83 protein-coding genes and 1 other RNA gene are annotated in these 87,727 nt (G+C 56.3%); 46 read left to right on the plus strand and 38 right to left on the minus strand.

Going from position 1 to position 87,727, the window contains the following annotated elements; all coding sequences use genetic code 11:
* Positions 1-458: 458 nt before the first annotated feature.
* Positions 459-1,019, minus strand: coding sequence for a glycine zipper family protein (locus KHU29_RS15335; protein ID WP_246542100.1), 561 nt, complete (start codon positions 1,017-1,019; stop codon positions 459-461).
* 11 nt (positions 1,020-1,030) lie between these two features.
* Positions 1,031-1,372, minus strand: coding sequence for a hypothetical protein (locus KHU29_RS15340; RefSeq protein ID WP_211453642.1), 342 nt, complete (start codon positions 1,370-1,372; stop codon positions 1,031-1,033).
* 390 nt (positions 1,373-1,762) lie between these two features.
* Here KHU29_RS15340 and KHU29_RS15345 point away from each other — a divergent pair, with 390 nt between their 5' ends.
* Complete coding sequence (locus KHU29_RS15345; protein ID WP_211453643.1) at positions 1,763-2,986, plus strand: CaiB/BaiF CoA transferase family protein; 1,224 nt, start codon at positions 1,763-1,765, stop codon at positions 2,984-2,986.
* Positions 2,987-3,022: 36 nt separating this feature from the next.
* On the opposite strand, the gene KHU29_RS15350 is transcribed toward KHU29_RS15345, so the two are convergent.
* From KHU29_RS15350 to KHU29_RS15375, 6 genes are all read right to left on the minus strand, one after another.
* Positions 3,023-4,321, minus strand: coding sequence for an ATP-binding protein (locus tag KHU29_RS15350; RefSeq protein ID WP_246542102.1), 1,299 nt, complete (start codon positions 4,319-4,321; stop codon positions 3,023-3,025).
* Positions 4,322-4,359: 38 nt separating this feature from the next.
* A complete protein-coding gene (locus KHU29_RS15355) occupies positions 4,360-5,022 on the minus strand; it encodes a response regulator (protein ID WP_211453645.1) in 663 nt (220 codons plus the stop codon).
* 80 nt (positions 5,023-5,102) lie between these two features.
* Complete coding sequence (locus KHU29_RS15360; protein WP_211453646.1) at positions 5,103-5,699, minus strand: undecaprenyl-diphosphatase; 597 nt, start codon at positions 5,697-5,699, stop codon at positions 5,103-5,105.
* Between the two features lie 291 nt (positions 5,700-5,990).
* Complete coding sequence (locus KHU29_RS15365) at positions 5,991-7,124, minus strand: porin (protein WP_211453647.1); 1,134 nt, start codon at positions 7,122-7,124, stop codon at positions 5,991-5,993.
* A 210-nt stretch (positions 7,125-7,334) separates the two neighbouring features.
* Positions 7,335-8,780: a sensor histidine kinase gene (locus KHU29_RS15370; protein WP_246542104.1), complete on the minus strand. Its 1,446-nt coding sequence runs from the start codon at positions 8,778-8,780 to the stop codon at positions 7,335-7,337.
* Positions 8,770-9,444 (minus strand): response regulator, encoded by a 675-nt coding sequence (locus tag KHU29_RS15375; protein WP_211453648.1) that lies wholly within the window; start codon positions 9,442-9,444, stop codon positions 8,770-8,772. Before KHU29_RS15375 ends, KHU29_RS15370 begins: the two co-directional genes overlap by 11 nt.
* A 211-nt stretch (positions 9,445-9,655) precedes the next feature.
* On the opposite strand from KHU29_RS15375, the gene KHU29_RS15380 reads away from it, so the two are divergent.
* Entirely contained in the window at positions 9,656-10,513 is an 858-nt protein-coding gene (locus KHU29_RS15380; protein WP_211453649.1) for an amidohydrolase family protein, read from the plus strand.
* A gap of 41 nt (positions 10,514-10,554) precedes the next feature.
* On the opposite strand, the gene KHU29_RS15385 is transcribed toward KHU29_RS15380, so the two are convergent.
* A complete protein-coding gene (locus tag KHU29_RS15385) occupies positions 10,555-11,382 on the minus strand; it encodes a ferritin-like domain-containing protein (RefSeq protein ID WP_246542106.1) in 828 nt (275 codons plus the stop codon).
* A gap of 152 nt (positions 11,383-11,534) precedes the next feature.
* Between KHU29_RS15385 and KHU29_RS15390 the strand changes: the two genes are divergently transcribed.
* Positions 11,535-11,768, plus strand: a complete 234-nt coding sequence (locus KHU29_RS15390) for a hypothetical protein (protein ID WP_211453651.1) — start codon at positions 11,535-11,537, stop codon at positions 11,766-11,768.
* Between the two features lie 19 nt (positions 11,769-11,787).
* On the opposite strand, the gene KHU29_RS15395 is transcribed toward KHU29_RS15390, so the two are convergent.
* From KHU29_RS15395 to ugpB, 5 genes are all read right to left on the minus strand, one after another.
* On the minus strand, positions 11,788-12,177 hold the full coding sequence (locus KHU29_RS15395; RefSeq protein WP_211453652.1) for a DUF7079 family protein: 390 nt from the start codon (positions 12,175-12,177) through the stop codon (positions 11,788-11,790).
* A 391-nt stretch (positions 12,178-12,568) separates the two neighbouring features.
* A complete protein-coding gene (locus KHU29_RS15400; protein WP_211453653.1) occupies positions 12,569-13,648 on the minus strand; it encodes a sn-glycerol-3-phosphate import ATP-binding protein UgpC in 1,080 nt (359 codons plus the stop codon).
* Between the two features lies 1 nt (position 13,649).
* Positions 13,650-14,501: a sn-glycerol-3-phosphate ABC transporter permease UgpE gene (gene ugpE / locus KHU29_RS15405; protein ID WP_211453654.1), complete on the minus strand. Its 852-nt coding sequence runs from the start codon at positions 14,499-14,501 to the stop codon at positions 13,650-13,652.
* Between the two features lie 33 nt (positions 14,502-14,534).
* Positions 14,535-15,419, minus strand: a complete 885-nt coding sequence (ugpA, locus tag KHU29_RS15410) for a sn-glycerol-3-phosphate ABC transporter permease UgpA (protein WP_211453655.1) — start codon at positions 15,417-15,419, stop codon at positions 14,535-14,537.
* Positions 15,420-15,601: 182 nt separating this feature from the next.
* Positions 15,602-16,915: a sn-glycerol-3-phosphate ABC transporter substrate-binding protein UgpB gene (ugpB, locus tag KHU29_RS15415; RefSeq protein ID WP_211453656.1), complete on the minus strand. Its 1,314-nt coding sequence runs from the start codon at positions 16,913-16,915 to the stop codon at positions 15,602-15,604.
* 354 nt (positions 16,916-17,269) lie between these two features.
* Here ugpB and KHU29_RS15420 point away from each other — a divergent pair, with 354 nt between their 5' ends.
* Genes KHU29_RS15420 through KHU29_RS15435 form a run of 4 tightly spaced genes read left to right on the plus strand, consistent with a single transcriptional unit; the run spans position 17,270 to position 20,921 of the window.
* The gene (locus KHU29_RS15420) at positions 17,270-18,409 is read left to right on the plus strand and encodes an acyl-CoA dehydrogenase family protein (RefSeq protein ID WP_211453657.1); all 1,140 of its coding nucleotides are present in this window, start codon (positions 17,270-17,272) and stop codon (positions 18,407-18,409) included.
* Positions 18,410-18,459: 50 nt separating this feature from the next.
* A complete protein-coding gene (locus tag KHU29_RS15425; RefSeq protein WP_211453658.1) occupies positions 18,460-19,392 on the plus strand; it encodes an SDR family oxidoreductase in 933 nt (310 codons plus the stop codon).
* A gap of 6 nt (positions 19,393-19,398) precedes the next feature.
* Positions 19,399-20,550, plus strand: coding sequence for a CaiB/BaiF CoA transferase family protein (locus tag KHU29_RS15430; RefSeq protein ID WP_211453659.1), 1,152 nt, complete (start codon positions 19,399-19,401; stop codon positions 20,548-20,550).
* A 53-nt stretch (positions 20,551-20,603) separates the two neighbouring features.
* Positions 20,604-20,921 carry an SCP2 sterol-binding domain-containing protein gene (locus KHU29_RS15435; RefSeq protein WP_211453660.1) on the plus strand — a complete coding sequence of 106 codons (318 nt, stop codon included), beginning with the start codon at positions 20,604-20,606 and terminating at the stop codon, positions 20,919-20,921.
* A 63-nt stretch (positions 20,922-20,984) separates the two neighbouring features.
* Here KHU29_RS15435 and KHU29_RS15440 read toward each other — a convergent pair whose 3' ends face one another.
* Positions 20,985-23,117, minus strand: coding sequence for a 3-hydroxyacyl-CoA dehydrogenase NAD-binding domain-containing protein (locus KHU29_RS15440; protein ID WP_211453661.1), 2,133 nt, complete (start codon positions 23,115-23,117; stop codon positions 20,985-20,987).
* Between the two features lie 13 nt (positions 23,118-23,130).
* Complete coding sequence (locus tag KHU29_RS15445) at positions 23,131-24,336, minus strand: acetyl-CoA C-acetyltransferase (protein ID WP_211453662.1); 1,206 nt, start codon at positions 24,334-24,336, stop codon at positions 23,131-23,133.
* Between the two features lie 190 nt (positions 24,337-24,526).
* Between KHU29_RS15445 and KHU29_RS15450 the strand changes: the two genes are divergently transcribed.
* A complete protein-coding gene (locus KHU29_RS15450) occupies positions 24,527-25,150 on the plus strand; it encodes a TetR/AcrR family transcriptional regulator (protein ID WP_246542108.1) in 624 nt (207 codons plus the stop codon).
* Between the two features lie 238 nt (positions 25,151-25,388).
* Here the strand turns inward: KHU29_RS15450 and sodB are convergent, their stop codons facing one another.
* Together sodB and xseA are read right to left on the minus strand one after the other, a co-directional pair.
* On the minus strand, positions 25,389-25,973 hold the full coding sequence (gene sodB, locus KHU29_RS15455; protein WP_211453663.1) for a superoxide dismutase: 585 nt from the start codon (positions 25,971-25,973) through the stop codon (positions 25,389-25,391).
* A 169-nt stretch (positions 25,974-26,142) separates the two neighbouring features.
* Positions 26,143-27,504 (minus strand): exodeoxyribonuclease VII large subunit, encoded by a 1,362-nt coding sequence (xseA, locus tag KHU29_RS15460; RefSeq protein WP_211453664.1) that lies wholly within the window; start codon positions 27,502-27,504, stop codon positions 26,143-26,145.
* Between the two features lie 718 nt (positions 27,505-28,222).
* Here xseA and KHU29_RS15465 point away from each other — a divergent pair.
* The 10 genes from KHU29_RS15465 (at position 28,223) to KHU29_RS15510 (ending at position 37,390) form a co-directional block, all read left to right on the plus strand.
* Positions 28,223-28,828, plus strand: coding sequence for a MotA/TolQ/ExbB proton channel family protein (locus tag KHU29_RS15465; RefSeq protein WP_092437628.1), 606 nt, complete (start codon positions 28,223-28,225; stop codon positions 28,826-28,828).
* Positions 28,828-29,280: an ExbD/TolR family protein gene (locus KHU29_RS15470; protein WP_211453665.1), complete on the plus strand. Its 453-nt coding sequence runs from the start codon at positions 28,828-28,830 to the stop codon at positions 29,278-29,280. The genes KHU29_RS15465 and KHU29_RS15470 overlap by 1 nt, the downstream gene beginning before the upstream one ends.
* Positions 29,267-30,331, plus strand: coding sequence for a tetraacyldisaccharide 4'-kinase (lpxK, locus tag KHU29_RS15475; protein WP_343216063.1), 1,065 nt, complete (start codon positions 29,267-29,269; stop codon positions 30,329-30,331). Before KHU29_RS15470 ends, lpxK begins: the two co-directional genes overlap by 14 nt.
* Positions 30,312-30,515 carry a Trm112 family protein gene (locus KHU29_RS15480; protein ID WP_211453667.1) on the plus strand — a complete coding sequence of 68 codons (204 nt, stop codon included), beginning with the start codon at positions 30,312-30,314 and terminating at the stop codon, positions 30,513-30,515. Before lpxK ends, KHU29_RS15480 begins: the two co-directional genes overlap by 20 nt.
* Before the next feature lie 3 nt (positions 30,516-30,518).
* Positions 30,519-31,295, plus strand: a complete 777-nt coding sequence (gene kdsB / locus KHU29_RS15485) for a 3-deoxy-manno-octulosonate cytidylyltransferase (RefSeq protein ID WP_425514480.1) — start codon at positions 30,519-30,521, stop codon at positions 31,293-31,295.
* 233 nt (positions 31,296-31,528) lie between these two features.
* A complete protein-coding gene (gene adk / locus KHU29_RS15490) occupies positions 31,529-32,185 on the plus strand; it encodes an adenylate kinase (RefSeq protein WP_211453668.1) in 657 nt (218 codons plus the stop codon).
* 284 nt (positions 32,186-32,469) lie between these two features.
* Positions 32,470-34,971: a sodium-translocating pyrophosphatase gene (locus KHU29_RS15495; protein ID WP_211453669.1), complete on the plus strand. Its 2,502-nt coding sequence runs from the start codon at positions 32,470-32,472 to the stop codon at positions 34,969-34,971.
* 131 nt (positions 34,972-35,102) lie between these two features.
* Positions 35,103-36,311 carry a patatin-like phospholipase family protein gene (locus KHU29_RS15500; protein ID WP_211453670.1) on the plus strand — a complete coding sequence of 403 codons (1,209 nt, stop codon included), beginning with the start codon at positions 35,103-35,105 and terminating at the stop codon, positions 36,309-36,311.
* Between the two features lie 190 nt (positions 36,312-36,501).
* On the plus strand, positions 36,502-36,924 hold the full coding sequence (locus tag KHU29_RS15505; RefSeq protein ID WP_211453671.1) for a ribonuclease: 423 nt from the start codon (positions 36,502-36,504) through the stop codon (positions 36,922-36,924).
* 67 nt (positions 36,925-36,991) lie between these two features.
* The gene (locus KHU29_RS15510; RefSeq protein WP_061539345.1) at positions 36,992-37,390 is read left to right on the plus strand and encodes a barstar family protein; all 399 of its coding nucleotides are present in this window, start codon (positions 36,992-36,994) and stop codon (positions 37,388-37,390) included.
* 19 nt (positions 37,391-37,409) lie between these two features.
* Here KHU29_RS15510 and KHU29_RS15515 read toward each other — a convergent pair whose 3' ends face one another.
* Positions 37,410-37,664, minus strand: coding sequence for a hypothetical protein (locus tag KHU29_RS15515; protein WP_211453714.1), 255 nt, complete (start codon positions 37,662-37,664; stop codon positions 37,410-37,412).
* Between KHU29_RS15515 and purN the strand changes: the two genes are divergently transcribed.
* The 4 genes from purN to KHU29_RS15535 all read left to right on the plus strand — a co-directional run bounded on the left by purN (position 37,608) and on the right by KHU29_RS15535 (position 42,380).
* On the plus strand, positions 37,608-38,222 hold the full coding sequence (purN, locus tag KHU29_RS15520; RefSeq protein ID WP_211453672.1) for a phosphoribosylglycinamide formyltransferase: 615 nt from the start codon (positions 37,608-37,610) through the stop codon (positions 38,220-38,222). The genes KHU29_RS15515 and purN overlap by 57 nt on opposite strands.
* A gap of 95 nt (positions 38,223-38,317) precedes the next feature.
* Positions 38,318-39,571: an RsmB/NOP family class I SAM-dependent RNA methyltransferase gene (locus tag KHU29_RS15525; protein WP_211453673.1), complete on the plus strand. Its 1,254-nt coding sequence runs from the start codon at positions 38,318-38,320 to the stop codon at positions 39,569-39,571.
* A gap of 77 nt (positions 39,572-39,648) precedes the next feature.
* Positions 39,649-41,049, plus strand: a complete 1,401-nt coding sequence (locus tag KHU29_RS15530; protein ID WP_211453674.1) for a mechanosensitive ion channel family protein — start codon at positions 39,649-39,651, stop codon at positions 41,047-41,049.
* A gap of 137 nt (positions 41,050-41,186) precedes the next feature.
* Positions 41,187-42,380, plus strand: coding sequence for a DesA family fatty acid desaturase (locus KHU29_RS15535; protein WP_425514481.1), 1,194 nt, complete (start codon positions 41,187-41,189; stop codon positions 42,378-42,380).
* Between the two features lie 72 nt (positions 42,381-42,452).
* Here KHU29_RS15535 and KHU29_RS15540 read toward each other — a convergent pair whose 3' ends face one another.
* Positions 42,453-43,310 (minus strand): LysR family transcriptional regulator, encoded by an 858-nt coding sequence (locus tag KHU29_RS15540; protein ID WP_211453675.1) that lies wholly within the window; start codon positions 43,308-43,310, stop codon positions 42,453-42,455.
* 103 nt (positions 43,311-43,413) lie between these two features.
* Here KHU29_RS15540 and KHU29_RS15545 point away from each other — a divergent pair, with 103 nt between their 5' ends.
* Positions 43,414-44,403 carry a quinone oxidoreductase family protein gene (locus KHU29_RS15545; RefSeq protein ID WP_246542110.1) on the plus strand — a complete coding sequence of 330 codons (990 nt, stop codon included), beginning with the start codon at positions 43,414-43,416 and terminating at the stop codon, positions 44,401-44,403.
* A 91-nt stretch (positions 44,404-44,494) separates the two neighbouring features.
* Here the strand turns inward: KHU29_RS15545 and rpmG are convergent, their stop codons facing one another.
* The 3 genes from rpmG to radC form a co-directional block, all read right to left on the minus strand.
* Positions 44,495-44,662, minus strand: coding sequence for a 50S ribosomal protein L33 (rpmG, locus tag KHU29_RS15550; RefSeq protein ID WP_009667251.1), 168 nt, complete (start codon positions 44,660-44,662; stop codon positions 44,495-44,497).
* A gap of 22 nt (positions 44,663-44,684) precedes the next feature.
* Positions 44,685-44,921 (minus strand): 50S ribosomal protein L28, encoded by a 237-nt coding sequence (gene rpmB, locus KHU29_RS15555; protein ID WP_014005219.1) that lies wholly within the window; start codon positions 44,919-44,921, stop codon positions 44,685-44,687.
* A 134-nt stretch (positions 44,922-45,055) separates the two neighbouring features.
* A complete protein-coding gene (gene radC / locus KHU29_RS15560; protein WP_211453676.1) occupies positions 45,056-45,730 on the minus strand; it encodes a RadC family protein in 675 nt (224 codons plus the stop codon).
* Positions 45,731-45,842: 112 nt separating this feature from the next.
* Here radC and KHU29_RS15565 point away from each other — a divergent pair, with 112 nt between their 5' ends.
* The 6 genes from KHU29_RS15565 to KHU29_RS15590 all read left to right on the plus strand — a co-directional run bounded on the left by KHU29_RS15565 (position 45,843) and on the right by KHU29_RS15590 (position 51,602).
* A complete protein-coding gene (locus tag KHU29_RS15565) occupies positions 45,843-46,298 on the plus strand; it encodes an FKBP-type peptidyl-prolyl cis-trans isomerase (protein ID WP_211453677.1) in 456 nt (151 codons plus the stop codon).
* Between the two features lie 33 nt (positions 46,299-46,331).
* Positions 46,332-47,264 (plus strand): 4-hydroxy-3-methylbut-2-enyl diphosphate reductase, encoded by a 933-nt coding sequence (ispH, locus tag KHU29_RS15570; RefSeq protein ID WP_211453678.1) that lies wholly within the window; start codon positions 46,332-46,334, stop codon positions 47,262-47,264.
* Positions 47,265-47,941: 677 nt separating this feature from the next.
* The gene (locus KHU29_RS15575; RefSeq protein WP_211453679.1) at positions 47,942-48,871 is read left to right on the plus strand and encodes a branched-chain amino acid ABC transporter permease; all 930 of its coding nucleotides are present in this window, start codon (positions 47,942-47,944) and stop codon (positions 48,869-48,871) included.
* A gap of 14 nt (positions 48,872-48,885) precedes the next feature.
* Positions 48,886-50,100, plus strand: coding sequence for an ABC transporter permease subunit (locus KHU29_RS15580; protein WP_211453680.1), 1,215 nt, complete (start codon positions 48,886-48,888; stop codon positions 50,098-50,100).
* Positions 50,101-50,109: 9 nt separating this feature from the next.
* Positions 50,110-50,880, plus strand: a complete 771-nt coding sequence (locus KHU29_RS15585; RefSeq protein ID WP_211453681.1) for an ABC transporter ATP-binding protein — start codon at positions 50,110-50,112, stop codon at positions 50,878-50,880.
* The gene (locus KHU29_RS15590) at positions 50,880-51,602 is read left to right on the plus strand and encodes an ABC transporter ATP-binding protein (protein WP_211453682.1); all 723 of its coding nucleotides are present in this window, start codon (positions 50,880-50,882) and stop codon (positions 51,600-51,602) included. Before KHU29_RS15585 ends, KHU29_RS15590 begins: the two co-directional genes overlap by 1 nt.
* Positions 51,603-51,697: 95 nt before the next feature.
* Here KHU29_RS15590 and KHU29_RS15595 read toward each other — a convergent pair whose 3' ends face one another.
* From KHU29_RS15595 to KHU29_RS15605, 3 genes are all read right to left on the minus strand, one after another.
* Positions 51,698-52,666, minus strand: a complete 969-nt coding sequence (locus KHU29_RS15595; RefSeq protein ID WP_211453683.1) for a hypothetical protein — start codon at positions 52,664-52,666, stop codon at positions 51,698-51,700.
* 15 nt (positions 52,667-52,681) lie between these two features.
* Positions 52,682-53,365, minus strand: coding sequence for an ArnT family glycosyltransferase (locus KHU29_RS15600; RefSeq protein WP_211453684.1), 684 nt, complete (start codon positions 53,363-53,365; stop codon positions 52,682-52,684).
* Between the two features lie 266 nt (positions 53,366-53,631).
* Complete coding sequence (locus KHU29_RS15605; protein WP_246542113.1) at positions 53,632-54,708, minus strand: transglycosylase SLT domain-containing protein; 1,077 nt, start codon at positions 54,706-54,708, stop codon at positions 53,632-53,634.
* A 493-nt stretch (positions 54,709-55,201) separates the two neighbouring features.
* Between KHU29_RS15605 and ubiD the strand changes: the two genes are divergently transcribed.
* The gene (ubiD, locus tag KHU29_RS15610; protein WP_211453685.1) at positions 55,202-56,686 is read left to right on the plus strand and encodes a 4-hydroxy-3-polyprenylbenzoate decarboxylase; all 1,485 of its coding nucleotides are present in this window, start codon (positions 55,202-55,204) and stop codon (positions 56,684-56,686) included.
* Positions 56,687-56,768: 82 nt separating this feature from the next.
* Positions 56,769-56,867, plus strand: an RNA gene (ffs, locus tag KHU29_RS15615) — signal recognition particle sRNA small type.
* Between the two features lie 114 nt (positions 56,868-56,981).
* Here the strand turns inward: ffs and KHU29_RS15620 are convergent.
* The 6 genes from KHU29_RS15620 to KHU29_RS15645 all read right to left on the minus strand — a co-directional run bounded on the left by KHU29_RS15620 (position 56,982) and on the right by KHU29_RS15645 (position 66,819).
* A complete protein-coding gene (locus tag KHU29_RS15620) occupies positions 56,982-58,379 on the minus strand; it encodes a heavy metal sensor histidine kinase (RefSeq protein ID WP_211453686.1) in 1,398 nt (465 codons plus the stop codon).
* On the minus strand, positions 58,376-59,098 hold the full coding sequence (locus tag KHU29_RS15625) for a heavy metal response regulator transcription factor (RefSeq protein WP_211453687.1): 723 nt from the start codon (positions 59,096-59,098) through the stop codon (positions 58,376-58,378). The genes KHU29_RS15620 and KHU29_RS15625 overlap by 4 nt, the downstream gene beginning before the upstream one ends.
* Positions 59,099-59,294: 196 nt before the next feature.
* Positions 59,295-62,489: an efflux RND transporter permease subunit gene (locus KHU29_RS15630; RefSeq protein WP_211453688.1), complete on the minus strand. Its 3,195-nt coding sequence runs from the start codon at positions 62,487-62,489 to the stop codon at positions 59,295-59,297.
* A complete protein-coding gene (locus tag KHU29_RS15635; RefSeq protein ID WP_211453689.1) occupies positions 62,486-63,709 on the minus strand; it encodes an efflux RND transporter periplasmic adaptor subunit in 1,224 nt (407 codons plus the stop codon). Before KHU29_RS15635 ends, KHU29_RS15630 begins: the two co-directional genes overlap by 4 nt.
* Positions 63,710-63,726: 17 nt before the next feature.
* A complete protein-coding gene (locus tag KHU29_RS15640) occupies positions 63,727-65,229 on the minus strand; it encodes an efflux transporter outer membrane subunit (RefSeq protein WP_211453690.1) in 1,503 nt (500 codons plus the stop codon).
* 177 nt (positions 65,230-65,406) lie between these two features.
* Entirely contained in the window at positions 65,407-66,819 is a 1,413-nt protein-coding gene (locus KHU29_RS15645; protein ID WP_211453691.1) for an MFS transporter, read from the minus strand.
* A gap of 323 nt (positions 66,820-67,142) precedes the next feature.
* On the opposite strand from KHU29_RS15645, the gene pyrG reads away from it, so the two are divergent.
* The 4 genes from pyrG (at position 67,143) to ftsB (ending at position 71,583) form a co-directional block, all read left to right on the plus strand.
* Positions 67,143-68,798, plus strand: coding sequence for a CTP synthase (gene pyrG, locus KHU29_RS15650; protein ID WP_211453692.1), 1,656 nt, complete (start codon positions 67,143-67,145; stop codon positions 68,796-68,798).
* A gap of 9 nt (positions 68,799-68,807) precedes the next feature.
* Positions 68,808-69,662 carry a 3-deoxy-8-phosphooctulonate synthase gene (gene kdsA, locus KHU29_RS15655; protein WP_092413419.1) on the plus strand — a complete coding sequence of 285 codons (855 nt, stop codon included), beginning with the start codon at positions 68,808-68,810 and terminating at the stop codon, positions 69,660-69,662.
* Positions 69,663-69,793: 131 nt separating this feature from the next.
* Positions 69,794-71,077: a phosphopyruvate hydratase gene (eno, locus tag KHU29_RS15660; protein WP_092413417.1), complete on the plus strand. Its 1,284-nt coding sequence runs from the start codon at positions 69,794-69,796 to the stop codon at positions 71,075-71,077.
* A gap of 125 nt (positions 71,078-71,202) precedes the next feature.
* The gene (ftsB, locus tag KHU29_RS15665) at positions 71,203-71,583 is read left to right on the plus strand and encodes a cell division protein FtsB (RefSeq protein ID WP_211453693.1); all 381 of its coding nucleotides are present in this window, start codon (positions 71,203-71,205) and stop codon (positions 71,581-71,583) included.
* Between the two features lie 43 nt (positions 71,584-71,626).
* Here the strand turns inward: ftsB and hslO are convergent, their stop codons facing one another.
* On the minus strand, positions 71,627-72,595 hold the full coding sequence (gene hslO / locus KHU29_RS15670) for an Hsp33 family molecular chaperone HslO (protein ID WP_211453694.1): 969 nt from the start codon (positions 72,593-72,595) through the stop codon (positions 71,627-71,629).
* A gap of 82 nt (positions 72,596-72,677) precedes the next feature.
* A complete protein-coding gene (locus tag KHU29_RS15675; RefSeq protein ID WP_211453695.1) occupies positions 72,678-73,202 on the minus strand; it encodes a gamma carbonic anhydrase family protein in 525 nt (174 codons plus the stop codon).
* A 135-nt stretch (positions 73,203-73,337) separates the two neighbouring features.
* On the opposite strand from KHU29_RS15675, the gene KHU29_RS15680 reads away from it, so the two are divergent.
* Complete coding sequence (locus KHU29_RS15680) at positions 73,338-74,189, plus strand: ferritin-like domain-containing protein (RefSeq protein WP_211453696.1); 852 nt, start codon at positions 73,338-73,340, stop codon at positions 74,187-74,189.
* A 134-nt stretch (positions 74,190-74,323) separates the two neighbouring features.
* Here the strand turns inward: KHU29_RS15680 and KHU29_RS15685 are convergent, their stop codons facing one another.
* The 4 genes from KHU29_RS15685 to KHU29_RS15700 are packed head-to-tail and all read right to left on the minus strand — an operon-like array spanning position 74,324 to position 76,609.
* Positions 74,324-74,872 (minus strand): RDD family protein, encoded by a 549-nt coding sequence (locus tag KHU29_RS15685; protein ID WP_211453697.1) that lies wholly within the window; start codon positions 74,870-74,872, stop codon positions 74,324-74,326.
* A gap of 5 nt (positions 74,873-74,877) precedes the next feature.
* On the minus strand, positions 74,878-75,639 hold the full coding sequence (locus KHU29_RS15690; RefSeq protein WP_246542115.1) for a DUF3106 domain-containing protein: 762 nt from the start codon (positions 75,637-75,639) through the stop codon (positions 74,878-74,880).
* Entirely contained in the window at positions 75,636-76,043 is a 408-nt protein-coding gene (locus KHU29_RS15695; RefSeq protein ID WP_211453698.1) for a DUF3619 family protein, read from the minus strand. The genes KHU29_RS15690 and KHU29_RS15695 overlap by 4 nt, the downstream gene beginning before the upstream one ends.
* Positions 76,040-76,609: an RNA polymerase sigma factor gene (locus KHU29_RS15700; RefSeq protein WP_092413402.1), complete on the minus strand. Its 570-nt coding sequence runs from the start codon at positions 76,607-76,609 to the stop codon at positions 76,040-76,042. Before KHU29_RS15700 ends, KHU29_RS15695 begins: the two co-directional genes overlap by 4 nt.
* Positions 76,610-77,230: 621 nt before the next feature.
* Between KHU29_RS15700 and KHU29_RS15705 the strand changes: the two genes are divergently transcribed.
* From KHU29_RS15705 to KHU29_RS15750, 10 genes are all read left to right on the plus strand, one after another.
* The gene (locus tag KHU29_RS15705; protein ID WP_211453699.1) at positions 77,231-78,958 is read left to right on the plus strand and encodes an acetolactate synthase 3 catalytic subunit; all 1,728 of its coding nucleotides are present in this window, start codon (positions 77,231-77,233) and stop codon (positions 78,956-78,958) included.
* Between the two features lie 2 nt (positions 78,959-78,960).
* Positions 78,961-79,452, plus strand: a complete 492-nt coding sequence (ilvN, locus tag KHU29_RS15710) for an acetolactate synthase small subunit (RefSeq protein WP_014005248.1) — start codon at positions 78,961-78,963, stop codon at positions 79,450-79,452.
* Between the two features lie 75 nt (positions 79,453-79,527).
* On the plus strand, positions 79,528-80,544 hold the full coding sequence (gene ilvC, locus KHU29_RS15715) for a ketol-acid reductoisomerase (protein WP_038491226.1): 1,017 nt from the start codon (positions 79,528-79,530) through the stop codon (positions 80,542-80,544).
* 430 nt (positions 80,545-80,974) lie between these two features.
* Entirely contained in the window at positions 80,975-81,934 is a 960-nt protein-coding gene (locus KHU29_RS15720) for an ion transporter (RefSeq protein WP_211453700.1), read from the plus strand.
* A gap of 164 nt (positions 81,935-82,098) precedes the next feature.
* A complete protein-coding gene (locus tag KHU29_RS15725; RefSeq protein ID WP_211453701.1) occupies positions 82,099-82,863 on the plus strand; it encodes an SIMPL domain-containing protein in 765 nt (254 codons plus the stop codon).
* On the plus strand, positions 82,860-83,057 hold the full coding sequence (locus tag KHU29_RS15730) for a hypothetical protein (RefSeq protein WP_211453702.1): 198 nt from the start codon (positions 82,860-82,862) through the stop codon (positions 83,055-83,057). The genes KHU29_RS15725 and KHU29_RS15730 overlap by 4 nt, the downstream gene beginning before the upstream one ends.
* Before the next feature lie 474 nt (positions 83,058-83,531).
* Entirely contained in the window at positions 83,532-84,176 is a 645-nt protein-coding gene (locus KHU29_RS15735; protein WP_211453703.1) for a phosphatidylserine decarboxylase, read from the plus strand.
* 63 nt (positions 84,177-84,239) lie between these two features.
* Positions 84,240-85,112, plus strand: coding sequence for a CDP-diacylglycerol--serine O-phosphatidyltransferase (pssA, locus tag KHU29_RS15740; protein ID WP_211453704.1), 873 nt, complete (start codon positions 84,240-84,242; stop codon positions 85,110-85,112).
* 137 nt (positions 85,113-85,249) lie between these two features.
* Positions 85,250-85,729 carry a peptidoglycan-binding protein LysM gene (gene lysM, locus KHU29_RS15745; RefSeq protein ID WP_211453705.1) on the plus strand — a complete coding sequence of 160 codons (480 nt, stop codon included), beginning with the start codon at positions 85,250-85,252 and terminating at the stop codon, positions 85,727-85,729.
* 133 nt (positions 85,730-85,862) lie between these two features.
* Positions 85,863-87,413 carry a 2-isopropylmalate synthase gene (locus KHU29_RS15750; RefSeq protein WP_211453706.1) on the plus strand — a complete coding sequence of 517 codons (1,551 nt, stop codon included), beginning with the start codon at positions 85,863-85,865 and terminating at the stop codon, positions 87,411-87,413.
* The last annotated feature ends 314 nt before the right edge of the window (positions 87,414-87,727 follow it).

Genomic DNA, 87,727 nt, shown 5'->3' on the forward strand with positions numbered 1-87,727 from the left:
GTATGGGGGTAGCCCGGCAGCTAGTCACTTTTTCTTGCTTCGCCCCTAGCCGGGCGCCAAAAAAAGTAACCAAAAAGAAGGCGACCGCAAAGCCACTGCCTTCCCTTCGGTCAGGTCCCCAAATGTGGCGCGTATCAGTCGGGTGGAAAGACCAACTCGCTGCGCTCAAACATGTCTTCCCACAATTCCCGACTGACACGCGCCACATTTGGCAGCGTCCCAATGCGGACTTCAACTTCAAAAGCCGCGTCAAAATCAACCCCACGCAGTTAAATGGGGTCAGAGTTTTTTTACGACAGTCTCTCGTCGTAAATTACTCTGACCCCATTTAACGGACCACGGAGTACATGCCATCGCATTTGATGGACGCCAGACATACATCACATCAAAAAAGCACTCCCCAAAATGCACAAAGACATGCAAAAGCATGTCTTTGTAGCAGTCGTGATCAACCGCGATCAGTAAGGCACGTAATCCGGCGGCGGCCCATAATTATTTCCTCGTTGCGGCGGATAATAATCAGGCGGCACCGAATACTGCGGAGGCGGCGCATACTGGCGGCGATTATTTGCATAGCCGCCGGACACCGGCACCTGGTTACCCTTGGCGTACATGCATTGGGTATACACATTGTTGTACTGACGCTGCATGCCATAGCTGCTGCGTGCCGCCGAGTCGCCTGCCACTGAACTGCCGCCCAGCAAACCAATGCCGCCGCCAATCGCCGCACCGGCGCCGGCACGGCCGGTTGCTGCGCCGATCAGGGCGCCAGCCGCTGCGCCGATCACGGTGCCTGCTGCTGCCGTGCCTACCGCATTGTCTGCGGCCGCTTGCGGTGCATACGGTCCTACCCTGTCTTGCGCAGCGCGCTGGCAGACCGCTTCATCGTTGCGGAATTGTTCATAGCTCTTGCCGGCACCGGGCAGTGCCATCACGTTCGGGCCGGCCGGTGCGGTTACGCAGCCGGTCAGCAAAACGGCCATCGAGGCCGCGATTACCTTGGTAGTTCCATTTATCATCACACACCGCCTTATCTGGGTTGATCTTCGTCCGGCGCTACCTTCATCCAGCCTTTGGGACAGCGTGGAATCTGCGGATAGTAGCCCGCCGGACTAGGGCAGTAATACGCATAGTTCGGGGTTTTTTCTATATAGATTTGCGGTTCAGGCGCAACATAGACCGGGGGTGGGGCGTAATACACCGGCGGTGCGTAGTACACCGGCGGCGGGCCCCAATATAGCGGTCCGCCTATGGTGACACCGAAGCGTGGGCCGTAAAAGCCGCCATGGCCATAATAACCGTAAGCAAAACTGGCCGAGCTGGTGGCCATCAGGCCCGCCGCAGCAAGTACCAATAGAGCAATTTTTTTCATGACATGTCCTACGCATTTATCAGTTATTTAATAGTAATCCGGTGCGCCGCAATCGCCAAAAGGAGTTACTTCTGGTTGCAAATGTTGGCGTAAAGGTCAATCATTTTAACTCTTTGATACAAACCTGCAGATGCGAGCACATTAATGTACGGAATTGTTGCAGGCGGGCAGTGGAGGGCTGGCGTCACGCGATGGGGCCGTGGCTAAATCCGGAATCGTAGGGTGGGCACCTGTGCCCACGCGGAACGTCGATCTTCTGAGAAGTGAATTCAGCGTGGGCAAAAAAACTTGCCCACCCTACCAAACTGGTTGCCTGCGGCCTACTTTATAATCTGCAGATACGCAGCACGAGCAGAAAACAGAAACAGAAAATCGAGACAGGTGACAGAAATGAAGCAGCCATCAGCAGAACAGCAATCCTCCCTCCAGGGTGTCAAGGTGATCGAACTCGGCACTTTGATTGCCGGGCCATATGCAGCCAGCCTGCTGGGCCAGTTCGGCGCCGAGGTGATCAAGATCGAAGCGCCGGGCGACGGCGATCCGCTGCGCAAATGGCGCAAGCTGCACAACGGTACGTCGCTGTGGTGGTATTCGCAGAGCCGCAACAAGAAATCGGTAACCTTGAACCTGAAATCGGAACAGGGCCAGCAGATCGTGCGCGACCTGGTCAAGGATGCGGATATCGTGATCGAGAATTTTCGTCCCGGTACGCTGGAAGGCTGGGGCCTGGGCTGGGAGGATTTGTCGAAGATCAATCCGAAGCTGATCATGGTGCGGGTGTCCGGCTACGGCCAGGACGGCCCTTACCACGCGCGGCCGGGTTTTGCCGCGATTGCCGAATCGATGGGCGGCTTGCGCAACCTGGCCGGTTATCCAGACCGGCCGCCGGTGCGGGTTGGCGTCAGCATCGGCGATACGCTGGCTTCGCTGTATGGCGTGATTGGCGCACTGCTGGCCATGCATCATCTGCACGCGAATGGCGGTAAAGGGCAATTCATCGATATCGCTTTGTATGAAGCAGTATTCGGTGTGATGGAAAGCCTGATTCCGGAATATGCCGAGTTCGGTTTCGTGCGCGAGCGTACCGGCGCCAGTTTTCCCGGCATCTCGCCCTCGAGCACGTATCCATGCCTGAGCGATGCGCGCGGCGAGCACTATGTCATCATCGCCGGCAACGGCGACAGCATCTTCAAACGCCTGATGCATGCCATCGGCCGCAGCGACCTGGCAGAAGATCCGCGCCTGGCGCGCAACGACGGCCGGGCGCAGCATAACGATATGCTCGATGCAGCAATTACCGAATGGACCTCGCAACACGATCTGGAACATGTGTTGCAAGTGCTGGAACAGGCTGAAGTACCGAGCAGCAAAGTCTATACGGCAGCCGATATTCACCAGGATCCGCATTTCCGCGCACGCGACATGATCCAGCAGCATGTCCTGCCGGACGGTCAGCCGATAGACTTGCCGGGTATCGTGCCCAAGCTTTCTGCTACCCCGGGCCAGACCAACTGGGTAGGGCCGGAGCTGGGGCAGCATACGGCAGAGGTGCTGGCAGCCATCGGCAGAAGCGCGGAGCAAATCGCGGAGTTGCGGCAGCAGGGAGTGATCTGAATCTAATGCTGCGTGATGCGCATTGCGCCTGCACTATCAGGCGGGGATATGAATAATCACCTTTAAGCCATGAGGCGCGCTGCTGCGGGCATGCTGCAGTTCGATCCTGCCATGCAGCCTTGCCACGATCGACTTGACGATCGACAGCCCGAGGCCGGAGCCATCCTGGTCGCTGCCCAGCACGCGATAAAACGGATCGAATACCCGCTCACGTTCCGCTTCCTGGATACCGGGCCCGCTATCTTCCACCTCGATAGTCACCTGGCCAGGCTGCGCGTGCATACGCACCTCCACGTTGCCGCCCGCCGGCGTATAGCGGATTGCATTGTCGATCAGGTTGCGTATTAAAGCGACGATGTCGACTTCCTGCGCCGCCAGCGTAACTTCGGCATCCGCCTCAGTATCGGCTTCAACTCCGATATCGATCTGGTTGGCGTGCGCCAGCGGCAAGCTATCCTCAACCACGCGTCGCAGCACAGCGTGCAAGGACACCTGGGTGACCTGGCTAGCCTGCGGGATGCCAGTATTTTGCGAGCGCGCCAGCGTCAATAATTGTTCCAGCAGCGCTTTGCTGCGATTCAAACCTTGCCGCAATGGCAGCAGGCGCGCTTTCGAGGCCGGCGAAAGATCGGTTGCAGCGAGATTTTCCGCTTGCAGCGAAAGAGCTGTCAGCGGTGAGCGCAACTCATGCGCGGCATCGGCAAGAAAGCGCCGCTGCGCATCCATGTTGTCGGCAACCCGGCGCAGCAAGCGGTTGATCGAGCCGATCAAGGGCCGGATTTCATCGGCCACATGCTGCTCGTCGAGTGGCCGCATGTCCTGGTCGTCGCGCCGGTCGACTTCTTGCGACAGCTTTGCAATCGGCCGCAGCATGCCGCGCACCATGATGCTGACCAATGCTATCAATATCGGGATCAGCACCATGAACGGCATTACCGTCCGCAAGCCGCTGTCGCGGGCGATTTCATCGCGCACTTCAGTCTGCTGGCCCACCGCCAGCCGCTGGCCGGATACGGTCGACTGGACAAACAGGCGCCACGGCACATGATTGACATTGACTGTTTGCATGCCGTCGTGCAGATCGTCCGGCAGGTGCAGGGAGCCATCATCGTCCCTGGCGTTCCGTGCCGGCGCCAGGATCTGGACGATGACTTTCGATTCGTCGTCCTTCATTTTTCCTGTTGCGCGATGATCCGGTGTGGCCGGCGGCAAGTCGCGGCTAAGCACCAGCGCCGCAACCTGGCGCAACTGATCGTCTTGCAGATCGTTGGCTTCATGAAAAGCCGAAAAAAAAGAGTACACACCCGCCGGAACCGCCATCGCGAGAATGACCATAGACAGCCATAGCGATAGCCGAAATTGCAATGAACGGCTTAATCTTGTTTTGAAACCATCCATCCCAACCCCCTGACATTCTTGATCGCCGCCGCACCCAGTTTTTTACGTATCGAATGAATCAGGAATTCCACCGCATTGCTCTCGACTTCTTCGTTCCAGCCGTAGATGCGGTCTTCCAGTTCCTGGCGTGACAGGATTGCTCCCGGTCTTAACAGCAGCGCATGGAGCAAGGAAAATTCACGGGCCGACAAGCGGGTTGCGACGCCATCTATCGTTACCTCGCGGGTGCTGGGATCGAGGGCAAGCGCGCCGTTACTCATGACCGGATTGGCGTTGCCGGCTTTGCGCCGCACCACGGCACGCATGCGCGCCAGCAATTCGCCCATCTCAAACGGCTTGATCAGGTAATCGTCTGCGCCCAGGTCGAGGCCGCCGATACGGTCTTCGACCGCATCCCGCGCCGTTACGATCAGCACCGGCAAGCTGTTGCCTTGCTGCCGTAGCTGGCGCAGCACGGCGAATCCGTCCTGATGCGGCAAGCCCAGATCAAGCAACATGACGTCGTAGCTCTCGCTAGCCGCAGCACTCAAGGCTGTGGTGCCGTCGTGAACCCAGTCGACGGCATGGCTGGCGTCGCGCAACGCCATCTGGACTGCGTCGCCGATCATGCGATCGTCTTCCACCAGCAATACCCTCATTTCCCGCTCCCGTTCATGCGTCAACATTGCGCCGACATGCTTCAAACCGCTTCTTCGGCTGATTCTACCGTGCAACCGGCTTATTTCAACATCCAGCCACGACGGATCAACGGTGCAAACAAACGGCCATGGATGAAGGAAACACATTTAAACAGCGGTTCGATAAACCACTTTGCGCAACCAAAGCACAGTCCTGCGCTAACCGCCGCAACCATTGCCGCGCCAACCATGTCGAGTGGAAAATGGACGCCCAGGTAAATCCGCGCCCATGCCATCGGCAAGCCGAGCAAACTCAAGATCACGCCAGTCTTGCGCAGTTGCGGGTGCAGCAGAAAGCTGAAAGCTACCGACCATTGCAATGTCAGGTGATCGCTGGGAAACGACGAGTCGGGAGAGTGAGCAAGAAAATTGGTGCCAAGGCCGATCATGAACGGGCGAGGATGTTGCCACAGCACACCAAGCAACATGCTGATCGACAAACCGACGACGCCGCAAACGACGGCTTCCAGCATCAGCTTACGGGTTTGTTCGCCGCCGCGGAACCAGCCTAGCAGCAGGCCGGCCGGGATCAGGAAAATCAGCCATTCCGCGAATAGCATGGCGCTATTCAGTAACAATGGGGATGGCTGCGCGCCGGCGTTAATCAGCAGAAATAGCGATTGATTCAGTTCTTCCATGGTGCCCTTTGACAATATCTTGCTATGAAAAAAGCCCCTAGATCGGGGCTGGTAGCTTTTGACTATTACGGAACAGGATAGTTGCTAAAACTTAGCTGTTACTGAGGTAGCGGAATAGTGCTGAAGGGCAGGTAGCGACTGGCATTGATACATTGTGACAATCCGCAGCGGCCGTCCAGCAAGGCGACATGAAATAAAAAAAGCCGGCGCTGACGAAAGTCATGCCGGCTTTGCCTGGTGCCTGGATTCAAAAAAATCCATCAGCAGGTGATTAACGCGTAAATTGACGGATCAGAACTTGGTGAGCATGCCTACTGCAAATTCAGTCTGGTTCTTGAAGCCATGGGCTGAAGCCACGCGATAGCCGTCAGTGAGTTTCATATAGTCGGCTGCCACATACATCTCTGTGCGCTTGGATAAATGATAGCGGGTCGAGCCGTAGATAGTGGATTTCTTGCCGCTTCCTGTGGCGGTCGAGCCGCTGGCGTCGTTGTAGGCATTCAAGGTGCCGGTGCCGGCCGCATTGTAAGCAGCGTTGTCGGCTTTCATTACTTGATAACCGAGCTCATAGTCGAACGAACCTTGCGGCGTGAACTTGGCCGATACGGTATACGCATTGTCCTTACGCTTGCCGAGCGCACCTTGCTCTGCCGTGTAATGGAAGTAACCGGCGTTCAAACGTACCAGATCGAAAATGTAGCTGCCGCCCAGCGAGTACGACTTGTGCTTTTCAAGACTGCTGTCGATGCCGTTACCAACATCGGCCTGATTGATAAAGCCGGAAACCAGGAAGTTGGAGCCGTTGTAGCCGATTGCTGCAGATTTTGTGGTGTTGTGGGCAAATTGACCAGCGACATTGCCAAACTGATAACCAAGACCGGCCACGACGCCGTTACTGAATACTTTCTTCCAGGTTACGCCATTGTCGTAACGTGTGCCGGTGGCGCTGCCCGAGTAGAAAATCAGTTGCTTGAAGTTGTTGTTGTTGGTGTAGCCGCCTTCTTCCAGGCCAAGCTTGGAGCCGTATGCGTCGCCGTAGATCTGGGAGAAATCGCGTGCCAGAGTATTTTGGCGGCCCAGAACGACCTGACCGAAAGTGTCGTCTTGCAAACCGACCCAGGCGTCGCGGTTGAACAATACGCCGGGTGTATCCATTTCACCGGTGCCGACTACGAATTCAGCTTCCAGTTTGAAAATTGCCTTGAGTCCGCCGCCGAGGTCTTCTTTACCACGGAAACCGATCCGATTGCCGCTGAACCAGGCGACCGGGATGCCGGTCAGGCGATCCCCAGCCTTGTCCGCATGATTGACAGTGCTGATGGTGGCGTCGATCAGGCCATATATGGTGACGTTGGATTGTGCGGATGCTGTATTGATACAACCGATCGTCCCCAGAACTGCTAGCGCTAGTAGCGACTTTTTCATTTTGTCTCCAGATATTTATTAGTTGAATTGCTGATCGTGCGGATCAGTAGGCAAACTATAAAATTGGCTAGCTTACTAATTGCTTTCAAGGAGTGAAATGCCTGTCCCTGCTCTGTGGGTTTTGCGCCACAACGTTGAAAATTAATTCTTGCTTCTGAAAGCCAAGCGTAGTTTTTCAAAAAAATATTATTTTTTTTGCACTGGAAGCGGTCACTCTGTCTCACCTGTGTCACCTGTCCCGCTTGTTTCGCCGTTTTTCTTCGGTAAAGCCGGAAAACTGACCGTAACGATCAATCCCTTGCCGGTAGCCGGACACGACAAAACAATCTCAGCCTGACTCGCCAGGGCAATCTCGCGCACAATCGCCAGGCCCAGGCCGGAACCATCCGAGCGGTCCTGGTGCAGGCGATAGAAACGATCGAATACATGCTCCCGTTCGGCCACGGGAATGCCGGGGCCGTTATCTTCAACGCACAGCCTGGTGACGGTTTCGTCGCCCGTTACGGTAATGGTCACGATGCCGCCGGCAGGCGTGTAGCGAAGCGCGTTGTCGACCAGGTTGGCGACCAGTTCCTCCAGCATCGATGGCGTGGCATGGACCATCACCGGGGCGCCGTGAAACTCGAAGCCGAGATCAATACTCTTGGTCTGCGCCAGCGTTGCCAGTTCTTCCAAGACTGTCTGTACTATCTCGATCAGATTGACATCGGTTTGGCGCAGAGGGTGGCCAATACCCGTTTCGGCGTTGGACAGCGTCAGCAACTGGTTGACCAGCCGGATGCCGTGCTGCACGCCTTTGTTGATCGCACGCAGCGCAGCATCCTTGGTTTGCGCGTCGTCGCTGCGCAGGCCGTAATTGACCTGTGTGTTGAGCACCGTCAGCGGCGTACGCAGCTGATGCGAAGCATTGGCGATGAAACGCCCATGCGCCGACATATGATCGTCCAGCCGTTGCACATAGTCGTTGATGGCATGCACCAGCGGCGCCAGTTCGGTCGGCACAGGAGCGGTATCCAACGGGTCCAGGGCGCCAGGTTTGCGGCGTTGCACGCGATCTCGCAAGCGCATCATCGGCGCCAGGCCGTGCCGCAGTCCGAGCAGCAGCAAAAAAACGACCAATACCAGGATAGCCAGCTGTTGCAGCACGGTGTGGCCCCACATGCGGTCAGACAGCGCTTTGTAGGAATGCAGGGTTTGCGCCACTTCGATCAGGACCGCTCCCTGTGCCGGAATGCCGAACACCGGTTGCGAAAAGGCGACAATGCGCACCGGGTCATCGCGAAAGCTGGCGTTGAAATAGACCGCCTCTTCGCTGCGCGGTTTGTGCGGCGGATCGGGTAAGTCGAGCTGTCCGGCCAGCAGCGTGCCGTTGGCCGCCACCACGCGGTAGTACACGCGGTCATGCGAATCCGATTGAAACAGCTCGAGCGCGGCGGGGGGAATCATCACCTGAAACACGTCGTCTTCATAGTGTATCTGTTCAGCGATGATGCGCGCCGACCCGAGCAGCATCCGGTCGTGCACCACGGTGGCCATCTGGATGGCGTTAGTGTAGGTAACCCAGATGTTGAAGCCGACGAACAGTATCAGCGGCACCAGCAGCCACAGCAGCAGCTGCGTGCGCAGGCTGCGCAGCGGCCGGGTGTTAGGTTTCATTGTGCTGCTTGAGCAGATAGCCGAGTCCGCGCAAAGTGATGATGGCGGCGTCGCCATGTTCAAGTTTCTTGCGGATCCGATGGATATAGACTTCGATGGCGTCCTGCGATACGTCTTCGGCCATCGCGTACAGGCTCTCCGCCAGTGCTTGCTTGCTGACGGTCTTCCCCATTTTCATGATCAGCGTTTCCAGCACCGCATGCTCGCGGCGGGTCAGGGTGAGCGCAATGCCGTTTATCGAAAAAATCAGGCTGTTGCTGTCGTAACTCAGCGAGCCGCACTGCAGGATCGGGTTGCGCTGCTGGTTGGAGCGGCGCAGCAAGGCGCGGATACGGGCTTCCAGTTCGTTGACGTCGAACGGCTTTGCCATGTAATCGTCGGCGCCGGCATTGAGGCCGACGATGCGGCCCTCGACCGAGTTGTTGGCCGTCAGGATCAGCACCGGCACGTTGTCGTGGCGGGCGCGCAAGCGCCTGAGCACTTCGCTGCCATCCAGTTTTGGCAGGGACATGTCAAGGATCACCAACTCGTATTGTTGGGTTAGCAATAAATGGTCGGCGTCGGCGCCGGTATAGACGCAGTCGACCGTGTATTTATTGCGATGTAAGGTAAGTGCCAGCCATTCGGATAGTGGCCTGTTGTCTTCTACCAGCAAAATTCGCATATTTGTTTCCGTCTCGGGGATCTCGCCATGACAGCTCTTGGCGCTGAAGCGGATTATGAAAGGCGAGTCGAAACTTGGCTACCAATAAATCGAGACATCTGCAAATCTTCAATTGCCTGGCCAAAATCTCGCATGCTAGTATTGGTCCATCCAATGGACCTTTGGTGTGGGCAAGACGGTTCATTCGCACTGCATAGGACACTAATCTGAAATGGATAATACGCTCGCCGATACGGCGCTTTCTCCCTTGCGCATCGATGCCCACCAGCATTTCTGGCTGCTGGCGAACCGCGCCGGACAATGGCCGCCGCCGGAGCTGGCGGAAATTCACCGTGATTTCCTGCCCGAACAACTTACGCCGTTGCTGCAGCAATATGGCATCAGCGGCAGCGTACTGGTGCAATCCTTGCCGAGCATGAGCGATACCCTGTTCTTGCTCAGCCTGGCGGAGCGCAATGCGTTTGTCCGGGCGGTGGTCGGCTGGGCCGATTTGAAGTCTGTCAATGCTGAACAGCAGATACATCTGTTGGCCAGCCATCCGAAAATGCGCGGCTTGCGGCCGATGCTGCAGGATCTGGCCGATGACTGGATTGACGATCCGCGGCTGGCGCCGGCGATCGCCGCGATGCAACGCCATCGGCTGAGCATGGATGCGCTGGTGCTGCCGCGCCACTTGCCGGCTTTGCTAAGGTTCGCTGAACGCTATCCGGATTTACCGATTGTCATCGATCATGCGGCCAAACCGCAGATTGCCAGCGCCACGCTGGAACCTTGGCGGGCGTCGATTACCCGCCTGGCGGCATTACCGCAGGTGTATTGCAAGTTATCCGGACTGGTGACCGAGGCTGCGGCCGACTGGCAGGTTGCGCAATTGCAGCCGTATGTTGCCCATGTGCTGGAGGTGTTCGGTGCGCAGCGGGTGATTTGGGGCAGCGACTGGCCGGTAGTCAGGCTGGCGGGCGATTATGGACGCTGGCTGGCGGCTACCGACACCTTGCTGCGCGATCTCGACCCGGTCCAACGGCAACAAATCATGGGTCTGAATGCGCAGCGCTTCTATCGCCTGTAGCGGCAAGGAAGGGTGCCATACGCAAAAGCACATGGACCCGATTAACGCAGGAACACCTTGTTCATGATTTGCGTAACCGGATAAGCCACCAGCGATTGCACAGCATGCGGCAGATCCAGTGGCCGCATGATCATCTTGATGGTCATGTCGGGCGACAGATGGCTGCGTATGGTGGTGTTCATCTTGCTGTGGATCCGTTGCAGCATGGCCTGGTCGCCGGCGTGCTGCGGCGCTCTGGCGCTGAGCACGTGGCGCAGGGAGCAGGCGGCATCTTCATTTTTCATTTCCAGGGTACGACGGCGCAAGGCGCCGAAGATGCGGTGCCGGCGTAATCCCTCATGCTGCCGGAAACGGCGGAAATAACGGAAGAAGTGCTTGTAGTGATTCACTTCATCCTTGGCGATGCGCGATGCCAGGTCCTTTAGTACCGGTTCATCCGTACTGCGCGACAAGGCGCTGTAGAAAGTGGCGGTGCCGGCTTCCACCACGCAGCGGGCAACCATTTCCAAACCTTTGCTGGGCTCCAGCAGCTCGACCTTGCAATAGGACGAATATTCATCGAGGAAATTGCTATAGGCGGTTTGCCAGTCGAATTCCGGCCATATGTGCTCGACATAAGCGCGCAGCGCCTGGCCATGCTGCAATTCTTCAACCTCCCATTGCTCACGCAGCCAGTTGGAAATTTCCGGCTCGTCGCCGTAATAATCCACCAGATTTTGCGTATAGAGATGGGAGCCGCTTTCGACAAACGAAGCGCATGCGACCAGATAGAAAAGGTTTTCGTCAGGCCGGACCTGTGCGGTATTAATTTTTGAAAAATCCAGGTCGGAGATTTTCCAGTGCGTATTCTCTTCACTACCTTTGTGCATAATCAATCTCTCCATGTGGTTGTGACTGATATGGGACTCGCTTTCAGGTAAGACGCTTGCTGCTGCAATAGGTTCAAGGTACACGATTTTGCCGAAATGTGCGGATGCCGGGCTCATGCTACGATTAAGGCTTATTTTGCAGCGAGGCCAATATGAGCGATCAAACCAAACAAAACGTCGAATATCGCGGTTACGTCATCGTGCCGAAGCCAGTGCAGGGGCACGACGATTTGTGGCATGACGGGTATCAGATATTGAAAGCCGGGGCCAGCGTCTCCTGCCGCACCAATACGGAAAGTGCGCACAACAGCGTGGATACGGCCTACGACAGCAGCGTGGAGTTTGCCAAAATCGAGGTGGATAATCTGGTTGCGCTGACTGAGTAAGGTCAGTTTAGATGGTAGGTCAGAGCATAGCCTTAACTACCTGCCATCTGGCGCGCACGGTACTTGCGCTGTAGCCTAACCGCATTTTCAGTAGCCATTTCTTGGGCAATAAGATCTCGGTCAGAGTAGGTTTGGAATGAAGTTTTTCGAGAATTAAATCCTTCACATTTTCCTCTGACCACCCTTCATGTTCAGGTAGTGCCAGCAGTCCAAGATTGAAATGAAAAACCGGTGTGATCTCCTCGTTCAGGATCTGTTCAAGTTGTTGTGTGGCATAACCGGAGTTTCGCAGCGTCTCTGCAATGTGCCTATATGCATAGTCTTGTAATTCTTTCCCCTCAAATAGTTCTGAAAGCGCTACCCAAACCGGAGTACGTCGCTTTATTTCAGTCTCATCAAGTGAGGTCATATGTCAGGACTTACCTGGTCGTGGATAGAGCGTGCCAAAGGTAAAATCTGCTCCTGCAGAAAATAAAATGGCGCCAATGAGAGCCGCAACACTCACACAGACAGGCGCAGTTGCGGCACATGCTCCAGCCGCAATTGCGCCAGCACCGACGGCACTTCCGCCAACAATCCCTGCAGTAGCTAACGTGCCTTGACGCGTTGTTTCGCGTACTTTGTCTTTGATTAAATTGCAATCAATCTTACATCGAAAATTATTAAAAATTCAATTTTAAATTTTTTCGATAAATGGTGCAGCAGGTAGTAATACCGTTCAGTTAAGCCCGGAACGGCATTCGTAGGGTGGGCACGCCTTTGTGCCCACCCTACATGTCCGCTCAATCAGCGCCCTTGTTTCATGCAAACTCGATACGTTGCGTGGTCTCCGAATTAAACCAGTGCAAAGCCGCCGGGTCAAAACCGGCAGTGAATTGCTGTCCAGTCTCGACTGCGGTCGCAGCTGGTACCCGCATCACCAACAGCTGATCGCCGATCGATGCATGCACCAGCAGATCGGCGCCTAACGCTTCCACCAGTTCCGCGCGCATCGTCAAGCCGGGCTGGCCGAAGATCAACTGTTCCGGACGCAGGCCCATGATGCAATCATGGCCGGCGATGGCGTTGTGGATGAACGGCAGCTTGATGGCGTCGGCGTTGGCTAGCGTGAAGCTGCCGCCGTCTTCCGCCAGGCGCCCCTGCAACAGATTCATCGGCGGCGAGCCGATAAAGCTGGCGACAAAGGTGGTGGCCGGTTTGGCATAGACCTCGGCCGGCGTGCCGATCTGTTCGGCACGGCCGCCATTCATGACGATCATGCGCTGGCCCAAGGTCATGGCTTCAACCTGGTCATGCGTGACGTACAAACTGGTAGTGCCCAGCGCACGATGCAGTTTCTGGATTTCCAGGCGCATTTGCACGCGCAGCTTGGCGTCCAGGTTGGACAGCGGCTCATCGAACAGGAACACTGCCGGCTCGCGCACGATCGCGCGGCCCATCGCCACCCGCTGGCGCTGGCCGCCCGAGAGCTGGCGCGGCGTGCGTTGCAGCAGGGCGCCGAGCTCCAGGATCTTGGCCGCCTTTTGCACGCGCGTCTCGATGTCGTCCTTGCTAAGGCCGCGTATCTTCAAGCCGTAAGCCATGTTCTCGTACACGCTCATGTGCGGGTACAGCGCATAGTTCTGGAACACCATGGCGATGTCGCGGTCTTTCGGTTCCAGCTTGTTGACCACGCGGTCGCCGATGACGATGTCGCCGGAAGTGATTTCTTCCAGTCCTGCCACCATGCGCAGCAAGGTCGATTTACCGCAACCGGAAGGGCCCACCATGACAATGAATTCGCCATCGGCGATATCGATCGAAATGCCGTGGATGACATCGACCGCCTTAGGCGCCTTGCCGTAGGTTTTCTTGACGTTCTCTAGGTGTACTTTTGCCATATCACTTCTCGGAGTCAACCAATCCTTTCACAAACCACTTTTGCATCACCACCACTACCAGGCCGGGCGGCAACATCGCCAGCACTAAAGTGGCCATCACCATGTTCCATTCCACCGCCGAATCGCCGCCGACAATCAAGGTCTTGATGCCGATACCGATCGGATACATGTCCTGGTTGGTGGCGATCATCAGCGGCCACAGATACTGGTTCCAGCCATAGATGAACATGATCACGAACAGCGCGATGATATTGGTGCGCGACAGCGGCCAGATTACATCCTTGAAAAAGCGCAACGGCCCGGCGCCGTCGATGCGCGCCGCCTCCGCCAGTTCATCCGGAATGGTCAGGAAGAATTGGCGGAACAGGAAAGTGGCGGTGGCCGAAGCGATCAGCGGTATGGTCAGGCCGGCGTAGGTATTGAGCATGTGGAAATCGGATACCACCTGATAGGTCGGCGTGATGCGTACTTCCACCGGCAGCATCAAGGTCATGAAAATCATCCAGAAGAAGAATCCGCGACCGGGAAAGCGAAAGTAGACCATGGCAAATGCCGACAGCATGGAGATCGAAATCTTGCCGATAGCGATCGCTAGCGCCGAGATCAGGCTCACCATCAGCATGCGCGCCACCGGCGGCGCCGAGACGTTGCCGGATGCGCCCTTGGTCAACAGCGCGCTGTAGTTCTCGATAAAGTGCGTGCCGGGCAGCAGGGACAACGGCGCGGCTGCTGCCTGCCCGGCAGTTTGCGTGCTGGCGACGAAAGCTACGTAAAGCGGAAAGGCGATGATGATGACGCCCAGCAGCAGCACCAGGTGGCCGATCATGTCGAGGATGGGGCGGCGCTCAATCATGGGCGTCTTTCAAGGCATTTTCAGTGAGGATCTTCATGCGTACTGGACTTTCTTTTCGACATACTTGAATTGCAGCACGGTGAGCACGATGACGATGGTCATCAGGATCACCGACTGCGCCGCGGCGCCACCCAGGTCGCCGCCTTTGAAGCCGTCGATGAATACCTTGTAGACCAGTATCTCGGTATCCTTGCCGGGGCCGCCCTGGGTGGTGGCTTCGATAATCGCGAAGGTGTCGAAAAAGGCGTAGACGATATTCACCACCAGCAGGAAGAAGGTGGTGGGCGATAGCAACGGAAAAACGATGGTCGCAAAACGTTTTACCGGTCCTGCGCCGTCAATGGCAGCGGCTTCGATCAACGACTTCGGTATCGATTGCAGCCCGGCCAGGAAGAACAGGAAGTTGTAGCTGACTTGTTTCCAGACGGCGGCGATCACGATCAGGATCATGGCATGGCGGCCGTTCAAGACGTGATTCCAGTCGATGCCGACGTAATGCAGCCAGTGGGAGACAATCCCCAGCGTCGGGCTGAGCATGAACATCCACAGCACGCCGACTACCACCGGCGAAACCGCATAAGGCCAGATCAGGAAGGTTTTATAGATTCCCGCGCCTTTGATCACCCGATCGGCGAAGGCGGCCAGGATCAGCGATATCGACAGGCCGAGTACGGCCACCAGCACCGAGAAAACGGCAGTGGTCTTGAAGGAACCGAGGTAATTGCTGTCGGCGAACAGCGTGCGGAAATTATCGAACCAGACGAATTCCGAATAGCCGCCGAAGGCATCTTGCAGCAGCATCGACTGGTACAGGGCTTGCACCGCCGGCCAGACGAAAAACAACAGGGTGACAATGATCTGCGGCGCCACCAGGGCATAGGGCAGCCAGGCAGATTTGAAGCGAGCGCGTTTTTCCACGATGGGACTTTCTATCGTCCGCGGCGATGCGGGATTTCAAGGCAAGGCTAAGTTGTGATTTGGTAGGGTGGGCAAGCCTTTTTTGCCCACGCGGGAAGCGGAACGTGGACGTATATTTCGCTTGGCTAACGCGTGGGCAAAAAAACTTGCCTACCCTACCTGACTGCTTGATTATCTGGCGGTTACTTGTTTGTTTTCTCGAAGCGTTCCAGTAGCAGATTACCGCGTTCCACGGCCGTATCCAAAGCCTGCTTGACCGTAATCTTGCCGGTCCAGACGTTTTCCAACTCTTCGTCGATGATGGTACGGATCTGCGGCATGTTGCCAAGACGGATGCCGCGCGACTTGTCGGTGGTCTTGGTGATCATCTGCTTGACCGGAACGTCGGTGCCGGGATTGCGATCATAGTAGCCGGATTTGCGGGTGATCTCGTAAGCGGCCAGCGTAGTCGGCAGGTAGCCGGTTTCCTGATGCCACTTGGCCTGCACTTCCGGCTGCGACAAGAACTTGAAGAATTTGGCCACGCCTTTGTAGTCCTCGGTTTTCTTGCCGCCCATGACCCACAGCGAAGCGCCGCCGATTATGGTGTTTTGCGGCGCGCCGGGGACGTCGTTGTAATAGGGCAGGGTAGCGATACCAAACTTGAATTTGGAATTTTTCGAGATGTCCGCGTAGCTGGAAGATGAGCCGGTCAGCATGCCGCATTCGCCGGAATAAAATTTCGAGGTTGCCTCATCCTTGCGGCCGGCATAAGTGAACAAACCTTGCTTGGCCCAGTTGGCCAGGTTCTGGATATGCCTGACGTGCAGCGGGCTGTTGAACTTGAGGCGGGTATCGAGGCCGTCGAAGCCATTGTTCCTGGAGGCGAATTCAACGTTATGCCAGGTCGAGAACGATTCCAGTTCGACCCATGACTGCCAGGTCGTGGTGTAGCCGCACTTGGCGCCGCTGGCTTTCACTTTGGCAGCATCGGCCGCGAGCTCGGTCCAGGTGACTGGCGGCTTGTTCGGATCGAGGCCGGCCTTGGCAAACATGTCCTTGTTATAGAACATGACGGTGGTCGAGCTGTTGAATGGCAGAGACAACAGGCCGGCGCCCTTAGGCGCCGCGTAGTAGCCGCCGATAGCCGGCACGTAAGCCGCCGGATCGAATGGTTCGCCGGCCAGCTTCATGACTTCCGACACCGGCTTGATGGCGCCCTTGGAATACATCATGGTGGCGGTGCCGACTTCGAATACCTGCAATATATCGGGGGCGTTGCCGGCGCGGTACGCAGCGGTCGCCGCCGCCATGGCTTCGTCGTAGGCGCCCTTGTATACCGGGACTACCTTGTATTCGGTCTGACTCTTGTTGAATTCATCGGCCAGGCCATTGACGCGGTCGCCGAGAGCGCCGGCCATGGAATGCCACCAGGATATCTCTGTGGTGGCATGGGCTGAAATACTCATGGTCGCCAGTGTGCAGGCGATGGCAAGTGCTTTGAATTTCAATTTCATCAGGGCCCCCGTAAAATTTTTCATGGTAGCGAATCGATGTGACGGCCGCGTGACAGCCGCCGTCTCGCTATACAGCCGGATTCTATAGGTGACCTTGCGAGCGGCGCAATGTTTGTTTTCTATTGCACAATCAGCCTGGCCGAGCGGATGTCACTTGTGGTCTGGCATGGCTGGATGTACTTGGATTCAACTATGCACATTGGTGTAATAAAAATTACCTTTAGTTCGAGACAGGTCTCTAGCTTTCATATTGAAAATCGGTGTATTCTCAAACACCATGATTTCAGCTTGTTTTTGAGTTGGAATCGATGAAAGTGTAAATTAAATTACACAATAAAAATATCAGGAGACACGATGATCCCACGCCAGTTATTCAACTCAGACCACGAAGAATTCCGCCAAAGCCTGCGTCGCTTTCTGCAGGCCGAAGTGTTGCCACGCCACGCTGCCTGGGAAGAGCAAGGTTTTGTCGATCGCGATATCTGGCGGCGCGCCGGCGAGCTTGGCTTCCTGTGCACCAATATGCCGGAAAACTATGGCGGCTCCGGTGTCGACCGCAAGTTCAGCAGCATCGTGCTGGAAGAGCTGGCAAGCAGCAACGCCTCAGGCATTGGCTGGCCACTGCACTCCGACATCGTGGCGCCTTACCTGCTGCGCTACGGCAGCGAAGAGTTGAAGCAAGCCTGGCTGCCGAAGATGGCCGCCGGCACGGTGATCACGGCGATCGCGATGACGGAACCCGGCACCGGATCGGATTTGCAGGCGATACAAACCACGGCGCTCGAAGATGGCGACGACTACATCGTCAGCGGTTCCAAGATATTCATTACCAACGGCTATAACAGCGACATGGTGGTGGTGGCGGTCAAGGTCGGCGACAAGGCCCGCGGCGCCAAGAACGTGTCGTTGCTGGTGATCGAAGCCGACCGGCCCGGTTTCAGCAAGGGCAAGCCCTTGAAGAAGATCGGCATGAAAGCCCAGGATACCTGTGAGCTGTTCTTTGAGAATGTACGGGTCCCGAAGAGTAATATCATTGGCCAGGTCGGCGCCGGTTTCACCATGCTGATGCAGGAGCTGGCCTGGGAGCGGTTGCTGATTGCGATCACTTCGGTGGCAAATGCCGAAGCGATGCTCACTGCAACTATCGAGTACACGCGCGACAGGCAAGCCTTCGGCCGTACGGTGTCGTCGTTTCAGAACACGCGCTTCAAGCTGGCCGAGATGAAAACCGAATTGCAGATCGCCCGTGTGTTTGTCGATCGTTGCATCGAACTGGAAGTCGAGGGTGAGTTGCGGGTCGATGCCGCCGCTGCCGCCAAATACTGGTGCTCCGATTTGCAAGGGAAAGTATTGGACCAGTGCCTGCAGTTGCATGGCGGTTACGGCTTCATGCAAGAATATCCAATTGCGCGCGCTTATATCGACGCCCGCGCCCAGCGCATTTATGGCGGCACCAATGAAATCATGAAAGAGATTATTTCTCGATCGATATGAGTGCAGGTTCTTTTTATTTTCAATGAATTCAATGAATAAAGATATGGATTATGGCAAATACGATAGCCAGTGAATTGCGGTACGACGGTCGTGTCGCGATCATCACCGGCGCCGGCAACGGCTTGGGACGGGCACACGCTTTGTTGCTGGGGGCGCGTGGCGCCAACGTGGTGGTGAATGACCTGGGCGGCGACGTCCATGGCGGCGGCAAGTCCAGTGCGGCTGCCGATCAGGTGGTCGCAGAGATCAAGGCGGCTGGCGGTATCGCGGTTGCCAACTACGATTCGGTGGAAGACGGCGCCCGGATCGTGCAGACTGCCCTCGATCATTTTGGCGGCATCGATATCGTGATCAACAATGCCGGCATCTTGCGCGACAGCAGTTTCGCCAAGATGACCGCGGACGACTGGGATCTGATCTACCGGGTCCACGTACTCGGCGCTTTCCGCGTCACCCATGCGGCGTGGCCGCATATGCGCAACAAAGGCTTCGGCCGCATCGTCATGACCACCTCGGCCGCCGGGATCTATGGCAATTTCGGTCAAGCCAACTACAGCATGGCGAAGATGGGTTTGATCGGCATGGCGAATACGCTGGCGATTGAAGGCGCCGCCAAAAACGTGCTGGTCAATACGATTGCACCGTTGGCCGGTTCGCGTATTTCGGAAACGGTGATGCCGCCGCAAATGCTGGAAGCGCTTAAGCCTGAGTATGTCGCACCGCTGGCGGCGTATCTATGCCACGAAAGCTGCAAGGAGAACGGCAGTTTGTTCGAGGTCGGCGCCGGTTTCCACGCCAAGCTGCGCTGGCAGCGTACGCAAGGCCATCATTTCCAGGGACAGGCTTTCGGGCCCGAGGAGGTGGCAGAGAAATGGCAAGAAATTGGTGATTTCGATGGCGTCACCTATCCCAAGAGCATAGGCGAGTCGTTGATGTCTATCGTGCAGGGTGCCGGTTCGCCATTCGGTCAGGGCAAGCCTTGATTCATAATGGCTAATCCGCTTTTGTCCGGTATCCGGGTGCTTGATCTGACCCGTTTGCTGCCTGGCCCCTTTTGCAGCTTTTACCTGGCGCAACTGGGAGCCGAGGTCATCAAGCTGGAAGAACCGCAGGGCGGTGATTACGCGCGCATGCTGGCGCCGGAATTATTCACCCTGCTCAATCGCGGCAAACAATCGGTCACCTTGGATTTGCGGCAGCCGGAGGCCGTCGCGGTTCTAAAAAAAATGGCAGCCCGGGCCGACGTCCTGATCGAATCATTCCGGCCCGGCGTGATGGATAAGCTAGGATGCGGTTATCAAGACTTGAAGCTGGTCAACCCGTGCCTGGTCTATGCAGCGTTGACTGGTTATGGGCAGACCGGCCCTTATAAAGACCGGGCCGGGCATGACATGAATTATTGCGCCTATGCCGGCTTGCTGGATCAAACCGGCGCTGCCGACGGCGCGCCGGTGCTGTCGAATTTCCAAAGCGCGGACCTGGCCGGCGGCGCCTTGACCTGCGCGCTCGGCATTCTGGCCGCAGTGATAGGTGCGCGTGCCTCGGGGCAGGGCGCCATGGTTGACGTCGGCATGCTTGACGGAACGCTGGCGCTACAGACATTATCACTGGCCACCATCCGCACGCTGGGCGAGAGCAGGGCGCGCGGCGACGACATGTTGAGCGGTGGCCTGGCTAATTACAGCATCTACGCTTGCGCCGATGGGAAGCATGTCGCAATGGCGGCATTGGAACCCAAATTCTTCCTCAATTTCTGTAACGCGGTTGGCCGCCCCGACCTGGCCGTCATGCCATTGGCGCCGGGGCCGGCAGGCGCAACCTTGAGGGCTGCCCTGGGCGAATTGTTCAAGACCCGCTCGCGCGATGCATGGGAATTGCTGCTGGCGGACCGTGACTGCTGCGTGTCGGGCATTTATACGCCGCAAGAGGCGCTGGACAATCCGCAAGTCAAGGCGCGCGGCCTGATCCGGATGGAAGATGGTAAGCCTTTATCGGATTTGCCGATCAAGTTCAGCGAACCACTTGGCGCCAGCAGCAGCGGCGACTGCCCGGCATTGGGAGCGGATACCTTGAACGTGCTGGCAGCGCTGGGATTGGATGAAGCCGCCTTGGCGGCATTATCCGCCAGTGGCGCGATTTAAAGGTGTGATTTAGAACAGATTTTTTAAATATTTAAATAACCAAAGGAAATGAAATGACAGTCAACGACATCATCAAACTCATGCCATCAGCCTTGAATACCGTCGCGACGGCGGACATGAAAAGCAGTATTCAATTCGATATCACCAACCCGATGTACCTGCTGATCGATCATGGAAAGTGCTCCGCGCATGAGGGCGTGCTCGATACCGCAGACGTAGTCCTGACGATGGCGGATGAAGATTTGAAGGCATTGCTCAAAGGGGAGCTAAACGGCGCCATGGCGTTCATGAGCGGTAAGTTGAAACTGAAAGGCGACATGATGCTCGCCCAGCGTATTCCTACCTTGTTTGATGCCAGCAAGATTGCCTGAGTAGTCTTAGTTAGCTGAGTGAACTGCGGCTCTTCATCTGCATCGATGAAGAGCCCCGTCATGTCATTCGAAGTGTTTGCCTTGCTCCGCCATTTTCACCAATATTGCGGCCGGTGCGAAATAGCTGCCGAATTGCGCTGAAAGCTGATTCGCCCGTTTTACAAAGTTGGCGACGCCATAGGCATTGATGTATTGCAGTGCGCCACCTTGGAACGGTGCAAAGCCCCAGCCGAAGATGCTGCCGATATTGGTGTCGGCGACAGTCAGCACCACCTTTTCCTCATAGCATTTGGCCGCTTCATTGGCTTGTACAAACATCATGCGTTCGATCAAATCCTTTTGCGGCAACTGCGTGGCGGCGAGTGGGAAGGCCTGCTGCAAACCGGGCCACAGATGTTTGCTTTCATTCTCGGGGTAATCATAAAACCCTTTGCCGGCTTTCTTTCCTTTACGGTCTAGCTGCTTCACCATTTTTTCCAGACCTGGATCGGCAGGATGGCCGGCAAAAGGCTTGCCTGCTTCCGCGAAATCCTTGCGGGTCTGTTCCAGGATGTGGAACGACAAGGACAGGCTGACTTCATCATGCACCGCCAGCGGGCCAACCGGCATGCCGGCCTGCAAGCCGGCCATTTCGATCGCGCGCGGATGCTGGCCTTCCATCAGCAGTTTCAACCCTTCCATCACGTAAGTGCCAAATACCCGCGAGGTATAAAAGCCGCGCGAGTCGTTGACCACGATCGGGGTTTTCTTGATCTGCTGCACATAGTCGAAACCACGCGCCAGCGTTTGCTGGCTGGTATGCTGGCCGACGATGATTTCAACCAGCGGCATCTTGTCTACCGGCGAAAAGAAATGCAGGCCGATGAAATTTTCCGGCCGCACACTGGCTTGCGCCAGGCCGGTGATCGGCAAGGTTGAGGTATTCGACGCAAACACCGCGTCTGCGCTGATCAGCGCCTCGGTTTTCCGGGTTACCTCTGCCTTGACTTGACGATCTTCAAAGACGGCTTCGATTATCAGATCGCAGCTTGCCAGGTCGTTGAAATCCACGGTCGGCTTGATACGGTTCAATAAAGTTTCCTTGCCTTCGGCAGTTTGCTGCTTGCGCCGGATCGCCTTGTCCAGCAGTTTGCTGGAATAATCTTTGCCGCTTTCCGCGGTTGCCATGCTGTTATCCAACAGCACCACTTCTATGCCTGCCTTGGCCGAGGCGTAGGCAATGCCGGCGCCCATCATCCCTGCGCCAAGTATCCCGACCTTACGGACTTTGGACGGAGCAATGCCTTCCGGGCGCGACTTGCCCTTGTTGATGGCGTTGAGCTGGAACCACAGCGTACCGATCATGTTCTTCGCGACCGGCGACAAGGCGCAGTTGACGAAGTAGCGCGATTCGATTTCGCAGCCGGTATCGAAATCGACAATGCCGCCTTCAAACACGCAGCTCATGATGTTGGTCGCCGCCGGATAGTTGCCGTAGGTCTTGGCGCTTGCCATTGATGGCGCGATGGCCCACAGCTGGCCATTGCCAGGGCTTCTTGAGTCGCCACCCGGCCAACGGAATTTCTTGTCGTCCCAAGGTTGTTTTGCCTTGGGATTGGCCAGGCACCAGGCTTTGGCTTTTGCCAACAGATCTTCTCTATCGTTAGCCAGCTCCTGCACGATGCCTTGTTGCAGCGCTTCTTCGGCGCGTAGCTCCTTGCCCTCCAGCATCAGCTGCAATGCGTTTTGGATGCCGATCATGCGTGGCAAGCGTTGCGTGCCGCCGCCTCCTGGCAGCAGGCCGAGTTTGACTTCAGGCAGGCCGAATTTGGCTTTCGGATTGTTGATGGCGATGCGGTAATGGCAGGCCAATGCCAGCTCCAGTCCACCGCCCAGCGCGGTGCCGTTGAGTGCGGCTACTACCGGCCGGCCGCAAAGTTCCAGGCTACGCAGGAAACCTTTGAATTCCTGCACCATATCGAAGGCGGCTTGCGCTTCGGTGATTTGAAACAGTTTTTCAATGTCGGCGCCGGCGACGAAATCCGCCTTGCCCGAGGTGACGATGACGCCGGTGATGGCCGGATCTGCTTCAATACTGGCAATCGCCTCCATGAAAGGTTTGGTCAACGCCTCGTTCAAGACATTCATCGAACGTCCAGGCATGTCGAGGGTCAGTGTGACGATATTGTCCGCATCTTTTTGGAAATTTACACTCATGATCTGGCTCTCGTTAAATTCGTTCGATGATGGTGGCGATACCCATGCCGCCGCCGACGCACAGCGAGATCAAGGCTGTCGCCTTGCCGCTGCGTTCCAGCTCGTCGAGCGCGGTGCCGAGAATCATGGCGCCGGTTGCACCCAGCGGATGGCCCATGGCGATGGAGCCGCCGTTGACATTGACCCGGTTCGGGTCGATATCGAGATCGCGGACGGCGCGCATGACTACCGCGGCAAACGCTTCATTGATTTCAAACAGATCGATGTCCTTGGCCGCCATCTTGGCCTTGGCCAGCGCTTTGCGCGCGGCCGGGGCGATGCCGGTCAGCATGATGGTCGGCTCCGAGCCGGTGACCGCAGTGGCGACGATCCTGGCACGTGGCTTCAATCCCAGTGTCTGGCCGATCTCTTTGCTGCCGACCAGCACCAGTGCGGCGCCATCGACGATGCCGGAAGAATTACCGGCATGATGGACATGGTTGATCTTTTCGACAGTGGTGTATTTACGCAGCGCCGTCGCATCGAAACCCATCTGGCCGATTTGTTCGAAGGCAGGATTCAAGGCCGCCAGGTTCTCTATCGTGGTTTGGGCGCGGATGTATTCGTCATGGTCCAGTATCACCATGCCGTTCAGATCCTTGACCGCAATCAGGGATTTATTGAAACGTCCTTCGGCGCGGGCGCGTGCAGCTTTCTGTTGCGATTGCAGCGCAAAATTATCGACATCGCTGCGCGAGAAATTTTCCAGCGTCGCGATCAGGTCGGCGCCTATGCCTTGCGGCGCAAAGCTTGTGATCTGGTTGACGCGCGGATCCATGAACCAGGCGCCGCCGTCCGAGCCCATGGCCCAGCGCGACATGCTTTCAACGCCGCCAGCCACCACCAGCTGCTCCTGGCCTGACATGACTTTCATCGCCGCCAGGTTGACAGACTCCAGGCCCGAGGCGCAAAACCGCGATTGCGTCACACCCGGCACCGACTGGTCCCAGCCCGCATACAGCACGGCGGTGCGGGCAATGTCCGCGCCTTGTTCACCGACCGGCGTCACGCAGCCGAGCACCACGTCATCGACCTGCGAGGTATCAAGGCGGTTGCGTTGTTCCAGCGCTTGCAGCAGCTGGGCCAGCAGATTGACCGGCGTAACCTGGTGCAGGCTGCCGTCTTTCTTGCCCTTGCCGCGCGGGGTCCGTACGGAATCGAAAATATAGGCTTCAGTCATAGCGTCTCCGGCTTGTATGTTCTGGTAATTGAAATTACACTTTGTTAAATATCTGATGCATGCTGATTTCCTACTGTAGTAAAAGCAATGGCCAGCGTCAATTGGTAACTCACTCTAAACCTGCATGCTGAATTGCGTGCAGCAAGGATGTAATATAAATTACACATATAACATAAACACAATAAAACCCATGTCATCGGAAAAACAGAAAATCGTGCTGGACCGCGCGTTGCTCAAACCTCTGATCCGAGAGAAGATCGAGAACGCAGTGTTGGATTTGTTTTCAGAGCGCGAATTCCATAGCGTCAGTTTCGGCGAGATCGCCAGCGCCGCCAGCGTCTCCTTGCAGACAATTTATAAATACTACGGCAGCAAGGAAGCGCTGTTGTTCGCCTGTCTCGAAACCTGGCTGGGTACGCTGGCTTCGCGCATGCTCGATCACTTGCAAGGCATCGAAAGCTGCCAGGATAAATTGCGCAAGGTGTTCTGGGTCGTGCTCGATTTTTTCGACCGTAATCCGAAAGTAAGCCAGCTCATCATGAGTTCGCTGCAGATCAGCGCATGGGGACGCGACCGCACCTTCCGGCAACCGGAAATGATGGAAGTATTGATGAAGACCTTGACCGATGGCCGCGCCCAAGGTGTGTTGACCGATGAGGTGGATGAGAAAATCCTGCTGGATTATTTCATCGGCATCCTGGAACGGCTGGTGCATATGCATACGATGCGCGGCGAAAGGGAACCGCTTGCGCTGCAGGCGAATGCACTGTTCAAGATGTTGTGGCGGGCGATCGCCAGGCCGGAGCAGGTTTAAGGGAGCCTCGAAAAATCCCCGTTACGTCATTCTCGCGAACGCGGGAATCTATTTTAAATCAGTAAATTGGATTCACCGCCTTGGCGCCCGCGTTCGCGGGGATGACGGAGTTTTTAAAGGTCATCTTAAGCAAATCCAGTTCGCGGACAAAAAAAATAGCGCCGGCAGTAAAGCTGGCGCTATTTTTACATGTGACGTCGATAATTTTTTAATTCTTATCGACCGTAACAAATTTGTCTTAAGCGAAATTCTTCGACGCAAATTCCCAATTCGCCAATGCCCAGAATGCTTCCAGGTATTTTGGACGGGCATTGCGGTAGTCGATGTAGTAAGCATGTTCCCATACGTCGACTGTGATCAAAGGCTTGGCATCGGTGGTCAGCGGTGTAGCTGCGTTGGAAGTCGATACCAGGCCGAGCGAACCGTCAGCATTCTTTACCAGCCACGCCCAGCCGGAACCGAAAGTGCCGACCGCGGTCTTGGTCAGTTCTTCCTTGAATTTGTCGAACGAACCCCACTTGGCGTTGATCGCATCTGCCAATGCGCCGGTTGGTGCGCCGCCGCCTTGTGGCGACAGGCTGTTCCAGTAGAAAGTGTGGTTCCAGACTTGTGCTGCATTGTTGAAAATGCCGCCGGCAGATTTTTTGACGATCTCTTCCAGTGATGCGTTTTCGAATTCTGTGCCAGGAACCAGATTGTTCAGGTTGGTCACATAGGTCTGGTGATGTTTGCCGTAGTGAAATTCCAGGGTTTCCTTGGAGATGTGCGGAGCCAATGCGTCCAGAGCGTACGGCAGGGGCGGGAGTGTATGTGTGTGTGCCATATTGTGTCCTATAGTTTTATTGGGATTACAAAGAAGCTGTTGCCACTACATCTAGTGAAAATGAACAGTTTCCAGGGAACGGCTATTGTAAAGCGCTTATCTGATCCATGCAGCATGCTTGCGAATTCTTCTTGCCCTTACTTATTTATATGATTATTACTAATCAGTCTTAATCCAGCGTGGCCTGCACGCTGTCGATGCCGACCTTGGCGCTGCCTTCAGCCAATTGTACCGTCACCACATGGCGCGGCTGCAACGCCTGCGGCGTACGGATCACATGACCCTTGGCATCCGAGATGATGGCGTAGCCACGCTCCAGCGTGCGTTGCGGATTAAGTAGTTCCAACTGCGCATTCAGTGCCGCCAGCGCCTGGCGGCCATGCCGGCTTTGTGCCGCCATCGCGCCGCCAAGGCGACGGCTTTGTTCCAGCAATGCGTTACGTGGCGCCACGGTGCTGGGGACCTGGGACGCAAGGCGCGTGCGCAGATTGAGCAGCGCGTAACGCGACTGGGTTAGCGGGATGCGCGTGGCGTGCAGCAGCCTGGCTTGCAGGCTTTGCAGCTTGAGTCGCTCATGGGCGATGGTGGTTGCCGGGCTGGTCAAGCGACGGCTCAGCCAGTCCAGGGTTTGGCTGGCTTCGCCGAGCTGGCGCCGCAAGGCGCGCGTCAGGTCATCGGCATGCGTCTCCAGCGTTGCCAGCCAGTCGCCACGCGGCACGGTTGCCAGTTCGGCGGCGGCAGTGGGGGTGGCGGCGCGCAAGTCGGCGGCAAAATCGGCAATCGTGAAATCGGTTTCGTGGCCGACGCCGGAAATCACTGGCATTGGCGCCGCAACGATGGCGCGCGCTACCGCTTCGTCGTTGAACGACCACAGGTCTTCGATACTGCCGCCGCCGCGGCACACCAGCAACAGTTCGCATTCGGCGCGCGCGGCGGCGGTATTGATGGCGCGCGCGATCTTTTCTGCTGCGCCGTCGCCTTGCACCGGCGTTGGATACAGGATTACACGTACGTGCGGCGCGCGGCGCGCCAGTGCGCTCAAGATGTCGCGCAGCGCCGCCGCCTGCAGGCTGGTGACGATGCCGATACAGCGCGCGAATTGCGGCAGCGGCCGTTTGCGGGCCGGATCGAATAAGCCTTCCGCATTCAGTTTTTCTTTCAGGCGCAGGAACGCTTCATACAGATTGCCGACCCCGGCGCGCCGGATCGCTTCGACGTTGAGCTGGTAGTCGCCACGCGCTGCATACAGCGTTACCAGCGCCCGCACTTCAACCTTGTCGCCGTCGCGCGGGGTGAAGCCGGCATGCTGGGCACGGCCCTTGAACATCACGCCACGCACTTGCGCCGCGTCGTCCTTCAGCGTGAAGTACCAGTGGCCAGAGGCGTAGCTTTTGAAATTCGATATCTCGCCCGAGACCCAGGCCAGCGGAAAGCTGCGTTCCAGCATGCGCGCAACGGCTTGATTCAAGGCGGAGACAGTCAGTACTGGCGGTCCGCTGGAATGGTTGTCGGTGGTGCTGGAAAAATTCATACGGGCTTTCAGGGAGTCTTTATTTGCGTGTGCTTATATACGTGTGCTTATTTACGTGTGCTCATTCGCAGGTGATTCGGCGGAGCCTTGACATTGTAAAGCACGGTCGCTGAACATCAATGGAAAAGCGAAACAAATCAAGGGCTTGCCCGGATTGCAGTGTGCTTGCGCACAAGCTTATCCACATAATCTGTGGGTAACTCTGGTGTTGCGCGGGTTTGTGGATATCCGCAGGCCGGGTCATGATAAAACGACCATGAAAGATGAGAAAAATCGCCGTCACTATCCGCAATATGCGGTTTCAGGCGCATTTGAAGCGATTCGCAACAGTAGCGAAAAGGTGTTTCCAATCAAGGACTTCGTGTGATTCAAGTGTGCTTGTACACAAAGTTATCCCCAAAATCTGTGGAGAACTTTTGCCTCGTGTCGTCGGCAACGCCTGCACGTTTTTGATGCAGCACGAAAAAATCCTTTGAAATCATGGACTTCACGACTGAGTTAAGTACTTGTCCACAATCTTGTTCACATAATATGTGTGGAACTCGGTGTCTCATTGGTACGCAGTGAAATCAATCGTAAAAAATTTCCATGCCGCAATGCTACTCACGCTTGCTCACAAGCCTTCAACAAGTTACATTCTGCATCCATGCTGATGAACCCCTCATCTGCATTTGTCGAATTTGTCGATATTGAATGCGATTTCACCAAGGAGTTTCTTTTGTTTGCCATTATTCAAGCTGCGGGCTGGCCGATCTGGTTTTTGTTAATTGCCTCCGTCATTGCCACCGCATTGATTATCGAACGTCTGGTTTACCTGCGCCGGCCGCGCATTTTGCCGCCGCAGTTATTGCAAGAAGTGATACGGGTTTATCACAACGGCAAGATCAATACTGAAGTGCTGACCAACCTGGAAACCAATTCGCCGTTGGGACGCGTACTGGCTGCCGGCCTGCGCAATGTCGATGCGCCGCGCGACCTGATGAAAGAGTCGATCGAAGAAGCCGGCCAGGCCACCGCACATGAACTGGAACGTTTCCTGACCACGCTCGGCACCATTGCGTCGCTGGCGCCGTTGATGGGTTTGTTCGGCACCGTGGTCGGCATGATCGAAATTTTTGGCGCAACCAATGGCGCCGGCGCCGATCCTGCACAACTGGGCCATGGCATTTCGGTCTCCCTGTACAACACCGGTTTCGGCCTGGCGATTGCCATGCCTGCATTGATTTTCTATCGCCATTTCCGGGCGCTGGTGGATAGCTTCGTCGTGGATATGGAGCAGCAGGCGGTGAAATTTGTCGATACTGTTCACGGCGCGCGTAAATAATGAATTTTCGTAAAGGCAAGGGTCGCGAAGACCCCGAAATCAACCTGATTCCGTTTATCGATGTGCTGCTGGTGATCGTGATTTTCCTGATGGTCACCACCAGCTACAGTAAGTTTACTGCGCTGCAAATTACCTTGCCGACTGCCGATGCCGACAAGGCCATGGTGCGGCCGCTGGAAATCAACGTGGCGGTCAATCCGCAGGGCCAGTACGCAGTCAACAACGTGCAGGTGTCGTCGAAAGATGCAGCGTCATTGGCGCTCGACCTGAAGAATGCTGCGCAGGCTGGCAGCGAGTCTGGCCAGCAGAAGGGAAACCCGAGCGACCCGGTAGTGATCATCAACGCCGACGCCATGGCGACCCACCAGACCGTGATCAATGTGCTGGAAGCCGCGCGCCTGGCCGGTTTCGACAAGATCACGTTTGCTGCGCAGACTAGTGGCCACAAATAAATCTTCGCTTGAATCGACGCTGAGCGCCGCCTGGCAGCGGCGCGGTTTGCTGGCCTGCCTGTTATGGCCGTTGTCGCTCTTGTTCGGACTGGTGGCGGCGCTGCGGCGTCGCCTGTATGCCGCCGGCTGGCAAGCCAGCATACGCTTACCGGTGCCGGTGATCGTGGTCGGCAATATTTTTGTCGGCGGCACCGGCAAGACGCCGTTGACGATCTGGCTGGTGCAAGCGTTGCGGGAAGCTGGCTATGTGCCCGGCGTGATCTCGCGCGGTTATGCTGCGCAGTCCGGCGCCGGACAGCCCGCTCTGCGCCATGTGAGCGCAACATCGCTGGCCGCCGAAGTGGGCGACGAACCTTTGCTGATTGCCGGCCGCGCGCAATGTCCTGTAGTGGTGGGCCGCGACCGGGTAGCCGCCGCCGAGGCATTGTTGCAAGCGCACCCCGAGGTCAACCTGATTCTGTCAGACGACGGTTTGCAACATTATCGTCTGCAACGCGATATCGAAATCGTGCTGTTCGATGCGCGCGGTGTCGGCAACGGCTGGCTGCTGCCGGCCGGACCCTTGCGTGAACCACCATCGCGCCGGCGTGATTTTACCGTGGTGAATGCGGCAACCATTCCAGCTTCGATGCCGGCTTCGACTGTCCGCATGCAACTGGTTGGCGAGCAAGCGGTGCAGCTTGGCGATGCGAGCCGGGTGAGGGCGCTGGCCAGCCTGCAGGATCCGGCACTGCGGATTACCGCCGCTGCCGGCATCGGCAATCCGCAACGGTTTTTTTCGATGCTGACGGCGGCTGGGTTGGTCTTTGAAGCGCTGGCGTTGCCCGATCATCATGATTTTTCCGACAACCCGTTTGCGGCGCTGCAGGCAGAGCTCATCCTGATTACGGAAAAGGATGCAGTAAAATGTCGGCAAATAGAAACGATCAGGAACGATCCGAGGATCTGGGTCGTCCCGGTAACGGCGCAGATCGACGCCGCGCTGGCTCATCAAATACATCATCAAATACATCGAATTCAGGAGAAACTCCGTGGACACCCAACTGCTTGACATCCTGGTCTGCCCGATCTGCAAAGGGCCGCTGCATTACGATAAGAAAGCCCAGGAATTGATTTGCAACGCCGACAAGCTGGCCTATCCGATCCGCGACGGCATCCCTATCATGTGGGCCGATCAGGCGCGTGACCTGACCAGTCCGGCCGGGCCGGACGCAACCGCAACGCCAGCAGCATAGGCTGTGCATATTGTGAATCCGACCAAACCTTTCATCGTCATCATTCCGGCGCGGCTGGCGTCAACTCGCCTGCCGAACAAGCCGCTGGCCGATATCGGCGGCAAACCGATGATCGTGCGCACCGCCGAGCGCGCTGCGCAATCGGGAGCGGCACAGGTGATCGTAGCCACCGATCATGCGGAAATCCTGGCGGTGTGCGCCAAGCATGGCATCGCCGCGCGGCTGACACGCGCCGATCATCCGTCCGGCACCGACCGCATCGCCGAAGTGGCGGCAGCGTTGGGACTGGCCGCCGATGCGGTGGTGGTCAACGTGCAAGGCGATGAACCCATGATCGATCCGGCGCTGATCGCAGCTACTGCGGCGCAGATCACCGGCGACGTGCCGATGGCGACCGCGGCGCATGCGATAGATTCCGCGGCTGACGCCTTCAATCCGAATGTGGTCAAGGTGGTCTTGAACCAGGCCGGGCGCGCCTTGTATTTTTCACGGGCGACAATTCCCTGGCACAGGGATGGTTTCGCACAGTCGCGAGAAGATTTGCCGGCCGCCTACTTGCCGTTGCGGCATATCGGCCTGTATGCATACAGCAATGGCTTTTTGCAAACCTATCCGACGCTGACGGTGTCGCCGCTGGAGCAGATCGAAGCGCTGGAACAATTGCGGGTGCTTTGGCATGGCTACCCGATTGCGGTGCATATCGCACCGGCGGCGCCCGCGGTAGGCGTCGATACGCCGGAAGATCTGGAACGGGTGCGGCGTTTTTTTAGTACAGAATAATGTGGCGAAGTTGCACGCAAATGCCGGGAAATTATCGTTGAACCAACAGAAATAGTGCTTCGGGCTGGCTGTTTGGTAAAATTGTATGGTAAGTTTCATGCAAAGATAGCGTGATATAAATAAAGTTATATGCAAAATCACATGCAGAATTAATTGCAAAATAATATCGGGAGACGGTGCAGCACACTGCGCGCCATCGCCACAATCAATTCAAACTCACCTTAGGAATTAACATGCGCCTCATCCTTTTAGGAGCGCCTGGTGCCGGTAAAGGCACGCAAGCGACTTTCATTAAAGAGAAATTCAACATCCCGCAGATTTCCACCGGCGATATGTTGCGCGCAGCAGTCAAGGCTGGCACTCCGCTCGGCATCGAGGCCAAGAAGGTAATGGACGCAGGCGGCCTGGTATCGGACGACATCATCATCGGCCTGGTCAAAGACCGGCTGAAACAGGCGGATTGCGCCAACGGCTATCTGTTCGACGGTTTTCCACGCACCATTCCGCAGGCAGACGCCATGAAGGACGCCGGCGTGATGATCGATTACGTACTGGAAATCGACGTTCCCGACAGCGCCATTGTCGAACGCATGAGCGGCCGGCGCGTGCATTTGTCGTCGGGCCGTACTTATCATGCCAAGTACAATCCGCCAAAAGTGGAAGGCAAGGACGACATCACCGGTGAAGACCTGATCCAGCGCGACGATGACAAGGAAGAAACCGTCAAGAAGCGTCTGTCGGTGTATCACGAGCAGACGGAAGTGCTGGTCAATTACTACGGCGACTGGGCCAAGGCCGGCTTGCCAGGCGCGCCCAAGTATTGCAAGATCGCCGGCGTCGGTCCGGTTGAGCAGATACGCGATAGCGCATTTGCGGCGCTGGAAGCATAAGAAGCATAAAAAAAAGCGGACCTCGGTCCGCTTTTTCTTTTGATCATTAAGTTAATTACATAGGTTAATTACTTTAGAATTCATCAAGGGAAACAACTAAACAACAGCGCAGCAAAGCAGCAAACCAGCCCGGGTACTTCTCCAAAAATAAAAAGGGCAGCGAAAAGAAATGCATTACGCAGTATTGGCCGGCAATCCACCCATTTGGGAGCCATGGATGCAGACCCTAGTGTAGTTGTCTTACTTTGTCGTGAAGCCGTACCAAAAAAACTGGAGGAGTAAACATGGCATCAAGTCTATGGTTTGCCGTCGCTTGCGGCATCATTGCCGTCATCTATGGGCTAGTCTCCCGCAGCTGGATATTGAAGCAGGACCCCGGGAACGCACGCATGCAGGAAATTGCTGCCGCGATCCAGCAAGGGGCTGCTGCCTACCTGGCGCGCCAGTACCGCACCATTGCCATGGTTGGCGTGGTGCTGTTCATTGTTATCGCGATACTGCCTGGACTTGGTTTGATCACCGCCGCCGGCTTCCTGATCGGCGCCGTGCTGTCGGGGGCTTGCGGCTTCATCGGCATGAATGTCTCGGTGCGCGCCAATGTGCGTACGGCGCAGGCTGCGACCAAAGGCATGGGGCCGGCGCTTGACGTCGCTTTCCGCGGCGGGGCGATCACCGGCATGCTGGTAGTCGGGCTGGGTCTGCTGGGCGTGACCTTGTTCTTTTTGTGGCTGCTGGCGTTTTCCGTTCCTGTCGGGCATTCGGTAGTGTCGCTGCACGATATCATCCGGCCTTTGATCGGACTGGCTTTCGGCGCTTCCCTGATTTCCATTTTCGCGCGTCTCGGCGGCGGCATCTTTACCAAGGGGGCCGATGTCGGCGCCGATCTGGTAGGTAAAGTGGAAGCCGGCATTCCCGAGGACGATCCGCGCAATCCCGCAGTGATCGCCGATAACGTCGGCGACAACGTCGGCGATTGCGCCGGCATGGCGGCTGACCTGTTTGAAACCTACGTGGTGACCTTGATCGCTACCATGTTGTTAGGTTCTTTGCTGATCCATGGCGCTGAACTGCAAGCGGTGTTGTATCCGCTGGCCTTGGGCGGAGTATCGATCCTGGCCTCTATCGTCGGCTGCTCCATGGTCAAGGCCAAGCCTGGCAAGAAAATCATGTCGGCGCTGTATACCGGACTGTGGTGGGCCGCGATCCTGAGCCTGCTCGGGTTTGTGGTGGTCACCTGGCTGATCCTGCCGGAGCCGATGCGGGTGCCGATGATGGGTTCAGCCCTGATCGGCATCATCCTGACCGGCTTGATGGTGTATATCACCGAGTACTACACCGGCACCGATTTCAAACCGGTACGCCACATCGCAGAAGCCTCTACCACCGGCCATGGCACCAATATCATCGCCGGCCTGGGCGTTTCCATGAAATCGACCGCGTATCCGGTGCTGGCAGTATGCGTCGCCATCCTGGCTTCCTACTGGCTGGGCGGCCTGTACGGCATCGCGATTGCCGCTACCGCCATGCTGTCGATGGCTGGCATCATTGTCGCGCTGGATGCCTACGGCCCGATTACCGATAACGCCGGCGGCATTGCCGAGATGTCGGGTTTGCCTGATTCGGTGCGCGCAATTACCGATCCGCTGGACGCAGTCGGCAACACCACCAAGGCGGTCACCAAGGGCTACGCCATCGGCTCGGCCGGTTTGGCGGCGTTGGTCCTGTTTGCCGATTACACCCACGCGCTGGATTCGGTAGGCAAAAGCACGGTATTCGATTTGTCCAACCCGCTGGTGATCGTCGGCTTGTTCATCGGTGGCCTGATTCCTTACCTGTTCGGCGCCATGGCGATGGAAGCGGTTGGCCGCGCAGCGGGTGCGGTGGTGGTCGAAGTGCGGCGCCAGTTCCGCGACATCAAAGGCATCATGGATGGCACCGGCAAGCCGGAGTACGACAAGGCGGTCGACATGCTGACTTCTTCGGCCATCAAGGAAATGATCATCCCGTCGCTGTTGCCGGTAGTGGTGCCGATTCTGGTCGGCCTGATATTGGGACCGGCGGCGCTGGGCGGCTTATTGATGGGGACCATCGTGACCGGCTTGTTCGTCGCCATCTCGATGACCACCGGCGGCGGCGCCTGGGACAACGCCAAGAAATATATCGAGGATGGCAATCACGGCGGCAAAGGTTCGGAAGCGCATAAGGCTGCGGTTACCGGTGATACCGTTGGCGATCCTTACAAGGATACCGCCGGCCCGGCGGTCAACCCGCTGATCAAGATCATCAATATCGTGGCCTTGTTGCTAGTGCCGTTGCTGCCGGCTTCGGGCATGCAACAGGCAACAGGACAGGAAATCTTGCTGATGCCGGTACCGGTAACAACATCGGCAACTGCGGCAGCAACTGCGGCGGCGTCTGCAGAAGCCACTGCCAATGCAAGCACGAGCGCTGCCGGCACTGCCGCAGCGGCCTCGTCGCCCGCAGCCATCGTCTATTTTGAATCGGGCAAGGTCGAAGCTCCGGCGGATACCGCCGAAAAATTGGCGGCCATTGCGGATGCGGCCAAAGCCAGGGCCGATGCGAAAGTGGTGGTCAGCGGCTTCCACGACACCACCGGCGATCCGGCTAAAAACGAGGAAATTTCCAAGGAACGCGCCAAAAGCGTGAAAGCGATCCTGCTGATCGCCGGCGTAGCCGAAGACGCCATCGTGCTGGAGAAACCGCAGGTGACCACCGGCAGCGGCGATAACGCACAGGCGCGGCGGGTTGAAGTCAGCGTTCGCTAACCGTCAGTCGGGGTAACGCAACTGATACGGCGAAGTAGCAGGTGCAAGACGCATGCATTTGCTACTTCGTTTTGCGAAAGTATTAAGCCAACTCCACCACAAATTTCTTCTCCCTGTTACTCTTCATAGTCATGGAGACAAAACAGAAAACAGGCCTCATATTGACCGGCGGTGGTGCGCGCGCGGCTTACCAGGTTGGCGTGATGGATGCAGTAGCATCCATTTTGCGTGAGCAGGGCTGGCCGCCCGAGCAAAATCCCTTCGACATCATTTGCGGTACTTCCGCAGGCGCCATCAACGCGACGGCGCTGGCTTGCCGGGTCGAGAATTTCAGTCTCGGCGTGCAAAAGCTGATGGATGTCTGGGAGCACTTCACGGTGGAGCAGGTATATCGCGCCGATTCCCTGAGTGTGCTGCGTTCCGGCGCACGTTGGTTGTCCCTGCTGTCCTTTGGCTGGCTGCTGCGCAAATGGCATGCGAACCCGCCCAACTCCCTGCTCGACAATACGCCGCTGATCACCTTGCTGCACCGCTTGCTGGATCTTGAGAAGCTTGATGCAGCGCTGGCCAACGGCAGCTTGCAGGCGCTGGCGATTACAGCTTCCTCCTATAGCGGTGGCCAGCACATTACCTTTTACCAGAGTGCTATCGAAATCCAGGGCTGGACCCGCAGCCAGCGGCGGGCGGTCCGGGATCAGATCGGCGTCGGTCATTTGCTGGCCTCGTCGGCGATTCCTTTCATCTTTCCGGCGATCCCGATTTACTGCGATGGCCGTCGCGAATTTTTCGGCGACGGTTCGATGCGCCAGCTGGCGCCGATTTCGCCGGCGATTCACCTTGGCGCCAGCAAAGTGATGGTGGTAGGCGCCGGGCGTCGCAAGGAGGCGCCGACCGATGCTCCCATGCTCGCCCGTTATCCCAGCCTGGCGCAAATTGCCAGCCATGCCTTGTCCAGTATCTTCCTGGATGGACTGGCGGTGGATATCGAACGTCTGGAGCGTATCAACCACACACTGTCTTTCTTGACGGAGGAGCAACGCCAGCTCACACCGCTGAAGCCGGTGGAAATGCTGATTATTTCGCCTTCGGAACAAATTGATGATATTGCCCCTAAGCATTTTTCAAGCCTGCCTCTGCCGATCCGCACCTTGCTCGGTGGCTTGGGTGCGACCGATATGCACGGCGGCGGCCTCGCGTCTTATCTGTTATTCGAATCCGGCTATACGCGCGAGCTGATTCGCATGGGGCAGAAAGATACGCTGGCACGGCGCGACGAGGTGGCCGATTTTTTTGGCCCCAGCCCGGTTTCCGCCTTTGGGGAAGAGGGGCAGAACTTGTGATTGGGTAATGTTGTCAAATCAGGTTGTCAAATTGGATTGCCAAATAATATTGTCAAATAATATTGTCAAATAATATTGTCAAATAATATTGTCAAATATTGCAACACTAGAAGCCGGGGCAAGGATACGGGTTGATTCGTTTTCATCAACACGTTACCCTACGGTATCAGAACCATAAAATATTAAATTTATGAAAAGCCAGGCAACCCGGCATCATTTCCTTGGTCTAAGTTCCGATTTCGCCGCCGCCATGCTGCGTAACGGGATGCTGTTGCTGCTTGGTTTGCTGCTGTCATTTCAGGTTTTCGCCCGAGAATCGTTGCAGCAGGACGTGATTTCGGTAAATCAATTGCCGCAGGAAGCGCAGGCGACATTGACGTTAATTAAGCAAGGCGGGCCGTTTCCGTATGCCAAAGATGGTTTGACATTTGGCAATTATGAAGGGATGCTGCCCAAGCAACGGCGTGGGTATTATCACGAATTTACGGTAAAGACCCCGTATGCCCGCAATCGTGGCGCACGCCGGATCATTGCTGGCGGTAATCCCCAGACTTCTGGCGAATATTATTATACTGATAATCATTATCAAACTTTCAGACGCATTCAGGAGTGACTGAAGCGAGCGAATGACATACACATAACAACAGCAATCCATCATCATTGCTCTAGCTGAGGGAAAAATGAGTTTGTTTAAAACCGTACCGCCAAATGTTGTGCAGTCCATCCGCGCCTTCCGTGTGACCGATCTGCAGGCGGAGGCCAATCGACTCGGGCAACATTTCCTGTATGCTTATTGCGCAGAGGCAACGACTAAACAACAAGTGCTGGCGAATATCGCCCACGCCTTCCATTTTCCCAAGCACTTTGGCAAGAATTTCGATGCACTGGCCGATTGCCTGACTGATCTTGCCCACAAATCCGGCCCGCAGCCAGGTTTCATCGTGGTCATTGAACAATTGCCGAATACGCCCAAGTTCGATAAAGAAGCACGGGAAACCTTGCTCGACGTATTCCGCGACAGCGCGGATTTCTGGGCTGACAAGAAAGTAGCGTTCCGCGTTTTTTACTCATTCCAATAGCAACAGCGGCAATGTCGGCTTACCTGGCAGGGCGGGCAAGCTGGCTTAACTGTTTTAACTGTTTTAACTGTTTTAATTGCTTCAACTTTTTTTTTGTTGTAAAGCGAGCCGCTTTCTCGTCTGTTTCCGGTTCTTTCCGGCAAAACCACGCGATATTGTCTGCAATTTTGATAATTAGCCACCCTGTTTGCTCAAAAACAGCAGTGCAACGGGTACAATGCGCGCCATGAGAAGCATTGTTATCCTGATTTCCGGGCGTGGCAGCAACATGCAAGCCATCGTCCGCGCCGCTCAAACCGAACAATGGTCTGCCAGAATCGCCGCGATCATCAGCAGCAAGGCCGACGCCGAAGGTTTGAAATTTGCTGCTGCTCAAGGTATTCCCACGGCAGTAGTAGCGAATAAAGACTATCCTGATCGTGCACAGTTCGACGCCGCCTTACGCATCGCGATCGATGGTTTTTCCCCTGATCTGGTCGTGCTGGCGGGTTTCATGCGTATTTTGACAGCGCCGTTCGTAGAGCATTATGCCGGCCGCATGTTGAATATCCATCCCTCGTTGCTGCCGAGTTTTCCGGGAATGGCGACCCACAGGCAGGCATTGGAAGCCGGCGTCAAGGTACATGGCGCCACCGTCCATTTCGTCACGGCGAAGCTGGACCACGGCCCGATCGTAGCGCAGGCCACGGTGCCGGTGCTGGAAAACGATACCGAACAGTCGCTAGAGCAGCGAGTGCTGATTGAAGAGCATCAACTATATCCACGTGCAGTGCGCTGGTTTGTCGAAGATCGATTGAGTATCGAAGACGGCCGAGTGCGTAACAGTGCATGACATTGCAACTTCGCGCGAACGCTATTTCGATCGTTTGCTCTGGCTAGCCCGAGAGCACGATCCCCAGTTTAAAAGAATTTTATGAAAGATTTACTATGAGATTGCCTCCCGCGATCATTGGCCACACCGAAGAAGTCCTGCGCGAAATCCTACGTTTTACCGGCCCGGCCGACGGCACTTTGTCGCGCTACTTCCGTGATCATCCGAAGCTGGGTTCGCGTGAACGCGGCGTGGTGGCTGAAGCGGTATATGGCTTGTTGCGTAACAAAGCCATCTACACCAGCTTTGCCGAATCCGGCAACGGCCCGACCATGCGCCGCATGACCTTGCTGGGCCTGGCCGATGCGGTCAGCATCGAATCCCTGGGCGGCTTGTCGGAAGAAGAAACCGAGTGGCTGAAACGGGTTGCCGAGATCAACCGCGACCTGATGCCGCCGCTGATGCGTTCCAACCTGCCGCAATGGCTGTTCGACAAGCTGGTGGCGCGTGACGGTGAAGCCGCCACCCTGGAACTGGCGCATGCCATGAATCAGCCGGCGCCGCTGGATCTGCGCGTGAATTCGCTCAAGGCCAATCGCGACGAAGTCGTCACCACTTTGGCTGAAGCGCCGATCTTGTGCGTGCCGACGCCTTATGCACCGCTTGGTTTGCGCGTCATCAAGAAGCCGACCTTGCAAAACCTGCCGCTGTTCAAGAGCGGTGCGATCGAAGTGCAAGATGAAGGCAGCCAGCTGCTGGCGCAAATCGTCGGCGCCAAGCGCGGCGAGATGGTGGTCGATTTCTGTGCGGGCGCCGGCGGCAAGACGCTGGCCCTGGGCGCGACCATGCGCAATACCGGCCGCTTGTATGCCTTCGACGTTTCCGAGAAGCGCCTGGCAAAACTCAAGCCGCGTATGGCGCGCAGCGGTTTGTCGAATATTCATCCGGTATTGATCGCGCATGAGAATGACGGCAAGGTGAAGCGCCTGGCCGGCAAGATCGATCGCGTGCTGGTCGATGCGCCATGTAGCGGCCTCGGCACCTTGCGCCGTAATCCGGACGTCAAATGGCGGCAGACGCCGGAAGCGATTGCCGAAATGAATACCAAGCAAATCGCGATTCTTTCCAGCGCCGCGCGCCTGGTGAAATCCGGCGGCCGTCTGGTGTACGGTACTTGCAGTTTGCTGGACGAGGAAAACGAAGCGATTGCCGCGCAGTTCCTGGCCAGCCATGAAGATTTTTCGCTGGTGCCGATGAAGGACGTATTGGCCGAGCAGAAAATTGCGCTGGAGATGGACGACTATCTCAAATTGCTGCCGCACAAGCATCAGACCGACGGCTTCTTCGCCGCAGTGTTTGTGCGTAAATAATTTACGTAAATAATTTACGTAAATAAGCAAGCGGTTTGCCCACCTGACTGCCGGGACGTTACGCTGTATTCAAAACGATGCCAGATTTCATCAATGACCTGTTGAACGACTTGCTGAGCAACCTGCGGGCGCCGGGTTTGCTGGCGCAAGTCGGTTTGCTGGTGGCATGTATCGGCCTGGGCTGGTTGCTGGCCCGCCTGCTGCGCCGTACTTTCAACCTCAACCCCGCCCAGCCGCCGGCGATGCAGATCGGGCTGGTCAGCTTCGTCAAGGTCTTGACGCCCGTCATTACCTTGCTGTTGCTGGTGCTGGTCAAGCTGGCCCTGCAAAAATGGCATCAGCCGGTGAATGTCATGCGGCTGATGGTTCCGCTGGTAGCTTCGCTGGCGCTGATGCGTTTTGTGTTCTATGTCCTGCGCCGGATTTTTGCGCGCAATAGCGGCGTCGGCACTTTCCTCCTGTTGTTTGAAAAAAGCTTCGGCGCGCTGGTCTGGATCGGCTTGCTGCTCTATATCACCGGCTGGTGGCCGGATCTGTTCGGTTACCTGGATAGCACGGTGCTGCCGATCGGCCGCTATCAGGTTTCGCTGCTGGCAATCTTGCAAGCACTGATCTCGGTGCTGGTGACGCTGGTGATCGCATTGTGGGCCGGCGCTACGCTGGAAGAGCGCCTGATGCGGGTCAACACCATGCATTCCTCGATCCGCACCGTGGTAGCGCGCATGGCGCGTGCCTTCCTGATCCTGGTCGCGGTATTGGTCAGTTTGTCGCTGGTCGGCATCGATCTGACTGTGTTATCGGTCTTCGGCGGCGCACTGGGTGTGGCGCTGGGTCTTGGTTTACAGAAAATCGCCAGCAGTTATGTATCAGGCTTCGTGATTTTGCTGGAACGCAGCCTGGCGATCGGCGATATGGTCGGCGTCAGCACCTTTTATGGCAAGGTGGTCCAGATCAACAGCCGCTATACCGTGTTGCAAGGGCTGGACGGAATCGATACGGTGGTGCCGAATGAAATTTTCATGATCAATTCGGTGCAGAACTATTCGCTGACCAACCGGATCCTGCGTTTGTCGACACAGGTGATGATTGAACATCGGGATGATGTCGAAAGTGTATTGTTGTTGTTAGAGCAAGCAGTAGTCGAGGTTAACCGTGTTTCGCAGGAAACCTTGCCGCAAGCATTGCTTCTGAAGATAGGCCCGGATGGGCTAGAGCTAGAGGTCGGATTCTGGATCACGGATCCGGAGAACGGTCGCCTGAATGTGTTGTCTGATGTTAACCGGGCAATCTGGCGGGTGTTGCAAGCCCGTCAAATCAAGATTGCTCAGGTGAAACGAGATATCAAGATAGTGCAAGCCACGGCAGACGAAGATGGTGATAATGTGATGTTGCAAAATAGCAACTTCAAGGTCGATACACAACACGGTTTGCAATTAGATGGCCAACAAGATGCGCCAAAACCTCGAAAGAGCGAATAATAAGGGTACAATTGCACTCGAAATTCGGGTAACTGTTCGGTAACTACCCGTCAACGTGCTGGTATCTTACTCACATTTCACCCGTATCTCACCGTAAAGCAAGTAGTAGCATCATCTATACACATGGAGTACACATAGTGTTCAATGCAATTCTCGATTTCCTGTCGAATGGCGTAACAGGCGCAAGCGCCTGGCAAGTGGTCGTGTTCACGCTGGTCGTGACGCACATCACGATCGCTGCAGTGACTATTTTCCTGCATCGCGGCCAGGCCCATCGCGCCTTGGATCTGCACGCCATTCCAAGTCATTTTTTCCGTTTCTGGCTGTGGCTGACGACGGGCATGGTCACCAAGGAATGGGCAGCCATCCATCGCAAGCATCATGCAAAATGCGATACCGAGGAAGATCCGCATAGCCCGGTTACGCGCGGCATCAAGAAAGTATTCTGGGAAGGCGCGGAGCTGTATCGCGCAGAATCGAAGAACCTGGAAACCATGGAAAAATTCGGCCATGGCACACCGGACGACTGGATCGAAAGAAACGTCTATACCAAACGCAGCGCCTGGGGCATTGTGTTGATGCTGTTTGTCGACGTCATGCTGTTCGGCGTGGTCGGCCTCAGCGTCTGGGCTGTGCAAATGGTCTGGATTCCGATTACTGCTGCCGGCATCATCAACGGCATCGGCCACTATTGGGGCTATCGCAACTACGACTGTAACGATGCCGCTACCAACATCATCCCGTTCGGTATCATCATCGGCGGCGAAGAGCTGCACAACAACCACCACACATTCGGCACTTCGGCCAAATTGTCGTCGAAGTGGTATGAATTCGACATCGGCTGGATGTATATCCGGATTCTGGAAATCTGCGGTTTGGCCAAGGTCAAGAAAGTAGCTCCTGCACCGAAATTCAACCACGCCAAGCTGGTGCCGGATCTGGATACGCTGCAATCGGTGATCGCCAATCGTTACGACGTCATGGCAAAGTATGCAAAATCGTTGAAGAGCGCCTGGCACGAAGAACGCAGCCATTTGACCGACAAGGCCAAGCTGGGAGCGGGTTTCCTGAAGTCGTCGAAAAAATTGTTGCAACGTGAGCCGACCAAACTGGAAGCGCCGCAAAAGCAGCAGCTGACAGAGTTGTTCCTGCATAGCAAAGCGCTGCAAACCATGCACGAGATGCGGGTTGAGCTGGGCGCAATCTGGGAGCGTTCGCATTTCACGCGCGATCAGTTGCTGCATCAATTGCAGGACTGGTGCGCACGTGCCGAAGCTTCCGGTATCAAGTCGTTGCAGGATTTCTCGCTGCGTTTGCGTAGTTATTCCTGAACCAGGATGAATTCAAGAAAACGGCCCATGTAAATTGGGCCGTTTTTTTTGCCTGGCGAGTTGTTTCAAGATTTATTTAAAGGCTTTTCCGAATTCTTCCTGAATAGATTTGACGACGGCGCGTATGGCGGCCGAGCCTTTCAAGTCGGCATGCCAGACCAGCCATGCATCTCGCGACACCGGCTGCTGATCCGGTATCGCCGGAGCCAGGACTGGATCATCCTCCGCCATGAACGTTGGCAGCATTGCTACGCCACCGCCAGCACGCGCCAGTGCGTGCTGGATATCCAGAGTTGTCACCCGAAAGCCAAGGGATCCACCAGCCATTTGCCGGATAAGGGCAGCCTGCTGCGACGCGGCATCCATGCTCGCGACATAGCCAATGTAGGCCCAGTGTTCCGGTGGCGTCTGGTTGAGATATGCCGGGCTGGCATACAGGCGAAATGTAAGTTCTGCGAGCTTTACGACAATGAAATCACCTTCGGTGGGCCGGTTGAGGCGGATGGCTATGTCGGCTTCGCGCCGTTCCAGCGAGACCTGGCGTGTTTCGCCGAGAATGCAGATGTTGAGGCCGGGGTGTTGCTTGCGCAGGGCTACAAGTGGTCGCGCCAGCATCGCCGCAGCTAAGGCTGGCGGTGCGCTGATAGTGACATGCCCTGCAACTTCCGAACGTGCGCCATCGGCTGCGCGGTTAATCGCCTGCGCGTCTTTCTCCATATGCTCGACCAAAGCCGCAATGCGTTCGCCATCCGCCGTCAATGACAATCTGCGGCCACGTCGATCTACCAGTTTGAGATTTAATTCGGTTTCTAGCGCGGCAATGCGGCGCGCGATGGTCGCATGTTCGACATGGAGCTGTCGCGCTGCGCCGGATAAAGTGCCAGCCTGCGCCAGTGCAGCGAAATGCCGAAGATTTTCCCAGTCAGCCATTGTTAAAATTTGCACATAAGATGATAAATATTAGGGAATTTTCAAACAAAGCACAATCAATCAAAATAAGCCCAACTGTTAACAGGCTCTAATGGAGGACAAGATGAACAAAATCGATCAAATGGTCAGAATGACGGGTGTGGGTGGCACAGATCAACTCGAAGTCGTTACCTGCCAGTCGCAATTGCAGTTACCGGGCCCGGGCGAAGTGCGTATCAGGCACGAGGCAATTGGCGTCAACTTCATCGACATATATCATCGCACCGGCCTTTATCCGCTTGCAACGTTGCCAGCGGTCCTTGGCGTCGAAGGTGCGGGAACGATCGACGCCATCGGGGACGGCGTCGAACATCTCGCCATCGGCGACCGTATCGCTTATGCCGGTGCGCCGGTCGGCGCCTATGCTGCAACGCGCTTGCTACCACAGGAAAGGGCGATTCTTTTGCCTGAGAACATCAGCACGCGCCTGGCCGCCGCCTCGATGCTGCGAGGGCTGACTGCGCATATGCTGCTCACTCGCACTTACCAGGTCAGCGCAGGCAGCACGATCCTCATCCACGCTGCTGCCGGTGGCTTGGGTGCGCTGCTGGTGCGTTGGGCCAAGCACCTTGGTGCAACAGTGATCGGCACTGCCGGATCTGCCGAAAAGGCGCAAATTGCCGAGACATACGGCGCCGATCATGTCATCGTCGGGCGCGATGCCGATATCGTCGCCGAGGTTGCCGCCCTGACTGGTGGCAAGGGCGTCGATTTCGCGATTGACGGTATCGGCGGCAGCATGCTCCTGAAGACACTTGCATGCGTGCGCCCATTCGGTACGGTCGCCAGCATAGGGCAAGCGGCTGGCCCGATAGCGCCGATCAGCGTCGGCGAGTTGGGGCCTCGCCGCTCGCTGTCGCTGGCTCGCCCCAGCATCATGGCTTACCTGGCGGACCAGCATACTTATTCAGTCGCATCCGCGGCACTCATCGCCATGATGCAAGCCGGAGTCGTGGCTGAAATCGGCGGTGAATATCCGCTGGCCGAAGCTGGCAGGGCACACGCCGATCTTGAGGCAGGCCGCAGCACAGGCAGCCTGCTGCTGATCCCGTGATGGCCGGTCGAGGAGTTTAACGGAAGGGCCAGACGTAAAAAAGCCCCGCGAGACTGATGTCTTGCGGGGCTTTTTTGCAGAGCAGGATCAATTACTTGATCTTGGTCTCTTTGTATTCAACATGCTTACGAACCTTCGGGTCGAACTTCATGATCGACATTTTTTCCGGGGTTGTACGCTTGTTTTTCGTAGTTGTGTAGAAATGACCGGTACCTGCGGTCGATTCCAGCTTGATTTTGTCGCGGCCTGATTTCGCCATGATTCTTCCTTTATTCTGCTAGTTAGACTTTTTCGCCACGAGCGCGCAAATCGGTCAACACGGCATCAATGCCGATTTTGTCGATTACGCGCAGACCGGCGTTGGACAAGCGCAGGGAGACCCAGCGATTTTCAGACTCAACGAAAATGCGGCGATTTTGCAAGTTAGGCAAAAAGCGACGTTTCGTCTTGTTGTTTGCATGGGAAACGTTGTTGCCGACCATCGGCCCCTTCCCGGTGACTTGGCAGACACGTGCCATGTTTTTACTCCTAAAAGATTTCCGAAACTGGAAAAAAGGTGAGTATATATAAAAAAATGAGATTTTTCAATGACTTGCGAAAAACAATTGTGTCTTCTGCGCCTTTCCGGATTTAACAATTTGAAATCGGGAGTTTACAGCTGGCCATGCTCCGCAAACGAGTGCACCTGGGTCCCGGCTACGATGAAGTGATCAAGCACCCTGACGTCGATCAGGTCCAGCGCCTGCTTTAAGGTATGGGTTAATTTACGATCGGCGGCGCTGGGCTCCAGTGTCCCGGACGGGTGATTATGCGCCAGCATGACGCTGGCGGCATTGTGCGCCAATGCCGCTTTCACCACCTCCCGCGGATAAACGCTGGCATGGGTCAAGGTGCCGCGGAATAATTCTTCAGCGCAGATCAGACGATTTTTGACATCCAGGAACAGTACCAGAAACGATTCATAAGGTTTGTTGGTCAACAACAGTTGCAGATACTGTTTGACGGCGGCCGGGGCGTCGAAACTGTTGCCGGTTTGCAGTTCTTCCACCAGCGAGCGCCTGCCCAGTTCCAATATGGCCTGCAGTTGGGCGAATTTGGCCGGCCCGAGGCCGTTGATGGTACAGAAATCGCTGAGCGGAGCGGAAAACAGGCGATTCAGCGAGCCGAAATGGGTAGTCATCTCGCGTCCCAGGTCGACTGCACTTTTGCCGGCAGCGCCGACTCTGAGAAAGACAGCCAGCAGTTCTGCATCGGACAGTGCTTGCGAGCCGAATTTAATCAGGCGTTCGCGTGGTCTTTGATCTGCCGGCCAGTCGGTAATTGCCATGGTGTAATCAGGATTGGGTTTATAGCCAGCCGCGTCTTATGGCTCAAGGTGGCTTACAATATCATCTTCCGCTTAGTGGTTAATTTTTTGTTAATGGTGCTTTTGCTTAATCATGCCTAATTCGTCTCTCCCTGTCGTTACCGAAGCTTCCTATCTGACCTTGCACTACCGCCTCGCCTCGCAAGAGGGGGAAGATATTGTCAGCACGTTCAAGGAGTCGCCAGCCACGCTGCAGTTCGGCATGGGCCAGCTAGCGCCGTTTCTGGAAACTTGTTTGCTGGGCTTGCCGGAAGGTGCGCACCAAACCTTCGACCTGCCGCCGGAACAAGCTTTCGGACCGCGCAATCCCGAGCTGATCCAGCGCGTCTCGCGCGCCACATTGCGCGAGAACTCTCAATTGGGAGAGGAGTATCGTATAGGTGACCTGGTGGACTTTGCGGCGCCGGGTGGCGGCCGGTTTGCCGGTGTGCTGCGTGAAATAGACGAGCAGGGCGCCTTATTCGATTTCAATCATCCTCTGGCCGGACAGTCGCTCAAGTTTGAAGTGAAAATCATTGGAATATTGTAAACAGCGTGTAGTCTGCGGTTGAAGGAAATGGATATGGATAAAGAGATTTTATTGGCACAACCGCGCGGTTTTTGCGCCGGGGTCGACCGCGCGATTGAAATTGTCGAGCGCGCGCTGGAACAATTCGGCGCACCGATTTATGTACGTCACGAGATTGTCCACAACGCTTACGTGGTGGCGGACCTACGCAATAAAGGCGCCATTTTCATTGAAGAGCTGGCGGATGTCCCGGCCGGCAATACCGTGATTTTTTCTGCACACGGCGTCTCCAAGGCGGTACAGGAAGAAGCCGAAGTGCGTGGCTTGAAAGTATTCGATGCAACTTGTCCGCTGGTGACCAAGGTGCACATGGAAGTCGCCAAGATGCGCCGCGAGGGGCGCGAAATAGTCATGATCGGGCATGAGGGCCACCCTGAAGTCGAAGGCACCATGGGCCAGACCGAGGGCGGCATGCACCTGGTCGAGACCGTAGCCGATGTCGATAAGCTGCACGTGGCGAATCCCGAGATGCTGGCCTATGTCTCGCAGACTACCTTGTCGGTTGACGATACGGCTGATGTGATCGCTGCCCTGAAGCAAAAATTTCCGGCGATTACCGAACCGAAGAAAGGCGACATCTGTTACGCCACCACCAATCGCCAACAGGCCGTCAAGTTCATGGCGCCGCAGGTCGATGTGGTGATCGTGGTCGGCAGCCCGAACAGTTCGAACTCCAACCGTTTGCGCGAAGTGGCCGAGAAAAAGGGCACCGTCGCCTATATGGTGGACAATGCAGAGCAGATAGACCAGGCCTGGCTGCAGGGCAAAAACCGCATCGGCGTCACCGCCGGCGCGTCGGCGCCCGAGGTGCTGGTGCAAGCCGTGATAGACCGTTTGAAGGCCTACGGCGCCAAGAACGTGCGGACGCTGGACGGCGCCGAAGAGAATGTCACTTTCCCTATGCCAAAGGGGCTGGCGCGCGCCTGACCTGCACATGGCATAAATGGAATAAATCGCATAAATCGCATCAAACGATCAACAAACAGCCCGCCAATGCGCATCTCTCGATGCTGATTGGCAGTGCTGTTTTGCGTCAATTTCATTTTTGTCTCAATTCTGATTGTCATCTGCCAAAACTTCTTCGACAAAGTCGCCCGCCGCGGCTTTCCCGCCCCATTCTGGCGCGAAATTATATTTCGAAGAAGCTCTATTTTTCCATCGATAGTTTTTTGTTTTCCTCGCTATGATTGCGGCGCTGCGGTTTGATTGTAAAACCCTGTGCGAACCGCGGCCAGAAGGGTAATATTGCAGTACTGTCAGAGTTGTTTATCGCTCAACGTTAGTGATGATCCGCACAGTCATGGTGCATTGCCTTCGATGCAAGACACTTAAGATAAAAAACGTTTTTATAAAAGACGTATAGAAGACGTATAGGAGACAAACAAGTATGTGTACCCAGGTCATTTCACTTATTCCGGCTGTTCACGCATGGCCAAATTATCTTTCCAGCTTTCCTCCAGAGGAGCGGATGGGCGTCTCCCAACGGCACTAGGACTTGATCCCGGGTGCCGTTTTTGTATCGGGAATGATTTTTGCTGTGCTACCTATGGTCGCAATAGTGTTCTGACCGATTTGAACCAAAACACACATAGAACAAGGAAATTATGGATATCTTTATCCAACAAATTATCAACGGCTTGGTGCTGGGAAGCATGTATGCGTTGATCGCCCTCGGTTATACGATGGTATACGGCGTGTTGAACCTGATTAACTTCGCCCACGGCGACATCTTGATGATCGGGGCCATGGTTGGCCTGTCGATCCTCAAGCTGCTGCAGCATGTTGCCCCGGACCTGCCCGGGATTGTCCAGCTGGTGATTGCCATCATCGGCGCGATTCCTGTCTGCGTCATCGTCAGCCTGATCATTGAACGGGTCGCCTACCGGCCGCTGCGTAATGCGCCGCGACTGGCGCCTCTGATCACTGCGATCGGCGTTTCGATCCTGTTGCAGACGTTTGCCATGATGATCTGGGGCCGCAGCCCGTTGGCGGTGCCGCAAGTCATGCCGTCCGATCCCGTGCATATCTTCGGCGCCTTGATCTCGCCGACGCAGATCATGCTGCTGGTGCTGGCCGCCGCGTCGATGTTCGGCCTGGTGATGCTGGTTGAAAAAACCAAGATGGGCCGCGCCATGCGCGCTACCGCGGAAAATCCGCGGGTCGCCGGCCTGATGGGGGTCGATTCCAATCGCGTCATCGTCATGACCTTCGCCATCGGCGCCGCGCTGGCTGCCGTTGCCGGCGTGATGTGGGGCGCGAACTACTCCTCCGCGCAGTTCGCCATGGGTTTCGTGCCCGGCTTGAAAGCGTTCTCCGCCGCGGTGCTGGGCGGTATCGGCAATATCTACGGCGCCATGCTGGGGGGTATCTTGCTGGGCCTGATCGAGAGTCTTGGCGCCGGTTATATCGGCGACCTGACCGGCAATTTCCTCGGTAGTAATTACCAGGATATTTTCGCCTTCGTGGTACTGATCATCGTACTGACGCTGCGGCCGTCCGGCATCATGGGCGAACGTGTCGCCGATCGCGCTTAATCCGAGGAGGACACATGGCTCATTTTTTCGATACTAAAAAGAACCCGACCAAAGCGTATACCAGCTTGGCGGCCCTCGGCATCCTGCTCGTGATATTCCCTTTTGTTGCCGCCAATTTCGGTAACTCCTGGGTACGTATCATGGACTTCGCGCTGTTGTACATCATGCTGGCGCTGGGGCTGAACATCGTGGTCGGTTTCGCCGGCCTGCTTGATCTCGGCTACATCGCGTTCTACGCAATCGGCGCCTATATGACCGGTTTGCTGGCATCGCCGCAGTTTGCATCGGTGCTGGAATCGTTCGTCAATACCTATCCGGTCGTCGGCGATTTCCTGGTCAAGTTGTACGGTCCGGAAATCGTCCAGAACGGCATTCATCTGTCGTTATGGGTGATTGTGCCGTTGGGAGCTGCACTGGCCGGTATGTTCGGTGCGATTCTGGGTGCGCCGACGCTGAAGCTGCGTGGCGACTATCTGGCCATCGTGACGCTCGGCTTTGGTGAAATCATCCGGATTTTTGTGAATAACCTGAATGCACCGGTGAATATCACCAATGGTCCGCAAGGTATCAATCTGATTGATCCGATTCGCATTTTCGGGGTATCGCTGGCTGGCGAGCGTGGTTCCAATGCTACGGTTTATTTCGGCAGCTTTGGCATGCCATCCGTGAATGCCTACTATTTCCTGTTCCTGGTGCTGTGCATTGCGATCATTTTCATCTCTCTACGTTTGCAGAATTCGCGCCTGGGCCGTGCCTGGGTGGCGATTCGCGAAGACGAAATTGCCGCCAAGGCGATGGGCATCAACACCCGCAACATGAAGTTGCTGGCGTTCTCCATGGGCGCCTCGTTCGGCGGTGTGGCCGGCGCCATGTTCGCATCGTTCCAGGGCTTCGTATCGCCGGAATCTTTTTCGCTGACTGAATCGATTGCAGTCCTGGCGATGGTGGTGCTGGGCGGTATGGGGCATATCCCCGGAGTGGTGCTTGGCGGAGTACTGCTGGCCGCATTGCCGGAAGTGCTGCGGCACACCGTGGAACCGATGCAGATGGCTATTTTCGGCAAGGTACTGATTGATGCGGAAGTCCTGCGCCAGTTGCTGTACGGCCTGGCGATGGTGGGTATCATGCTGACTCGCCCAGCCGGCTTGTGGCCTGCGCCCAAGCACGAAGACCGGCCGGATGCCGATATCGATAAACCTACGCTGGCGACCGGCGTGGTAGAGGCTTAAGGAGATCTCATGAGCGCACCAATTATTTTGAATATCTCCGGCGTCAATAAACGATTTGGCGGTTTGCAAGCATTAGCGGAAGTGAATATCAAGATCCTGCAAGGCCAGATCTACGGTCTGATCGGTCCTAACGGCGCCGGCAAGACCACTTTCTTCAACGTGATTACAGGTTTGTACCAGGCCGATACCGGCTCCTTCGAGCTGGCCGGCAAACCTTATTCGCCTTCGGCGCCGCACGAAGTCGCCAAGGCCGGTATTGCCCGTACTTTCCAGAATATCCGCCTGTTTGGCGAGATGACCGTGCTGGAAAACGTCATGGTGGGTTGCCATGTGCGCACCCATCAAGGCGTGTTCGGCGCCGTGTTCCGGCACAAAGCTGCCCGCTTGGAAGAGCTGGCCATTCGCAAGCGTTCGCAGGAACTGCTGGATTTCGTCGGCATCGGCCGCTTTGGCGAGCGCACTGCGCGCCACTTGTCGTATGGCGATCAACGCCGCCTGGAAATCGCCCGGGCGCTGGCTACCGATCCGCAATTGCTGGCATTGGACGAGCCTGCTGCCGGCATGAACGCCACCGAAAAACTGGCCCTGCGTGAGCTGCTGGTTAAAATCAAGAATGAAGGAAAGACCATTTTGCTGATCGAACATGATGTCAAGCTGATGATGGGCTTGTGCGACCGTCTGACGGTACTTGATTACGGCAAGCCGATTGCAGAGGGATTGCCGGCTGAAATCCAGAAAAACACGGCGGTGATTGAAGCCTATCTGGGAGGTGGTCACTAATGGCAAACAATATTCTGCAGGTTAGCAACCTGAAAGTCGCTTACGGCGGCATCCAGGCCGTCAAAGGCATTAACCTGGAAGTCAACGAAGGCGAACTGGTAACGCTGATCGGCGCTAACGGCGCCGGCAAGACCACTACGCTAAAAGCGATCACCGGCACTTTACCGCTGTGTAAGGTGGAAGGCGAGATGCATTACCTGGGAGAGCACACCAAAGGCACTACTTCGTTTAGCCTGGTCAAGCAAAAACTGGCCATGGTGCCGGAAGGGCGCGGTGTGTTCACGCGCATGAGCATCCAGGAGAATTTGCTGATGGGCGCTTATACCCGTGACGACAAGGCCGGTATTGCGGCCGACATCGACAAGTGGTTTGGCGTATTTCCGCGCTTGAAAGAGCGCGCCGCGCAAATGGCCGGCACCTTGTCGGGCGGCGAGCAGCAGATGCTGGCGATGGCGCGTGCGTTGATGAGCCATCCAAAGCTGTTGCTGCTGGATGAGCCGTCGATGGGTTTGTCGCCGATCATGGTGGAAAAGATCTTCGAAGTCATCCGTAACGTTTCCGCGCAAGGGATCACGATCCTGCTGGTCGAGCAGAACGCCAAGCTGGCTTTGGAAGCTGCGCATCGCGCCTATGTGATGGATTCGGGACTGGTGACGATGAGCGGCAACGCCAGGGATATGCTCGACGATCCTAAGGTCAAGGCTGCTTATCTGGGTGAGTAACCGAAGAATGTAGCGCTTTCTGTAGTGCTTTAAACCCCGTCACAATACGAGCCTGCGCTCCGGTTGTGGCGGGGTTTCTTGTTTGACGGCGGATGTTAATTGACGAATACGGATGTCTCGCCTATCCGCGTCGCTGTTTTGAAATGTTGAAAGAAGATGCTTTCCCGAAAGCTCTTGAGCTGCCGGTCAGTGACTACAATCGCAACAGGTTTTCCTGGTAACTGTGCATTGAATTGATCTGCGGAAATGATGATGCTATTCGTGCGCAAGCGGTTACCCCAGAATAGATCGTTACTGTGCGAGTCGACCACTACGAGAGGTTTGTTCAGATATAAACCGAGTGACGACACTGCTTCAAAATCCCGATACAGATATATCTCTCTATCCGGTAAATTTTTTTGAATATGCGTAGCCAAGGCACGGGTCGAGACCAGCGGTTCGATTTCCTGCATGGTCACCATCAATCCCGCCGTGAGCCACGCCGGTAAAACCAGGTATGCCAAGATTCCGACTCCGGGATTACGCCAGGCGCAATATGCCGACCCTAGCGCCATTACCGCCAGCCCAGCTAGAACTACAAGCGCGAACGCCGGTATTTCCAGTCCCAGGATAGCAACTTCCGGATGCATATTTTCAGCGCCGGTCGCTACCCGAATGTATAGGGCGGCAGCGCAACCGGCGATTAACAGGCCCGGGACGGCGCCACCGATCCCGCGCAGGAATCTGCGGTTCTCGAGCACGGTTGCCAGATGAAAGGCCGCAAATGGCACTGCGACGATGAGGTAATAGTTGGCTTTTGCGCTGGACAATGAAAAGAACAGCAGCGGCAGCAGCCACGCCAGCCACAAGAATCGTTGTAATGAGGGATGCCTGGTGCGAAGCGGCTGCCGCGCAGAAAAATATATACCCGACAGCAAGGCCGACCACGGGAAAAGATAAGCCAGCATGCGGGGCAGGTAATACCACCAGGGGCCGGAATAATAGTCTCGCGGCTCGCGCTTTCCCAGAAAGCGCAAGACATGCTCGTTATAAAAATACAGCCAGGAATAAGCTGGGTCGATCAAGCCCGCTATCACATGTCAGGGCGCGGCGATCGCAAAAAAAATCAGCATCGCAAAGGGATCGAACCATGTGCGCCATTCGCGCAGGCGGCGATTAACAAGTATAAAACTGAGTACGATCAGGCCGAACAAGACAAGTGCGACCGATCCTTTGGCGAGTGAAGCCAGCGCCAGGCAAGCATAGGACAGGCGCAGCCATTTAGTCTTGCCGTCATGCAGATGGCGATAGGCGTACATCAGCGCCGCGGTCAGCAAAGCCGTCAGTAACATGTCAAACATTAACAGCCGAGACATCGCGATCACGCCGATACTGCTGGCAAACATCAACGCCGCCAGACGGCCGGCGCGCGGTCGCCCGACAATCCGGCCGAATTGCAGCAGCATGGCGACGCAGGCCAACGACGATAAGGCGGGGACCAGTCTGGAAGACCATTCCGATACGCCAAAAATGACAAAGGATAGCGCCGTCAGCCAATACAATAGAGGCGGTTTCTCCATATACGGCAGGCTGTTCAGATGGGGGATCATCCAGATGTGCCAATCGCGCGAGACTAACATTTCGCGGGATATATCTGCATACAAGCCCTCGTTGTTATCGAGGATGCCGAAACTGCCGAGGCCGGCCAATGCGAATCCCGCAGCGCTCGTCCAGATCAAGCACAATGGAATATGCACCTTGATCCTTTGTCGGGGATTTTTCATCGCATCTCCCAAATCATATGTCAATACACCCTAACTCAGCTGCTTGTCTTGAGCGGGCTAAAGCTGGTGTATTCCAATATTACGAGATATGTCTTACGAGTGGGGGAGCCCTGCAGGTCCGGCTTTCCAGTAAAATTGGCGAGGTGCATGGCGCACTGCCAGAAGAATGCGCAGGCGGGTGCTCAGGAACAAATCTTCAATTGCAGAGAAGCGGGGCGAAAAAAAAGAGCCGTAGGCTCTTTTTTTAACTAACCGTTGAGAACGGATCAGGTCAGCGGCAGCGCATTGAGCTGATTGTCCGATTGCTGGATACGGTGTTCGATTACGCCCGGCGCATTGACGGCTGCGGCGGTTTCAGCCGGTACCTGGCCGGCAACGCTTGGCGAAACTGCCTGTATCTGGCGCGGCTTCGGTGTTGCGATTGGCGCTGAGGAGCCGATCGAAGGTACGTTCTTGCCGGTGGCAACATCTTGCAGGCGGCGATATTCAGCCAATACCTTGTAGCCATAACCGCCATCATTGGCAAAAGCTGCGGCGCCGACATAACGCTTCAAGCCGGCTTCAACCGAACCGCCCTGGGTGACATAATCCTTCAGGATCATGGAGCCGACCTTGATGTTGGCAGTCGGATTCAAGGCCGCCTTGATGCCGCCCAGATTTTCAAACTTGTCTTCGTGCACCTTCGACATGACTTGCATCAGGCCCTGTGCTCCAACCGGGCTTTCGGCAAACGGGTTCAGGCCGGATTCAATCGCCATCACGGCCAGGATCAACAGCGGGTCAAGCTTGGTTTCCCGTGCTGTCTTGTAAGCTGTCGTCACAAACATGTTGGTGGCGTCGCCCGCTACGCGATAGCGCTTGGACAACCAGTTGGTGACCCATTGCTGCTGACGCGAGCTGTCAATCTGTTTGATACCCTTGTTCAACAAGCCATCCATGCGCAGGACGTGATTGTTGTCTGCTGCCGGTACGGTCAGGGCAGCCACTTTAGGTGCGGTAGGTGCTGCTGCAGGTGCAGTACTGGCCTGGCCAGAAAGTTCTGGTGCCGGCGCGGTTGCAGCTTGCGCTTGCGGCGCAACGTTTTGCGGGGTGCTGCTGGCAAACACTGGCAAATTCTGAAGCTTGGATGCCAGGTCCGGTTTTACCATCATGGTGGTGAAACCGATGATGGCCAGCAAGCCGCTGAACAAAACGGTAATGCGGGTGGTGGCGATGAAACCGCCGACGGTGTCGCGGGCGAAAAACACGCGGTGAATGAACTGACTGCTGAACTGACTGCTGAATTTCTTTGCATAGTCGAGCCTAGCCCAACTAGGTAGTGCTCTGGTAGATCTTGCTAACAATTGAACCTCCTGAATCGTCGCGGTGCAAGCAGGCTCCCTGGTAAAGCTGGAGCAAATATACCGAATGCTGCGTGTACCGTAATCAATATCGCAAGGCATCGCATTTGGTCTGCGGTGTGCCAATACGTCGTTGCTGTTTGCGCTTAAGTAGCTTTGGATCAATCGACCGCAGTAGTGCGTGCCGGCTACGGGCAAACAGCTTGTTCGGGGGAGAAGGCTGACGCCTTTTGAAAACACTCCTTAAAATGTCATTTGGGACCCCGATCCCGTGAGAATTGAGAGCCGACAAAAAATCGCTTTTTGGGCGACGCGGCTTCTACAAGCTGGGCGCATTGTAGGTGGCGGTTTATATCAAGTCAATACTATGAAAAACAATATCAATAACTTTTATGTATAACGATTATACCGGTTTACCGCCGCAAGCCAATAAAATCAAGCACTTGGCCGAAAAGGCTTAATTGACGAATTAACATTGATAAACATTGTAAAACCCATGAAATATTCAGATTTACGTGATTTTATTGTCAAATTAGAACAGATTGGTGAGCTAAAACGCGTTTCGACGCCGATTTCGACCTATTTGGAGATGACGGAAATCTGCGATCGCACTTTGCGGGCAGCCGGACCAGCGCTTCTTTTTGAAAATGTGGTCGGGCATTCGATACCTGTGTTAGGTAATTTATTCGGCACGCCACGGCGCGTTGCGCTTGGCATGGGAGCCGACGACGTCAGCGAATTGCGGCGCATCGGCCACGTGCTGGCAATGCTGAAAGAACCGGAGCCGCCCAAGGGTTTTAAAGACATCCTCGGCCTCGGCGCCCTGGTTAAATCGTTGTGGGACATGGCGCCCAAGGAGCACCGTTCGGCGCCATGCCAGGACATCGTCTGGGAAGGCAACGACGTCGACCTGGCCAGGTTGCCGATCCAGCATTGCTGGCCGGGCGATGTGGCGCCGCTGATTACCTGGGGCCTGGTGATTACCAAAGGACCGCACAAGAAACGCCAGAATCTCGGCATCTACCGCCAGCAGGTGCTTGGCCGTAACAAGGTAATCATGCGCTGGCTGGCGCATCGCGGCGGCGCGCTGGACTTCCGCGAGCATGCGATCGCGACCGGCGGCAAGCCGTACCCGGTGGCGGTAGCGCTGGGCGCCGATCCCGCCACTATATTAGGTGCAGTGACGCCGGTGCCGGATAGCTTGTCCGAATATCAGTTTGCGGGCCTGCTGCGCGGCAGCCGCACCGAGCTGGTCAAAGCCATCGGCAGCGAGTTGCGGGTGCCGGCTTCAGCCGAGATCGTGCTGGAAGGGCACATCAATCCCGACCCTTCCCATCCGTCCGGCTATGAAATGGCGCTGGAAGGACCGTATGGCGACCACACCGGCTATTACAATGAGCAGGACTGGTTCCCGGTGTTCACCATCGATCGCATCACGATGCGAAAGTCGCCGATCTATCACTCTACATATACAGGTAAGCCGCCGGATGAACCTGCGGTGCTTGGCGTGGCGTTGAACGAGGTGTTCATTCCCTTGCTGCAAAAGCAGTTTCCGGAAATTACCGATTTCTATTTGCCGCCCGAAGGCTGTAGTTACCGCATGGCGGTGGTGCAGATGAAGAAGGCGTATGCCGGCCATGCCAAGCGGGTGATGTTCGGCGTCTGGAGCTTCCTGCGCCAGTTCATGTACACCAAGTTCATCGTGGTGGTCGACGAGGACGTCAATATCCGTGACTGGAACGAAGTCATCTGGGCCATCACCACCAGAGTCGATCCGATCCGCGACACCACCCTGGTCGATAACACCCCCATCGATTATCTCGATTTCGCTTCGCCTGTCAGTGGTCTGGGCAGCAAGATGGGGATCGACGCCACCAATAAATGGCCGGGTGAAACCAGCCGCGAGTGGGGAACCACAATCAGCATGACGGATGAGGTGAAGGCGCGCGTGGATCAGATCTGGCAGGAGTTGGGATTGTGAAGCGAGGCTTGTAAGGCATAAACTGGCAGCAAAGATGAAAAAAGCGCTGCCAGCAATGCCGCAATGCGGTACAATTCACCCCGGCGGGCCCCTGCGCATTGTGGCGTGGTCAACCTGGTCAGGTCGGGAACGAAGCAGCCACAGCCATTTCCTGCAAGTGCCGCAGACAAGGCTCGCCTCTATCCTTTGTATTATTACTATCTTACGCACCACTCTCACCCCACGTCCGCTTTACACCCTCGCAACACCACCTTATCCGTCTAGCGTAACCATCTATACAAGCCGGCAAGCTATCTCACCGCGCGATCGCATCGCCGGCAGGAATGCTGAAGCCTATCGTTGTCATGCCGTCCACGCTGTTGGCAAATACACCACCGCCATGCATCTTGGCTATCGCCTTGACGATTGCCAGCCCCAGGCCGTGGCCGTGCAGCTGGCTTTGATTGGTGTCGTTGCGCGCGGCATCGACCCGATAGAAGCGATCGAACAGACGCGGCAAGTGATTCTGGGCGATCGGTTTGCCGGGATTCGAAACAGCAATCTGGATAGCCGCAGGCTGCTGCGTGATGTTGACCGCAATTGCGGCGCCAGGGTCGGAATGCTGAATCGCGTTATGCAGCAGGTTGCTCATGGCACGCTTGAACAACGACGTTTCGATAGATGCTTCGGCGTTGATATCGCCCCCCACCGTGACCGCCATTTTCAAATCATCCAGGACGAATTCAAAGAACTCCACGGTCTTGTCGATTTCCGACGCAATCGAGGTGCGCACCAGGCTGGTGGCGGCTTCGCCCTGATCGGCGCGGGCCAGGAACAGCATGTCGTTGATGATCGAACGCAAGCGCTCCAGTTCCTCCAGGTTCGACTGCAGCACTTCCTCGAATTGCGGCGCGGTGCGTTGCCGTGACAACGCCACCTGGGTTTCGCCGATCAGGTTTGCCAGAGGTGTCCGCAGTTCATGCGCGACGTCGGCGTTGAAGGCTTCGAGCTGGTTGTAAGCGCCTTCCATACGCTCCAGGGCGCCGTTGAAGGCAATCGTCAAATCCGACAATTCGCCCGGCAACGGTGAAATTTGCAAACGCTGCGATAAAGTTTTGGGCCCGAGCGATTGCGCGGCGCTAGACAGTTGCTTCAGCGGCCGCAAGCCGACCTGTGCGATCCAGTACCCCAGCACCATGACCAGCAGCACACCCAGCAGAGACAGGCCGACCAGTGCCGTCATGAAGGCATGCAGTGTATGCATGTAAGGTGCGGCATCGACCGCCACGATCAGGCGCACCGCAGGCCGATCCTGGAATGGCGCGATGGTGCCGATCATCGTATGCAGCGGATACTCGCGGCCATGCAGCGTCATGACGCCCATGCCGTTCGGATTGCGGTCCAGTTGCTCGATTTCAGCCAGTCCTTTGCCGTATTGAAAACGCGCATCGTCGCTCAGCACCCAGTAACGGATGCTGCCATCGGCTGGCGACAGGGTATCCAGCTTGGCCTGAACCCGCGGCCACCGCGCGGGGTCGCCGTTGTGGCCGATCATGTAGCTGGTGTCCAGATAGCGCGTGTTGAGCTCGTCTTGCTGATGGCGCGCCAGTTCACGCCGCAGCACGCCATACAGCGCGCTGCCGATCAATGAAAAAATCAGTAGCGCGGCCAAGGCAAACATCGCCACCAGGCGGACGGTGATCGAACGCTTCATTCGCTACTTTCTTGCGTGCGCGGTTCCTGCGGTTCATGCGGTTCTCGCGGTTCCCGTGGTTCCAAAACATAACCCATGCCCCGTATCGTATGCAGCAACTTGGGGCTGAACGGCGTATCGATCTTGGCGCGCAGGCGTTTGATGGCGACTTCGACGACGTTGGTGTTGCTATCGAAATTCATATCCCACACCAGTTCGGCGATGGCCGTCTTGGACAGGATTTCACCCTGGCGCCGCGCCAGTACCGCCAGCAACGAAAACTCCTTGGCGGTGAGGTCGATACGGACATTGGCGCGATAAGCTTTGCGGCTGATCAGGTCGATCTGCAGATCGGCAATGCGCAATTGTGCAGGCTCCAAGGCGCGGCCACGCCGTGTCAGCGCTTGCAGTCGCGCCAGCAATTCGAGAAAGGAAAACGGCTTGACCAGATAATCGTCGGCGCCGCCTTGCAGACCCTTGATGCGATCTTCCACCCGGTCGCGCGCGGTCAGCATGATGACCGGGGTTTGCTTGATTTCGCGCAGGGCGTGCAACACTGCAAAGCCGTCTATGCCGGGCAGCATGACGTCGAGCACGATGACGTCGTAGTCATGCTGCAAAGCCAGGTGCTGGCCGTCGACGCCGTTATGGGCGACATCGACAGCGCAACCCTGCTCGGTCAACCCCTTGCAAAGGTAGTCGGCCGTTTTCTGTTCATCTTCGACGATCAGGATTTTCATGTGCGGCCTGTCTCCTGGCTAGTCTCCTGCATATTGGTAAGAATCAGCCGATATGCAGGAAGACGTTTTACTATTTTCATTATGTCGATACGTTGTTTTGGTACATCATTTTGACGCATTACTGCGGCGGACTACTTCGGCGCATTACTTCGGCGCATTACTTCGGCGCATTACTTCGGCGCATTACTTCGACGCATTACTTCGAATCTATCACGCTTGACACCCCGATATCAGCAGCAATACCGGCGTTGATTGTTTTGGCTTCCTTCCGTGCCCGCCGCGCTTCCTTGCGGCTCATATACCAATAGTGGGCCCGGTCCAGATACAAATACACAACCGGCGTCGTGAACAAGGTCAGCGCCTGCGACAATACCAGGCCGCCCACCATCGCATAACCCAGCGGACGCCGCAATTCCGAGCCGGCGCCGTGGCCCAGCATCAGCGGCAAACCGCTCAGCAGTGCGCACATGGTCGTCATCATGATCGGCCGGAAACGCAGCAGGCAAGCCTGGTAAATCGCCTCTTCCGGTTTCATGCTTTTCTCGCGTTCCGCAGTCAGCGCAAAGTCGATCATCATGATGCCGTTTTTCTTGACGATACCGATCAGCAGGATGATGCCGATCAGTGCAATCACGCTGAGATCATAACCGCCCATCATCAGAATCAGCAGGGCGCCGACGCCGGCCGAAGGCAAGGTCGACAAGATCGTCAGCGGATGGATATAACTTTCATACAGCAAACCGAGCACGATATACACCGCGACCAGCGCTGCGGCAATCAGATAGGGCTGCGACGACAGCGAATCGCCAAACGCCTTGGCGGTCCCCTGGAACGCACCCGTCAAGGTCGCAGGCACGCCCATCTCGTGCTGCGCTTTCTGGATCGCCGTAACCGCTTCGCCGAGCGACACATTCGGCGCCAGGTTAAAGGAAATCGTCACCGCCGGGAACTGGCCTTGGTGGCTGATCGAGAGATAGGATGTCTTGCTGGTATCGATGCTGACAAAGGTCGACAGCGGCACCTGCTGGCCGGTGATCGGCGAGGTCAGGTAGATTTTGCTGAACAGATCGGGATCTTGCTGCAGCTTGGGCGTCACTTCCAGGATCACGTGATAGCTGTTGATCTGTGTGAAATACTGGGCGACCTGGCGCTGGCCGATGGCATCGTAAATGGTGGAATCTATCAGTGCCGGTGAAATCCCGAAGCTGGAAGCACGTGCCCGGTCGATCGTCAGGTTGGCCGCCGCAGCTGCGTTTTGCTGGTCGGAAGCGAGGTCGGTCAATTCCGGCAATTGACGGAAGCGGTTCAGCAGTTTCGGCGCCCAGACGTTCAGTTCGTCCAGGTTCGAGTCGGTTACCGTGTACTGGTATTGGGTGCGCGACAAACGGCCGCCGACGTTGATATCCTGGCCCGCTTGCAGGAACAAGTTGACCCCTTGCACCTTGGCCAGTTGCGGCCGCAAGCGTGCAATCACCTCATCGGCGCTGGCGGTGCGTCCTTCATCTTTCGGTTTCAGGCTGATGAAAAAATTACCCGTATTGAGTGTGCTGAAGCCGCCGCTCATGCCGAAGCCGGTAACATCCGGATCCTTGCGCACCACATCGGCCAGCGCCAGCATGCGTTTGTTCATCGAAGCGAAGGACGAATCCTGCCCCGATTCGGCAAAGCCGTAAACGAAGCCGGTATCTTGCTGCGGAAAGAAGCCCTTCGGGATCACGATGAACAGCACTACGGTAGCGGCCATGGTGGCGAAGAACACCATCAGGGTAATGAACTGATGGCGCAACACGACATGCAGGCCGCGCTTGTAGCCATTAAGCATGGCATCGAAGCCGCGTTCGAACATCTGATACATGCGGCCATGCGATTCTGCCGCATGCGGCTTCAGGAAACGCGAGCACAGCATCGGCGTCAGCGTCAGCGAAATGACGACCGATACCGCAATCGTCAGCGTCACGGTGATAGCAAATTCACGGAACAGACGGCCGACGATGCCGCCCATCAGCAGCAGCGGAATAAACACTGCAACCAGCGAAACCGAGATCGAAATAATTGTAAAGGCGATTTCTCCCGCACCCTTGTAGGCGGCCTCCATCGGCGCCATGCCTTCTTCGACATAGCGATAGATATTTTCCAGCATCACGATCGCATCGTCGACCACGAAACCGACCGCGATAGTCAGCGCCATCAACGACAAATTATCGAGACTGAAACCCAGCAGATACATGACAGCGGCGGTGCCGAGCAGGGCCAACGGCACGGTCACGCTCGGGATCAAGGTAGCCGGGATGTTGCGCAGGAACAGGAAGATCACCAGCACCACCAGTGCGATGGTCAGCATCAGCGTAAATTCCACGTCCAGCACCGAGGCGCGAATGGTCTGGGTGCGGTCGATCAAGGTATTGACGTGCACCGTCGGCGGGATTGCTGCTTGCAGGCGCGGCAGGGTTGCCTTGATGCGATCCACGGTTTCGATCACATTGGCGCCAGGTTGCTTGGTGACCGCCAGCACGATCGAGCGGCCGTTGGTAATCGTGTTGCCGGCCGGTGCAGCTGCGCCGGCAAAGGCCCAACCGGCAACCTTGAGGTTCTCTGCGGCGTCGACGGCGACACCGATATCGCGCACCCGGATCGGCGCGCCGTTCTTGTACGCCAATACCATGTCATTCCATGGCGCCGCGCTCAGCAGCTGGTCGTTGGTATAGACAGTGAAGCTTTGCTTGACGCCATCTACCGTGCCTTTCGGCTGATTCACGGTCAAGCTGGCGATGACGCCGCGAATATCTTCCAGGCTGATGCCGATCGCTGCTAGTTTGGTCGGATCCACCTGGATCCGCACCGAGGGTTTCTGCACGCCGCCGATGTTGACCAGGCCAACGCCCGGAATCTGCGAAATCTGCTGCGCCAGAATGTTATCGGCATAGTCATTCACCTGGATCAGCGGCAATGCGTCCGATTGCACCGACATCACCAGGATAGGCGAATCGGCCGGATTCACTTTGCGGAATGTCGGCGGGTTCGGCAGGTTGGCTGGCAGCTGGCCGCTGGCGGCAGTGATTGCTGCCTGCACATCCAGCGCGGCAGCGTCGATGCTGCGGTTGAGATCGAACTGCAGCGTAATTTGCGTGGAGCCGAGCGAGCTGGTCGAGGTCATTTGCGACAGGCCGGCTATCAGCGAGAATTGCCGTTCCAGCGGCTGTGCCACACTCGATGCCATGGTTTCCGGATTACCGCCGGGCAGGTTGGCGGAGACTTGGATCGTCGGAAAATCGACTTGCGGCAGCGGCGCCACCGGCAACAGCGGCCATACCGCAGCGCCGACCAGGAACATCGCAATAGCGAGCAGCGTGGTGCCGATCGGGCGTTTAATGAAGGTCGCGGAGATGCTCAATTGCGTGCCCCTTTGGCGGCCGGGGCAGGTGCCTTGCCAGTGCCTCCGGTATTGCCGGTACTACCCGCAGCGGCGCCGTTTTCGGTGACCTTGATACCAGGCTTAAGCTTGTACTGGCCGTCGACAACCACCCGTTGTCCCGGGCTCAAACCCTTGTCGATCACGGCGATGCCGTCCTGGATATTAGCTAGCTGAATCGGCTGATTCTTCACCGTGTTATCGGCATCGACAACGTAGACGTAGACGCCATCCTGGCTCCGCTGCACCGCAGCTGCCGGCACCGTTAAAGCTTGTTTGCGGTCGCCCAGCACCAGTCTTGCATTGACATACTGGCCTGGCCACAACACATGCGACGGATTCTGGAAAATGGCTTTCAATTGCACCGTACCGGAGCTGGTGTCGATCTGGTTATTCAGCAGTGTCAGATTGCCTTGGGCCAGCATGGTGGAGTTATCGCGTGGGAAGGTCTGCACGCTCAGCGGTTTCTGGCTCCCGCGCAAGGCTGTGTTGATGCTCTGGAAGGTTTCCTCCGGCAGTGTAAACACGACCGCAATCGGATCGATTTGATTGATCACCACCAGGCCGTTGACATCGGCAGCGTGGATGATATTGCCTGGATCGACCAGACGCGCGCCGACCCGGCCGCTGATCGGCGCCAGGATGCGGGTAAAGCTGAGTTGCACCTTGGCGTAGTTGATCTGCGCTTCGTCAGCCTGCACGGCGGCTTGCAGTTGCGTGACTTGCGCACGGGTAGTGTCGAGCGTCTGTTGGGTCGCTGCATCCTGTTGCACCAGCGTGGTGTAGCGTTGTAGATCAAGCCTGGAGTTTGCCAGTTGTGCCTGATCCTTGGCTTTTTGCGCCAGCGCCTGGTCCAGTTGCGCCTGCAAGGTGCGCGGATCGATTTGTGCCAGCAGCTGGCCGGCTTTCACGTCCTGGCCTTCGACAAAACCGACCTTGTCCAGCTGGCCGTCGATACGTGCCTTGACAGTGACGCGGGCATTCGAGGTGACGGTGCCGACACCGTTCAGGTACATCGGCATATCTTGCTGTTTGACGGCTGCGGTAGTGACAGATACGGCATTGGCCGAGTTGGCTGTGGCGGCCGGCGTGGTGACGGCGCCGGCCTTGTGAACGATGCCCCAGCCGGCGGCGCCGATCAGGACCAGTATCGCGGCGGTAATCAGCAGCGTTGAACGTGGTTTGGAGAGTGTGGTGGTCATGGTATCTGCTCGAGGAATTAATTGGTTGTACTGTTTTTGGCTTGGGCCGTGCGCTCGGCGCCGCTCAGTTGGCTGGCATCCCAGCCGCCGCCGACAGCCTTGATCAGCGCAACGCTAGCCAGCAGCTGGCGGCCCAGCAATTGCACTAAAGTGCGCTCATTGTTCAGGGCAAGCGTTTGCGCCGTGACCACCGTCAGATAGGTTGCAGTGCCGGCGCGATACTGGCTGAGCGCCAGCCGTTCTGCCAGTTGCGAGGCTTGCACCGCCTGGTTCTGGGCGATCGCCTCTTGATCCAGGACGTTAAGCGTGGCCAGGTTGTCTTCCACTTCCTGGAATCCGCCCAGTACGGTTTGCTTGTATTGCGCTACCGCGACGTCATACGCGGCAATCGCCTGGTCGCTATGCGCGCGCCGCAAGCCACCGTCGAAAATGGATGCGGCCAGTGCAGCCCCCAGTGACCAGACCCTGCTTGGCGTGTCGAACCACTGCGCCAGGCTGGAGCTGCTGAAGCCACCACTGGCACTCAGCATCAATGCCGGGAAAAAGGCAGCCTTGGCGACGCCGATGTTGGCGTTGGCAACCGCAACATGGCGTTCGGCGCTGGCGATATCGGGACGGCGTTCCAGCAGATCCGAGGGCAGGCCGGCTGGAATAGGCGGCAAGCCTGCCTGCATCTTGCGAAGCATTTGGGTGTCAGCCGATGACGTAGCTAAATTCGCAGTCAAATTGAATCCGGAAGGCGCCTTGCCGGTCAGGATGGCGATAGCGTGTTCCAACTGGCTGCGCTGCGCCTGCAAATCGATAGCTTGCGCCTCGGCGGTTTTCAACTGGCTTTCCGCCAGCGCCACGTCCGAGCGCAGTGCGACTCCGGCTGCATACTGGCTCTTGGTCAGTTGCAGCGAGCGGGTGTAGGCGGCGGTGGTGCGCGCATACAAATCTTTCAGCAGATCGGTGATCCGCAGTTGCAGATAATCCTGCGCCAGGGTTGCCTGGATGCTGAGGCGAGCGGCGGCCAGGTCGGCGGCGCTGGCCTGGGTGCCGGCATCGCCGGCTTCCACCGAGCGTCGCACGCTACCCCAGACATCCGGCTCCCAGCTGCCTTGCACGCCGGCGCTGTAGCCATTGCCGAGCTTGGCGCCGTTGCTGTTGGTGAGTGCGCGGTCGACGCCGGCGTTGACACCGATCGCCGGCCAGAAGCCGGCGCGTGCCGCATCGGCGGCAGCGCGTGCCTGCCGATACCGGGCTTCTGCCTGGCGAATATTCTGGTTGGCCTGGTTGGCTTGCTCTATCAAGTTGTTCAGGGTGGCGTCGCCATAGACTTCCCACCAGTTGCGGCTGTCGATTGGCTGCGGCTGCGCTTGTTTCCACGGGCCGCTCTCTTTATAGCTGGCAGGCACATCCATCGACGGCCGCACATAATCGGGGCCGACTGCGCATGCTGTCAGCGAGAGCGCAACTGCGGCAGCCATGATGCTGGTTGCAAACGAGCGCTGGAGTCTTGGGGGAAAGGAGAAGTTCATGAGTCTGCTTGGTCTGACGTTCGGAACATCGGATGGAATGTCCGGGCGGCGAGCAAGCAGCAGTTGTAATAATCTCAACAGTCACAACAGTCACAACAATCGCAGCATCGGACAATATTCAGGAATACTTTAAGTCTTGCTGCGGTACCTGATGCTGTCGCAAATATGACAATTCTGTCAGTTTCGTCCGTGTTTGATACGCAGTGCGCTGATGACGGTTGCAAGCAGGGTTGCGCTTGTTGCCAGCCATAGCGACAAATGGACCGCGCTGGCGTCGATATGCGCGGTGTCGGCTGTAGCCTGGGCGATGCTGGTTGCTGCAAGCACCACGGCGACCAGCGCAGCGCCCAGGGATTGGCCGAAAGTGCGGGCAATCGCCAGCACGCCGGATGCGGTGCCGCTGCGCACACGCGGTGCGTTGCTCAGCATTTCGCGATTGTTGGGACTCTGGAAAAAACCGAAACCGAGCCCGCACACAAAGGCGCGCCATAAGATATCCGCCACCGAAGCGTGTTCGCCGAGGCAGGCTAGCAACACCAGGCCTAGCGTCAGCACCAGCAAGCCGCAGGTGGATAGCAGCGACGCCGAATAATGGTCGGCCAGGCGGCCGGCGATCGGCGCCGTGATGGCAATCGCCACTGGCCAGGGAGTAAACAAGGCGGCCGATAGCAGCGGACTAAAGCCATAGGCGCCTTGAAACAGGAATGGTAGTGCAATAAAGGCAATTCCCTGACCGACAAAAGAACAGAGCGAAGTAGCTACCGCCATGGAAAAACGTTGTGATGCAAAAATATCAAGAGGTAATAACGGTGCGGCGTAACGTCGTTGTCTAATGATAAATAAAATAACTGAAGCCAGGGCGATCGCGAAGAGCAGCAATTCCTTGCCCCAGCTATCGTGGCGCGATAAGCCGTCGACTGCCATCACGAAGGTGCCCAGCGCCAGTGCCGACAGCACGGCGCCGACGGCGTCGAATTTACCGCCGCGTCCCGGATCGCGCGGCAACACGCGCCATGCCATCAACAGCGTGACGATGCCGATCGGCACATTGACGGCAAACAGCCACGGCCAGCTCAGCACCGACAGCATCAGGCCGCCAATCGCCGGCCCGGCAGCGGTGGAGGAGGCCACCACCAGGGCGTTGACGCCTAATGCCGCTCCCAGCAGGCGGGTAGGGAATATGTTGCGGTAAAGCGCCGGACCGATACACATGGCGGCAGCGCCGCCCAGGCCTTGTAAAAGTCGCATGCCGTTCAGCATCGCCAGCGACGACGACAGCGCACAGCCTAGCGAAGCCAGGGTGAATACCAGGATGCCGCTCATATATACACGGCGAAAGCCGAGCACCTCGCCTAGCGAGGCGAAGGCGACCATGGTCATGGCGCCGGCGAGGATGTAGGCGTTGGCTATCCATACGGCGTCGGCGGCCTCGACCTGCAGGCTGCGGGCAATCATGGGCAGCGCAACATTGACAATAGAGCCGTCCAGCACGGTCATGCTGGTGCCAAGGATCATGACGATAATCGCCACCCGGCGTGTTGCTCCGGGCAGGCCGTCGTCCTCTGCGAGATCGCCGAAGAGCTTACTCATAGTGTTGAAACGAGTTCAGGGCGGCGCGGCTTTGGCGCAACACTTGATCGGAATAATGGCGAGGCAGGGACGGTCAGCATTAAAATGAGCAACAGGATCAGGGAAGCATTGATGAGCCGGGGCGGAAGCCGCGAATTATCACATGAAGCACAATTTCACGCAGGCATCAGTTCGGCGATAGTTGTGATGGTTGCGAGGGTTGACGGGCTTGGCACTGGCTTGGCAACAACAAGCCGCTATTTTTAGGATCACCGGCGGCTGTCGCAGCGGCTGTTTGATGTATAATTCGAATTTCCCGCATGTGCCGTTCGGCACCTTCCGTAATGACTAAGTTTGTATTTGTTACCGGTGGCGTTGTCTCATCCCTTGGTAAAGGGATTGCAGCCGCCTCTCTCGCCGCGATATTAGAATCGCGCGGCCTTAAAGTCACCCTTCTTAAACTCGATCCGTACATCAACGTCGATCCAGGCACCATGAGCCCGTTCCAGCACGGCGAAGTGTTTGTGACCGACGATGGCGCAGAGACCGATCTCGACCTCGGCCACTATGAGCGCTTCATTACGGCCAAGATGAAGAAGGTGAATAATTTCACTACCGGCCAGATCTACGAATCCGTGATCCGCAAGGAACGCCGGGGCGAGTACCTTGGCAAGACGGTACAGGTTATTCCGCATATCACTAATGAAATCCAGGATTACATCTATCGCGGCGCCGAAGGTTTCGACGTCGCGCTGGTGGAAATCGGCGGTACTGTCGGTGATATCGAATCCTTGCCGTTCCTTGAAGCAGCGCGTCAACTGAGCCTGCGTGCCGGCCGCAATGCAGCCGCTTTCGTCCATCTGACCCTGGTGCCATATCTGGTATCGGCCGGTGAGCTGAAGACCAAGCCGACCCAGCATAGCGTGCAGAAACTGCGCGAAATCGGTATTTCGCCAGATGCCTTGCTGTGCCGCGCCGACCGCCCGATTCCTGACGACGAACGGGCCAAGATTTCCTTGTTCTCGAACGTCCAGGAAGATGCCGTGATTTCGGTGTGGGACGCTGACACCATCTACAAGATCCCGCAAATGCTGCACGACCAGGGGCTGGACGCGATTGTCTGCGAAAAGCTGGGCCTGTCGCCTAGGCCTGCCGACCTCTCGGTCTGGACCAAGCTGGTGCATGCGCTGGAAAACCCGACCTACGAAGTGACTATCGGCATGGTCGGCAAATATGTCGACCTGACCGAGTCCTACAAGTCGCTGACTGAAGCCTTGCGCCACGCCGGTATCCATACCGGCAGCCGGGTCAACATCGAATACCTGGATTCTGAAGAAATCGAAGCCAACGGCACCGGCGCATTAGCCAAGTACGATGCGGTCCTGGTACCAGGCGGCTTCGGCAAGCGTGGCGTCGAAGGTAAGATCGCGGCCGCCCGTTTCGCCCGTGAAAGCAAGATTCCTTATTTGGGCATCTGTCTCGGCATGCAGGTTGCATTGATTGAGTATGCACGTGGCAAGGCCGGCCTGCCGCTCGCCAATTCGACTGAATTCGATGCGCAAACCGATCAGCCGGTAGTGGCCCTGATCACTGAATGGCAAAATCACGACGGCAAGGTAGAGTTGCGCGACGTTAACTCCGATCTGGGCGGCACCATGCGCCTGGGCGCGCAAACCTGCGATGTCAAACCGGATACACTGGCCTCCGAAATCTACGGCCCGACCGTGACCGAACGCCATCGTCATCGCTACGAAGCCAACAACCATTACCTGGACCGTATCGAAGCGGCAGGCCTGGTGGTATCGGCCCGTACACCGACCGAAGGCTTGTGCGAAATCATGGAACTGCCACGCAACGGCGATAATGCCCACCCTTGGTACGTTGGTGTTCAATATCACCCGGAATTCAAATCGACTCCGCGCGATGGGCATCCGCTGTTTATTTCGTTCATCAAGGCTGCGTTGGCGCACAAGCAAGCTAATACTGCAATCGCAGCGTAAGGAAAGAACATGAAACTTTGTGGCTTTGATGTCGGTCTGGATCAACCGTTTTTCCTGATCGCCGGCCCGTGCGTCATCGAATCGCGCCAGATGGCGCTCGATACCGCCGGACAATTGAAAGAGATCGCCAGCGCGCTGGGCATCAACTTCATTTACAAATCGTCTTTCGACAAGGCGAATCGTTCGTCCGGCACTTCTTTCCGCGGCCTGGGCATGGAAAAAGGACTGGAGATCCTGGCTGAAGTCAAAGCGCAAATCGGCGTGCCGGTGCTGACCGATATCCATGAAATCTATGAAATCAAGCCGGTGGCGGCGGTGGTCGATGTCTTGCAGACACCGGCTTTCCTCTGTCGCCAGACCGATTTCATCAACGCTTGCGCGCAATCGGGCAAGCCGGTGAATATCAAGAAAGGCCAGTTCCTGGCCCCGCACGACATGATCAATGTCATCGCCAAGGCGCGTGCCGCTGCCCGCGAAGCCGGCCTGCCGGAAGATAATTTCATGGCATGCGAACGCGGCGCATCGTTCGGTTACAACAACCTGGTATCGGATATGCGTTCGCTGGCGATCATGCGCGAAACCGGTTGCCCGGTAGTGTTCGATGCTACCCACTCGGTGCAGTTGCCGGGTGGCCAGGGCAGCACTTCCGGCGGCCAGCGTGAATTCGTGCCGGTACTGGCACGGGCCGCGATTGCGGTCGGCGTTGCCGGGGTGTTCATGGAAACCCATCCGAATCCTGCAGAAGCTAAATCCGACGGCCCGAATGCGGTGCCGCTGGGACGTATGAAAGAATTGTTGTCGACCATGATAGACCTGGATCGGGTCGTCAAAAAGAATGGCTTTATCGAAAGCAATTTCGGTTGATTGCTTGGGGCCGGGCTCGCTGGATTCGTTTGACTATATCGCTACTGCTATACACACAAGTGGCAGCGCCAGCAGTCTGACCCCGTAAATGGTTTTAATATCGCGCATATTTTTATTTGATAGGGAAATACATGAGTGCAATCGTTGACATCATTGGCCGCGAAATTATTGATTCGCGCGGTAATCCGACAGTCGAATGCGACGTCTTGCTGGAATCCGGCGTCATGGGGCGTGCGGCGGTACCGTCCGGCGCCTCCACCGGCTCACGCGAAGCGATCGAACTGCGCGACGGCGACAAGAGTCGTTACGGCGGCAAGGGCGTGTTGAAGGCCTGCGAGCATATCAATACAGAAATTTCCGAAGCCATCATGGGCCTGGACGCCAGCGAACAAGCGTTCCTGGACCGCACCCTGATCGATCTCGACGGCACTGAAAACAAGAGCCGCCTGGGCGCCAACGCGATGCTGGCAGTGTCGATGGCAGTTGCCAAAGCGGCAGCAGAAGAAGCCGGTTTGCCTCTGTACCGTTATTTCGGCGGCAGCGGCGCGATGCAAATGCCTGTGCCGATGATGAACGTCATCAACGGTGGCGAGCATGCTGACAACAACCTGGATATCCAGGAATTCATGATCATCCCGGTTGGCGCACCTAGCTTCCGCGAAGCGCTGCGTTACGGCGCTGAAGTATTCCACGCGCTGAAGAAAATCTTGCACGACAAGGGCCTGGCAACGTCGGTTGGCGATGAAGGCGGTTTTGCACCATCGCTGGCTAGCCACGAAGATGCGCTGAAGCTGATCATCCAGGCGATCGAAGCCGCAGGCTACGAGCCAGGCACCCAGATCGCTCTCGGCCTGGATTGCGCCGCAAGCGAATTCTACAAAGACGGCAGCTACGTTCTGGCCGGCGAAAACATGACCCTGACCGGCGCGCAATTCACCGGTTTGCTGGCATCGTGGTGCGACAAGTACCCGATCATCAGCATCGAAGACGGCATGGCCGAAAACGACTGGGACGGCTGGAAACTGCTGACAGAAACACTGGGCAAGAAAATCCAGCTGGTTGGCGACGACCTGTTTGTCACCAACACCAAGATCCTGAAGGAAGGTATCGATAAAGATATCGCCAACTCGATCCTGATCAAGATCAACCAGATCGGCACCTTGACCGAAACTTTCGCTGCGATTGAAATGGCCAAGCGCGCCGGTTATACCGCAGTGATCTCGCACCGTTCGGGCGAGACTGAAGATTCGACCATTGCCGATATCGCGGTAGGCATGAATGCCTTGCAGATCAAGACCGGCTCGTTGTCGCGTTCGGATCGCATGGCTAAATACAATCAGCTGCTGCGTATCGAAGAAGATCTGGGCGATATCGCCAGCTACCCTGGCCGTGGCGCGTTTTATAATCTTAAATAAACACGAGTAGGGTGGGCACTCGTGCCCACGCGGAACTGCAATTCGTTGATGGCCGTTCAGCGTGGGCAAAAAATCTTGCCCACCCTACGTATGATTAGATAAGACAGTGGAGTCAACCCCAAACGATGCGCCTGATTGCCATTTTCCTGACCGCTTTGCTGATACTGGTCCAGTACCCACTGTGGCTAGGCAAGGGCGGCTGGCTGCGTGTGTGGGACATGGATCAGCAAGTGCATGCCGCCCATGACAAGGTGGACGAACTGAAAGCCCGCAATGCCAAGCTGGATTCGGAAGTGCATGATTTGAAAGAAGGCACCGGTGCGGTCGAAGAACGGGCGCGCACCGAGCTGGGCATGATCAAGAAAGACGAGATTTTCATACAGATTCTCGATCCGAACGGCAATCCGGCAGATGCGCCGGCTCCGCCAAATGCAGAATTGACGGCGATAGAAAAGACGATCGCGGTCGCTGTGCCATCCGAAAAGAACAAGAAATCAGAACCCTGATTTCTTGTATCTCTATATCCGTCCTTAGTACTTACACTTATCTTTAATGCTTGCTGCTGCCGGTAGGCAGCAACGCTTCAACCGGCGCCGCGCTGGCAAACAGGTGCGCGCAATCGACTTTGTCGAATTCATAATGCTTGCCGCAGAAATCGCAATCCACCGCCAGCTTGCCCAAATCGGCGAGGGCTTCCTCGATCTCCGGCTGCCCCAGCATTTTCAACATGTTGCCGACTTTCTCGCGTGAGCAATTGCATTGGAAACTGGGTTGCTGCGGTTCGAAAACACGAATGGTTTCTTCCCAGAACAGGCGGCGCAGCAGCGTCTGGATATCGGTTGCCAGCATTTCCTCAGGACGCAAAGTGCCGCCCAGCGCCAGGAAGCGATTCCATGTTTCCAGGTCGTCGTTGACGGGTACATCGATGCCGCCGTGATTCGGCAGTTTCTGCAGCAGCAAACCGCGTGCAACTTTGTTGTCAGCTGCCAGCCATAGCCTGGTATCGAGCTGTTCCGAGCGCAGCATGTAGTTTTCGATGACGGTGGAGATACTCTCGCCATCCAGCGGCACGATGCCTTGATAAGCCTTTTGGCCAGGCATTTTGTCTTGTGGATCGAGCGTGATTGCAAAACGTCCCTGGCCATTCAGGTTAACCAGCTGCGACATGGTGGCGTCGAGGTCGATCACTGCATCGGGCGCGAGCTTTGCCGTGGCACGCATCCGCAGTTGCGAATCGCATTCAACCACCAGCAGCCGGATCGGGCCGTCGCCGTAAATTTGCATGACGATGACGCCGTTGAATTTCAAATTGGCGGACAGCAGCGCCGCCGCAGCCATCATTTCACCAAGCAACGTCGTGACTGGCGCCGGGTACTGGCGGTGCGTCAGCGTCTGCTGCCAGGTGGCAGACAGCTGTACCAGTTCACCACGCACGGCAGCGTTCTCAACCATGAATTTCTGTAATGAGTCGCTATCGCCGTGTATTTCGCCGGCATCCATCATTTTTGTTACGTCCATATTTTTTATCCGCTAATTTGTTGCCGCTAATTTGTTGCTGCTAATTTGTCGCTGATTACTACTTGAATGCTACTTATGTTGTTTATCCGATTTGCTTCAGGTCGGTTTTGTACTCTTGTCCGCGATGTATGTAGTGCGTGGCGTTGCCGGCCAGCGCCGCGATGTCTTGCTCGCTCAGGATCCGTACGGCTTTGGCAGGCGAGCCGATAATCAGCGAGTTATCCGGGAATTCCTTACCTTCGGTGACCAGCGCGCCGGCGCCGACCAGGCAATTCTTGCCGATCTTGGCGCCATTCAGGATGACGGCCTGAATCCCGATCAACGCGCCGTCGCCAATAGTGCACCCGTGCAACATTGCCTGGTGTCCGACGGTGACGTTCTTGCCTAGCGTCAGCGGAAAACCCATGTCGGTGTGCAGTGTGCTGCTTTCCTGCACGTTGCTGCCCTGGCCGACCGTAATCAATTCATTGTCGCCACGGATCGTGACGCCGAACCAGATGCTGGCGTCAGCTTCGATCCTGACCTTGCCGATCAGAGTGGCAGACGGCGCAATATATGCTGAAGGGGCGATGTCGGGGGCATGCTCGCCCAATTGGTAGATGGCCATAAATCTCCGTAGAATGCTGGTTGCCGGGCATGCCTGATGCCCTTTTGCTGGATGCTTGCGGTATGCTGATCTAATGCTTATAGATATGTCCAAAGTGCGATTTTTCAACAGTAGCGCCATTTTACCGCTGTCAACATGAACCATTCTTCCTTTCTCTCAAAGCCAGGCGAGCTAGACGAACTTGAGTTACGTACCGCCGCCCTGCATTGGCTCTGCGAGGCCGATGTTGCCGCCAAGGTTGCCGGGGTAGAAGCAATGGCAGCAAGCTGGAAAAATGCCGAAATGACACTGGATAAGCAGCGTGTCCTCGCTGCAACCTTAAGCATACCGGGCCGCCCGCAACTGCCGGCGCTGGTGCCGCCGCGCGAAGTCAAGCATCGCTCGATGGCTTCGCTGGAAGGGCGTGCCGCCATGATTCACGCGCTGGCGCATATCGAATTCAACGCCATCAACCTGGCGCTCGACGCCATCTGGCGTTTCGCCGGGATGCCGGAAGATTATTACGTCGACTGGCTGCGTGTCGCCAGGGAGGAAGCTTATCACTTTAGCTTGTTGGTAAGTCACTTGCAGACGCTGGGATTTGCCTACGGCGATTTTTCGGCGCATAACAGCTTGTGGGAACTGACTGAGAAAACCAGCCATGACATCCTGGCCAGGATGGCGCTGGTGCCGCGCATGATGGAAGCACGCGGCCTGGACGCATCACCGCGCACCCGCGCCAAACTGGCGCAGGCCGGCGATGAAGATGCGGCGGCGATCATCGACATTATCTTGCGCGATGAGATCGGCCATGTGGCAATCGGCAATCATTGGTATGGCTGGCTTTGCGAGGCGCGCCAGCTGGAACCGCTGGCAACCTTTGCCGCCTTGGCACTGCAGCACAAGGCGCCGATATTGCGCGGGCCGTTCAATCTGGAAGCGAGGAGGGCGGCTGGATTTTCCGAACCGGAATTGCTGGCCCTGATAGAAGAGACAAAGTCGCTCTGAATTATCGGGTAGGGTGGGCACATATGCCCACGCGGAATTCACAACATGCACATGCCTGTTTCCGCGCCATGCCGGTCTGCACTCCGGTTATCGCGGTCACGCGTGGGCAAAAACCTTGCCCACCCTACGAGCACCTAGTGATACCACTTGTGTTTGCCGACAGGTTTGACGATTTCCGCCATGTTCACCAGCTTGGTGCCGGCGATACGGTCATGCAGAAATTGCCGTTGCGGATCGAGATAGATAGTCATGGCCCAGAGCACGAAATTCACCGCCGGGATCAACACCAGCGACCAGGCATGCGCGCCTAGCGCCCAGGCCAGCGCCAGTCCGGGCAGGAACCAGCACCAGCTGAGCAGGAAGCGGATGGCGGCACGGCCGGCCCTGACCGCACTGCCGTCGCGGTTGACCAGCTGGATGCGCCAGGTTTTCATGGCCAGCGTTTGCCCGCCGTGACTCCAGCACCAGACGAAATACAGGGTGAGTACGATGAACAGCCAGGCTTGTTGTCCATGGCGCAAGTAAAGCGCGTTGCGCTGTTGCAGCAAAGTGGAAAAAATCCATCCCGAAATAAACAGGATGCCGAACAACAACATGGCTTCATACATGATGCTGCCGAAACGGCGTTTCAGCGATGGCGTCTGCTGTTGGCTGGCAAGCTGGTCGGTTGCGGCAGGATTCAAAATGTTTATTTCGTGGCTGGCGCCAGCGACGGGGCTGGAGCCGGTGCTGGTGCTGGTGTCTGCGCTGTCGCTGGTCCCGGTGCGGGTGCCGGCGTCGGCGTGACTGCCGCCGTCGGTTCCTGGTTCGCAGGGGTTGCCAGCTTGACCGGCGCCGCCGGTTTGGATTTGTTGAGCGTGGTCGGCGGCAAGGTGGTTACCCGTTTGTGGCGCGGCGTTGCTTGTTCAGCCAGCTCGGCCTTTTGTTGCTCCGACAATTGCTGATACTGCTGCCAGCGCAGCGCTCTTTGTTCTGTATCAAGCTTGTTGGCGCGAGCGTAATTTTCACGGGCGATACGGCGTTGCTCGGGAGTTAGTGTTACCCAGCCGCGCATCCTGGCCTGCAATCTTTCCTGCTCGGCCGGCGTCATGCTGGCGTAGCGGCCGCTGATTTCCAGCCACTTCTTCTTGGTGGCCGGTTTTAATTTATCCCAGTCGGGGGCGAGCGGTTCCAGGACATGTTTCTGGACGGCGCTCAGTTCATTCCAGGCAGGAGCGGCGCTATCGGCCACCTTGGTCATTTTAGGCGGATTGGCAGGGACTTCCTTGAAGCTGGCGGCAGTAGGGCGGCCGGCCGCCTGGGTCGGCGCAATCGGGCCGAGTACTGCCAGCGCGGCGGCGCCGGTCACCAGCAACGCACACGCGGCGCCGATGAAACGCTTGCGACGGCTGCCTAACATGTTGACGGATAGCTTGCGGGCGCTCGGATTGGAGGATGAGTTTGACGTCATTGGTCTTGCTGCTGGGCGAGGTAGGCGCTAAAACCGCGGTCCAGGTAGGCCGATGGCGGCAATTCGTCCGATAACATGGCGGCATCGATATCGGCGTTGGCGCTAATCCGATGTTGCTGTTCGTATTGATACAAGCCGGACAGCAGCACCACGCCAACCAGAATCGGCACGGCGACACCGATCCGCATCAGCCAGGACAGGCGATCGCCGAAGAAGCTGCCGGCGTGGCCTGCCAATACGCCTTGATGCGCCAGCACACGGGTCGGGGCATCTTTTTTCTTGCGCGCCATCGCCGCCTTGCGGGCAGCAGCCAGGCGGTCAGCGGTAGGGGCTGGCAAATTGTCCAGGTTTTCATTCAGTGCGTGCCGCACCTTGAAAGCGAAATTGATTTCTTTACTGTTCATAAACTGATTCCTTTGGCCTTGAGCGATAGCGCCAGAGTGTGCGTTGCGCGAGAGCAGTGCGTTTTTACGCTGCCTTCCGAGCATCCCATTGCGGCCGCGGTCTCGGCAACATCCATGTCCTCCCAATAACGCATCAGGAAGGCTTCTCGTTGACGCGCCGGAAGTTTCTGTACTTCCTCGTCGATCATGTTGAGAATTTGCTCACGTTCCAACTTGTTGGCGCTGGATTCGGTCGCTTGCGAATCTTCATCCGACTCAAAGGTTTCCAGGACGTCGTAATCCTCGTCATTGGCATTGTTATGCCCCATGCTGGAAAACAGGCTGACCCAGGTATTGCGTACCTTTTCCCTGCGGAAATAGTCGTGGATGGTGTTCTGCAGGATGCGCTGAAACAGCATCGGCAGTTCGGCCGCCGGTTTGTCGCCGTATTTTTCCGCCAGTTTGATCATGGCGTCCTGGACGATGTCCAGCGCGGATTCGTCTTTACGGACGGCGTACACCGCCTGCTTGAAAGCCCGGCGTTCTACGTTTTCAAGGAAATCGGAAAGTTCTTTATCTGTGGCCATGCTTCGCGGCGAATTGGGTCATACACTAACTACCTACTGCTGATTCAAGATTCTGTTGCGAGTCGGAATACGATCACGCCCGGGGCGGACCCCGCTGTGGACTCGTCTACGCTTGCCGCCCTTGGCCTGCGTCTGGATAAACAATGTAAGCAATAATGAAAACAATGGCTTGCAATAAATTTCCAGACTGGCCGAATCCTAGCAAAAAAGGGGAGGGTTGTGGGCAAATCTACAGCAAAAGACACGATTTAACTCGGATTTCATGCAATTTGGCTTGACCGGAATGAAACTACGCATTATGGTAGCTATCCACTTCAGAACACTGGAGTGCAAGCCTTTTCGCTGACGACTCAAGATGTTGCTCGGTAGAAAGGCATGCTTCACATTTGTAAGCTGTTTGCTCCAACCCGTGCCACAAGCGCGAGAAACAGGCAGCGGTGGAATCAGAATTTTCGGCCGAACGAGTAGCGTTTAGCGCCATTTTGAATCGTATCTACGGCTACGCAACGGAATGACGTGATCGCACAAAAAAGGGACGCCGTGGCACTGGTACGCTGCGCCATTTCGTCAGGAAAGAGCATCCGATCAATTTCCAATGGACCTTGAAAGGATCTAGTCATCATGAACAAAGATATAAATTTGCCTATTACCGGCGCGGAAATTCTCGTGCGCTGCCTGGCAGAAGAGGGTGTCGAACACGTGTTCGGTTATCCCGGTGGCGCTGTGCTGTACATCTACGACGCCATTTTCCAGCAAGAAAAATTCCAGCATATCCTGGTACGTCATGAGCAAGCTGCGATTCACGCAGCCGATGCCTATTCCCGCAGTTCGAACAAGGTTGGCGTGGCTATTGTCACGTCCGGTCCCGGCGTCACCAATGCGGTGACCGGCCTGGCCACGGCCTACATGGACTCGATCCCGATGGTGGTGATTTCGGGTCAGGTGCCGTCTTACGCAATCGGCGAAGATGCGTTCCAGGAATGCGACACAGTTGGCATTACACGCCCGTGCGTCAAGCACAACTTCCTGGTCAAGGATGTCAAGGATTTGGCATCGACCATCAAGAAGGCGTTCTTTATCGCCAGTACCGGCCGTCCCGGCCCGGTGTTGGTGGATATCCCTAAAGACATCACCATGCACCGCCACGTTTTCGACTATCCGAAGGAAGTCGAAATGCGTTCCTACAAGCCGGTCGACAAGGGGCATTCCGGTCAGATCCGCAAGGCGGTGCAATTGTTGCTGACAGCCGAACGGCCGATGATCTATGCCGGCGGCGGCGTAATCCTGGCGAATGCATCGCCTGAGCTGAACAAGCTGGTAGATCGCCTGGGCTATCCATGCACCACCACCTTGATGGGCCTCGGCGGCTACAAGTCGTCCAGCGACAAGTTTGTCGGCATGCCTGGCATGCACGGCACTTATGAAGCCAACATGGCGATGCAGAACAGCGATGTGCTGATCGCGATCGGCGCCCGGTTTGACGACCGCGTGATTGGCAATCCCAAGCATTTCACCTCGGCTTCGCGCAAGATCATCCATATCGACATCGACCCGTCGTCGATTTCCAAGCGCGTCAAGGTCGATATTCCTATCGTCGGCAACGTCAAGGATGTGCTGCAAGAACTGCTGGCGCAACTGGATGCCGCCGAGACCCGGCCAAATGCCCCGGCCTTGTCCAGCTGGTGGAAGCAGATCAACGAATGGCGCGGCCGCGATTGCCTCAAGTTTACCGATTCGAAAGAAGTGATCAAGCCGCAGTCCGTGATTCAAAAGGTCTGGCAGATCACCGACGGTGACGCATTCATCACCTCCGACGTCGGCCAGCACCAGATGTGGGCGGCGCAGTACTACGGCTTCGACAAGCCGCGCCGTTGGATCAATTCCGGCGGCCTCGGCACCATGGGTGTCGGCTTGCCGTATGCGATGGGCGTGCAGATGGCCAATCCGGGTTCGACCGTGGCCTGTATCACCGGCGAAGCATCGATCCAGATGTGCATCCAGGAACTGGCTACCTGCAAACAATATCACCTGACGCCGAAAATCATTCTGCTCAATAACCGTTTCCTCGGCATGGTCCGTCAATGGCAGCAGATCGATTACGGTTCGCGCTATTCCGAGTCCTACATGGATTCGCTGCCGGACTTCACCAAGCTGGCCGAGTCGTTCGGTCACGTCGGCATGAAAATTGAAAATCCGGCCGATGTGGACGGTGCACTGAAAGAGGCGTTCGGCATGAAGGATCGCCTGGTATTCATGAATTTCATTACGGATCAAACCGAAAACGTCTGGCCTATGGTCAAGGCGGGCAAGGGCTTGACTGAAATGCTGCTCGGTTCGGAGGATCTGTAATCATGCGACATATCGTTTCTGTATTGCTGGAAAATGAAGCGGGCGCCTTGTCGCGCGTGGTCGGTCTGTTTTCGGCCCGTGGCTACAATATCGAGACATTGACGGTCGCACCGACCGAAGATGCGACCTTGTCACGCATGACCATCGTGACAAGCGGTTCGGATGACGTGATCGAACAGATCACCAAACACCTGAACCGTCTGATTGAAGTCGTCAAAGTGGTCGACCTGACCGAAGGCGCACATATCGAACGCGAGCTGATGCTGATCAAGGTGCGCGCGGTTGGCAAGGAACGTGAAGAGATGAAGCGCACTGCGGATATTTTCCGTGGCCGCATCATCGACGTCACCGACAAGTCCTATACCCTGGAACTGACAGGCAACAAGGGCAAGCTGGACGCATTCATCGATTCGATCGATCGTGCAGCGATTCTGGAAACCGTCCGTACCGGCGGTTCTGGCATCGGTCGCGGCGAACGCATTCTCAAAGTTTAAGCAAACAATAAGACAGCGCGCTGAAATGTTCAGCGCAATAAACCCAAACATCAAATTACATATATAGGATTAAAAATGAAAGTTTTCTACGACAAAGACAGCGACCTCTCCCTGATCAAAGGCAAGAACGTTGCCATCATCGGTTACGGTTCCCAAGGCCATGCTCACGCGCAAAACCTGAACGATTCCGGCGTCAAGGTGACAGTCGGCCTGCGTAAAGGCGGCGCATCGTGGGACAAGGCAAAGAACGCCGGCCTGAACGTGGCTGAAGTCAATGACGCTGTGAAAGCAGCCGACGTCATCATGATCTTGCTGCCGGACGAAAATATCGCCCAGGTTTACGCAGAAAATGTCGCACCGTTCGCCAAGCAGGGCGCGACACTGGCGTTTGCCCATGGCTTCAACGTGCACTACGGCCAAGTCGTGCCACGTGCCGACCTCGACGTCATCATGATCGCGCCAAAAGCGCCTGGCCACACTGTCCGTGCAACCTACACCCAAGGTGGCGGCGTGCCGCACCTGATCGCTGTTTATCAAGACAAATCCGGCAGCGCCCGCGATATCGCCTTGTCGTACGCAACCGCCAATGGCGGCGGCCGTGCCGGCATCATCGAAACCAACTTCCGCGAAGAAACCGAAACCGACTTGTTCGGCGAGCAAGCTGTTTTGTGCGGCGGTGCAGTTGAACTGATCAAAGCTGGTTTTGAAACTCTGGTTGAAGCTGGCTACGCGCCGGAAATGGCTTACTTCGAATGCTTGCACGAACTGAAGCTGATCGTTGACCTGATCTATGAAGGCGGCATCGCCAACATGAACTACTCGATCTCCAACAACGCTGAATACGGCGAATATGTCACCGGCCCGCGGATCGTTACAGAAGCTACCAAGGACGCCATGCGTCAGTGCCTGAAAGACATCCAGACCGGTGAATATGCGAAGAGCTTCATCCTGGAAAACAAGGCTGGCGCGCCAACCCTGATTTCCCGTCGTCGCATCACTGCTGAGCACCAAATCGAGCAAGTTGGTGAGCAACTGCGTGGCATGATGCCTTGGATCAAAAAGAATAAGATGGTTGATCAGTCGAAGAACTAATCAGGGCTTTCTTGTTTTGAGATCGGGCATCATGCAGCAAGCGCCTGCATGCGCTTGCTGGGCAGGACGGCGCAAAGCGGTGCTTTGCGAAACCCCGTCCAGCCTGCCTTGGATCAAAAAGAATAAGATGGTTGATCAGTCGAAGAACTAATCAGAAATCGATTAGCTCCGACGAAAAGGGAGGGGACGGCATTGCCGTCCCTTTTTGTTTTAGACGGCTCCTGAAACTTCCGTCATTCCCGCGTACGCGGGAATCCATTTTAGTCAGTAACTTGGATTCTCCACCTTGGTGCCCGCGTGCGCGGGGATGACGCGGCGGGGATTCGAGCCTCTCCTTAAGAGTAACGTACGATGCGATTGACCTGCACCCTTACATTGTTTAGATTGTGACATCCTCAATCGTGGCGATTTTCTTTACTCCTTAGGCAATATGGCAACAAATACAATCGGCAGTAAATTCGGCAAGCCCGATCGCGGATGGCGCGAACGTCTTTATACGATTATTTTCGAAGCCGACACCGATGCCGGACGCCGCTTCGACACCGCCTTGCTGATCATCATCGTGCTGAGCGTGGCGACCGTGATTGTCGACAGCGTCGGCACCGTGCGTGCCCGCGATTTTCTGGTGTTGAATGCACTTGAGTGGTTGTTCACGGCCTTGTTCACCATCGAGTACGTGGTGCGCCTGTTGTGCGTCAAGCGGCCCTTGCGCTACGCCACGAGCTTGTTCGGCATCATCGACCTGTTATCGATCTTGCCGACCTACCTGGCGATTCTGCTGCCGGAGTTCCATTTCCTGATCGACGTTCGCCTGTTACGCATGTTGCGCGTATTCCGCGTGATGAAGCTACCGCGTTATTTCGACGAGTCGCAAGTCTTGTTGCAGGCGCTGCGTAACAGCCGCCACAAGATCATGGTGTTCCTCGGCGTGGTACTGATCATGAGCGTGATCCTCGGCACCATCATGTACGTGATCGAAGGCCCGGAAAACGGCTTCACCAGCATTCCGATCGGCATGTACTGGTCGATCGTAACGCTCACCACCACCGGTTATGGCGACATCCATCCGAAAACGCCGTTGGGCCAGTTGGTCACTTCCTGCGCGATGTTGCTGGGTTACGGCATCATCGCCTTGCCGACCGGGATCGTCGGCGTCGAACTGGCGATGACCATGATGAAGGGCACGCCAACCACCCGTACCTGCACCAATTGCCTTACCGAGGGGCACGAAGCGGACTCGCTGTTCTGCAAACACTGCGGTGAACAGCTGCCGCCGTATCAGTATGATGCGGCAGCGGCCGGCACTTCTGAGGCTGCCACGCCGGGCAACCTGGCGGAAATCAAAGCGCGCATGGGACGCAATGCGCGTCGCGACCCGCCAAAGAAATAGAATCGCCCAGGTTCCCGCATTTTTTGCTACCTTGCGTTTGATGCTGAGCACAGGCAATATTGTCGTCGAACTAATTTGGCAAAAACTAATCGAAGGGTGGTCTGTAATTAATCATCTTCGGGGCGCACTTCCGGTAGCGCTCCATTTTTTTCCTGGAGAAGAATATGTCGCGATCACGCAAATTGATGTTGTCGTCATTGTTGGCTGCCACGGGTTTTGCGGCCCATGCCGCCCCCGCTACCGTGCCGACTAGCGGTACCCTGGTAGTAGTGCCCGCCTACGGCGAAGTCAAACATGCCAACGACCAGGTCAGGATTACTTTCAACGTCGAAGAGCAGGATAAGGACAAGGCGGCGGCAGCTTCCCGGGTCAATCTGAAGATGAAGCAGGGCACCGATATCCTGAAGCGCCAGGACCCGCAGGCGATCCTCCAAACACGTGGTTATTACACCTATCCGGTATATCCGGAAGACCAGCCGCAACCGCGCGGCAATGCGAACAAGCCACGTCAGCCAACCGGCTGGCGCGTCGGCCAGTATCTGGACGCCACCACGACCAATCTGAACAATTTGCCGAAAACAGTGGCTGCGGTGCAAAGCGTGTTGGGCCTCAACGGTTTGTATTTTGGCTTGAGCGACGCCACCAGCAAAAAACTGGATGACCAGAGAATCGCCGCCACCTACCAGAACCTGACCGAGCGGATTGCCTCTATTGCCCACGCAATGGGCCGCAATGTTTCGGATGCCGTGATCGATACCGTAGATTTCGAAGGGTCCGGCAACTATGCCCAGGATTCTGCGCCGGCGCCCAAAGCGATGATGATGCGGGCGGCGTCGATGAACGACGCGGTCCAGGTGGAAGAACCTAGTTTCGAGCCGGGCGAAACCACATTGAACATGCGCGTGGTTGGCAAAGTCCGCTTCAAATGAGCCGCCTCGCCGTCTTTGGCCTTACCATGGGGGCAGCGTTGATGTTGGCGCTGGCCGGCTGCAAGCCGTCGGCGCCTCCCCCGCAAATTTTCAAAACCCAGACCGATGCGCTGGAAAAGGCAAAAGGCGTTGAGCAACAGTTGCAGCAGGCCCAGGACCGGGCTAAAGCGGCCGAAGAAGAACAGCAGAAATAACCAATAGAAATAACAGCAGAAATAACAGCAGAAATAACCATGGAAATAAAAGGCAGCTGAGGCGATCGCCTCAGCTTCTTGTGATATCTTCCTGTTTTGTTATTCTATTGAAAACATATTCCTGAATAACGCTGAATATATTTACCCAGATCAATAAAATCGAGCGAAAAGCTTGGTCTTTTTATACAATGCCAAGGCGCTGTTTCTTTCGATGAACATCCAGATCCACTGATATCATGCAGGCGGTCGTATTTCACCGACTTAATTGCCGGCTTAATCACCGACTCACCCAGTGCCTGTAACCTGGTATTTATTAATCAACAGGCGGCCCGGCGACTGGCAGACTGGCTTTGTGCCTCGAATAAGCGCCGAGTGAGCGGCGACTAAGCAATAAAGCAGCAGGTTACATTTATTTCCCGCTCGACTAGAATAGCCACGCTTTCAAATTTCCATCATTTATCAAGATAATCCGGAGTGCAGTTGAATAATTATCCCCATCCTATTATTGCCCGCGAGGGTTGGCCCTTTTTGGGCATCGCCTTTGCGGTCGCGCTGCTGGTTGCGTCTTTCTCTTTTGCATGGTCGCTGCCATTCTGGATTATTGCATTATTCGTATTGCAATTTTTCCGCGATCCGGCCCGTGTGATTCCGCAAAATCCGGCTTCGGTACTGTCGCCGGCCGATGGCCGCATCGTGGTGGTTGAAAAAACCATGGATCCCTACGCCAATCGTGAAGCCTTGAAAATCAGCGTATTCATGAACGTATTCAACGTCCACTCGAATCGTGCGCCGGTCGACGGCAAGATTGAGAAAGTGCAGTATTTCCCAGGCAAATTCGTCAATGCCGATCTGGACAAGGCATCGATCGAGAATGAACGCAACGCCCTGGTCATCACTGCAGCCAACGGCCAGACCGTGACCTGCGTCCAGGTAGCCGGCCTGATTGCGCGTCGCATCCTGTGTTACGTCAAGGTGGCTGATGTGCTGGCGCGTGGTCAACGCTACGGCTTTATCCGCTTCGGTTCGCGCGTCGACGTATATCTGCCGTTGACGGCGACACCTAAGGTTGCCGTAGGCGACAAGGTATCCGCCACAGAGACTATCCTGGCCGAATTTTAAGTAGTCGAATTTAAGTATTGTTTTGTGTTGTTAGTATTTTGAGTCGATTGAAACGGAACTTACATGGCCACATTCAAGCGCCGTAAAGCGAAGAGTAACGGCGCCCAGTTCCCCAAGGCGCTGCGCCCGAACAAGAACATTGAGCGCAACGAGTATCTGGATGACGATGGTGCGCATCCGCCAGTCCGGCGCCGGCGCGGCATTTATCTGCTGCCGAATGCTTTCACCACGGCAGCGCTGTTCTGCGGCTTTTACGCCATCGTGATGGCGATGAACCTGCGCTTCGATCAAGCCTCGATTGCCATCTTCGTGGCAATGGTGCTGGATAGCCTGGATGGCCGCGTAGCACGTCTGACCAATACCCAAAGCGAATTTGGCGCCCAGTACGACAGTTTGTCCGACATGGTGTCGTTCGGCGCCGCACCCGCCTTGGTGGTGTATGAATGGTCTTTGCGCGGCATGGGCAAATTGGGCTGGCTGGCGGCTTTTGTGTATTGCGCCGGCGGCGCTTTGCGCCTGGCGCGCTTCAACACCAATATTGCGGTGGTCGACAAGCGGTATTTCCAAGGTTTGCCCAGTCCTGCGGCGGCGGCCCTGGTGGCCGGTTTTGTCTGGCTGATGGATGATCTCGGTTTTCGCGGCGCATCCTTGAGCTGGGCGGCATGGGCGATTACCTTGTACGCCGGCTTGACCATGGTCACCAATGTCCCTTTCTACAGCTTTAAAGATATCAATCTGCGCAAGCCGATGCCGTTCATCGCTGCGTTTTTGGTGGTGCTGGCGCTAGTGGCGATTTTCAGCGATCCGTCGAAAGTATTGTTCGGCCTGTTCGTGTTGTACGGCTTGTCGGGTTTCGGCGTGTATTTCTGGCGCTGGTTCAAGGGCGCGCCGGTGAGTATCGTGCAGACGGAACTTGAGCACGACGATAAGGACTAAGCAAGAGCTAAGGTCACGCCTGTGAAATATTGGTAAGGTTAAATAGTAAGGTTAAATGTTGTTAAACCTTAAGTTGCAAGCAGCACGGTAGCAAGGCAAGTGGCATCATCCTTTTTCAACTATTACTGGAGAAAAAAATGGGTTTACTTTCTTTTTTTAAGGACGCTGGCGAAAAGCTCCTGGGACATAAACCAGCGGAAGTTGCTGCAGCCCCTAACGTCGAAGAGTTGCAAAATGCCGCAGCTGATGCAATCAAGACCTACGTTGGCACGCAAGGAATCGACACCAGTGGCTTGACGATTGCCTTTGATGCAGCTTCGTCAACGGTTACCGCCAGCGGCGAGGCGCCGGACCAGGCAACCCGGGAAAAAATCATTTTGTGCTGCGGCAACGTCAAAGACGTCGCCGGCGTGAACGATGACCTGACCGTTGCCGAGGCTGCAGACGAATCGCAATGGTATACCGTGGTCAGCGGCGACAATCTGTCGAAGATTTCCAAGCAATACTATGGCGATCCAAATAAATACCAGGCAATTTTCGAAGCCAACAAGCCGATGCTGAAAAGCGTTGACTTGATTTATCCGGGTCAGATGCTGCGTATTCCGCCGTTAGCCTGATTGACAGGAACTGAACATGACCGCCCGGTTTGCCCCGGGCGGTTTTTTTATAACTGTCACTTTGTGATTTTTATACCGGAATCCGTCAAAGTCTTTAAAATTGATGGTTTACAAGACCAATCAGGAGCACAGCATGGCCGCCAACTCGCCCGAAAAACTGATCATTTTCGACACCACCTTGCGCGATGGCGAACAATCGCCCGGCGCCTCGATGACCAAGGATGAAAAAATCCGCATCGCCAAGCAACTGGAGCGAATGAAAGTGGATGTGATCGAAGCCGGGTTTGCTGCTGCTTCCCCGGGCGATTTCGAGGCGATCAAGGCAATCGCCGGCATCATCAAGGATTCCACCGTCTGTTCCCTGTCACGCGCCAACGACAAGGATATTGCGCGCGCTGCGGAAGCCCTGCAACCGGCCGAGCGCAAGCGGATTCATACGTTCCTGGCGACCTCGCCGCTGCACATGGAAAAGAAGTTGCGCATGACGCCGGACCAGGTGTTCGAACAAGCCAAGCAGGCGGTGCGGTTTGCCCGCAAATTCACCGACGACGTTGAGTTCAGCCCGGAAGACGGCAGCCGCTCCGATATGGATTTCCTGTGCCGGGTACTGGAGGCGGTGATTGCAGAAGGCGCCACCACCATCAACTTTGCCGATACGGTCGGTTACGGCGTGCCGGAACTGTACGGCCAGATGCTGAAGACGCTGCGCGAGCGGATTCCTAATTCGGACAAGGCGATCTGGTCGGTGCACTGTCATAACGATCTGGGTATGGCGGTGGCCAATTCACTGGCGGGCGTGATGATCGGCGGCGCGCGCCAGGTCGAGTGCACCATTAACGGTTTGGGCGAACGGGCTGGCAATACTGCGCTGGAAGAAATCGTCATGGCGGTCAAGACCCGGCGCGATTATTTCAATCTGGATATCGGCATAGATACTACGCAAATTGTGCCGGCTTCCAAGCTGGTGTCGCAGATTACCGGTTTTGCGGTGCAGCCGAATAAATCGGTGGTTGGCGCCAATGCCTTTGCGCATGCTTCGGGGATTCATCAGGATGGGGTGCTGAAGGCGCGTGATACCTATGAAATCATGCGGGCTGAGGATGTGGGCTGGAGTGCCAACAAGATCGTGTTGGGTAAATTGTCTGGGCGTAATGCGTTCAAGCAGCGGTTGGAGGAGCTCGGTATTGCGTTGGAATCGGAGACGGAAGTTAATGCTGCGTTTTCGCGATTCAAGGAGTTGGCGGATCGTAAGTCGGAGATCTTTGACGAAGACATCATCGCTCTGGTATCTGATGAACAGCATTCGCACGATAAGGAATACTATCGGTTCGTGTCGTTATCGCAGCACTCTGAGACGGGCGAAAAGCCTAGCGCCAAGATAGTGTTTTCAATTGACGATAAGGAGTCTAGTTGCGAGGCTGAGGGTAACGGACCGGTGGATGCTATCGTCAATGCTATCGAAACGAAAGTTGCCAGTGGCGCAGAGCTGTTGCTGTTCTCGGTGAATGCGATTACTACTGGTACGCAGTCACAGGGCGAAGTGACGATGCGCTTATCGAAAGCCGGTCGCATAGTTAACGGCGTCGGCGCCGATCTGGATATCGTGGTTGCTTCAGCCAAAGCCTATCTATCGGCCCTCAACAAACTACATTCCAAGTCCGAAAAGCTAAACCCGCAGTTGTGACCGCGCTTCGCAATTGCAGTTAAATGGGGTCAGATTTTTTTACGACAGTTGTATCGTCGTAAATTACACTCCTCGCGCGGCTCTGACCCCTTTTAACGGGCTACGGAGTATGTGTTGTGGCATGCGACGAGGTTTCGTTGTTACTTAAAACGGTACCTACTCCGTGGGTACGTGCGCCGGGGGTAGTCCCATACGCGCTAACCAAAATTCTGATTGCGGGATAACATTGCGAAATTAAAATGAATCTCGCAAAAGATAATGGTCGCCGAAGAGTACAAAAACATAAGTGAAGACTGGTCGAAAATAGTGAAATT

Source organism: Collimonas antrihumi (assembly GCF_018304965.1).
Classification (GTDB): domain Bacteria; phylum Pseudomonadota; class Gammaproteobacteria; order Burkholderiales; family Burkholderiaceae_D; genus Collimonas; species Collimonas antrihumi.

Coding starts and splice junctions, on each gene's coding strand:
- KHU29_RS15625 (WP_211453687.1), bottom strand. CDS start 59,098: ATGAAAATCCTGATCGTCGAAGATGAACAGAAAACGGCCGACTACCTT.
- KHU29_RS15395 (WP_211453652.1), bottom strand. CDS start 12,177: ATGACCTCACTTGATGAGACTGAAATAAAGCGACGTACTCCGGTTTGG.
- KHU29_RS15640 (WP_211453690.1), bottom strand. CDS start 65,229: ATGAACTTCTCCTTTCCCCCAAGACTCCAGCGCTCGTTTGCAACCAGC.
- ftsB (WP_211453693.1), top strand. CDS start 71,203: ATGCGCCTGATTGCCATTTTCCTGACCGCTTTGCTGATACTGGTCCAG.
- KHU29_RS15545 (WP_246542110.1), top strand. CDS start 43,414: ATGAACAAAATCGATCAAATGGTCAGAATGACGGGTGTGGGTGGCACA.
- KHU29_RS15435 (WP_211453660.1), top strand. CDS start 20,604: ATGACAGTCAACGACATCATCAAACTCATGCCATCAGCCTTGAATACC.
- KHU29_RS15620 (WP_211453686.1), bottom strand. CDS start 58,379: ATGAAGCGTTCGATCACCGTCCGCCTGGTGGCGATGTTTGCCTTGGCC.
- KHU29_RS15440 (WP_211453661.1), bottom strand. CDS start 23,117: ATGAGTGTAAATTTCCAAAAAGATGCGGACAATATCGTCACACTGACC.
- ilvC (WP_038491226.1), top strand. CDS start 79,528: ATGAAAGTTTTCTACGACAAAGACAGCGACCTCTCCCTGATCAAAGGC.
- KHU29_RS15365 (WP_211453647.1), bottom strand. CDS start 7,124: ATGAAAAAGTCGCTACTAGCGCTAGCAGTTCTGGGGACGATCGGTTGT.
- KHU29_RS15340 (WP_211453642.1), bottom strand. CDS start 1,372: ATGAAAAAAATTGCTCTATTGGTACTTGCTGCGGCGGGCCTGATGGCC.
- KHU29_RS15335 (WP_246542100.1), bottom strand. CDS start 1,019: ATGATAAATGGAACTACCAAGGTAATCGCGGCCTCGATGGCCGTTTTG.
- KHU29_RS15565 (WP_211453677.1), top strand. CDS start 45,843: ATGCCTAATTCGTCTCTCCCTGTCGTTACCGAAGCTTCCTATCTGACC.
- rpmB (WP_014005219.1), bottom strand. CDS start 44,921: ATGGCACGTGTCTGCCAAGTCACCGGGAAGGGGCCGATGGTCGGCAAC.
- KHU29_RS15730 (WP_211453702.1), top strand. CDS start 82,860: ATGAGCCGCCTCGCCGTCTTTGGCCTTACCATGGGGGCAGCGTTGATG.
- KHU29_RS15645 (WP_211453691.1), bottom strand. CDS start 66,819: ATGAGTAAGCTCTTCGGCGATCTCGCAGAGGACGACGGCCTGCCCGGA.
- KHU29_RS15525 (WP_211453673.1), top strand. CDS start 38,318: ATGAGATTGCCTCCCGCGATCATTGGCCACACCGAAGAAGTCCTGCGC.
- ugpB (WP_211453656.1), bottom strand. CDS start 16,915: ATGAAATTGAAATTCAAAGCACTTGCCATCGCCTGCACACTGGCGACC.
- KHU29_RS15375 (WP_211453648.1), bottom strand. CDS start 9,444: ATGCGAATTTTGCTGGTAGAAGACAACAGGCCACTATCCGAATGGCTG.
- KHU29_RS15700 (WP_092413402.1), bottom strand. CDS start 76,609: ATGGCCACAGATAAAGAACTTTCCGATTTCCTTGAAAACGTAGAACGC.
- adk (WP_211453668.1), top strand. CDS start 31,529: ATGCGCCTCATCCTTTTAGGAGCGCCTGGTGCCGGTAAAGGCACGCAA.
- KHU29_RS15400 (WP_211453653.1), bottom strand. CDS start 13,648: ATGGCAAAAGTACACCTAGAGAACGTCAAGAAAACCTACGGCAAGGCG.
- hslO (WP_211453694.1), bottom strand. CDS start 72,595: ATGGACGTAACAAAAATGATGGATGCCGGCGAAATACACGGCGATAGC.
- rpmG (WP_009667251.1), bottom strand. CDS start 44,662: ATGGCGAAATCAGGCCGCGACAAAATCAAGCTGGAATCGACCGCAGGT.
- KHU29_RS15580 (WP_211453680.1), top strand. CDS start 48,886: ATGGCTCATTTTTTCGATACTAAAAAGAACCCGACCAAAGCGTATACC.
- KHU29_RS15445 (WP_211453662.1), bottom strand. CDS start 24,336: ATGACTGAAGCCTATATTTTCGATTCCGTACGGACCCCGCGCGGCAAG.
- sodB (WP_211453663.1), bottom strand. CDS start 25,973: ATGGCACACACACATACACTCCCGCCCCTGCCGTACGCTCTGGACGCA.
- ugpE (WP_211453654.1), bottom strand. CDS start 14,501: ATGATTGAGCGCCGCCCCATCCTCGACATGATCGGCCACCTGGTGCTG.
- ilvN (WP_014005248.1), top strand. CDS start 78,961: ATGCGACATATCGTTTCTGTATTGCTGGAAAATGAAGCGGGCGCCTTG.
- KHU29_RS15495 (WP_211453669.1), top strand. CDS start 32,470: ATGGCATCAAGTCTATGGTTTGCCGTCGCTTGCGGCATCATTGCCGTC.
- KHU29_RS15470 (WP_211453665.1), top strand. CDS start 28,828: ATGAATTTTCGTAAAGGCAAGGGTCGCGAAGACCCCGAAATCAACCTG.
- KHU29_RS15540 (WP_211453675.1), bottom strand. CDS start 43,310: ATGGCTGACTGGGAAAATCTTCGGCATTTCGCTGCACTGGCGCAGGCT.
- KHU29_RS15695 (WP_211453698.1), bottom strand. CDS start 76,043: ATGAACAGTAAAGAAATCAATTTCGCTTTCAAGGTGCGGCACGCACTG.
- ispH (WP_211453678.1), top strand. CDS start 46,332: ATGGATAAAGAGATTTTATTGGCACAACCGCGCGGTTTTTGCGCCGGG.
- KHU29_RS15530 (WP_211453674.1), top strand. CDS start 39,649: ATGCCAGATTTCATCAATGACCTGTTGAACGACTTGCTGAGCAACCTG.
- KHU29_RS15505 (WP_211453671.1), top strand. CDS start 36,502: ATGAAAAGCCAGGCAACCCGGCATCATTTCCTTGGTCTAAGTTCCGAT.
- KHU29_RS15600 (WP_211453684.1), bottom strand. CDS start 53,365: ATGAAAAATCCCCGACAAAGGATCAAGGTGCATATTCCATTGTGCTTG.
- pyrG (WP_211453692.1), top strand. CDS start 67,143: ATGACTAAGTTTGTATTTGTTACCGGTGGCGTTGTCTCATCCCTTGGT.
- KHU29_RS15370 (WP_246542104.1), bottom strand. CDS start 8,780: ATGAAACCTAACACCCGGCCGCTGCGCAGCCTGCGCACGCAGCTGCTG.
- KHU29_RS15360 (WP_211453646.1), bottom strand. CDS start 5,699: ATGGAAGAACTGAATCAATCGCTATTTCTGCTGATTAACGCCGGCGCG.
- KHU29_RS15500 (WP_211453670.1), top strand. CDS start 35,103: ATGGAGACAAAACAGAAAACAGGCCTCATATTGACCGGCGGTGGTGCG.
- KHU29_RS15750 (WP_211453706.1), top strand. CDS start 85,863: ATGGCCGCCAACTCGCCCGAAAAACTGATCATTTTCGACACCACCTTG.
- KHU29_RS15355 (WP_211453645.1), bottom strand. CDS start 5,022: ATGAGGGTATTGCTGGTGGAAGACGATCGCATGATCGGCGACGCAGTC.
- KHU29_RS15385 (WP_246542106.1), bottom strand. CDS start 11,382: ATGCACAAAGGTAGTGAAGAGAATACGCACTGGAAAATCTCCGACCTG.
- KHU29_RS15725 (WP_211453701.1), top strand. CDS start 82,099: ATGTCGCGATCACGCAAATTGATGTTGTCGTCATTGTTGGCTGCCACG.
- purN (WP_211453672.1), top strand. CDS start 37,608: ATGCGCGCCATGAGAAGCATTGTTATCCTGATTTCCGGGCGTGGCAGC.
- KHU29_RS15425 (WP_211453658.1), top strand. CDS start 18,460: ATGGCAAATACGATAGCCAGTGAATTGCGGTACGACGGTCGTGTCGCG.
- radC (WP_211453676.1), bottom strand. CDS start 45,730: ATGGCAATTACCGACTGGCCGGCAGATCAAAGACCACGCGAACGCCTG.
- xseA (WP_211453664.1), bottom strand. CDS start 27,504: ATGAATTTTTCCAGCACCACCGACAACCATTCCAGCGGACCGCCAGTA.
- lysM (WP_211453705.1), top strand. CDS start 85,250: ATGGGTTTACTTTCTTTTTTTAAGGACGCTGGCGAAAAGCTCCTGGGA.
- KHU29_RS15575 (WP_211453679.1), top strand. CDS start 47,942: ATGGATATCTTTATCCAACAAATTATCAACGGCTTGGTGCTGGGAAGC.
- KHU29_RS15705 (WP_211453699.1), top strand. CDS start 77,231: ATGAACAAAGATATAAATTTGCCTATTACCGGCGCGGAAATTCTCGTG.
- KHU29_RS15450 (WP_246542108.1), top strand. CDS start 24,527: ATGTCATCGGAAAAACAGAAAATCGTGCTGGACCGCGCGTTGCTCAAA.
- KHU29_RS15380 (WP_211453649.1), top strand. CDS start 9,656: ATGGATAATACGCTCGCCGATACGGCGCTTTCTCCCTTGCGCATCGAT.
- KHU29_RS15420 (WP_211453657.1), top strand. CDS start 17,270: ATGATCCCACGCCAGTTATTCAACTCAGACCACGAAGAATTCCGCCAA.
- KHU29_RS15585 (WP_211453681.1), top strand. CDS start 50,110: ATGAGCGCACCAATTATTTTGAATATCTCCGGCGTCAATAAACGATTT.
- KHU29_RS15635 (WP_211453689.1), bottom strand. CDS start 63,709: ATGACCACCACACTCTCCAAACCACGTTCAACGCTGCTGATTACCGCC.
- pssA (WP_211453704.1), top strand. CDS start 84,240: ATGGCCACATTCAAGCGCCGTAAAGCGAAGAGTAACGGCGCCCAGTTC.
- KHU29_RS15675 (WP_211453695.1), bottom strand. CDS start 73,202: ATGGCCATCTACCAATTGGGCGAGCATGCCCCCGACATCGCCCCTTCA.
- kdsA (WP_092413419.1), top strand. CDS start 68,808: ATGAAACTTTGTGGCTTTGATGTCGGTCTGGATCAACCGTTTTTCCTG.
- ubiD (WP_211453685.1), top strand. CDS start 55,202: ATGAAATATTCAGATTTACGTGATTTTATTGTCAAATTAGAACAGATT.
- KHU29_RS15680 (WP_211453696.1), top strand. CDS start 73,338: ATGAACCATTCTTCCTTTCTCTCAAAGCCAGGCGAGCTAGACGAACTT.
- KHU29_RS15510 (WP_061539345.1), top strand. CDS start 36,992: ATGAGTTTGTTTAAAACCGTACCGCCAAATGTTGTGCAGTCCATCCGC.
- KHU29_RS15390 (WP_211453651.1), top strand. CDS start 11,535: ATGAGCGATCAAACCAAACAAAACGTCGAATATCGCGGTTACGTCATC.
- KHU29_RS15590 (WP_211453682.1), top strand. CDS start 50,880: ATGGCAAACAATATTCTGCAGGTTAGCAACCTGAAAGTCGCTTACGGC.
- KHU29_RS15720 (WP_211453700.1), top strand. CDS start 80,975: ATGGCAACAAATACAATCGGCAGTAAATTCGGCAAGCCCGATCGCGGA.
- KHU29_RS15430 (WP_211453659.1), top strand. CDS start 19,399: ATGGCTAATCCGCTTTTGTCCGGTATCCGGGTGCTTGATCTGACCCGT.
- KHU29_RS15690 (WP_246542115.1), bottom strand. CDS start 75,639: ATGACGTCAAACTCATCCTCCAATCCGAGCGCCCGCAAGCTATCCGTC.
- eno (WP_092413417.1), top strand. CDS start 69,794: ATGAGTGCAATCGTTGACATCATTGGCCGCGAAATTATTGATTCGCGC.
- KHU29_RS15345 (WP_211453643.1), top strand. CDS start 1,763: ATGAAGCAGCCATCAGCAGAACAGCAATCCTCCCTCCAGGGTGTCAAG.
- KHU29_RS15350 (WP_246542102.1), bottom strand. CDS start 4,321: ATGGTCATTCTCGCGATGGCGGTTCCGGCGGGTGTGTACTCTTTTTTT.